Raw genomic sequence first — 98,810 nt, 5'->3', positions numbered from 1 at the left:
CTTAACCTGTATTAGCGCCACCCGCGTGGCGTCCAAGTCCGATATCATAATTTCAAAGCATAAATTTGAGGCATAAAAAAACCCCTGCTAAAAAGCAAGGGTTATAAAAAGTGGTACCAGTGGGCGGACTTGAACCGCCACGCCCGAAGGCAACGGATTTTGAATCCGTCATGTCTACCAATTCCATCACACTGGCATAATTTTTCTTTCATCTTCTAAAACAAGAGAAAATAAAGAAAAACCACTTTGAGCTCAGGCTTTTTTTATTTGCCTTCGTCTCTATGCTTTGCATTATACAAAGGCGATTAAGAACGGCAAGTAATTTTTTTGCAATAAGGCGTTAACTGCTTGTTATTTGCACACAAGTAGTTAAATATTGCTCTAAATTCAACTTTATTCATGTCAAAGCTATAAAGACAGGGCATTACTAATCCATTAGTTAACGTAATTCAGTAAACGTTTTATCGGTTTATGTGTAAAATACCCCGCAACCTTGTAATTATGAGAGTTGTTATGTCACATTTTGCTCCAGCGAATTTCAGCCGTCGCTTGGCTTCACTTATATACGACAGCTTAGTGGTCGTCGCGTTCGCAATGCTGACTACCGTGTTATTTTTACTAACTATCAATGCCTTAATTTCATTTAACGTGCTCACGCTTGGTAATCATGAAGACGTATCGGCGCTGATCCAAGCGGATCCCATTTTATATACACTTAGAGCCACTTTATTAGTGTTGGTTTCAGTGCTGTTTTTTGCCTATTTTTGGACTAAGAGCGGTCAAACTATCGGCATGCGCGCATGGCGCCTAAAAGTGCAAAACCCCGACGGAGCACTGTTAACTTGGCCAAAAGCAATCGCTCGTAGCCTATGCGCACTACTTGGGCTGGGTAATCTGATAGTGTTGTTAGACTTTAAAAAGAAAAGATCGCTCCAGGATATGCTGTGTGGCACTGAAGTGGTAGTACTCAGCAAAGAGGAAAATAAAAAGGTTTATAACAGCTTAGATTAATCTAAGCTTCAAATAGCAGCCTATTCCATTAGCCATGTCCATAAAAAATATAGGCCTCAACATGAGGCCTATTTCTTTATTTAATTCAAAACGTTAATTTTGTTTCTTCAGCAGATGGATAGCCAATCCAATAAATAACAAGCTTGGCATTAACGCGCCAACCACCGGTGGAACTTGATATACCATCACAATAGGGCCAAAAATTTCATTACTCAGGTGGAAGGCTAAGCCTGTTACCACGCCCATAATAATCCGCGCGCCCATACTCACCGTCCTCAGTGGCCCGAAGATAAATGACAAAGCCACTAGTAGCATAACCCCAATCGTCAGCGGCTGCATCACCTTACGCCACAGCGCGAGTTCATAGCTACTTGAATCTTGCTCATTTTGCTTTAGATAAGCGAGAAATGACCATAACCCCGTAAAAGACAAAGCATCAGGCTCTACCGACACGACACCCAATCTGTCTTCGCTTAATTCAGACTCATAGAGCATTGATTTTGAATAATGCGTTGTAATTTGCTGTTGATCGATATGTACTTCTTCCACGTCTTGCAATTGCCAGCCGTTAGACATACTTTGCGCCGACTGAGCACGTACTATTTTTGCCAGTGTTAGTGAATCATCGAAATAATAAATCGCGATATCTTTAAGCTTACCGTTTTTTTCAACATTACCAATGTTAATAAAATTGCCGCCATCTTTCGCCCAAACACCACGCTGAGCGCTATAGACTTCACCGCCATAAATTGCTTCGTTTTTTAACCGTTTTGCGGTTTGCTCCGCTTTTGGTGCGCCCCACTCCCCAAGCGCCATCATCAGTAGTGCAAGCACCACTGCCGTTTTCATCACCGACATAATAATTTGAAAACGCGACCACCCAGCCGCTTGCATCACAATTAGTTCACTGCTTGAGGCAAGTGCACCAAGCCCAATCAGGCCACCTATCAGCGCAGCCATCGGGAAAAATACCACGATATCGCTTGGCATGCTGTAAATGGTATAGAGCATGGCACCGAGTAAATCATAGCTGCCACGACCAACCGAGCGCAGTTGCTCAATAAACTTAATAAGCGTATTGATCCCAACAAAAACTAATAGCGCGAAACCTGTGGTTTGTAAGATGCTACGCCCTAAATACCAATCTAGCGTCTTCATCATACCGTCGTCTCCCGTTTCATAAATACCGAGCGAACCCACACACCAAAAGGTCTTCCTTTCGCAATTAAATAAACGCCAATAAAGAGCACACTTAAGTGGATCCACCAGAGACCGACTGAGGCTGGTACTTTTTCTTCAGCTAACAAAAACTTGCCTGCATTGAGTAAAATGAAATAACCCAAATACAGGGTAATTGCTGGCACGAGCTTAGCGAACTTGCCTTGTCTTGGGTTAACCACACTCAGAGGCACAGCCAATAGAGTGAGTAACAAAATGGAAATAGGCACCGACAATCGCAACTGAAATTGCGCTTTTGCTTCTGGCGTATCCATTTCAAGTAACTGTAAGCTTGGAATAGCCTCTAATTTACGGCGCTGGTGTTCAATTTCTTGTTCTTTAATTTGCACTTGATAAGTACCAAATTCAGTGCGATTAAGTGCGTGGCTGAAGCCATCAGTCTCGTAACGCTTACCTTCATGAAGGAGTAGTTGCTGCTCACCACTATCAAGCTCAATCACTTCACCTTTTTGCGCATACACTAGACGAGCGGCTTGATTTGAGTCCTTCTCGGGCAATTGCGCGACAAACACTTTGTCTAATTCACGGCCTTGTTCGCTAATGCCGTGAACAAATACCACCGCTTTTTCATTGCCCGTTTGCTGAAATCTACCAGCTCTGAGAGTAGAAAGCCCCGACTCCGCATCGGCTTGCTCTCTTAATTGGTACTCTTTTTCGCTCGCCCAAGGTGCAATATACATACTCACACAAGCGGCCAGTAATGCAAAAAACACACTAGAGACTAAAGTCACCCTAACCACATACCACTCACTGACCCCGCAAGCGCGCAGTACCGTCATTTCACTGTCGGCGTAGATGCGACTATAGGCTAAAATGATCCCTAGAAAGAGACTAAGCGGTAAAATATATCCGGCCAACTGTGGCAGTTTCAACGCAAGCATAGCAAGTACTAACTTACCCGGTATACTCCCTTCAGACGCTGAGCTCAGAATGAGTACAAACTTTTGTGACAAAAATATTGTCATTAAGGTGAGAAAAACCGCAACCTGAGATTTTAGTACTTCACCCGTTAAATAGCGGAAAATAAGCAATGTTCGTCCCTATAAAACGTCTTGTTTCACTGGAATAGTGGGAAAAATTGAGTAAACTGATTATTTTAGTCACTTTATTATATGTCAATGCGCCGGAATATCCTACCTAAGGTTAAAGCATATTCATGACTTTAATGTAGGAAAGTGTGCTGGCATAAAAAGTTCAAAATGACATGACAAAGACTCAGGAGTCGCAATGGAATTCAGCGTTAAAAGTGGTAGTCCAGAGAAACAGCGTAGCGCATGTATTGTTGTAGGTGTATACGAGCCACGCCGTCTCTCACCAATTGGTGAACAGCTGGATAAAATAAGCGAAGGCTATATCTCAAATTTACTTAGACGTGGTGATCTTGAAGGCAAACCAGGACAAGTTCTACTTCTTCATCATGTACCAAATGTACTCAGCGAACGCGTTTTGTTGGTGGGTTGTGGTAAGGAAAGAGAGCTCGACGATAAACAATACAAACAAATCATCTCTAAGACCATCAATACGTTAAATGAAACTGGCTCAATGGAAGCGGTATGTTTTCTGACCGAGCAACATGTTAAGGGCCGTGATACTTACTGGAAAGTTCGCCAAGCGGTCGAAACCACGCAAGATTGCCTGTATACCTTTAATCAACTAAAAAGCAAAAAGAGTGAGGCTAGACGCCCGCTACGTAAAATCGTCTTTAACGTACCAACGCGTCGTGAATTAACAATCGGTGAAAGCGCGATTGAGCACGGTCTTGCTATCGCAGCAGGTAGTAAGCTGTGTAAAGACGTTGCTAATATGCCGCCAAACATCTGCAACCCTCGTTATTTGGGCGAGCAAGCACAACAGTTGGTTGAAGACTTTGATAACGTTACCGTTAACCTTGTTGGCGAACAAGAAATGGAAGAGCTGGGTATGCACTCATACCTAGCGGTTGGCCGTGGCAGTCGCAACGAATCAGTGATGTCAGTTATCCACTATAACGGTGGTGACGAAGGCCAAGCACCAATCGTGTTTGTGGGTAAAGGCTTAACATTTGACTCAGGTGGTATTTCTATCAAACCTGGCGAAGCGATGGATGAAATGAAATACGACATGGGCGGAGCCGCGGGCGTGCTTGGCTTAATGCGAGCTGTCGTACAAATGCAACTGCCACTTAACGTGATTGGCGTTTTAGCTGGCTGCGAAAATATGCCTGGAGGCGATGCTTACCGTCCGGGCGATATTTTAACCACTATGTCGGGCCAGACCGTTGAAGTACTCAATACAGATGCCGAAGGCCGCTTAGTACTGTGCGATGCACTAACTTACGTTGAAGCATTCGAGCCTGAAACCGTTGTTGATGTTGCGACTTTAACGGGGGCATGTATTGTTGCGCTTGGTAGCCATGCAACAGGTTTATTATCGAACCATAACCCGCTTGCCCATGATTTGCTAAAAGCGTCAGAGCAAAGCGGCGACAGAGCGTGGCAACTACCGCTTTGGGATGATTATCAAGAACAACTTGAGAGCCCATTTGCAGACTTTACGAACTTAGGTGGTCGCGCAGCTGGCACAATTACAGCCGCGTGTTTCTTGTCTAAATTTACTAAAAAGTACAACTGGGCGCATTTAGACATCGCAGGTACAGCATGGCGCAGCGGCAAGAACAAAGGCGCTACAGGTCGTCCTGTGCCTATGCTGATGCAATACTTACTTAACCGCGCCAATATCACGGACGCACAGCAAGACTGATAGTCTAGTCGCGATACTTAACAAGCATAAGTCGCGACATAAAGTCGCTGCTACAAAAGGCTAATCCAAACCGTAGCAGCGGGTTTATCCCGCGACACGTAGCAGCGGGTTTATCCCGCGACACGTAGCAGCGGGGTTACCCCGCGACATGTAGCATCGGATTTATCCCGCGACATGTAGCAGCGGGTTTATCCCGCGACACGTAGCAGCAGGTTTATCCCGCGACATGATGTAGCAGCGGGTTTACCCCGCGACTATATCCCGCGCCAAATTAAGCCTACAAAGCAACTAAACCATCTCAGCAAGCGCGCCTCACCACTTGCCATATTTTATTCTTCTTCGCCTGGTTCTTGATTGATGGTATTGCCTTTATATGGCAGAATACAGGCTTATTTATGTGCATTTAAGTGGCGCTATAATTAGTTTTAAACTAAGCCGCGCATACTGATTTTCTTCGTCTACGCTATCACGGTAAACAAGATTACAGATATTGAGCAGCTGTGGAGCCTGTGGCAAACCTCAGTACTCCTCGCAATTGGTATTATTATCATGACTATCAAAGCGCGCTTTTACGTGTTAAAACAAAACGATGAGCCGGGGATTAGCGTTCCGGCTCATTTTGATCTGGCAGCACAAACTGCGGCGAGCTTATATCAAGCTGGACACCGTATCTTTGTTAACGTCGATAATACTGACGACGCTCATTTATTCGATGAGCACCTTTGGTGTTTTGACGCAGACAGGTTTGTGCCCCACAACTTACAAGGCGAAGGCCCCAAGGGCGGCGCACCGGTGGAAATTGGCACTATGCCTCCTGCTGCTCGTCGCCCCGTGCTCATTAATCTGGCTCGGGTCGTCCCTGACTTTATTCGTCGCTTTGAACAGGTGATAGATTTTGTGCCTGTTGAAGCCAGCGCTAAGCAAGCCGCACGAGAACGTTTTAAGCAACTTCGTGCACTTGGCGCAACAATTTCCACTGAAGACATTGAGAAATAGCATTTTTAGGGTTCTGTGTAATGGATAAAACCTACAATCCACAAGATATTGAACAGTCTTTGTATCAAGACTGGGAGTCAAATGGCTACTTTAAGCCATCAGGCAATGGTGACGCATACTCGATTATGATCCCACCGCCGAATGTCACAGGTAGTCTACACATGGGCCACGCGTTCCAAGACACTATCATGGACACTTTGATCCGCTATCAGCGTATGAAAGGCAAAAACACACTATGGCAAGTGGGTACCGACCACGCAGGTATCGCCACTCAGATGGTAGTTGAGCGTAAGCTTGCAGCTGAAGAAGGTAAATCACGCCATGATTTAGGCCGTGACGAATTCATCAATAAAATCTGGGAATGGAAAGAGCAATCAGGTGGCACAATCACCAAACAGTTACGCCGTTTAGGCGCGTCTGTAGATTGGGATAGAGAACGTTTTACGATGGATGACGGCTTGTCTGAAGCAGTAAAAGAAGTATTCGTTCGCCTATATCAAGATGACTTAATTTACCGTGGTAAGCGTCTAGTTAACTGGGATCCTAAATTACACACTGCGATTTCTGATTTAGAAGTTGAGAATAAAGACAAGCAGGGCCATATGTGGAATTTACGCTATCCACTTGCGGATGGCGTAACCACAAAAGATGGTAAGGACTATATTATCGTAGCAACCACTCGTCCAGAAACCATGCTTGGTGACACTGGCGTTGCAGTAAACCCGGATGATGAACGTTACCAAGACTTAATTGGTAAAGAAATTCTACTTCCTATCGTCAACCGTCGCATTCCTATCGTTGCCGATGAACATGCAGATATGGAAAAAGGCACGGGCTGCGTAAAAATCACGCCAGCACACGACTTTAACGATAACGAAGTTGGTAAGCGCCATGAGCTGCCAATGATCAACGTGTTCAACAAAGACGCGGCTGTTCTAAATACGGGTGAGTGCTTTACTTTTGATGGTAAGCCACTTGAAGCGATGGATGCACCAATTCCAGAGCGTTTCCACGGCCTTGACCGTTTCGATGCGCGTAAGCAAATCGTTGATGAATTTGAACAGCTTGGTCTACTTGAGAAAGTCGACGATCACAGTCTAACCGTTCCTTACGGCGACCGCTCTGGCGTAGTTATCGAGCCATTACTTACCGATCAGTGGTATGTTCGCGTTGCTCCTCTTGCTGAGCCTGCGGTAAAAGCGGTAGAAGATGGCGATATTCAATTTGTACCTAAGCAATACGAGAACATGTACTTCTCTTGGATGCGTGATGTTCAAGACTGGTGTATTTCCCGTCAACTTTGGTGGGGCCACAGGATCCCGGCATGGTATGACAGCGAAGGTAATGTATATGTTGGTCGTGACGAAGCAGAAGTTCGTCAAAACCATAACCTAGATGCGAGTGTAACGCTGACACAAGATGAAGACGTACTAGACACTTGGTTCTCTTCTGCACTGTGGACTTTCTCAACGTTAGGTTGGCCTGAAAACACGGAAGATCTAAAGGTATTCCACCCTTCAGATACCTTGGTTACTGGTTTCGATATTATCTTCTTCTGGGTAGCTCGCATGATCATGATGACCATGCACTTCATCAAAGATGAAGATGGTAAACCTCAAGTTCCATTTAAGACCGTTTATGTGACTGGCCTTATTCGCGACGAAAATGGCGATAAGATGTCTAAGTCAAAAGGTAACGTGTTAGATCCACTAGACATGATTGACGGTATCGATCTTGAGAGCCTAGTGACAAAACGTACTGGCAACATGATGCAGCCACAGCTTGCGGCAAAAATCGAGAAGAATACGCGCAAAACATTTGTCGATGGTATTGAAGCACACGGTACTGATGCATTGCGTTTCACTCTTGCAGCAATGGCATCAACGGGACGTGATATCAACTGGGATATGAACCGTCTTGAAGGGTACCGTAACTTCTGTAACAAGCTGTGGAATGCTAGCCGTTATGTATTGATGAACACAGAAGAACAAGACTGTGGCTTCAACGATAACGAAAAAGTGTATTCTCTAGCGGATCGTTGGATTTTAGGCCAATTCCAAAATACAGTTAAGGTGTTCTCTGAGCACTTAGATAACTATCGTTTTGACCTTGCGGCAAATACCATTTATGAGTTCACATGGAACCAATTCTGTGACTGGTATCTAGAGCTAACTAAGCCAATTCTATTTAAAGGCAATGAAGCGCAGCAACGTGGTACACGTCATACGCTTATCACCGTATTGGAAGGCTTACTTCGTTTAATGCACCCACTAATGCCTTATATCACAGAGACAATTTGGCAACGTGTAGCACCAATCGCAGGTGTCGAAGCGAAGACAATTATGCTTGAAGCGTTCCCAGTATTCGACGAAAGCAAAGTTGATGCGCAAGCGATGGCAGACCTTGAGTGGGTGAAGCAGTTTATTATTGCTATCCGTAACATTCGTGGTGAAATGGACATCAGTCCAAGCAAGCCGCTAAACGTGTTACTTACTGGTGCAAGCGAAGATGACAAACGTCGTCTAGAAGAAAACCAAGCTTTCTTAAGTGCTCTGGCAAAACTGGAAACGGTAGATTTGCTTGCAAGCAAAGACGAAGCACCAGCTTGTGCGACTGCGTTTATCGGCGACCTTGAAATCATGATCCCAATGGCAGGTCTGATTGATGTAGAAGCTGAACTTGCACGTATTGCCAAACAGCTTGAAAAAGCAGAAAAAGGTCTTGAGCAGGTCGAAAAGAAACTCGCAAACGAAAAGTTTGTAAGTAATGCGCCTGAAGCGGTACTTGCTAAAGAGAAAGCAAAATTAGCTGAGTTTAGCGATGCAAAAACGAAGCTACTTGAACAAAAAGCAAAGATAGAAAGCTTGTAATCGCTTTCTATCTTGGTTGGTTTTATACCACTGCAAAAATTAAAAAAGCCGCATATTGCGGCTTTTTCATTAACTGATTAAAGTATTACTGTTGCTCGAATAGGCTGTCGGTACTTAACCCTTCGTGTTGTAAAATATCCTTCAAGCGTCTCAATGCCTCAACTTGAATTTGCCTTACACGCTCTCTCGTTAGCCCGATTTCGCGGCCAACATCTTCAAGCGTAGACGGCTCATAACCGAGCAGACCAAAGCGTCTCGCTAGCACTTCTCGCTGTTTTGGATTTAACTCTCCAAGCCAATCAACAATGTGCTTATTAATATCGTTGCTCTGCACTTCGGTTTCTGGACCACCGCCCTTTTCATCCGCGATTATATCGAGCAGTGCTTTGTCATTTTCACCACCAATAGGCGTATCAACCGAAGTAATCTTTTCGTTCAGACGCAGCATCTTGCTGACCTCTTCGACAGGTTTGTCGAGACATTCAGCGATTTCTTCTGCGGTAGGTTCATGATCCAACTTTTGCGTCAATTCACGTGCTGTACGTAGGTAAACGTTGAGCTCTTTGACAACATGAATTGGCAAACGAATGGTACGAGTTTGGTTCATGATAGCGCGTTCGATGGTTTGACGGATCCACCAAGTTGCATAAGTAGAAAATCTAAATCCACGTTCCGGATCAAACTTTTCTACAGCTCGGATCAGACCTAAGTTACCTTCTTCAATGAGGTCAAGTAATGCCAAACCACGGTTGTTATAACGACGAGCGATTTTAACCACTAATCTCAAGTTACTCTCTATCATCCGTTTACGTGAGGCTTCACACCCCTTTAACGCTTTACGCGCAAAGTAAACTTCTTCTTCTGCACTGAGCAGTGGGGAAAATCCAATTTCACCTAAATAGAGTTGAGTGGCATCTAAGTTTTTAACCACTTCTTCTTTGGCAAAAACTTCTTCGTCGTCTTCGAGGTCTTCAAGTAATTCGTCTTTCGGTTCGTCAATATTATCATCTTCGAGCTTGTCTAACTCAGGAGTAGATTTTGTAGGTAATTTTGCAGTGTGAGCCATAAGTATTCTCCCCAAGCGAATAAAAGTAAGGGTACTCGAACCAATCGATGTACTCGCATTACTTTATGGCAAGTATTTTGCCGGGTTTACAGCTTGACCTTTAAAACGGATCTCAAACCTAAGCGCCGTCTTAGAAGCATCTGTACTACCCATTTCGGCAATTTTTTCCCCAACTTTAACTTTTTGCTGTTCTCTGACGAGTAACTTAGCGTTGTGGGCATACGCACTTAGATAATCATCTGTATGTTTCAGAATGATTAAATTGCCATACCCACGCAACGCACTCCCTGCATATACAACTACACCGCCAGCAGCAGCCTTAACTGAAGTGCCCAGTTTATTTGAGATCTCCAATCCCTTATAACCATTCTCTTTAACAGAGAAGTGACGAGTCACCTTGCCTTCAGCAGGCCATTTCCATAGTACCTTATTATTATACAAAGCCTTGGTACTACTAGATTTTTGTGTGGCTTGTCTTTGAACATACTCTCGTTGATTTGGCTTATCAAGCTCTTTTTTGGAGGTTTTGTTACTTTTTTGTTTTAAAGACTGAGACTTGTGGTTTACTTTCGTGTATTTTATGTTCTTTTTGTTTTTATTTCTGGGATATTCTAGACGAATGATCTGATTGGGATAGATCGTGTACGGAGGCTTAATTTTATTGATTTTCGCAAGTGTTCTTACATCTTTGTTCGCGCTAAATGCAATTGCAAATAAAGTATCGCCTTTTTTTACTTTGTAACTGCTTCCGTTAATATTAATTTTATGTGACGAGGTGGTCTTACCAGAGTATAAAGTTGTTACAGGTGCAGGCGTATGATTCGACGAACAGGCAACAAGCAGGCCGCTTAAATAAATCGATATGATGACCTGAGACTTGCGCATTACTTATATTTTCCAGTGCTACTATCAACGACTATCATATCAATCTAACTTAATTTTGCTTGGTTTTCACATTCTACTGGAAAAATAGTTATATTTTATGGAGTTGTTTTTAAAACCAGCAAATTAACCGACTTCGCCAGCGATTAAAGGCACAAAGCGCACGGGAGCTAGAGCATGGCGAATAAACTGCTCACCTTGTTTAACAAATAACGTGAGTATTTGCTCTTCAATCCCAATTGGAATGACCATGGCACCGCCATCTTCTAGTTGCGTCAACAAATCATCTGGAACTGATTGTGCAGCGGCTGTAACAATGATCCCCGCAAAGGGCGCTTTTGAAGCCCAGCCCTTCCAACCGTCACCATGTTTCATGGTAACATTGTATAAATCCAGCAAATGCAGCCTTCTGCGCGCTTGCCACTGCAGCGACTTGATCCGCTCGATGCTAAAAACCTGTTCAAACACTTGTGCCAGTATGGCGGTCTGATAACCAGAGCCCGTCCCCACTTCCAAAATGCGCCCTTTAACACCCACTTGTTTTAACACTTCAGTCATTTTTGCGACGATAAAAGGTTGTGATATCGTTTGCCCTTGACCGATAGGAAGTGCAGTATTTTCATATGACTTATGTTTAAGCACTTCATCGACAAACAAGTGTCTAGGCGTGTTAGCGATGGCATTGAGTACCATTTTATCTTCTACGCCTTGCTGTGTTAGCAGTTCCACCAGCGCGTTGGCACTGCCCTGATAATTATTCAGCACATACGCCTCTTAAGATAACCAGCTCGCCACAGCATCTAAGCTCTCGTAAGCCGTCATATCCACCTTGAGCGGTGTGATAGCGGCATAACCATTGTTTACAGCATGAAAATCCGTGCCTTCACCAGCGTCACTTTCATGACCTAACGTGCCATACCAGTACACACTTCGGCCCCATGGGTCGATTTGTTCGGTCATGGTATCCGCTTTATGACGTGAGCCTAGTCGAGTGACTTTAATCCCTTTTAAGTCACTTAATGGAATATCAGGGACGTTGATATTAATGATTTGGTCTTTTGGTAGCGGGTGGTTTGCAAGCTTTTTAATGATCTCTACCGTGACATGCGCTGCAGTTTCGTAGTGGGCTTCATTTTTAGAGCAAAGAGAAACGGCAATCGCAGGCAAGCCCACATGTCGACCTTCAGTGGCCGCCGCAACAGTGCCTGAGTACAGTGTATCATCGCCAAGATTAGCGCCATTGTTGATCCCTGCAACGACTAAATCCGGCAATTCATCCATCAGTTTGTTCACTCCAAGGTGAACACAGTCGGTGGGCGTGCCATTCACGGAGATAAAACCATTATCTAGCGTAGTCGCTCTGAGCGGGTTTAATAAGGTTAACGAGTTACTCGCACCGCTACAGTTTCTATCTGGACCAATGACAGTTACGTCCGCGATTTGTGATAACGCTTGATACAAGATAGCAATACCCTTGGCGTGAACACCATCGTCATTACTCAATAGGATCTTCATATTTCACCTCTTTTTCTTGTTAGACAATGAGTATCTCACTGCTGTATCGACTCTTCATGTTTATTAAACTTTTTACTGGCATCTTTATGATTAACAAGCTCTCTGAGCAGCGCCGTGGCAAAAGTCCCTTTTGGTAAACTGAATTCTAGGGTGAGCGTACTGTTGTCAGTCATACTCACTTTAAGTGCTTCGGGTATTAATCTAAGCGCTCTACGCTCATTTTTCATCCCAAATTCAGCCAACCCTTCGTGCCATTTAGCGAAAGGAGCCAACCATTCACGCTCTTGCGGCAACAAGCCCTTTTCACCTTTGCCAACCAATGGCGCCGAAAGCAAAATGTCGCCATTCAGTAACCGTTCGATGAGCTCGCAATCAATTTCTGAATCAAAAAAGGCGTTACTACCGCTCAGTAAAAAGATTTCACGATGCCAAGTCGTTGCCAAACCATGCTCTGCCACGCGGCGACTGACGACTTCGTTAAACAGATGAGAGCGGGCGGCTGAAAGCACCAGCCCTCTGAGCTTTTTATCGCGGATCTTTTCGCCGTCAAATAACCTATCTGCCATGGCTAAGTTGTGGCCATCATGACCAAAACGTTGTTCTCCAAAATAATTAGGAACCCCTTGGCGTACGGCATTAATACGCGACAGAATATCAAGTGGAGCAGTCACGTTTCTGAGGGTAATGGCAAAGCGATTACCCTTATGACAGCCTGTTTTTAACTTTCGATTGTGCCGTATTTGTTGCACCACAAAAATAGAGTCACTATTTAATGCACTAAAATCTACCGACTTTTTAATTGGCACCGGCACACTAAACCACTGCGTACATACGCCGTGTCTGTCTTTAATTCCTGCATAACTGACATCTCGCGGTGAAATTTGAGCAAATTCTGCAAGCTTTTTAGCGACAAATGCAGTGTTTTCTCCCTTTTTTATGATCTGCAAGCAAACGTGCTCACCTTCGCCAGTAAAAGGAATATCTAAAATTTCTTCGACTCTAAAGTCTTCTGGTTGTGACTTATAATCGCCATCAGATAACGGTTTGCCGTAAAGATAATTTAGTGTCTTCATGCTTTTACCAATAGCACCACAGCATGGCTTGAGATCCCTTCCTTACGTCCCTCAAAACCCAGCTTTTCAGTAGTGGTTGCTTTAACATTAACTTGGTCCAGCTGCGCTTCACAGTCGTTTGCGATTTTACCGCGCATCGCATCAATATGTGGTCGCATTTTTGGTGCTTGCGCGACAATCGTGATATCGATATTGCCTATTTGATAGCCAAGCGCTTTCACTTGTTCCATCACGCGGCGTAATAAAATACGACTGTCGATATTTTCAAATTCACTCGCGGTATCAGGAAAGTGCTTACCAATATCTCCCAGCGCAAGCGCTCCCAACAAGGCATCACACAATGCATGAATTGCCACATCACCATCGGAGTGAGCAATAAACCCCTGTTCGTAAGGAATTTTTTCCCCACAAATCGTCAATGGGCCAGCTCCACCAAATTTATGAACATCAAATCCGTGGCCAATTCTAATCATGCTGTTTACCTTGTTGTTGAATTATAAACTCCGCCAGAGGTAAATCCTCCGGCGTTGTGATCTTAATGTTATCTGTACGCGCGGCAATGAGTTGGACTGGCTGATTTTGTAATTCCATCGCTGATGCTTCATCTGTGATATTTGCACCTTGAGAAAGTCCAAGCTCCAGCGCAGCCAATAACTCTTCATACCTAAACATTTGAGGCGTAAAAGCCTGCCATAACGACGCTCTAGGTACGGTTTCCTGTACCAACTCCGTACCGCGTTTGATGGTATCTTTAACCTTGGCAGCCAGTATGCCACCTTGCTGTTGGTTTATACATCGTGAAATCAGCTGATGAATATCGTCCAGCGCAACTAAAGGTCGAGCCGCATCATGAACTAACACCCAGTCAGGGCAACTTGGTGCTAACGCTTTTAGCGCCAATAAAACGGAGTCGGCACGTTCTTGTCCACCTTCACAGTAGCTAAAACGGCTATCAGGTAGTAACGCCGATGAAAAATATCCATCTTCTTTGGAAACGGCGACCATAAATTGATTGACGCACTCAAGTCCGGCTAGTTTTTCCAGTGTATGTACTAAGATCGGTTTACCTAATAGTGGAATATATTGTTTAGGCATCTGCGCCTGCATACGACTGCCAACCCCAGCTGCGGGGATGACGACTGCAAGTTTATCGTTTCTTTTCATGAGGTACTTTCGGTAATACACGGATAAAAGTTTCGCCAGGCTTAATCATGCCAAGCTCATGACGAGCGCGCTCCTCAACACCTTCAAGGCCGAGTTTTAAATCTTCGATATCCGCTTTTAATAGTTTATTTCGTTTACTGAGGTTGGCATTGGTTTCTTGGTGCGATTTAACCACGGATTTTATCCGAGTGTAGTCCTCCACGCCGTTGTGGCCGAACCAAAGTCTGTACTGAATAAATAGCGCTAAAACCAACAGCGCTAACTGAAAAAATCGCATTGCTTAATCCAAACTTCTGTTTTTTGAGTCGATTAGGATCGTTGACTCGTTTTTGTTTTTTGTACTTGTGGCCAATTAATTGCACTGGCAAGTAGCATTTCCCTTAGCGTCAGCCTTCGTGGTACTACCGCCTTGCCAAAGTGCCAAGAATGGCCACAACAGGCAGCTGTCATTAACGCTTTCGTCGGTTTTAGCAGTTGTACACGCGCTTCATCACTTGCTTGTAAGCTATTGCCACTAACACTAAACCAGCCAAATTGGTTGCAGTGCAATTTGTCAGCCTCACCCACTTGGTCAACACTGTCGAGCCTCACGGTTGTCCCCGTCGAGTCTGCATATAGCACGGGAACCACCAGCCCCACTTTCACCTTAGTAGTAAAAAATGCTGCGTTGGCAGCGTCATCACATTTAGGCTGTGATTTTTGCTTTGCTAACCAACATCCATTGAAACTATCTAGCTCAAGCGGGACATCACCATGAATAATATGTGTGGCCGCGCGCTCAACATAATACGGTAGGCTGTTTAACAAACGCTGAAGGCGAGTATGATCAGAGAGTTCAGCAAGCTTCGGCAACTCTCTGGCATAAAATACGTTTACAAGCTCGGCAAATACAAGGCGAGATGCTTCGTCATACCAGATTGTATTTTGCTGTTGCTCCAAAACGCCTCCCGTCAATGCAATCTACTTTAGTAGACTGGTGTACATCCTTTATACACTAGCCATGTTTCAAATCAAAGCAAACTGCTCAGTTGTACTTGCTTACGGCTTGGTTCCTAATTTTGCTTGCCCCTCAGCCATAAATTGTACTACCGAACTGCGTTTTTTTCCTATTAAGAAACTACCGTCAGTCAAAAACATAAAGTTCTGCCAACATCGCTTAAACACGTCAAAACGGGTCTCGATCACATCATCTCGAGAGAGACAAAAATACACGGTGGTATTAGCTTGCCAATCAAGAAATTGCTCGATAGTTTCAGGAAACGCTTCTCCCGCTTCCCACGGCTGCTCCCAATTGAGGGTTTCTTGCCATGAGTCCGCTTTACCAACCCAATCTGTTTTATCAAAGAAATCAGGGTGATCTTTTTCGTTGCTTACCATAGTGCTCCAAAGCACCGCAGCGCGCGCCGCTGACATTGGTTTTATCAATGCCAGGTCGGATTCTTCGATTGGAAGATCTTTATGTTTGAAAACCCAAGCTTTCTTATAATCGTCCAGCGCAATATAATTCATCTTTAAACACCTTCAGTCTTAATGGCACGGATTATAACATTTCAGCCCGTCACGTACGGCTTTTATTTTTTGGAGCTTGAATTAGTGGATATCACACCTGGAATTTACCGCCACTACAAAGGAAAATTATATCGAGTGCACGCCTTGGCAACGCACAGTGAAACGCAAGAGAAGCAAGTGGTTTATCAAACCCTATATGGAGATATGAGCTTTTGGGTTCGACCACTTGAAATGTTTTTAGAAGACGTTATGGTCGAAGGCGAAGCGGTGCCTCGCTTCACCTTAATCGAAACCGAAGCAGGGTTGGCAGCGAAAAGCTGATTGTGGCAAGATGAGCCTATCTCATCTGACCACAAGAAGTTGAACTATGTTTAAAGGTACTGATCAATATATTGCTACCTCTGCTCTACAACAGGCCGTGAATGCGGCCATCGTTTTAGAAAAACCACTCCTCATTAAAGGTGAACCTGGTACTGGCAAGACCTTACTCGCCGAAGAATTGGCAAAAAGTTTAGATACCGAACTAATTCAATGGCATATAAAGTCAACAACCAAAGCCCAGCAAGGCCTGTACGAATACGATGCGGTCTCGCGTTTACGCGACAGTCAACTTGGCGATCCTCGCGTTAATGACGTTGGCAATTACATCATCAAAGGTAAGCTGTGGCAGGCATTTACCGCCACAAAGCGCCCCGTTCTGCTGATTGATGAAATCGACAAAGCCGATATTGAATTCCCCAATGATCTGCTGTTAGAACTCGATAAAATGGAGTTTCATGTCTACGAAACTAACGAGCAAATAAAGGCAAAGGTGCGCCCCATCGTTATTATCACTTCAAACAATGAAAAAGAGCTACCAGATGCCTTTTTACGCCGCTGCTTTTTCCACTACATCGACTTTCCGAGCAAAGAAGAGATGCAGCAGATTGTAGACGTGCATTTTCCACATATTAAAGCAAATTTAGTACAACGAGCACTCGAAAGCTTTTTCCAATTACGCGACACACCAAACCTAAAGAAAAAGCCAAGCACGAGTGAATTACTCGACTGGCTAAAACTATTATTAGCGGAAGATATTTCCCCTGACGCGTTGCATGACAAATCTAACCAAGGTGGCCTAATGCCGTTATTTGGTGCGCTACTTAAAAACGAGCAAGATGTTTCTTTGGTTGAGAAACTTGCCTTTATGAGCCGCCGCTGATCATGCTCATCGATTTTGTACTCACGCTTAGACGTTACGGTATCAAAGCGAGCCTGCGCGAATTACTAGACTGTTTAGAGGCGCTGGATAAAGAAGTTTGCTTTGCCGATCTGGACGGCTTTTACGTTTTGGCAAAAACCATCTTCGTGAAAGATGAAACCTTGTTTGATAAATTCGACCGTGCGTTTGCTGATTACTTTGAGGGAATAGAGTCAATTGATCTCTTCTCACAACTTCAACAGCAGCAATTGCCTGAGGATTGGTTGCGTAAAGAGTTTGAGAAGTCGCTGTCTGAAGAAGAAAAAGCCAAACTTAACGCCATGGGTGGACTCGATAAGCTCCTTGAAACGTTGAAAGCACGCTTGGCTGAGCAACAAAAACGTCACGCAGGCGGCAATAAATGGGTTGGTACAGGAGGCACTTCGCCTTTTGGCGCTTACGGCTATAATCCTGAAGGGATCCGCATTGGCCAAGATGGAAATCGCCATCGCAGAGCAGTAAAAGTCTGGGATAAACGGCAGTATCGCAATCTTGACAGTAATACCGACATCAGCAGCCGCAATATTAAGCTTGCACTCAAGCAATTGCGTAAATTTGCGCGCAGTGGAGCAAGCGATCAGCTCGATCTTAATGAAACCATTCGCGCTACCGCAAGACAAGGCGGCATGCTGGATGTGAAAATGGCTCCTGAGCGACATAACTCAGTGAAGGTATTGATGCTGTTTGATATTGGCGGCTCTATGGATGACCATATCCAGCTTTGTGAACAACTCTTCAGTGCCGCACACAGTGAATTTAAGCACCTTGAGTTTTTTTACTTTCATAATTGTGTGTACGAACATGTTTGGCACGATAATGACCGTCGTGACAGCGAATTGCTTGATACTTATCAGCTAATTAACCGTTACGGTTCAGACTATCGACTAATATTTGTTGGTGACGCGACAATGGGCCCCTATGAAATCACCTATCCCGGAGGTAGCGTAGAGCATTGGAATCAAGAAGCAGGTGCTACTTGGCTGAATCGTTTAACCAATCACTTTAGTAAGGTGGCTTGGCTTAACCCTCAGCCGCAAAGCTATTGGTCTTATTACCATTCGATAGAGCTAATAAATCAATTAATGCAAGACAGAATGTATCCGCTAACAATAGAGGGACTAAGTCAGGCGTTTAAAGAGTTAAGCTAAAGCATCATTGCTTGCAAGGTAAGCACCTTGCAAGCAATGATGCGAAATTAGTCACTCGCTTCGATAGGTTCTAGTTGTAGTTTTGAAGCAATCAATACGGCTTGAGTACGATTATAGACACCCAACTTTCTGAAGATAGCGGTGATATGTGCTTTCACCGTTGCCTCTGAAATATTTAGCTCGTAGGCAATTTGCTTATTCAGCAAGCCTTCGTGTAAATATTGTAGCACTTTATATTGCTGCGGCGTGAGCGAGGCCACTTGTTGGGCAAGCTCTTTGTCCTCCCCTTCAAGTTCAGCCACTTTGTCTTTCATGCCTTCAGGCAACCACGTGTCACCTTCGAGCACTTGCTCTATGGCTTCGGTAATTTGTTCTACTGACGCCGCTTTTGGGATAAAACCCATCGCGCCGTATCCCATCACTTTAGAAATGATAGAAAGGTCTTCGCTTCCCGAAACCACAACAACTGGAAGACTTGGGTGATCCTCACGGATCCGAATTAGTCCATATAAATCACCATTGCCCGGCATATGTAAATCGAGCAGGAGTAGGTCTAGTTCTTCTTGTTGTTGTAAGACCGAGAGCGTAGTGTCAAAGTTTTCAGATTCGAATACCTCTAGTCCTTCAAACTGCGCTTTTAGAGCCCCCTTAAGCGCCTCTCGAAATAGAGGATGATCATCCGCGATTAAAAACTGATACATGCTATGCTCCTAAAAAATCGGCTGTTATCGTAAAGATAACAGCCGTTATAGTATGTTTATATTAGGTCGCAATTCAAGTTATTCAGTTAACGATTCAATCTATTCTCGATTAATTCATCAACCACACTTGGATCGGCAAGTGTAGAAGTATCCCCTAACTGTTGATACTCGTTGGCTGCAATCTTACGCAAAATACGGCGCATGATTTTACCAGAACGGGTTTTAGGTAAACCTGGAGACCATTGGATCATGTCAGGGGTTGCAATTGGGCTTAGCTCTTTACGCACCCAATTTCTCACCTCTTTAGTTAACTCGTCAGATACCGTTACCCCTTCATTTGGCGTTATATAGACATAGATCCCTTGACCTTTAATGTCGTGTGGATAGCCTACCACAGCCGCCTCAGCAACCGCTTCGTGAGCGACTAACGCACTTTCGATTTCAGCAGTACCGAGGCGGTGACCTGAAACGTTAAGTACATCATCCACGCGACCGGTGATCCAGTAGTAACCGTCTTCATCACGGCGACAACCATCGCCCGTAAAATAAACGCCCGGATAAGCCGAGAAGTACGTTTGTTCAAAACGCTCATGGTCGCCATAAACCGTACGGGCTTGTGAAGGCCAACTATCCAAAATCACCAGATTTCCTTCAGTCGCGCCTGTCAGCGTATTGCCTTCCGCGTCAAATAGTGCAGGAGCAATACCAAAGAATGGACGGGTCGCAGAACCCGGCTTAAGTGCAGTCGCGCCAGGTAGTGGCGTGATCATGATGCCGCCCGTTTCAGTTTGCCACCAAGTATCTACGATAGGACAGTCACTATTACCAATTTGCTCATAATACCAAGACCAAGCCTCTGGATTAATTGGCTCACCGACTGAACCCAAAATACGTAAACTATCACGCTTAGAACTTGCTGTCGGCTCGTCCCCTTTCGCCATCAAAGCACGGATCGCGGTAGGCGCAGTATAGAGAATAGTAACGCCATGTTTATCAACGATTTCACCCATGCGACCAGACGTCGGATAGGTCGGCACGCCTTCGAATACAACTTGAGTACAACCATTCACCAGTGGACCATAAGCAATATAACTATGACCTGTGATCCAGCCCACATCCGCGCTACACCAGTAAATATCATCTTCTTGAAGGTCGAATACATACTCATGGGTCATTGATGCATACACTAGATATCCACCCGTAGTATGCACTACCCCTTTCGGCTGACCGGTAGAGCCCGAGGTATAAAGAATAAAGAGCGGATCTTCCGCATTCATCATTTCAGGTTCACATTCGGCTGGCTTATCAGCAACTAATTCATGCCACCATACATCGTGAGCATTCCATTCAACATCGCCACCTGTTAATTGATGTACAATCACATGCTCAATAGTGGTGACGCCAACTTGTGCTACCGCTTCATCAACATTAGCCTTAAGCGGCACACAATTACCACCGCGACGACCTTCATCTGAGGTGATGACCACTTTGGCGCCAGAATCTTTAATACGGTCTGCAATCGCAGAAGGTGAAAAGCCCCCAAACACAACGGAATGGATAGCACCAATTCTTGCACAGGCCTGCATGGCATAAATTGCTTGTGGAGTCATCGGCATGTAGATTGCCACGCGGTCACCCTTTGTAACGCCCAGACTCTTAAGACCATTGGCAAGCTTTGCGACTTCATCATGCAGTTGTTGGTAGGTAATATTTTCTGATTGTTCTGGGTTATCACCTTCCCAAATCAACGCAACTTTATCGGCGCGCTTTTCGAGGTGTCTATCGATACAGTTATAAGAGGCATTTAGTACGCCGTCTTCATACCATTTAATATTGATATGGCCTTTATCAAATGAGGTATTTTTAACTTTACTATAAGGTTTGAACCAATCTAAACGTTGACCGTGCTCTTTCCAAAACTCTGCGGGGTCATCAATCGACTTTTGATATAGTTCTTGATATTGCTCGTCGTTGATTAATGCTGCGTTCTTGATTTTTTCAGGAACTGGATAAATGCTCTGTGACATAGTCATCTCCATTATATTTAGAGGTCTAGGTCTGCTAGACACGCTTTTCCTAAGGATCACCCAGCCTTGGGTGTTTAAGTATTAGACCTTAGTTGTAGAACAGCTGCAAACGTAAAAGTTTCATACAACTTACCGACTGTACCTAATTCAAACGTTATGATCGCCTTATCCTCCGCTCATTTACTGTATGCCACCTTAGTCTAATAGACCAATAGGTAATTGAGTAAAAACCAACCTTAAACAACAGTTAGTGATGATTAATATGAATATCGGCTGCTGCCAACTGCAAAGCACAGCTATTGAGGAACTGGATTATGACAACGAATAACATTAATAAAAAACTGCTCGCAGTTGCTATCAGTAGCCTCTGCGCTCTCCCTGCCACTGCGGCTGAGATTGGCGATACTAAAGTTAACTATGGTGGTTATATCAAGCTAGATGCCATTTGGAGTGACTTTTCTGACGGCGCGCTGGGTGCGCAAAATATCGGCCGAGACTTTTACGTTCCTGGTACGACTCCTGTCGGGGTTAACTCAGATAGCGATGCTGTGTTTGATATGCACGCTCGCCAATCTCGCTTTAGCTTCGGGACCGATACTAAGCTTGATGATGGCAGCAGTATCAAGACTAAAATCGAGCTAGACTTTATTTCTACATCTGGAGGCAATGAGCGTGTGAGTAACTCCTACTCACCTCGTATTCGCCAAGCCTTTGTGAGCTACAAAGGCTTCTTGTTCGGTCAAGCTTGGTCAAACTTCCAAAATGTTAGCGCGCTACCAGAGACTTTAGATTTCGTTGGCCCAGCTGAAGGCACTGTTTTCGTACGCCAAGCCATGGCTAAATACACCACGGGAAACTGGTCTTTCTCTATTGAAAACCCAGAAAGCACGGTTACCACTGCAGATAGTGGCCGTGTCGTCACTGATGACGCTAGCATGCCTGATTTCACTGCACGTTACACACACAATGCAGATTGGGGTCATATTGCGGTAGCGGCACTTGCGCGCCAAATAACCTATAAAGTCGGTGGAGCTGATGAGTCTGAAAGCTCATTTGGGGTCAGTGCATCTGGTCGTGTTAATTTTGGCAACAATAACTTGAAGTTTATGCTGACCCAAGGCCAAGGGCTTGGTCGTTATGTAGGACTGAACGTTGCTAATGGTGCGGTATACGACGGTAACTCGTTACATGCAATTGACTCGACGTCGGGCTTTATTGCTTACCAACATAGCTGGAATGATCAGTTCCGCTCAACATTCTTATACTCATTCTTTAATGCTGATAACGAAAGCGATTTGCTGGCGGTAACTGGCGATCCGACAAAATCAAGTATGAGTTACAGCGCAAACCTACTTTATTCACCCGTGAAAAAACTTACCTTTGGTGCTGAATATAAGATGGGTACTCGGGAAACAGAAAGTGGCCTCGAAGGTGATTTAGATAGACTGCAACTTTCAGTGAAGTACGTGTTTTAAGGTTTTGTAATTTTAATAGGCTAGTACCAATTCACTTCCTAACTGCGGCCTATTGGCCGCTTTTTTATTGTTGGTCGCGACATAAAGTCGCTGCTACGATGTGTTTTTCCGCTACATAAAATCCGCTGCTACGATGTGTTTCTTCGCGATATAAAGTCGCTGCTACGATGTATTTTTTCGCGACATAAAGTCGCTGCCACGGTGTGCTTTTTCGCGACATAAAGTCGCTGCTACGATGTGTTTCTTCGCGATATAAAGTCGTAGCTACAATGTGTTTCTTCGCGATATAAAGTCGCTGCTACGGTGTGTTTCTTCGCGATATAAAGTCGCTGCTACGATGTATTTTTTCGCGACATAAAGTCGCTGCCACGGTGTGCTTTTTCGCGACATAAAGTCGCTGCTACGATGTGTTTCTTCGCGATATAAAGTCGTAGCTACAATGTGTTTCTTCGCGACATAAAGTCGCTGCTACGATGTATTTTTTCGCGACATAAAGTCGCTGCTACGATGTGTTTTTTCGCGATATAAAGTCGTAGCTACGGTGTGTTTTTCCGCTACATAAAATCCGCTGCTACGATGTGTTTTTTCGCGATATAAAGTCGTAGCTACGGTGTGTTTTTTCGCGGCATAAAGGCTCTGTTACAGTGTATTTCTTCGCGACATAAAGTCGCTGCTACGGTGCGTTTTTTGCGGCATGAAAGATCGCGGCTACTCGTGGGATTTCATAGTCTAACGTTGTGGCCATATCGCGCCAATAAAAAACCCCGCTGGCTGGCGGGGTTTTACAATCATCTCAAAAGCATCATCTTATTGAGCTTTTGCATCCTTCATATAATCAAAGAACTTGCTATCCGGTGATAACACCATAACGTCATTCTTATCTTTAAAGGTATTTTTATATGCTTCAAGCGAACGAACAAACCCGAAAAACTCAGGGTCTTTATTATATGCTTTAGCGTAAATGTTTGCCGCCGTTGCATCACCTTGACCGCGAACCGCGCGAGCATTACGCTCAGCATCTGCAAGCATTACTGTCACTCGACGATCAACATTAGCACGGATGGTCTCCGCCTTCTCTTGACCCTCAGAACGGTGCTCTTTCGCCACAGCTTGACGCTCCGCACGCATACGCTGGTAGATCGAGTTACTTACTTCGTTAGGTAGGTTAATTTGCTTAACACGGACATCAAGTACTTCAATCCCAAGCTCAGTTGCACTTTCAGACGCTTGAACTAACGCTTCTTCCATTAGCTCGCTACGTTCACCAGATACTATTTCTTTAATAGTACGCGAACCGAAGTTTGTTCTTAGACCGTTGTTCACCTTTTGCTTAAGTAGCGTTTCAGCATACTGTTTATCACCACGCGCACGTAGGTAATAAGCACTAAAATCATTCACGCGCCACTTAACGTAAGAATCCACGATCAAGTCTTTCTTCTCGCTCGTTACAAAGCGATCAGGTTGACCATCAAGTGTTTGGATCCGTGCATCTAATTTACGTACTTGGCTAAAGAAAGGCACTTTCAGGTGAAGGCCAGGTTCATACACCAGAGCATCGCCATTCGCGTCTTTTTGTACCTTGCTAAATAGCAGTACAATTGCTCTTTGACCTTCGTTTACTACAAAGATACCAGAGAACGACATGATCACGGCAGTGACTAATAGAAGTAGACTAAAATTCTTCATATTGATTATCTCCCGTTACCAAATCTGTCGCGATTAAATCTATCACCGCCTGAATTGACAGAGCTATTTTGCTGTTGAGTACCTTCAATCGTTCTACGAAGCTGCTCAATATCGCTCTGATTTGGCAAACGTACTGGTGACGAAGCGTTGTTATGGGATTGCATAATCTTATCAAGTGGTAGATACAGCATGTTATTACCACCTTCAACATCAACCAATACCTTTGAGCTACGGCCCAAAACTTGCTCCATTGTATCAATATATAAGCGTTTACGCGTTACTTCTTTCGCAGCTTGGTATTCTGGTAGTAACTTTTCAAAGCGCTCCACTTCACCTCGAGATTCAAGGATTATACGCTCGCGATAAGCTTCTGCTTCTTGCGTCATACGAGTCACTTGACCACGCGCACGCGGTTCAATTTCTTTCGCATAAGCTTCTGCTTCACGAATGAAACGCTCTTCATCTTCTTGTGCAGCAATCGCATCATCAAATGCGTCTTTTACTTCTGAAGGAGGACGCGAGTCCTTAAAGTTAACGTCTGTAACAATCAAACCAAGATTGTATGGTTCGATAATACTGTTTAGCTCTTCCCAAGTGCGCTGACGAACCACTTCACGACCCGTAGTTAACACTTGGTCCATGCGAGAATGGCCCACAACGTAACGTAGAGCACTGTCTAGCGCTTGTTGTAAGCTGTGATCAGCATCGGTCACACTGAAACGATAAAGCGTTGGATCTACAACACGATATTGCACTTCAAACTCAACACTCACGACGTTTTCGTCTTCCGTAAGCATAAAGCCTGAAGCCGACAATGAACGCACCGCTTCAATATCTACAGGAATAACACGCTCGATGAACGTGGCTTTCCAGCGCAGACCCGGCTCAGCAATACGGTCAAATTTACCAAATTGCAACACGATACCGCGCTCAGCTTCTTTTACCGTGTAAATACCACTTAGTGCCCATACGATGGCTGCGATAATAAGTATAAAGACGAAACCAGCACCGCCTAATCCGCCATTACCACCTTTCCCCGGCTTACCGCCGAAAATACCGCCGAATTTATTACCAAATTTACGGAATACTTCATCTAGATCAGGTGGGCCTTGATCCCGCCCCCCGCGGTTTTTCCACGGATCGTTATCATTGCCATTATTACCCGGTTCGTTCCAGGCCATAGCTATACTCCATTGTTATTTAAATGAATTAGGTTAAATCTAACAAAATTCGAGCGACTCTCATATAAAAATACGCTCGAAATTGACGATTTTTAACTACCAACAACCAAATCATTGAGATTTCGCCCGAATTCCTTATTGAGCTTTTCCCATTCGATTTTTGGCATTCTTACCGAAACAAGCCAGTTGCCTTGCTCGTCGTAGCCTTTTTCATCCACGGCATTAAGCTCAAATAGTGCACCTCGTAAGCGCCCAAGCGCAGGAGGTACGGCAAGCTCAGCTGTGAAAACGGTTTTTGCCAACAACTCTTTAACGGCGTCGAATAACAACGAAATCCCTTCTCCAGAGTGGGCACTTAACCACACTCTGATCGGTTTTCCTTCATCGTCCCTATCTATTCTAGGCGCAACTTCGTCCATTAGATCAATTTTGTTGTAGACTAAAAGTTGAGGAATGTCATTGGCTTCAATTTCCTCTAGAACCAATTGTACCTGTTCTATATTTTCTTTTCTTCTCGGATCTGCAACATCGATGACATGAAGCTGTAAATCCGCCTCACGAGTCTCTGTTAAAGTCGCCTTAAATGCTGCTACCAAGTCATGAGGTAAATGACGAATAAAACCTACTGTATCTGCTAAGATAACGGGGCCAACATCATCGATTTCGATCTTTCTTAGCGTAGGATCAAGCGTTGCGAACAATTGGTCCGCAGCATATACATCCGCATCCGTAATTTTGTTAAACAGCGTCGATTTACCCGCATTGGTGTAGCCTACCAGAGAAACAGTTGGGATCTCGTTACGACTACGCGCTCGACGCCCTTGCTCACGCACAACGGCTACCTTGTCTAATCGTTTACGAATACTCTTAATTCGCTCTCTTAGTAACCGTCTATCGGTTTCTAATTGGGTTTCACCAGGACCACGTAAGCCGATCCCCCCTTTTTGCCTTTCTAAGTGCGTCCATCCTCGAATTAAGCGCGTAGAGATATGCCTTAGCTGAGCAAGCTCAACCTGCAATTTACCTTCGTGGGTACGGGCTCTTTGCGCGAAAATATCTAAGATCAGCGTTGTCCTATCTAACACTCGGCACTTACAAACGCGTTCTAAATTGCGCTCTTGTGAGGGACTGAGTTGGTGGTTAAATATGATGACATCTGCGTTGTGGATGTTGACAATCTCGGCAATTTCTTCAGCTTTACCCGTTCCGACAAACAACTTTGCATGTGGTGCTTGACGGCTGCCTTGCACAACCGCCACACTACTAACACCAGCAGAAGAAACTAGCATTTCCAATTCACGTAGATCTTCGCGATCTCCTTCGTGAGGAAATTCTATATGAACCAAGACTGCCTGTTCGCCGGCTTCATAACGGTCAAACAAGCATTAAGCTCCTACTAATAAGAATTAATAATTACCTTCTTCACCTTGGTCGCCCGCTTCACTTCCGGTTGCATTTTGGAAGTTAACCGCACGAGCTGGAACCACAGTGGAGATGGCGTGTTTGTAAACCATTTGGTTTACTGTGTTTTCAAGCAAAATCACAAATTGGTCAAATGACTGGATCTTGCCCTGTAATTTAATGCCATTCACTAAAAAAATTGAGACAGGAATGCGCTCACGACGCAAGACATTCAAAAATGGGTCTTGTAAAGATTGGCCTTTTGCCATTTTCTTATCCTTCGTTTTAGGTGTTATTATGTCAGGTCGTTGATTTAATCAGAACACGCTGATTTAACAACTACTATTAGCTTAGCGAAGTTAGAACACGTTGCAAGTTTTCTTGACTATCGGTGTCAAGCCAAGTCACATCTTGCCACCCCCTCAGCCAAGTTAATTGCCGCTTCGCCAGTTGTCTGGTCGCTGCGACGCCTTTGAAAACCATTTCGTTATAATCGCACTCGCCAGCTAAATACTCCCACATTTGCCGATATCCGACACAGCGAATAGAAGGCAAATCAGGGTGTAAATCTTTACGTTGATATAAGGCCAAAACTTCATTTTTAAAGCCTTCATCCAACATTATTTCAAATCTTTTCTCTATACGTTCATGTAAGACTTTTCGGTCACTTGGTGCAATCGCAAATTGATGAAATTGATACGGCAATGCACCCTGTTTGCTTTGCTGCAATTGAGTCATCGTTTTACCACTAATGCGATAAACTTCCAAAGCACGGTTGATACGTTGCGAATCGTTTTCGCTGATTTTAGCCGCGGCTTCTGAGTCAATCTCTTTTAACTGTTGATGCAGCGCAGGCCAACCCTTTTGTTCGGCTTCGCGCTCCAATACCGCTCTGATTTCAGCATCAGCCTCTGGTAATGGCGACAGGCCTTCAATCAAGCCTTTAAAGTACATCATGGTGCCACCCACTAAAATTGGCACCTTGCCACGCTGATGAAAATCGTCAATTAGTTTAATAGCATCAGCACGAAACTCAGCAACCGAATAGCTTTGTGCTGGATCAATAATATCAATTAGGTGATGTGGTGCCTGTGCTTGCTCTTGTACGCTCGGCTTTGCCGTACCGATATCCATCCCTTTGTACACTAACGCCGAGTCTACACTGATGATTTCGGTATTTAACGCTTGGCATAACTCTATGGCCAATGCGGTTTTGCCCGCTGCTGTCGGTCCCATTAGGGTAATGACAGGTAACTTGTTCACATCTAACCTACTAATAAACTGCACTAATCTCGTATTATAGCTGATAGTACATGGTAATTAATACCTACTTAGGCACGAATTACTGCGAACTTAAAAAACTGACCAACTTCTGGGCATCAATTGTAACCGCACTTTTATGAATACGAGCCAAACATGAGGCTTTTGAAAGTAATTTTTCTTTAACTAAATCAAAATGCTGGCTATCGAAATAGCTACTGGGTGTTGAGACTTCTAGCCACTGTAACCAATCTTGGAGTTCAGCATCTGAGCTTGGTTCCATCATTTGCTTAGAAATTTCACCAACATCTATGCTATAGAGCGACACAGGCAACTTTTTAACTAAAATATGGCCATCAAAGATTTCAATCGCAAACCCTAAAATTGCCAACCAAGTTTCACGCTGCTGCAATGCTTCCAGTGCGGCTTTATCTAACTTGATGCGCACAGGTAACAGCAGCGCTTTGCCTTGCAATGTGCCATCTTGCTCAATTTGCATTTGCCAATATGGCAACAGCCCCAGCCTACAATCACCAAACAACAACTGATTGTCTTGCTCAAGCATGACTTTGCCTTGCGGCAACAACATCCAGCTAGATTTACTGGCGGATATCGGGATGCTACTTACTTCATTTGACGGTAATGCAGCTTCTTCAATTTGATCGAAGTGCTGCATCTGTTGATGTGATAGTCCTTGATAGAGCTGGTTTACATTCACCTGCTTTTTGCCACCACCTGTTGCACCGCCATAGTTACTTCGACCGCCACCTGAGGCTGCTCTTGAAGCCTCAGTGCGTTCGCCGAAGCTACTTGGATCCGAATAGGCCTGTGGTTGCGTTTCGGGCTGTAAGGTTGAACGGTAACTTTGATGATAGGTTTCATCTACCTGTTCTTGGGGCGTAAATAATGGCGATGCGATATCAGGTGCTTGAGTCTCGGTCTCGCTTGCACAAGGTAAATCAATTTGCTCCGTCGCGACCTGCTTTATTGCTTGTACGATAAAGTCGTGAACCAAGCGCGCTTGATGGAAGCGAACTTCGTGTTTCGCGGGATGGACATTAACGTCAACTTGTCTCGGATCTAACTCAAGATATATGACAAAACCGGGAAGCTCTTCATGCCCGATTGATTCATCAAATGCTTGGCGAATCGCATGTAAGATGAGCTTATCTCGCATCATACGACCGTTTACGTAGGTATATTGTGTGCCGTTGTTCACCCCCGCAGGTAACACCCAACCGAATAATCTTAGTCCCTCATGACCTGAGTCGATAAAGCTTGCTTGCTGTAAGAATGCTTTACCACCAACTTGCGCAACTCGCTCAACACCTTTTTCAATAGTGCGTGGGCGATATTGGCGAACCACCTTTTGGTTATGAGTGAGCGTGATGGCAACATCAAAACGACTCAATGCAATACGCTTAACCAGCTCATCGATATGGCTAAACTCGGTTTTTTCGGTGCGTAAAAACTTTCTTCGTGCAGGCGTGTTGAAAAACAGATCTTTGACTTCAATCGTGGTGCCGTCTGGGTGCGCGGTAGGTTGAACCTGCACAGCCATATCTCGCCCTTCGGCGAAAGCCTGCCAAGCTGTCTCTTGTGCTTGAGGTTTAGAGCTCAGAGTCAGTCGCGATACTGAACTGATGGATGCCAGCGCCTCACCTCGAAAGCCAAGCGAAGCAATACACTCCAGATCATCTAAACTTTTCAGTTTACTTGTCGCGTGGCGAGACAATGCCAACATCAGCTCGTCTTTAACAATACCGATACCGTTATCACGGATCCGAATAAGCTTGTGTCCTCCACGCTCAATGTCTATTTGAATGCGCGTCGCACCAGCATCAATACTGTTTTCCACCAGCTCTTTCACGACGGATGCTGGCCGCTCCACTACCTCACCGGCAGCGATTTGGTTGGCCAACCGAGCTGGAAGTATTTCTATCGTCATCATTTACGCTTTTGGAATAGTTAAGACTTGCCCAATAAACAAGGTATTGTTTTTCAGGTTATTTGCTTTTTTCAATTCACTGACCGTAATGCCATAACGGCTAGCCAGCACACTCAATGATTCACCACTTTTTACTTTATGCGTCACTGGCTTATTGGATTGCATACGCGCAAAGAGCGAATTATCCGGTGGATTTTTCTCATAATAGCCTTTTATCGAACTAAAAATAGCCCGAGCTAAACGCTCTTGATAATGCGGAGACATTAATAGCTTTTCTTCTTTGGGGTTTGAAATAAACCCGGTTTCCACCAGAATCGAAGGTATATCTGGTGATTTTAGTACCCCAAAGTTTGCAGCTTGCGGTCTGCTTTTGTGCATTTTTGCCACTTTTTTCAGCTCTTTGACGACTTCTTCTGCGACCTGAAACCCGGTTTTCATCGAATGTTCCATCGACATATCAAGTAACGCTTTGGCTAAATATTTTTCGTTGGCCGTATCTTTAATTAAATCGGCAGCCCCTCCCAATAATTGTGAGTGTTTTTCTTTGTCTTCTAGCCACTTACCTATTTCAGAATTAGCTCTGCGTAGTGATAACACCCAGACCGACGCGCCGCGTGGTTGAGGGCTGGTGAAAGCATCTGCGTGAATAGATACAAAGAAATCCGCTTTTCTTTCGCGCGCTCTTGCGGTTCTCGTATTCAACTTGAGGTAATAATCGCCAGTACGAATAAGCTTTGCGCTCATCCCTGGCTGGCTATCGACTAAGCGTGCTAAACGCTTCGCAATTTGAATGGTTACGAGCTTTTCATAAGTACCTGAAGGTCCAATAGAACCCGGATCTTCACCGCCATGACCGGCATCGATGGCGATGACAATATCTCTGTCTTGCGCCAGTGTTTTTCGTGGTGTGGCAGTTTTTGTTTCGTCATAAGCACTCATCTGCTTACCATACAAATCAACGACTAAGCGGTTTTTATACGGACCGGTTGGTGCTAACGCAAAGATTTTTGGCGTAGCGCTGCGACTTAGCTCCACAACAATCCGTGCAGAATTGCTGTTTTTCGGTTTGCTGTGGCGCACCTTGTTTACAACTCGATGTTCGTCAGGAACACTCGGAAAGTCTTTTTGTTGCTTGGTGTTTTCAAGGTCGATCACCAAGCGCAGTGGATTTTTCAGCACAAAATAGCTGTAATCCGGCTTATCGCTCATATCAAAAACAATACGAGTGCTTTCTGGGGAGGGCCAAACACGCACACTTTCGATGGCGTTTTGGGCGATGCTCTGCATGCTCGTTAAGAGCATGCAGATAAAAATGAAAATATAACTAATAGTCGGCTGATTACGCATAATCTTGTAATTGTTTTAATAGTGCCTCGCCGCGGCTAGACTTGGCCTCAAGTGTAATTTGACGGCCATCACCAGCATACTGCATTGTGACGTCTATATCTGGGTTTGGAATAAAGCCTTCACCTTTTTCAGGCCACTCAACAACACAGATAGCATTACTTGCAAAGTAATCCCGGATCCCCATGTATTCGAGCTCTTCAGGCGAACCTAATCGATATAAATCAAAATGATATATTGAGACATCATCCAGTTCATAAGGTTCAACTAAGGTATAAGTTGGACTTTTTACCTTACCTGAATGACCAAGACTTTGCACGATCCCGCGAGTGAGCGTGGTTTTACCTGCGCCTAAATCACCGTGTAAAAATAGTACCGCACCTTGACGAATAACATTGGCAATTTTATTACCCATGGCAACTGTTGCTGGCTCATCAGCCAAATCGAATCTCATATGACCTGTCGTCACCCTAAAATACCTCGAATATGTTCGAATAAATCCCCGGCCAACATACCTTTTTCGCCATCATGGGCGGCCTGCTCGGCAGCTAAACCATGAATATACACGGCTAGGTTTGTTGCAGCAAATGCTTCCATCCCTTGGGCAATTAAACCGCCTATGATACCAGATAAAACATCGCCCATCCCAGCACTCGCCATTCCTGCGCAGCCTGAACGATTAATATTTATTCGCTCACCTTCAGATATCAAACTGCCCGGCCCTTTTAGTACCGTAACAGCGCCATATTCATGGCTAATTTTTTTAGCCACCGCGAAGCGGTCATGTTCATTTAGCGATGTCTCTAAGTGACTCAATAACCGCCTTGCTTCACCTAGGTGAGGCGTTAACACCCAGTTTGATTTTTGCCTCGGTGCATGCGCTAAACAATTGAGTCCATCAGCATCCATAATCATCGGCAATTCAGTTGCCATCGCACAGTTAAAAAGTGATTTTGCCCAAACGTCTTGACCAAGCCCGGGACCAAGCACTATCACACTGGCTTTTTTCATCAGTGGCGATAACTCATTCGCACTCTCAACACCGTGTACCATTAATTCAAAGCGCCCCTGTAAGACGCTCGCGATATTATCAGGATGAGTCGCTACCGATACAAGGCCAGCCCCTGCCCGCAGAGCGGCTTCTGCTGCCAATCGAATTGCTCCAGCCATGCCACGATTACCGCCAATAAGTAACACATGACCATGGGCATTTTTATAGCTATCTGGTGCTCGCTGCGGCCTTGCTGCCATGAACGTTTCATGATTTAAGTAATTAGATGTTGGCGTTACTAGGGTTTTGAATGCTTCACCTACATCCAAGTCGGCTAACAATAACGTTCCCACAAAACGCTTTGCTGAGCCGCTAAGTAAGCCCTGTTTTAACGCGATAAAGGTGATAGTTTCGGTAGCTAAAAATGCACTAGGTGCAACTTCTCCTGTTGTGGCATTTATACCGCTCGGTACATCAAGTGCCAACCTAGTAATCGGCAGTTTATTTATTTTGTCAAAACAAAGGCAAATATGGTCAGGCAGCTCACCTCTAAAACCTGTGCCGAACACGCCATCAACCACAACCGTAAACTGACTTAACTCTACTTCGTTCAACGAAAAAACCAATGCGCCTTGATATTGAGAAAATGCCTGCTGCGCATCGCCCGTTAAGCTTTCGGGTGCAAATAACGCGAGTACGGTGACGGAAAATCCGGCCTGCTGACATAATTGAGCGACGACAAAACCGTCTCCCGCGTTATTGCCTTTACCTGTGATAATTAAGATATGGCTGGATTTGGGCTGGCTGTTTTCAATAAAGCGAAATGCAGCGGCCCCAGCTCGTTGCATTAAGGTACTTAGATCTTTGCCTGATAACTTTGCGGCTTTTGCTTCATATTGCTGCACTTGTTGGGCTGAATAAGCAAATTGTGGTAAATTGCCCGTGTATTCATTAGCCATTATTTCTTCCCGTGACGACCGATAATATCAATTATAGTGAACTTGCAACACAAATTAAGCAATGGGGCCAAGAACTTGGCTTTGCAGAAGTCGGTATAACCGACATTGATTTACGCGAGCATGAAGCGCAACTTCAGCGCTGGTTAGACGCAGGCTATCATGGTGAAATGGCTTACATGGCTGCGCATGGAATGAAGCGTGCCCGCCCCGCTGAACTGGTTCCTGGCACTCAACGCATTATTTCGGTGAAAATGAACTACCTGCCACCCGATGCCAGCTTTGCCAGAGCGCTTGGTAATAAAACCACAGCCTACATCTCTCGTTATGCATTAGGTCGAGACTATCATAAGGTAATGCGCAACAAGCTAAAGCAGCTCGGACAAAAGATTGAGCAAGAAGTCGGTACGTTAGGGTTTCGCCCTTTTGTCGACTCAGCCCCAGTACTAGAGAGACAAATTGCAGAAAAGGCAGGCCTTGGCTGGCGTGGAAAAAACAGTTTAGTGATTAATAAGCAGGCGGGCTCTTGGTTTTTCTTGGGTGAGCTGTTTGTTGATATTCCTCTTCCTATTGATAAACCAAACCAAGAAGAAGGTTGCGGCCGTTGTACCGCCTGCCTAACTTTATGCCCTACTGGCGCCATCGTAGAACCTTATGTCGTTGATGCGAGACGCTGTATTTCTTATCTCACTATAGAGCTTCAAGGCGCTATTCCAGAGGAATTTAGAGCAAAAATGGGCAATCGGATATACGGTTGTGATGATTGCCAGTTAGTTTGTCCATGGAATCGCTATGGTAAAATAACGGAAGAAGCCGACTTTTTGCCGCGAACTCAACTTAAAGATCAGCAATTGTTGAGCTTATTTGCTTGGGATGAAGCAACATTTTTGAAAAACACCGAAGGCAGCCCCATTCGCCGGATTGGACATGAACGTTGGCTACGAAACTTAGCCGTTGGCCTTGGCAATGCACAATACGATGAAGCTATCGTTATAGCACTGGAAGATAAGCGTCAAAGTGCCACTCCCCTTGTTATTGAGCATATCGAATGGGCGCTGGAGCAACAAAGACAAAAGTCAGACCAACATGAACGCAAAAAAGCAAGGCTGATCCGCATTATTGAAAAGGGCTTGCCACGAGACGCTTAGCAGGTTTGTCGTGCTAAAGCACGACCTGCACAAAATGGTTCGAAGGAATCACGATAAATAAGCTGCGCTATAAAAGCTAAAAAAGTCGCGCTAAAGCGCGACCTACGGCAGTATTGGAAGTAGGGTTGCTATTCTGAGCGTCGTGAGAGTAGTTTTAAGTCTTCTTCAATATCATGGAAAGCGGTTTTCACTTCTCGCACACTTTCTTCCCGTGCGACTGAGCTTTGAATCGCTTTATCGACGTTTTGATAGATAAACATCTCCTGATCTTCGTCTAGGCCCATTGTCGGAATGCGCTCTTCAAATAACTCTTGTAATGAGCGGAACACTTTTTCGTTTTCTTGACGATTTTTATCAAGCAGCGACACCATGCTGTTAAACTTACCTTGCACCATTTTTATCGCTTCTTCCAGGTCCTCATGTTGCTGTACCAGCTTGCGTTTAGTGGAAATAGCAATTAACTGTTGCTCCGTTACACTGGCAATAAAGCAAATATGATCCCGCAATCTACCGTGTTTATCTGGATCGTCTCCCGGCATATTGAGGATCAAAATACTCAAAAATGGATAGTTAACCAATATGCGGTTAGTAAATTCATGTAATCGCCCTTTGGTGTGTAAGATTTCAAATAATTCAATGACGATAGGTGAGCAAATCCCCGTAGTGGCAAAGTGATGTTTTTGTCCCTCAAGCCGAACTTCAACATTACAATTAAGTCCCAGTCCCTTTAAACATTGACATAAAGCTTCCGCCAGTCGCGGGATTGCTTCTATCTCACCGATTTGCTCAATGTAGGTAACGATTTGCCCCATTTCACTGCTATTAGCCATGGCGCTAAATGCCGTGGAGGTTGCATCTTCAATTTGCTGAGCCAGAATGTCTTTTTCTAATAGCATTTGGTTCAAGTGCGTGAGCTTGGCTTTTAACTCACCTTGGCCAAACGGCTTAACAATATAATCTTCAGCACCCACTGAGTAGCCTTCCATGCGCTCTTCAACAGAGCCCCTTGCCGACACAAACATAACGATAATATGCTGTGTGTTTGGATTGGCTTTAATCGCCTTACATACCTCATAACCGCTCATTTTTGGCATGCTCACATCAAGTAAAATTACTTGAGGATCAAAGTCTTCGACTACTGCTAGACATTCATGACCGCTTCCAACGGTTTTTAACTCAAAGTCTAAGTCTTCTAAAATCTCTTCAATGATTTCTAGATTAAATGGTTCGTCGTCAACTGCTAAGATTCTGCGTAAAGCCATAAATGAATATCCTTCGTCGGTTCACAATGAGAAAGGCACTACGGGAAAATAAGGTAATTCAAGGCCAGTGCCTCAATAGCTCCCAATCAAATTGTATTAGTACAAGCTCTATTATTATTTATAGACGCTTACTCAACGCCTTTCCAATTACAACCATTACACCGCGTTACTCTCAAGATGCTCTGTTAAAGGCAGACTCACATTGATACATGCACCGCCCTCGGGATTATTTTCGGCGTAAATCTGCCCTTTATGCAGTAAAATAAATTCCTTACAAATAGCAAGACCTAAACCCGTGCCGCCGGCACCACTGTCTGTTTTACTGCTTTGCACAAACTTGGCAAAAATCTGTTCCAATTCGTCATCCGGAATACCAACCCCTTGATCGGCAATCTTGATATGAATATCTTGATCTTTACAGCTTAACAGTACACTCACCTCACTACCTTCAGGGCTAAACTTGAGCGCATTGCCCAATAAGTTTCTGATCACTTGATTCATTTGCTCCGGATCGCAAAAGGTCATCACGCCTTGAGCGGGCTTTTCAAAGCGGATTTTTATCTTTTTCTCAAGCGCAGTGCCTGATACATCTTCAATACCGCTTTGGATCACATTAACTAGATTGTGAAAGCTTGGATTAAATGGAAAGCGACCTGCGTCTAACTTTGATAAATCAAGCAGATTGTTAAGCAGTACCAATAGACGCTCACCACTGGTTTCGATACGAGATAAATACTTTTTGAGCTTATCCGCTGGCACTTCAGGAGCCGTTAGCTTATCTAAACCGAAACGAGCAAAACTTAATATAGAGTGCATTGGTGTGCGAAGCTCATGAGACATATTGGCTAGAAATTCAGATTTGGATAGGTTGGCCGCTTCCGCCGCTTCTTTGGCTTTTTGTAACTGTGCCGTTCGAGCTTGCACTTCAAACTCTAGCAACTCTTTGGTTTCTTCTAGTACTTCTTGTTGCTCTTTAAGCTTTGAGACATTTTTAAAAATGACCGCAAATGCCATATCACCGTGATGATCGATTTCGTTAAACGTTCCCATCAAAGGAATGCTGCGCTCACCCGCTTTTGGCAGACTCAGCTCACAGTTAAAATGCTTTAACATACCAACATGCTTCATCAAATCACGTAATTGCGACACGGATATTTCATCAAATAGCTCAAAAATAGAGAGTGGCTGTAATTCTTCTTCCGTCAGCTCAAACAATTCGCAACACGCGTCATTTGCTTCAATAATATGGCCCTGGCGGTTGAACAGCATAATCGGATCCGGGGTATGTTTATAAATCACGCGCAGCAGACTGTCGCGTTCAATCAAGGCATCGACTGTATCCTGTAGGCGCTCAACTAACTCTTGGTTATGGCGTCTTAAGAGCTCTGTTTGCCATAATTTATGTAGGCTTTGTAATAAATCGCTCTCATCAAACGGTTTAATCAGAATGTCTTCAACCCCTTGACGCACGGCTTCTAACATATCCACTTGATTAACCCGAGAAGTCATCAATAAGCAGCGGCAATTGTGGTGCACTTGACGAACTTTATTAAACACATCTAAGCCAGTGTCTTTTTCTAGATTAAAGTCACAAATAAGGAGGTCAACAGGATGTCGCTCGGCAACTTGCATCGCTTCATCAAGCGTCGTCGCGGTCGTCACCGCAAGCTGTGCTCCGCGTAGGCCGTTAGCTAAGGTCTCTAGGCGAGGCGTATGATGGTCAACCAGCAACACTTTGGGCAGCACTAAGGTATTAGTAGAACCAATTTCCAGTAGGCGTTCAAGTAAGCCAGTAATATCTTTATTGGCAAAGAAGGGGTAGATAACAATGCCATTTGGCAAGGCGCGGTTGATTTCACTGAAAGATTTTAAGTGCTCGGCATTATCGGGTTTAGGTGCCAGCAATACTAACTTATCATGATTCCTCAGTTGATATAACGCTTGGAGCTTACTGGCGGGCACCCCATGAGCAATAACAACAACATCGAATTTATCAAAATCGAGATTTGCTTCCAGACTCCGGTAATGCACATGCTCTACCTCGCCACCGAGTAACTCAAATAATACCTTTACTCGCATCGCTTGCACACTGCTGCTGTCAATAATCAGCACTCGATTCGTCATAACCAGATCCTTTACCGATAATTCTGAGATCCAGTTTAGTAGAAGAATCACAAGACGCTAAAAAATAGCACTATTTTGATATGTTTGACGCCGCGGTCTAATTCACGCAGCGAAAAAAATTCAAACAGCAAAGCAACGGCGTATAAAGCTATGCGAGAGATTTGCCCAAAATCGTCAAACTATAGTGATTACCATCCATGACCGCGACGTTGGGTAACTCTCCCCACTTTTTATAACCGTGTTTTTCAAACAAGCGGATACTGGGGAGATTATGAGAAAAAATAAAGCCTAGTAGCGTTGTAATAAACAAGCTTGGCGCTTGCTGCTCTGCAAAGTCCATAAGTTTGCTGCCTAACCCTTGGCCTTGTGCCGCTTTTGCAAGATAGATACTCACTTCAGCCGTACCATCGTAGGCAGGACGTCCATAAAAACTGCTAAAGCTTATCCACGCTATCACCTTTTCCGCCAGCTCTACCACATAAATTGGGCGATTTTGCGTATGTGCGGCGAACCAACTTTGCTTTTGTGCTACGCTTACGAGCTCCGTATCCGCGGTGACTTGGCGGCTCGGTATCGTTTCGTTGTAAATGGCAACTATGGCGCAAAGGTCATGCGGTTTAGCGAGTCTAATATTCATGAAAGCTGATCAAGGTAACGAATATTTTCGTATCATAAGAGATAACATAAATAAAAGGAAAGCACTGATGATAAAAAGTCTTTCGATTCTGAGCTTAGCGCTCGGTTTCCTAATCTCGAGTAACGCGTATGCAAAGACATCCAGCTGTGATGATTTTACCAATGTTGAGCTGCGAAAACTGCGTTCTGATGACTCACTTAATCTATGTGAATTTAAAGACAAACCGCTTCTCATCGTAAATACAGCCAGTAACTGTGGATTTACAGGTCAGTTTGAAGGGCTTGAGCAACTACATCAAAAATATCAAGATAAAGGCCTTGTTGTACTTGGTTTTCCCTCAGATGACTTTTTCCAAGAAGAAGACGACGAAAAGGAAACTGCAAAAGTATGCTTTATCAACTACGGTGTAACCTTCAATATGTTTGCTACATCGGAAGTTCGAGGCTCGGATGCTAACCCCATTTTCCAACATTTGAATGAAGTAACAAGCTCTCCAAATTGGAATTTTTACAAATACTTAGTGTCAGCTGATCGGAAAACAATCAAGCGCTTTAACAGTCGCACTAAACCTATGTCTGACGAGCTCACTAGCGAAATTGAAAAACTCTTGCCTAGATAAGCTGATTTTTTAACGTACCTAGATTAGAATAAAGTATGAATAATAAATAATCATCGGAGAAATTATGGCAATCGCTAGTGCAAGACACATCCTAGTAGATAGTGAAGCGCAATGCATGGAGCTCAAAGAACGCATTGCAGCAGGGGAAGATTTCGCAGAAATCGCAAAGCAGTACTCCAATTGCCCGTCGGGCCAAGATGGTGGTGCGCTAGGTGAGTTCGGACCAGGCATGATGGTGCCTGAATTCGATAAAGTGGTTTTTTCAGCCCCAATCAATCAAGTACAAGGGCCAGTGCAAACGCAGTTTGGTTTTCACTTGCTTGAGGTAACCAGTCGTAGCGATTAATTCGCTTGCGAAAAGTTAATCACTTCGCCATCATTCCTTAATACCAACTCGCTACATTTACTAAATGAGCGAAAAGATATTTAGTTGAAGGAATGATGGCATGAAACTTATCGGTTCGAACACCAGTCCATACGCCCGTCGAATTAGAATGTGGGCCGCGGCTAAACAGCTCCCAATGAGCTACCAGCATATAGATATATTTTCCGAAGCAGGCCATGACGAACTTATTCGCCATAATCCTGCCCGTAAGATCCCATTTTTAATTGACGATGCACAACTTATTTGTGATTCCAATCTGATTGTTCGCTATCTCCGTGAAAAACATCAACTTCCATTTCCCAGTTGGGATCAAGAAAATTGGCTGATCCTTATCAATGCCTGTAATGATTCTTTGGTAGAACTGTTACTTAGCAAGCGCTCAGGTTTTGATATTGAACAAGATAAACTATTTTTTAATCTACAGCGGGAACGAATTGGTCATACCCTGCACTATCTCAATGAAGAGTGTGTGACAGAAGAGTTTTTACACTGTGATTATCTCCAAATCAGTTTATACTGCCTTATTGATTGGGTTCTATTTAGAGAACTCGTCGACCTGAGCGATTACACCAACCTAATGGCATTTCATGGCCGTTGGCAAAGCCAAGCAATCGCCCAGCAAACTGATCCACGAAATTGAGAACACCTATGATGAATGAAGAAGAAATTGGCTCAGAAGTCAGTGAGTTTATTGAGCAAGTAAAAAATACTGAAAGCGTTTGGGCACTTAGCTCTGATGACGGTGGCATGGTTGTGGTTGACTCTAACCAGTTTGACGAGACAGATGTGTTATTGCTGTGGGATAGTGAAGAAAAAGCGCAAGCTCAATGTCGCGACGAGTGGAGTGAGTTTTCACCGATGAGTATTGATGTTGAAAGTTTTCTTGACGAATGGGTACTCGACCTAAAAGAAGATGATGCACTCGTTGGTCTAAACTGGAATGATGACAACGTTTGTGTTGAAATCGAGCCCGTTGGTCTTGCTAGACTACTTGTCGATATCGAATAAAAGCACACCGCATCAAAGTGGCGCTCATCCTTCGTGAGTGCCGCTATTCACCCGGCTTTGACACCAAAGCAATTAAAGTCCCTTCAATGGCTCTTACATAAGCTTGTGTTACTCTGCCCTTTTGGTTTGGTGAGCTTAATGGCTCAGCCCCTGCGGCTACCGCCTTATCATAGCATTCAGGGACATTTTCACAGCTTATGGTAATTTCAAACCCAAGTGCAGGCTGTTTAGGATGGCAACGAATATAGTCTTGCCTAAACTGTGATTGGGCTAATGGGTGACTGGCAAAGGCGAGTTTCACTTCTCCTGTGTCTAACTCACCATAATCCCCTTCATCGGTCATATCAAAAGTGCTCAAGCCAAATGCTTGATAGTAAAAATCCAGCACTTCCTCAACACTTTCTACATAAATCACCGTTTTAGCAAACACCGAAGCCTCACTATCAATAAAACCTAATGTAACTATATATAACTTAAGCACAAATGTTGGGCAAGGTAAAACAAAGCGAGAGAGTTCAGGGTTAAAGTTAAATATAGTCGAATGTGGAAAAGGAGTTGATTGGATAGATATGGAACTTATGTTCAGCTCGACACACCCACCAGATAGTGTCGAGCTAAAATTCTCGCAAAAAGCCTTACGACTTATTGCGGTTTTCTTTTGCGAATGCGCGAAGCTTACGCTTTTGTGAGAGCGTCATTTTGTTTGAACGACCAGCGTAAGGGTTATCACCTTCGCGGAATTCAATCTTAATCGGCGTACCCATTACGTTAAGCGCTTTACGATAGTAGTTCATCAAATAGCGCTTATAGCTATCTGGCAGTTCATGCACCATATTGCCGTGGATAACAATACGCGGCGGGTTATAACCACCTGCGTGTGCGTACTTAAGCTTCACACGGCGTCCACGAACCAGTGGTGGCTGGTGATCCGCCTGAGCCATATCCATAATACGACGTAACATTGCCGTACTTACTCGCTTAGTCGCTGATTCATAAGCTTCGTCAATCGACTCAAACAAGTGACCAACACCTGTACCATGTAATGCGCTAATAAAGTGCAAACGAGCAAAATCAACAAAGCCCAAGCGTCTGTCTAGCTCAGTTTTGATACGCTCTTTGACATAGTCATCAAGACCATCCCATTTGTTTACCGCAATAACCAACGAGCGACCCGCATTTAGTGCAAAACCAAGTAGACTCAAGTCTTGATCTGAGATCCCCTCGCGCGCGTCTACAACGAGCAATACCACGTTGGCATCTTCAATCGCTTGCAGGGTTTTGATAACCGAGAATTTCTCTACGACATCGCTGACTTTCTTACGCTTACGTACACCGGCGGTGTCGATTAACACATATTCTTTATCATTGCGCGTCATTGGAATGTAAATTGAATCGCGTGTTGTACCCGGCATATCGTAAACGATAACACGGTCTTCACCTAAAATACGGTTAGTTAGTGTTGACTTACCTACATTTGGACGACCGATAATCGCGAGTTTAACAGGCTTGTCTTCAAAACCCGTTTTGCCGTCTTCGGCTTCTTCACCTTCAAGGTAAAGCTCGGCGATATCTTCATCATCATGCTCAAGCTCTTCATCTTGAGCCGTAAGTTCAGCGATAATCGGTTGTAGCGTCAACTCTAATAATTGAGTAACACCACGACCATGCGCAGCGGCGATCTGTTGAACATCACCGAGCGCCAGCTGGTAAAACTCAGCACAGTTGGAGTCAGCATCAATGCCATCCGTTTTATTGGCGACAACAAAGCAATTCTTCTGTTGTTTACGAAGGTGCTGCGCGATAGCTTGATCAGCAACCGTCATACCTGCGCGCGCATCCACCAAAAATAGCACAATATCCGCTTCTTCAATTGCAAGCAGCGACTGCTCAGCCATTTCAGTTTCAATGCCTTCTTCAGAGCCATCGATACCACCCGTGTCCACCACAATAAACTCGTAGCCTTCATAGTTTGCTTGGCCGTATTTACGGTCGCGAGTCAGACCCGGAAAGTCAGCAACTAACGCGTCACGAGTACGTGTTAAACGATTAAACAGTGTGGATTTACCCACATTAGGTCGCCCAACCAGAGCGATCACAGGAAGCATAGACTACCTCTTTTATAAACAACAAAAGGCTTCGCAAAAGCGAAGCCCCATAAAAAATCTAAAAATTCAGAAAGTTACTGCGGAATTTGAACTGCGCTAAGTTCACCATCACGCGTGTAAACAAATACTTTGCCATCGACCACAATCGGTTCGACGAAAAAACCTGAACTATCAAACTCGGTACGCGATACCAACTCACCAGAGCTCTTATCTAGCCAATGTAAGTTACCTTCCTGATCGCCAACCACTACATAGTTGCCAGCAACCGTTGGAGCGGTTAAATACCAACCGCGTAGAGCTGGTTGTGTCCAACGTTCAATACCTGAGTTTTTGTCTAGTGCGTACAGTACGCCATCGCTATCAACCAAATAAATTACGTCAAGATCGAGTGTAAGGTCTCGGTAACTACTGTACTCACGATCCCACACTACATTGCCGCTGCGCACATCAATGGCGACTAGTTTACCATTATAGGCGATAGAATACACATATGCGCCGCTTACAACAGGTTTAGTATCAACATCCACCAAACGTTCAAACTCAGAAGCCCCTTTTGCAATTGCAACATCCGAGCTCCATGCGGTAAAACCGTTTTCAGCGATAAGTGCTGTTAACTTACCACTTTCTTCGCCAACCAATACGCCACCATTCGCGCTGGTTGGTGAGCTTAAACCACGTAATGTCAGCGCAGGGACTTCTTGCTCATAGTGCCAACGCTCTTCACCTGTATCTGGGTGTAGCGCAACCAGCTTGCCTGAACCTAAGTTAACGTAAAGAAGACCATCGCCTGCAGCTGGCGCTGACAGCGCTTCACCTGGTACCGACTTACGCCAAACTATTTCGCCGGTTTCACGGTCAAGCGCAAAAACCTGCCCGTGTTCAGAGCCAACATAGAGTTTACCATAAGCTTGTGTGATCCCACCTGACAGCTTCGCACTGTCGCTGTCTTCCCATGGCCAAAAGTTGGTATTCTCACGAACATCAACTTGCCACTTTTCTTTACCTGTTTGTGCATCAAATGCTGTCACTATACCTTCACGGGCAGCTGCAAAAACAGTGCTTTGGTAGCTTGTTGGAGATAAACGCGAAAAGTAGTGCTCAACCCCGTAACCAATCCCTTCTTGCCAAACCACAGAGGCGTCGAATTGATTGTTGATCTCAGGGAGCTTTAACTCTTCTTCATCATCACTAGAAGAACAACCAGCGGTGAGTGCTGCAACACATAAAGCCAATGAGGCCATCGTTAACTTCTTCATGGCAACTCCTTAAACCGTTGTCTTTTGTGCAAGATCATCCAGTTTAATTTGCAGCATAGGGTTGCTATTGCCTTCCGCTGCTTCTAGTGCCGATTGATAAGCACTTCGAGCTTTATCTTTATCGCCTTGAGCAAGGTAAATATCACCTTGGATCTCAGCAAGCTGAGCCTTAAACGCTTCAGGCATAGGCTTAGCGAGTGTTGCCAGTGCTTGTTCGTATTGAGACTGAGACGCTTGTACACGTGCAAGTCTCAATAAAGCCGTTGCTTTTAGCTCAGCGTTAGCAACATTATCAGCCGCCCAAGTTAGCTTCTCTGCAGCTAGCTTAAGATCGTCTTTGTCGATTGCCTCTTTAGCAGCAACGAAAGCCGCTAACACGGCGTAGTTAGAATCAGCATTTGCAGCAACAAAAGCGTCGCTTTTAGCTAGTACATCATCACTTTCAACAACCTGAGTGTATGCTTCTGATGCTGCTTCTGCGCTATCGATCTGGCTTTGGTTATACGCTTTCCAGCCATACAGACCACCTAAACCAAGCACAGCACCAACCACAATCGTTGTACCATTTTCACGGAAAAATCGTTTTATTGCTTCTGCTTGTTGTTCTTCTGTTGAATAAATTTCCATTCTAACCTCTTAGCCTACCAGCTCTGCTAACAGCGTTTTTACTTCTGCAAGTGGTAAGGTGATTTGTTCTTTCTCTTCACGCAGATACTTCACTGTCACTTTGCCTTCAGCGAGTTCATCTTCGCCTAGCACTAGCGCAATAACAGCATCGCTTTTATCTGCACGCTTAAATTGTTTCTTGAAGTTGCCACCGCCACAATGAACCATCACGCGAAGGCCAGCAATATCATCTCGTAATTGCTGTGCAACCACAGGAGCTTGAATCGCCGCTTTGTCACCCATCGCAACGACGTATACATCAGCATTCCGACGAATATCACCCACACATTCCAGCGTTTGTAGCATCAACACTAAACGTTCGATACCCATAGCAAAACCAACGGCTGGCGTTGCTTTGCCGCCAAGCTGCTCAACCAAGCCATCGTAGCGGCCGCCAGCACATACAGTGCCTTGAGAACCTAAGCTTGTTGTCACCCACTCAAATACAGTGCGGTTGTAGTAATCTAAGCCACGTACCAGTTTTTCATTAACTTGGTATTCGACGCCAGCTGCGTCTAAACGTTCACACAAATTAGCAAAATGTTCGCGTGATTCTTCATCTAAGTGTTCAGAAAGCTTAGGTGCATCAACCAGTACAGCTTGCACCTCTGGGTTTTTGCTATCTAACACGCGCAGTGGATTGCTATACATACGGCGCAGACTGTCTTCATCAAGCGCTTCTTTGTGTTGCTCCAGATATGCAATCAGAGCATCACGATACTCAGCTCGCGCTTCATTTGACCCCAAAGAATTGAGCTCAAGCTTAACATGGTCTTGAATACCAAATTGCTGCCATAGACGCGCCGTCAATAAGATCACTTCGGCATCAATATCTGGTGTTGCCATACCAAAGGTTTCAACACCAAATTGATGGAATTGACGGTAACGGCCTTTTTGCGGTCTTTCATGGCGGAACATAGGTCCCATGTACCAAAGGCGCTGTTCTTGGTTGTATAGCAAACCATTTTGATTACCCGCACGGACGCACACTGCTGTGCCTTCCGGACGTAGCGTTAAGCTATCGCCATTACGGTCATCAAAGGTATACATCTCTTTTTCGACGATATCGGTCACTTCACCGATAGAGCGCTTAAATAGATCGGTCGACTCAACGATTGGAAAACGGATCTCTTGATAGCCAAATGCCGCTACTGTGTCTCTTAACACCGATTCTACTTTCTGCCAGACCTGCGTGTCACCTGGCAGACAATCATTCATTCCACGGATTGCCTGAAGTTGTTTAGTCACTGAAAACCCTAACTTAAATTTGTCACCAATCGATTTACTACTGCTTGAGCCTTTAACTAAATACGCTCAAACAGTCTCATCGCATTGGTTTTATTTCTTTAATGCCATTTATCGTCGTGCAGTTTAGCACGCCGTGAGAAAGCGCGAAAATTCGCTTATCTTAACGATTACGCCGGTATCAGTCGATGATTTTTACATCGATTTTTTCTTCGCTTTCTTTTTTATCTACATATTCTCGGATCTGAGATTCTAATTGAGCAACGATATCATCGTTATCAATCCGTGTTTTTTGGCGCTCGCCATTGATATAAAGACCTGAACGGCGATTTGCGCCAGCAAGACCTAAGTCACTGACGAGTGCTTCACCAGGACCATTGACCACGCAGCCAATCACAGACACCGAAATTGGCGTGACGATATCTTCTAATCGCTCTTCCAGCTGATTCATCGTATTCACTACATCAAACTCTTGGCGTGAACAACTGGGGCAAGCAATAAAATTAATGCCGCGCGAGCGAATTCGCAGTGACTTTAGAATATCAAAACCCACTTTGATTTCTTGCACCGGATCAGCCGCAAGTGAAACACGTAATGTATCACCAATCCCTTCAGCAAGTAACATCCCTAGACCAACTGCCGATTTAACCGAACCGGCTCTAAAACCACCCGCTTCGGTGATCCCAAGATGCAGAGGTTGGTCGATTTCTTTTGCCAATAAACGATAAGCGCCAACGGCTAAGAACACGTCGGAAGCTTTTACCGAGACTTTAAACTGATCAAAGTTATGACGCTGAAGAATTTCGACATGTCGCATCGCAGACTCAAGCAAAGCTTCAGGTGTTGGTTCACCATACTTTTCTTGCAAATCGCGCTCTAGTGAGCCGCCATTCACACCAATACGAATTGGGATATTGTGCTCACCCGCCGCGTCAATCACTGCACGAATACGGTCTTCACTGCCAATATTCCCAGGGTTAATCCGCAAACAATCGGCACCGTACTTAGCCACTTGTAATGCAATACGATAATCGAAGTGAATATCCGTGACGAGTGGAATATCTACTTGCTCTTTAATGCTTTTGAATGCTTCAGCTGCATCCATTGTCGGCACAGAAACACGGACAATATCCGCTCCGGCGTCTTGGATAGCTTTAATTTGTGCCACCGTCGCATCAACATCTAGAGTATTGGTGTTCGTCATAGACTGTACTGCTATCGGTGCGCCATCACCAATAGGCACATTACCGACATAGATCCTTGTTGATTTTCTACGCTTTATAGGTGGTTCTGAAAACATGCTGACTACTCTGTTAACGGTAAATTGAATTTAGCTAGACGGTTTTTAGTAAACGCAGGCAAAGACACTGGTTTACCGTCAAGCGTGACCTCTACGGCCTGATGCTTGCCGAGTATAACAGAAAAAGGGGCCTTACCTTCAACTGTCATAGTATATCCCGCTTTTTTAACACCGAACGCGACACGTTCTTGTGTCGCATCAAACATTTCAACCCAGCTTTCTTCGTTGAAATGCATGACTACCGTGCTCAATGCCGAGTTTCGTTTTACCGTTTGCGGTTTCGCTTCAACAGGTACTGAAACCTCCGTTTCACTCATCTGCGGCTCGCTTTGCGGGGTTGTGTCATTGTTTTGCTCAGTAGGCAATTCTAGCTCATCCATCGCTGGTGTTGTGACATTTTCAACTGGCGTTTCAAGCTGAGTAACCGACGTTTCAGGCACCACTTCTTGCTCTGAGCTATTGGTCTGCCAAAACCAAAATGCCGACGACCCCAGTACGATAGCCAGCACAATGTAGCTCACCATCATTAGGCGGTTATCGTGGGCTTCTTTATGAGTACGGCGAGAAAAGCTTTGCATCCGCTTTTTCTGTGGCGGCAGCTCCGGAGATTGATATCTAGCCAGTACTTCCGTCGGATTCAACCCCAGTAGCGCAGCGTAATTTTTAATATAGCCACGCACAAAGGTTTCAGGCCCTAGGTCTTGATAGTCATCCTGCTCGAGCTTGGTAAGCTGGGCATGGGTCATCTTTAAGCGCGATTCAATTTCAGCAAAGCTGATCCCGGCATTTTGTCTCGCCGTTGCTAAAGTTTGCCCGAGTGAAGGCTGCTCTTGTTCAGGTGCTTCCTGCTCTTTCATTGTTTGGTTCATAAAACGTAATTTGTTGGGTCTACAATTAATAATCCGTGGCCTGCTTGCAGCGCCACATCAGGAGTGAGTTTATTCCATCGCATAATTTCATCGATCAACACACCATATCGATCGGCAATACTGAGCAAAGTATCTCCCGCCGCAATTTCATGCACGACATTGGGATTGTTAAGATACACCTTTTGACCTGCGTACAATCTTGCAGATTCCCGCACTTGATTATATTCCATCAATTCAACCATTTTAATGTCGTATTTGACTGAAATACTAAACAGGTTTTCACCTGCAATAACAGTATGAAAAGGTACCTGAGGAGGCGCAACGTCACGATTTAATAACGGTACACTTGAACTGCTTGATGATGTAGTCGCTAACACTTGAGGCTCACGTGAGCGAGGACTAAATGTGACTTCCGATGGGTCCGGTTGATAAAACTCAACCCGAGCTTCAGAGTCCGAGCTAACGTTCACTAAAGATGTGCTTTTTGCCACTTCAGGTTTTGCCGAAGGCGCAGAATTATTGGCCTCAATGGGTGAATCAACGGTGAATGATTGGGTTGAATTCGGTTGCGTTTTCTTACGTTTAATTTTAATTTTTGGATTCGCAACTATATGATTAGGCGACGCCTCGGCAAGCTGATTTAACTGCGCTTCTCGATAGCGATTACGCAACCGTTCAAATTCACTTGCAGCGATATTATTCGTTAAGATAAGGCCTGCTTGTGCAGATTTAGGGTAGCTTTGCACCAAGGTCGTGGCGATGTCTTGCGCTTTTTGTAAGTGGCCCATTTGCATATGCACTAAGTGCCCAAGCATTAAGCTTCTTGGCGAAATAAATCCACGCTTGGCAACGTTATCAAGCACATCTTCTGCTCTTAAGAAATCACTGCGAGCATAGTACAGGCCCGCGAGTGCAAGTTGCGACGACATTTGCTGAGCGTTATGCTTAATCGCATTTAACAGATATTCCTCGGCAAGGGAATACTCGTTTTGCTTCAACGCACACAGGGCTAAGTTTTCATAGCTTGCAGATACCCGCAAATAACTTGGCACCTCTATCGCTTTGAAAAAGTATTTGCTCGCTTTGTCATACTGTCCAACGCGACAAAGAAAAGTGCCATAGTTGTTTAGTGTGTCGGGATTATCTGGCTCAATATCCAAAGCCGCCTGATAGGCATTATCAGCACGTTGTTGCTCGCCCACCTGTTCGTAATAATACGCTAATGTATAATGAGCTTCGGCCAGCTTTGGCGCTAATTGTAATGCACGCTCTAAGTTAAATTTGGCTGAGGTGGTGTTACCAGAATTGAGATATTGAAGTGCAAGCGCAATGCGAGTTCTTGCGGCATTGGTGTTATTGACTTGTTGTTCGGCCACAGGACGCCCATCGGAGCGATAACTACTCTCCGTCACACAACCTGACAGAACTAAACTCGCGCCTGCGAGAATGGATGCAGCCAATCCTGTTTTGCGATAATTTCGCGATTGCATCACTCACCTTTGAATGCCACTGGGTTCTATGTGTGCCCTATATTACCCAAAAGGCTAAGAGATTCATCTCTTTTTTACCAGATAGTCAGAACTTATCTGAGGTTAAGATGAAATGAGCTGAGTAAACCCAGCTCATTTTTAATATTATTGTGCGCTTACATTGACAGTAATAGCATTGTCGTCACGCTGCTTTTTCTTGGCTAAACGTTTGGTTCTATCTACGACATCACCTACTAGCTGTCCACATGCAGCGTCAATGTCATCGCCACGAGTACGACGAACGATACAGGTTAGTCCTGCAGCTTGTAACACCTTAGAAAATCTATCGATACGGCTGTTGCTAGAGCGACCATATTCATTCCCTGGGAACGGGTTAAATGGGATCAAGTTAATTTTTGACGGTGTGCCTTTGAGAACTTGCACCAACTCATGGGCATGATCTGTACTGTCATTCACGTCTTGTAGCATCACGTACTCAATGGTGACGTCTTTATTTGCTTTAGAGCCATCAATATAGCGACGACATGCTGCTAGGAACTCTTCAATCGGATACTTTTTGTTGATTGGTACAAGTACATCACGTAGTGGATTGTTTGGCGCATGTAGCGAAATCGCCAGTGCCACATCAATCTTTTCTTTCAAGATATCAAGCGCAGGTACCACACCCGATGTACTTAGCGTAACGCGACGCTTGGATAAACCAAATGCCCAATCGTCCATCATCAGTTCCATCGCCGGTACAACGTTATTTAGGTTTAACAGAGGCTCACCCATACCCATCATAACGATGTTAGTAATTGGACGTTTAGTGCTATCGCCTTTATGCAGACCAATGTCGGTTGCCACGCGCCAAACCTGACCAATGATCTCAGACACTTTTAAGTTACGGTTAAAGCCCTGCTGCGCTGTTGAGCAAAAAGTACACTCTAGCGCGCAGCCAACTTGAGAAGACACACACAGTGTCGCTCGGTCTTTTTCAGGGATCCACACGGTTTCAACTTCTTGGCCACCCTCGAGTAATAGAGCATATTTAATGGTACCGTCAGAAGCCTCTTGCTTTACTGAAATTTCAGGCGCCTTAATCTCACACTCAGCTTGCAAACGCGCACGCAACTTTTTGTTCAGATTGCTCATATCATCAAAGTTGTCGATGCCAAAATGATAAATCCATTTCATCACCTGATCCGCGCGAAACGGCTTTTCGCCATATGATGCAAACAACTCGCGCATCCCCTCGCGATTTAAATCAAGTAAGTTAATTTTTTTCTCAATAGTGGTCATGAACAACCTCGGTTAAAGACGGTAAGAACAGCTAAATTGCCAACAACGCATTGTACAAAAAAGCAGCAAGCATCACAAATAATGTAACGTGTTTTGTGAAGTAGTGTGATTACTTTACAAAGCACGCTTATCCCTCAGCTTAGCTACGGGACAAAAAAAGGGCTCGAAAGCCCTTCTTTGGCACCAAGTCCCGAATTAACGAGTACGTGGGCAGATCTCTTCTTCAGCGAAGAAGTAAGCTATTTCGCGAGCAGCAGACTCTGGCGCGTCAGAACCGTGTACTGCGTTCTCGTCGATGCTGTCTGCGTAATCAGCACGTAGCGTACCAGCTAGCGCTTCAGCAGGGTTAGTAGCACCCATGATTTCGCGGTTTTTACGAACTGCATCTTCACCTTCAAGCACCTGAACCATTACTGGACCAGAAGTCATGAAAGAAACTAGTGCACCAAAGAAAGGACGCTCTTTGTGCTCTGCGTAGAAACCTTCAGCTTTCTCTTGAGAAAGGTGAACCATTTTTGATGCAACGATTTTAAGACCAGCAGACTCAAAACGGTTGTAGATAGCACCGATGTGGTTTTTAGCTACAGCATCAGGCTTGATGATTGAAAAAGTGCGCTCTAAAGCCATCTTTTTTGCTCCAAAATATTATTGTGAATATTAACGGGCGCGAATTATACGTGTTTTGGTAGAAAAAACCTACTATCTCACGCCGCTTTCTTTGTGAAGAAACGAAAATTTGGCGAATTATTTGTCGATTAAATGCGCAGAGTTGCTAGTAGAAGCCTTAATAGTAAGGTCTCTTGCCCTTCCTTGCACAATGTCAAAAAACCTGATCTACATCAAAATTACTTACTTAGCTTTCTTCTATACTGCGCCGCTTTTTAGAATCAGCACGCGAAATCACTCAACAGCTGACCCGTAATCAGAGGTAAACCATGTTTGTACCAGAACTTCTCTCTCCTGCCGGCAGTTTAAAGAATATGCGTTACGCTTTTGCGTACGGTGCCGACGCTGTGTACGCCGGACAACCAAGATACAGTCTACGTGTACGCAATAACGAATTTGACCTAAACAACCTCGAAATCGGTATTAACGAAGCCCACCAGCAAAATAAAAAGCTCTATGTCGTATCAAATATTGCGCCGCACAACGGCAAAGTGAAAACTTACTTACGTGATATTGAGCCCGTTATCGCGATGAAGCCAGACGCGCTTATCATGTCCGATCCCGGGCTAATTATGCTGGTGCGCGATAAGTGGCCAGACATGCCAATTCACTTATCCGTACAAGCGAATGCTGTTAACTATGCGGCGGTGCAATTTTGGGCCAAACAAGGGGTTGAGCGCGTTATTCTTTCTCGCGAGTTGTCGCTACAAGAAATAGAAGAAATTCGTACATTGTGCCCAGACACTGAGCTTGAAGTGTTCGTTCACGGCGCCTTATGTATGGCTTATTCTGGTCGCTGTTTATTGTCGGGTTATATCAACAAGCGCGATCCAAACCAAGGTACTTGTACCAATGCCTGCCGCTGGAGCTACGATGTCAAACCTGGTCAAGAAAACGAAACCGGCGATGTTGTTCATAAAGTCGATCCAAAAGCGATTATTCCAACCTTAGGGGAAGGTCAACCAAGCGACGAAGTGTTTATGCTCGAAGAGCAAGGTCGCCCAGGTGAATACATGCCAGCATTTGAGGATGAGCATGGTACTTACATCATGAATTCCAAAGATTTACGTGCAGTCCAGTATGTTGATCAACTGACTCGCATGGGCGTGCACAGCCTTAAGATCGAAGGCCGAACCAAGTCATTCTATTACGTTGCCCGCACCGCACAAGTCTATCGTAAAGCCATTGATGATGCTGTTGCAGGTAAACCATTTGACCCAAGCTTAATGAAAACCCTAGAAAACCTAGCCCACCGAGGATATACCGAGGGTTTCTTGAAACGTCATGTACATCAAGACTATCAAAATTACGACTACGGTCATTCGGTGTCTGACCAACAGCAGTTTGTTGGTGAAGTGCTAGGTCGCACTAATAATGGTCTCGTTGAAATTGAGGTTAAAAACAAGTTCTGTACTGGTCACAGCTTGGAATTGATGACGCCTAAAGGCAATATTCACTTTAATCTTGAGCACATGGAAAATAAAAAAGGCGAAGCGATAGATGACGCCAAGGGTTCTGGTCATATCGTCAAAATTCCACTGCCAGAAGACATAGACTTAAGTCACGCCATTTTAATGCGCAATTTGGGCCAAAGTGAGGACACTCGTAATCCTTTTAAAAAGGCATAACGATGGCACTACTTATTAATGATAAATGTATCAACTGTGATATGTGCGACCCTGAGTGTCCTAATCAGGCCATTTACATGGGCGATAAAATTTATCAAATTGACCCTGACAAATGCACTGAATGCGTCGGCCATTACGACACACCAACCTGTGTAAGTGTCTGCCCCATTGATTGCATCAAACCAGATCCAAACCACAAAGAAAGCCTTGATCAGTTAGCCGAAAAGTACCTTCGACTCACTGAATAACAAGGTGAAGCCACGCGCTTCACCTTGTTAATCTCTCAACTCCCCCTCTTCCCTACCTCACGATAAAGATTTCTTACACCTCTTGTCGAAATTTCAAATAGATATACTACAGTTAAAGCAGAGCATTAGGACTTTTAAAGCGTATTTTACTATCGCAGCTTGAGTGCGCTTTTAGCGTCTTAACGGCGGATGTTTTTATATGAATCGACTTTACGTTGAGGTAAGGAAATAACATGGATTTGAACTCGTTTGAGTCATTTTTTAATAGCGCGTACATGCCGCATGGTCATTGCTATTTGTGGCAACCTCACCTTCTATGGACCAATGTCATCTCCGATATATTGATAGCCGCCGCCTACTTTTCTATTCCTATGGCGATTATGATTTATGCAAAACAACGCCCTGACGTTGGCAGAAATTGGGTCTTTGTGTTGTTCTGTAGCTTCATCACCTTATGTGGACTCACGCACTTAATTGGCGTTTATACCGTTTGGCATGGCGCTTATGGTATTCATGGCATTTCAAAAGCAGTCACAGCGTTTATCTCAATGGTAACGGCGGTTTATCTTTTTAGACTTATCCCAAGCGCCGTCGCAATCCCAACTCCCAATCAATTCCATGGCGTGACCGCAAGGCTCAAACGTATTACCGATGAAAAGCAAGCGCTTCATTCGCAACTCGACCAACACAGAGTTACCGAGTTTATGCTCGATGCCTTACCCACTAGTACCTTGCTACTTGACCAGCTACTCACCGTGAGTAAGTGCAATCCTTATTTTTATCGCGAGCTTGGGTACGACACGCCAGATGCATTAATTGGGCTGAGACTACACGATATCGTCAGTTTGGATGATCCGTTCTACAGCTTAGAATCCATTAGCCAATCTCTACTCAACCAAAACGATTACAGTAAAGAAGCACTGTGCCATGTGAAAGACAAATTTGGCAATCTAATCCCGATGGAGATGCGCTTAGTACAAGAACCCCATGACGGTGCCAATCTCATTTTAGCGGTGTTTAATAACCTATCGTCACTTAAACGCACAGAGCAAGCACTTGCGGAATCCACCGAACAAATGAAGCGTGCAATTGGGGCAACCGAAGATGGCATTTGGGAGTGGAACGTTGTCGACAACAGCGTCAGCTATTCATCTCGTTTAAAAACCATGATAGGTAAGCGCGACGACGAAAAAGTCACCTATGACGATTGGTTTGCACATATCCACCCAGACCATCAGGGCAAAGTGCAAGATGCCATAGATCATCACTTTGCCACCAAAGATCAATATTTTGTCGAGTACTTAGGGCGAGACAACAAAGGAGAATACGCTTGGTTTTCCGCCGTAGGCAACAGCCAATTTGACGACCACGGTAAAGCATTGGTGATGTCTGGAGCACTTAGAAATATCCATCAGAAAAAATCCCTTGAGCTGCAAGTTGCGGAAAAAAACAAAATTCTCAATGCCATCTACGAAGGTGCAAGTCAGGCTATTTGGCTATTAAAGGTAGAAGAAAACCAAACATTTCGAGTGCTCGAGTACAATAAGTTTGCTTGTCAACGCACTGGCGTCAAACTTGATGAAATATTGGGTAAAACCCTCAGCGAACTAAGGGGGACAGTGTTAGAAGCGGAGCTAGTAGATAGAATCGAAAAAAACTACCAACTTTGTGTTGAGGTCGCAAAACCCGTAGATTACACCGAAATGATACCGTTTAAAAACAAAGAGTATTGGTATCAGACGACTCTTTATCCACTTAAAGACAGTAAAAACCAAGTTGAGCGGATCGTTGGTATCGCCGTCGATATTACTGCGCGAAAATTCGCAGAAAAAGAGCTAGAAGACAACCAACGCTTTTTACAGCGAATGATTGACTCAGCGGTGTGTGGCCTTTATCTCTACGACTTAAAACTCCACAAAAACACGCGCATAAACAAGCGTTATACCCAACTCCTTGGTTATACAATTCAAGAGTTAGAAAGTTCAAATTTAGAACTATGTTTTCATGAAAGTGAACGCGCACTCGTTTACGAGCATATTGATGAAGTGAGAGCCAGCCAAGACGGTGAACTTATCCCGATAAAATATCGCTTTAGACACAAAGAAGGGCATTGGGTTTGGTGTTATTCTGTCGATACCGTGATCACTCGAGATCACAATGGCGAGCCAGAGTTGATGCTGGGTACTTTTGTCGATATGACCGAGCACACCGAATTGCTATTACAGCTGCAAGAATCCAACGCCCACCTTGAGCACTTTGCCTACATTGCGTCTCATGACTTGCAAGAGCCACTCAGAAAGATCACCGCTTTTTCGGACAGTTTGGCGCAAAGAATTACGCCAGAGTTGAAAGACTACGACGATGCAAAGTTTGAAATAGAGCGCTTGGTAGATGCCAGTCAACGAATGCGGATAATGATCCAAGACCTACTCAAGTTATCACGCTTGCATTCCCATGAGTTGAAGCTACAAACAACTAATCTAACTTTATTGCTAGAAGATATCTGTGAAGTGATGAGCTTTAGTATCGAGGAAAGCGGCGCAGAAATTAAACTCGAGAATGGTGATATACCCATCGAACTTGATCCCTCGCTTTTTCTTCAAGTGCTGCAAAACTTAATCAGTAACAGCATTAAATTTAAGTCACCAGAGCTTACGCCCGTGGTCCAAATTTACGCCAGCCAAACCGGCCATGAAACGGTGATCCATTACAAAGACAATGGACTTGGAATCCCAAAATCTCGACGCCAGCAAATCTTTGAACCGTTCAGGCGTTTTGGCACCACACAAGAGTATGGCAGTGGTATTGGCCTTGCGCTGTGCCGACAAATCGTAAAACTACATGGCGGCACAATAAAATGCCTGCAAAGTGATGATGGCGCTTTGTTTGAAATCATACTGCCAAAAGAAGTTAAGGAGTAATAATGGAACTGTTATTAGTTGAAGATGATCCAGATGATGTTTACTTTTTTAAAAGAGCATACAGCAGTATTACCAATGCGCCAGAGCTTAAAATTTTTTCTGACGGTCATGAGCTGCTACATTACCTCGATTCTATCGCAACTTACGACCAAGTTATCTTGCTGGATTTAAACATGCCAAAAATGAGTGGCTTTGAAGTCATGGAAGCTTTAAAAAATGAACAAGTTGCCGATAAATTAATAACGGTATGCTATACCACCTCCACTCACCACAGTGACATTCGTAAAGCATATCAATTGGGTGCTAAGTCATATATTACCAAGCCTGGACGCTTAAGTGATTTAGAGTCGTTGATCAAATTAATCAAGCAGTATTGGTTTGACAATAACTGTGTCGTGCAAGGGTAACTATGAATACATGGCTGATTTATCTTCTTGAAGACAACGATGAAGATGCTTACTTAGTAAAGCGCACACTTGCAAGTACTGACGGTAGACAAAAGTTTAACGTTAAACATTTTAAAAATTTAGAACAACTTGAAACCGCCTTAAATACAGTCAAGCCTGAAGCCATCCTAATCGATTTGAATATCGATGAGAGTCAAGGTCTTACCACGCTGATTAAAGTAAAGCAGTTACCCGTCAGCGCCCCTATAATCGTGTTAACTGGGGTATCTGAAACGCTGTTTGGCGAAAAAGCAATTCAACTTGGTGCGCAAGATTATATCCCAAAACATGAAGTGAACGGCCCACTACTGGCACGTACAATTACCTTCTCAAAAGAACGCTACGAAATGCAGCGGAATCTAGAGAACCTGGTGGTTATGGATAGACTCACTATGTTACATAACCGCGGCGCATTTGATAGCGAACTAGAAAGAGCGATTAGTGAATCAGAGCGATATGGTCATGGATTTGGTGTGTTGTTTATTGATCTCGACAACTTTAAACCAGTCAATGATCAACTTGGTCATCAAGCAGGCGACCAATTGCTCAAAATACTGTCGGCAAAACTTAAAATGTATAAACGTGCTTCGGACTTTGTAGCACGCTACGGTGGTGATGAATTCGTGGTTATCGCCCCTCACCTGACCGAAAAAAACCAGTTACGAAAACTGGCTCAGCATAAGTATGACTTGCTAAGTGATAATTACTGTCTCCAAGATGAAAGCGCCAACATCCGCGAAGTAAAGCTAGACTTGAGTATCGGTGCTGTGATTTATCCCACTGACGCAACATCGGCTGAAGAGTTAGTTGCTAAGGCCGACAAAGCTATGTATCACGCAAAAACTAATAAACTACCTTACGCGTTATACTCGGATGCAGGGCTCACGACAAAACAGGAATAGAGAGAGCTATTCAACTCTATTGTGCAAGTATTGCCTATCTGACTTTCGCCTAACATGGTTGCGCCTTTCGACGAGAGGCAAAACATTACTTCGCTGTTTTCGGCGCTCTCCTCCTTGTCTTTCCTCTAGCAACTCTTCAAGCTGAGACAGAGTAATTTGCCTTCTCATAGCAACCTCCGCATCACATTAATTTATTTTCTATAGTCGCTTTTACCCTAAAACCCAAGCTATCGGATCAGGAACATATGATCCATATCAAAGAAACCATACTGTAAACTTTTATTTTACAAAATGATCACATTTAGGTATAACTTGATTGAACAAAAAACAAACAGAAAGGATACAACATGAAACGCCACTATCTATCAGCGTGTTTAGTCGCGCTCCTCTCACATCAGGCAACAGCTGCTGGTCAGCATGACTCAGTAGCTATACCTGAATTTACTGCGGAACACATCAGTGCCTTACCTATTTCTAGTGTAATGGCAGTAAACCCTGAACTGTTTCTTTTCAGCAATGCTTTACAACAAGTAGATTGGCAGCAAGTGCTTGACAGCACGGCACCACATTTAAGTGACAAGCTCGAAGTGCTCTTACACTATGCTGGATATGCCAGTATTAACCCTAAATTGTTGCTGGCACTAATGGAACTTGAATCTGGTGTGATAAGCAACCCAGATAAACAATCCCTCTCTGCACCGTTTGGTAAACTCTCTCATGAACAGGGGTTTGATGCGCAAGTAAAAGATGTAGCGCTTAATCTGAGTGCGAGGTACTACGCATTTCAAAAACTTCGCGATGAAGGCAAAGCCAAAAAGTTACCTGCGGTAAACGAAGCAACCGTTGCACTTGCAGATCTAACCCATACATCTGCAAACAAGCTATTAGACACCTATCAAACATTATTTAACGGCGAGTCATTAGCACTAAAAGCGGACCGCAACATCGCTTTTAGTGAGTGGGCTTCAACACAGGCAGTATCGGCTGCTAGCTTTAGCATGAGCTTTCCATGGCCGTCGGGTTACGCTTGGTATAGCGGTGGTGCACACTCAAATACAGGCTCTGGTTACCCTTACTCGTCGCTTGATTTTAATAACGGCTCAGGTGGCTGGGGAAGTAATACACCTTGGGTTCAAGCAGCGCACGGCGGCACAGTGACTCGCTACTCAGCTTGTAATATTCGCGTGACTCACTCAAGCGGTTATTCAACTCAATATTACCATATGGAAAGTTTGCAGTATAACACTGGTGATGTCATTTCTGCAGGCGCTTGGCTTGGCCGTTACGCGGACGATAAAGCAACAGCATTGTGCCAAGGCGGTCAATCAACCGGTCCTCACGTTCACTTTTCGCTACTGTACAACGGTGGGCATATTTCGCTGCATAATTGGTACATCAGTGGCTATCGTATAGATGTGGGTAACTCCAACTATGACGATAACTGTAATCGCTTCTTTTTTGAGAAGAATGGGTATCGTACTTGTGCATGGCGTGCGTTATATAAGTAACGTGAACTTGCACAACCATGGTATTAGGCTCAACTTTTTAGTTTGAGCCTAATAAAAAACTTAAAATTTTTGTAAAACAAATGTATATTAAATTTAATCAGGAATAAAAAAGGATTTAATACTTCTATGTTTGCAAAGGAATATTCCAATAACTCGCTAGCATGGCAAGATCGAGCGTTTTTTATTCTGACTCATGCTCGAGCTAATACCAGTTCCACAAATTATACCGTGCTTATCAAAGTGCTTGAGACACTGGGACATACGGTAAAAGTCGACACTCGACTACCAGAGTCTGCGCAACGCGAACAAATCGCGTTATTTTTGGTAGATACAGAACACCGAGATTGTAATGAACTTATCAGTGCTGAAGTAAAGCTATTGGCGGCTAAGCACAAGGTACTGCTATTTAATGCCAATGAAGACAACGTTAATGAAAAAACGGCGCTACTTGGCAATGTGAAAGGCATACTCTATCGCAACGCTCCGCCAGAGACGTTATTTCAAGGATTAAGCAGTGTGCTCAAAGGCGAGCTTTGGTTTTGTCGTAGTGCTATTTCAGAGGCGTTTAGCGAACTGATTGCCGCCATGCCACAAGCATTGCCTAACAGCGACATCATCTTAAGTAATGAAGAATTAAATATGCTTACCGGCAGAGAAAAATCTGTGATCAAGCTTATTGCTGCTGGTGCTAAAAACGAAGATATCGCTGATAGACTAAACATCAGTAGTCACACAGTTAAAACGCATATCTACAGCGCATTTAAAAAAACCAATTCACGCAACCGAGTTGAACTTGCTAATTGGGCACTACGCCATATACCGATAGTGAGTTTGAATTAAGAGCTGTGTAAAGACATACAATAAAACCGAGATAAAATAGAAGTGAATGAATGGCTAGCATGGTGCTAGCCATCAGCAGAAAATCGTAGGCTTACGCTACACCATAGCTATCACGGTATGCTTTAACTGCATCTAAGTGCGCATCCATACCACCTTGTTGCTCAAGGTAAGTAATCAAATCAGCCAATTTCACGATAGACACCACTTGAGTATTAAAGTCGCGCTCAACTTCCTGAATAGCAGAAAGCTCAGCTTTGCCTTTTTCTTGGCGATCTAATGCTATTAATACACCGGCAAGATCTGCACTATTAGCGGCAATGATCTCCATCGACTCACGAATAGCAGTACCCGCTGTGATCACATCATCAACAAGCATAATACGACCTTCAAGCGCCGAACCAACTAAGTTACCGCCTTCACCATGCTCTTTCTTTTCTTTACGATTAAAGCAATAAGGCACATCTTTGTTGTGATGATCGGCAAGTGCAACGGCTGTCGTTGTCGCAATAGGAATACCCTTGTACGCTGGGCCAAACAACACATCAAACTCAATGCCAGCATCTTCCAATGCCGAAGCATAGAAACGACCTAAACGCGCCAGATCACGACCTGTGTTAAACAAGCCTGCATTGAAAAAATAAGGGCTAGTACGACCAGACTTTAACGTAAACTCACCAAACTTAAGCACCTGCTTTTCTAAGGCAAATTCAATAAACTCTTTTTGATACGGTTTCATGTTTTTCCTACTGAGTGTTGATTACGCTAACGCTTGCTTTTGTAGATCAATGATTTCACGAATTGAATGTTTCGCAAGACCAAGTAACTCATCTAGCTCGTCGAACGAGAACGGTTCGCCTTCAGCTGTACCTTGTACTTCAATCAGTTTGCCAGTTTCAGTCATGATCACGTTCATGTCTGTCTCTGCTTCTGAATCTTCAAGATACTCAAGATCGGTAATTGGCTGACCTTTATAAACCCCAACCGAGATTGCCGCGATCATAAACTTTAACGGGTTTACATTGATCATGCCTTTGGCACGCATGTGTGTTAATGCATCGACCAATGCCACACAAGCACCGCTAATTGACGCCGTGCGTGTACCACCGTCCGCTTGAATAACATCACAGTCGATAGTAATGGTATTCTCACCTAACGCTTTTAAATCAACTGCGGCACGGAGAGCGCGCGCGATTAAGCGTTGAATTTCCATGGTACGGCCGCCTTGTTTGCCACGTGCCGCTTCACGGTTGTTACGCGTATGTGTAGAGCGCGGAAGCATACCGTATTCTGCGGTGATCCAGCCCTTGCCTTGACCTTTCATAAAGCGTGGCACACCCGCTTCTACAGAAGCCGTACATAACACTTTAGTGTTACCAAACTCTACCATTACTGAGCCTTCAGCGTGCATTGTATAGTTACGAGTAAATGTAACCGGCCTGATCTGATTTGCAGTTCTTTCGCTTGGACGCATCCACGTTCCCCCATCATCAAAATTTGCCGTACATTATAAAGGGATCATAGAGACTATGCCACGCGATCCGACTAAAAATAAAATTCACTTTAGGGCTGTGCGGAAATTCGGCTATAATGCCCCGGTTAAACCAAGCTAATTTAGGGACTTTATATGATCCATAGTATGACCGCCTACGCCCGCAAAGAAGTGAAAGGTGACTGGGGCACTGGGGTTTGGGAAATTCGTTCAGTGAATCAACGCTACCTCGAAACCTTTATCCGCGCACCAGAACAATTTAGAGGCTTAGAGCCAGTAATACGTGAACGCCTGCGTAAACACTTACAACGCGGCAAAGTTGAAGTATTCCTAAAGTTCACCGCAAATCCTGCGCACGTTGGCCAACTAACCGTCAACGAATCGCTTGCAAAGCAACTTGTTGAAAGCGCCAAGTGGCTACAATCACAAAGCGGCGGTGATATCAATCCTGTAGATATTCTACGCTGGCCTGGCGTAATGGAAGCTGAAGAAGTCGATTTAGACACCGTAAACAGCGAACTGTTAGGTGGCTTTGATGAGCTAATAGAAGACTTTAAAGCTGCACGAGCAAGTGAAGGCGAAAACCTAGAAACCATGCTCATCACCCGTCTTGAAGGTATTCTAGAGCAAGTTGCCATCGTTGAAGGCTACATGCCTGAAGTCACTAAGTGGCAACGTGAAAAACTTTCACAAAAATTAGAAGAACTAAAAACCGACATTGACGAAGGCCGCCTAGAGCAAGAGCTAATTTACCTTGCGCAAAAGCAAGATGTTGCAGAAGAGCTCGACCGCCTCAAGTCACACGTCAAAGAAACCCACAAAATCCTCAAAAAAGGAGGCGCTTGTGGCCGTCGTTTAGACTTTATGATGCAAGAATTCAACCGCGAATCTAACACCCTAGCCTCAAAGTCAATCAACAGCGAGATCACCAACGCCGCCGTTGAACTTAAAGTTCTAATTGAGCAAATGCGCGAGCAGATCCAGAATATAGAGTAACGTCCGATAACGTTTAATGAACTAAACAATATCATTTAAAATCAATATACTAGTTAAAACCTCATCCAATAAAATCCAGTAACTTCCAGTAATACCCACCAGCAATTGGTGGGTATACTGGGGAGTTTCTTTCTGATACATTACTTTCAAGCATAAACACTCCCCACTTTAATCAGAGGTGCATATGGGCAAGCTCACCGTACGTTCTGTTCAGTCATTCATAAAAGAGGCTTCTGAACAGATCCAAACTAAAAAAAGTGGTAAGTTAAGGCTTGCCGATGGTAATGGACTCTACATCGTCGTTCCAAAAAAGGGGGACCCCTACTGGATGATGAGATATACCATTGCAGGAAAGCGATCTGAAATGACAATTGGAAAGCATTCACTACTCTCATTAGCGGATGCTCGAAATAAAGCTATAGAGTACAAAAAGTCAGTTAATGAGGGCGTTGACCCGATCATGTCAAGACATAACGCTGAGAACAGTGAGTTCAGTACATTGGATGGACTATTTATTGATTGGCAGAAAGGAAATGAGAAGCGTTTAAAATATCCTAATATTCCTAGACGCATTTATACAAAAGATATTTCACCTTTAATTGGCAGATATAAGCTAAAAGCGATTAAGCCCTTAGATATAAAAAGAGTGATTGAGTCTATCGCCGACTCAGGTAGACCCAGTATTGCAAATGATGCGCTTCAGTATCTTAAGCAACTTTTCAACCATGCCATGAAGCTAGGCTTATCTGATAGTAACCCTGCACAGCCTTTCAACGTGAACGATGCTGGTGGTATGGAAAAAAGTAGAGAGCGAGCACTCACTTTCAAAGAGCTTGAATTCTTTTTCAAGGTTATGAGAGAACAGTCTGAGCAGATCTCCCGAGAAAATTATTTGGCATGTTCACTATTGGTGTGTCTAGGAGTGAGAAAACAAGAGCTTATACAGGCCAAGTGGCATGAATTTGATCTTTCCAATGCTATTTGGAAACTCCCAAAAGAACGCAGTAAAACAGGGCAAGGATTCACTATCCCACTTGCACTCCCCATCGTAGAGTGGTTAGAAGAATTAAAAGTCAGAAGTTGTGGATCAGAATATGTTTTCCCAAGTCGTCGACGCTCTAAAAATCCCTACATGGGAGCAGATACGTTAAACCGAGCCATTTCAAAGCTATTTGGTATCGAACCAGGAAAAAGCACACACTCCCCCAACCTCATGGGAGAGATTGAGCATTTTACTGTACATGATCTTAGACGCACATGTAGAAGCCTTCTATCCCAACTCAAGACCCCCAGCCATATCGCCGAAAGGTGCTTAAATCACAAATTGAAAGGTGTTGAGGGGATCTATGACCAATATGATTATTTTGATGAAAGAAAAGAGGCTTTGGATAAACTTGCGGTTTCAATCTCGCCACTAGTAAATATCACATCGAATAACGCAGAGAGCGTTTAAACTCTGTGTCGACTTAAACCACCAGCATCGATACCACTGGTGGTTTAAGTTACTTTAACAAGGTTACTTTGCTTGGTGGGCTGCAACTTGCTTGATGATGTCGTAGATGACATCACCAGCGAACTGAGTTTTAAACTCTACTTTCACTTCTTGACTTATTTGATTAAACAATACCTTAGCGTGCTCAATTTTACGTTCTTCCTCTTTTCTAAGGCTATCTTTTCCTTCGACATTCTTAGTTTCTATGATGAAATTGAGGTATTCGCCTTCACTCGTTTTTACCACATAAGCAAAGTCTGGCGAATAAGTGTACCCACCAGCTACGGGTATTTTGATTGAATTTTTTGGTATCTTAGTAAAAACCGAAACAGACTCAATCTCGCCATAGGTAATATTAAGTTTTTCTAGTTCCGAATCATAAAACACATCTTCAAATAAATAGTTATCTAGTGGTCTTAAAGAATGGTCAGAGTTAACCCCCAAATCACTAGCCGCAATATCTGTAAGTGCCCGCCCTTCTTCATCCGTAAATTTGGTCGGGTGCACACTACTAGAAATGATGTTGTAGCTAAGTTCAAATTTACTAAATGAGTTATGTAATAAGAACTTACTAAATCCCGATTTTATCTTTCTGATGGTCTGAATATTCAGGTAATCAGTAATGTTGACCGTATCTTGCACGGCAACAAACGCTTTGTGTAATGTGGATGGTTTAATGAATGCTACTTGTGACAAACGCCTAACGAACTCTTTGTACGTCATAGTACAAAATTTGATGAAATCGTCATCGTTCCCCAAAATAGTTTTTGACATTGCAGTATCGTTGCTTACATACACTTTTTCAATTCGGGTTTGAACGCCCGTTTTTTTGAACTTATCCGATTCTTCAAGCAGATATTTAGTGAAAAGCTTTAGAAAGTCTTCCTCACTAGCTATCTTGTACTCTAACACTGCTTTTTGATTGATCATTTGCCATAGCTGCTTTAGCTCATCAAACTTACCAACACGCATTTTTGAGCGGTTCCTGCCCTCTGTTGCAACTTTGATCTTTCCCTTCTTAACTCCACAGGGAAAAGCGTTTGGGTATTCAGCTTTGAGTCTGGCATATGCATCTGAGCCTAAAAGGTTTTCATTTTCATCAATAATGCCTTTTTGCACTAGATTCATCATCATTTTTAGAGAAGACACGTCAGAGTAGTGTGCAGCTATCCTCTCTTTTATTTCAGTCGTCAACTTAGATGGCACAGTTTCTTTGAAAGAGGTCTCATTCACTTCTTGAACTAATGAAGCAACAAAGTCTTTTTCTGTAAAATCAACGAAATAGTTAAGTCGAAATTCACCATTCACACGGGCCATGTATTCATTAACAGGCAAACGTAAACCACGACCAACCTCTTGAAGTTTGGAAGTTGTGCTACCACTTGAGCGTAATTTACAAAGCGTAAAGATATTTGGGTTATCCCAACCTTCTCGAAGCGTCCATTTAGAAAAGATAAATCGTCTAGGATTATCTAGCGATAGCAGTAGCTCTTTGTCGTGCAAAATTTCATTAATTTCTTGCTCAATTTTTTCATCTTTATCACTATTATCCTTAGAAAAGTAACCACCATGAACACTGCTTATGTCAGCTATCGTTTTCTCTAAGTACCTTTTATAAAACTCATCTTTTTCAGTTTTAAGAAGTGCCTTAGCTTCAGCTAAAGCCCACTCTTCAAATTTAGTTTTTAAGCTGCCTGAAATATTGTTTCCATCACGGTAGCCTTCAATATCATCTATGAAGAATAAGGTGAGAGGCTTGATCCGTGGGCGTTGCGTCAACATTTCTCGCTCAACTTTGAAATGTTCTTTAATCGCCCTACGCATCATGTTGTCTTCGAGCGTATCGGAGTATGAATATGGGTTGATTGACTCATTCACTTTCAACTCAACACCGTTACTAAGAACAACCATTTTTGTGTTCATCGCCTCAATGTATAAGTCGTGAATTTCTGGATGAGCCTTGGCTAACGACTCTCCTTTGCCTACTTTGATGATAGTCTTTGAACCATTTTCATTTAGCTCAAAGCTTGCTTCTTTTGTAGTTGATTTTTTGAGCGTCAAACTAGCAACATCATCACCAACCATCTCTTCAATAAAGGTGTTAATTCCTTTAACAAGGTCTTCATTAAAGGCATCGACGGCAGTTAAGCGATAAACAAGGTTTTCATATTTTTCATTGAATGTAGCACCGTAACGAATAATGCTTTGCGCATTGAATTTTTCAATATTGTTCCACGTTGTTTTTGTTTTAGGAAACTTATGAGGTTCATCAATTATAATAAAGGGTTTAACAGCACTAATTGCCTCAATTGGCGTGTTGTATCTATTATCTAACAAGCCACGGTCATAAACTTCTGTCAAAGACGGAGAGTTTACCATTCCTGAGTTAATCACCATTACGTGAATATATTTTTTGTTGTAGTTGTTTGCTTCTACAAAGTCGTGAATGGCCTGCGGCATATACGACTTTGCATTTTTTTTAGTGGATTTTTTACTCTCAACTACGTACGTTTTAAGTTCACGTTCTGTTTCTCTAAAGTGTTCTTTAAGGGCTTCACTTTTAAGGAAGTTCACCGTACCTGCTTTGATAGACAGCGTTGGCACTATGATAATAAACTTATTGATACCGAAAGCTTTGTTCAGCTCGAACATCGTTTTGGTGTAGGTGTACGTTTTACCTGTACCCGTTTCCATAGACACATCTATCACATTACTGTTTTCACTGTAATGTGCTTCAGAATGCTCAATACCGTTAAATTTTTGAATTGCTTTGATGTTTGAGCGCAATTGCTGTTTAGTGATCACTAATTCTGGGTTTGCTAATAATCGCGCACTTTGATCATTATCTAGCTTAGGCTCAGCACCAATGAACATGTTAAGTACAGCATCAACCCCCGCTTTTTGGTGCGGCAGATCCTTTTCAAACGTAAACCCTTTGCTTTTTTGAGTAGACATTAGTTACGTACCACCACATCAATCTCAATAGACTTTTTATTTGCGTAGCTTTTCAATGCTTCGTTCAATTCCATTTGCTTTACACTGTCAAAGTTGTTTGCATAATAAACAATCTTGTTTGGGTCAAAGTCTTTGTCATCCGTGTCATCAAGCTTATGAAGTAGAGCCTTGAGTGCTTTACTGCTAAAACCTGGAGCAATCATATACAAGCGCCTATCGCAAAGATGCGCTGTGTATCCATCCAGATCAATATCATAAATTGGTGTGGTTAACTCACTACCGTCATACAGGGCCCAAGTGGTGAGCAAGGTCTGATACTGCTCATCGGTCAGAAGTACATCGTCAAACATAGTAAGGTTCGATAGAGTAAGTTCTTTGTCGTCATCTACAGCACGGAAGTCTTCAACGGTTTCAAAAATTTTAAAACCCAGAGAACCTTGATGGTCTGGGAACTCCTTTAACAGTTTCTTAGTAGCCCGTGTTAGGCGCTCTTTTGTTATGTCAAATATTGTATTATAACCTTGCTGATATGCTACGCAGTCTTTTTCGCACTCTTCTGGAATTTGAACCGTTACAAATTGCCTGCTAATGGACTCTTCAGCATTCAGCTCCATAACTGCGTGTGCAGTTGTTCCTGAACCAGCGAAAAAATCCAGAACTATATCGTTTTCATCACTAGCAAGTGAAATACATTGTTTCATTAGCTCTAAAGGCTTCGGAAACTGTAAAACACCACTCATTTCTAGCTTCCCTGATTCGATAGTACCTTGCTCATTGATAAATTTGGTTTCACTCCAGATAGACTTAGCTTTCGTGGTGCTTTTTCTTGATTTTTCATAGATATTCCAGCCACCATCACGTTTTTGTTTACCAAAAACCGCTTTAGGAGTTGCATTAATACCTTCTTTTAAGAGCTTTTCTTTCCCCCATCTCCAACAACTTTCGACACCGCTGCTGTTTTTTGGAAAAACCTCTACGTTAAATTTTTCAGACGGTGATAGTGAGATAGGAGCTAAACCTTCAGTATCAATATTTGTTGTGTCAACATAAATTGGATAGTAAAGATTTGGACGATTGTGTTTTCCAAATTTAGGATTACGGTTTCTTAGCTCCCATAAATCATAACTACCATCTTTGTCTTTGAAAGGAAGCTTTCCATCCTTCTTTTCAAGCTCTCCTAATGAAGAATTTTCAGATTTATAATACACAAGGATATATTCATGACATTTGGCTATTTCCTTATATGTTTGACCACGCTTGTTTGATTGGACGATGATTTGAGATAAAAAATTTGCTTCGCCAAAAATTTCATCACATATAAGCTTCAGTTGACTCACTTCATTATCATCAATTGAAATGAAAATTACTCCATCTTCAGCTAATAATTCTTTGGCTACATAAAGTCTGGGATAAATAAAAGTTAGCCAAGCGCTGTGACTACTAGAGCCTTGGTCAGCATAGCTCAAAACTCTTTCTGCTTCTTCAATATCAATGCCTGCCAATTCAGAAAGTTGCTCTTTGGTGAATTTACGGTCATCGTTATATACAAAACCGTCTGAGCCAGTGTTGTAAGGCGGATCAATGTAGATCATTTTGACCTTTTCACTGTATGCATTCACTAGATGTTTTAATACCTCAAGGTTATCACCCTTGATAAGCAAGTTTTTACTGTCTTTATGTTGGTCTTGAGCGTTGTGCTCTTTGTCTGCGCGAATCAAAGTTTTTGGTGGTAAGTTCGCTAACAAACGAGAGTATGACTTACCTAACCAATTCAGTGAGTAGCTTTCTTTTGATAATTCAATTTCATTCGCATTGATTACCTCAAGCATCCTCTCTTGAATAAAGTTACCATCACGATCAAAGCAATTTGGGAAATGTTTTTTGAGAACGGCAATCTGCTTGCTGCTAGCAGTCTCAACATTTGAATATACTGTTTCTTTTTTAATGTTCATCTTTGTTCCAAATTCAATGATTTGTGATTAATCGTTTTCTTTTTTAGCTGTAATTTTAATAGAAGCTTCGTTTAGCCCAATGCGCAATAACTCTGCAATAGCGCCGTCTAAACTCTTGAAGATACGGGCCTCATAAGGCTGTCTAGAGCTACTGAGTACCAGCGGTTCACCTTTCCACTGCATACCGTCAAAAAATACCGTATACTTGCCTTTGGCTCCCACGACTTGTGCTTGATCTAAAGTACCAATTTTGACCCGCTCTTTTGCCATAGAGCTAAGAATACAGTTTCCGCTATTTAAATCTGAAGTCATCCATTTAACTCAACAATCGTTTTTTTCACAATATCAAATACTGTGACAAAACTATAGTTTTGTTCTTCAAACTTTATACATCTAAGCTTTCTTTATGCTGTTTTGATTAGCATGTAGCCGATTTTATAAAAGGTGGGCATTTAATCAGGGATGTGGTCATACAGATAGGCATTTATGTATTTAGCGGCTCTACAAGGTATAAAGCCGACACGTTATTATCACTTGCAGTGACATGTTGTACTCGTGAAATGTTTTGCCATCACTTCTTCTTTAGTAACTTAAGCGCAATGCCACCAGCCGTAAGTACTATTGGCGTGGCAATCTCAAGAATCCTTTTTATCTTATGCGATTTATTCGATGCACAGGCTGGACAATAGTCTGACTCGCCTTCTAAAAGCGTTCTTTCACATTTTTTACACTGTGACATGTTCCTGCTCCAATAATTCCGATGGTCTTAATTCCAGCTCAATAACTTCAGCTGTCGGTAACATTAATTCATTCAGGTAGTCCTTACTAATCAAGTTTCTGTATTCCTTGAACTGGCTCCAGCTTTCTTCAGGAAATACACCATTTACTTTAGGAACAAGCCTAGAGCGAGCTATAGCAATATCGACTCCTGCTTTTTCTACTTTGCTTAATCCATCATTGATGACGCTTAATGCAACGTCTCTTTCGTTCAAAAATATGAAACATCTCGCTATTGTCTTCAAAGCCTTTAAACAGCCACTAAATGACTCCATTGCCATTTGATGTTTTTCTTGTGCTTCCTCTGATTTATTTCCTATCCAATTATCAAAAAACGACAGTTTCTGCTCTGGAAGTTCCAAAATTTGCCTTTTTAATGCGCTAACCGTTTTTTCAAAGCCTCTAGTCAACTCAGGAATCGCTTGCAAAGTAAGTTGCTCTCGCCTTTCAGAGCTTTGCATTCCACATGCTTGGTTAAACAAAGTGTGACCAGCTTCAATCTCTGCAAGGCGGTCTCCATGCAACTCGGTAAATACTTTAGCGACCAGCGCTTCAATTCTGTTTAGTTGCATGGCAATGCTAACAAGCAAAACTTGAGTCCCCACCGCCTTAGCGGCCTTTAACAATGATGGTCCTATTTCTTGAAACTTGGCATGTTCTGCTATTTTCCCATCTTTATAAAACACACCTTTTAAATTACCTTGTGCATCTTGGTATAACTTCCCGCCCTCAGGCGCTAAAACTAACTTGTATACCGTATCTTGATTTAAATTTGAGGCTAGTTCAGGCAAGCCAGTGATACAACGCAGTTCAGATAACAAAGACTTTCGCTTTTTAGTAAACTCCTGCTTTTCATTGTCAGATAGGCCAGCCTCCATAGGTAAGCTAATTGGAACTAATTCACTGCCCTTCATATTTTGTCCTTTTATCCAGTTAACTTTAGCAATTAGCAAATAGTAACTTAGTCACTTTTGCTCCCATTTCAGCTTAGTTCACAACTATCAAAGATGCATAAATGGAAAGGCTTTATCCTCTCCATTTATGTATCATCAATCAAGCTTCAGCCACACGCTCGCTTTCTTTTTTAAGCTTTACAAAAGTCGTGATCGAATAACCCAACCCATACATTGCCCCAATGATCCCCCATCCAATTGCAGCTTCAACATCACTCTCTGCAAACGCTGATGCGAAAACAAAACATAATGGGAACAATACCATGCCAATAATTGACATAACTTTTACCGTAGACATAACAACTCCTTTAATTGATATAACGTTCAGTAGATAAAGGTTAAAAACCAAAACAACCTCTATAGAGGTTATAATGTATATCATAGTGAGTGGTTTATCCAGTGGTTAACAAGGACAATTTACAGCGAGTAGAATAATAAAAGAGCTTAGCTAGTTGATGGATGACCACGATGAGTCTTCGGTAATGAATGCCTTTGGCAAAGCAATTAAAGTAAAAAGAGTTGAAATTGGATTGACTCAAGAGGATCTTGCGGAACAATCTGGTTTGGCACGTTCTTTTGTATCAGGGGTTGAGCGTGGTGAAGCTAAAGCAACTATCATTTCAGTGTGGAAAATTGCAAAAGGGTTAAAATGCCTACCTTCCGAGTTATGGCTGGTGGCGGAAAGGCTAAATAGCACACAAACATTAAACAAAAAGCGTTAGCTCATCTCAGTTAGCTTTTACACTATAATCAGGAATTTTATGGACCCCCTAGACAAAATTTGTGATGCTCGTGAACAAATGCAAAGCAACTGTGAATGCTATCGGTGCCCCACATACCTTGAAAAAGAGCATGAGTGCTAATGCCGTGTTTACGACATGCGTCCTCAACTTTCATACCTGAGTCAGCTTCTTTTAGCACAGCAATGATCTTTGATTCGGTAAAACGTGATTTTTTCATAATTAGTCTCCTGCTTTAATGATTGCAGAAAACTCCAATTATGCATGTCTCATCTTATGGGAAGGCGACACTGTGGGCTTTTTGCAAGGGTACGCTGGTTATCTGCAATGTAGATGGCTATGCAGGCTACGAGCAAACTCAAGCCACTTTAGTGGGATGTTGGGCACATGCCAGACGCAAATTCAAAGAAACCGCAGACGCACAAGTTAAGGGCAAAACCGGTAAAGCCAACTGAGCACTTAACCACATTCAAAAGCTATATCGGGTTGAAACAGCAATCAAAGCCGCAAGCCCTAAAGAGTCGATCCTGAATATTGACGTTTTGATGCTCAGACTGGCTGAACCATATCAGTAATCAGTCCAGACTGAGTATTCTCTTTATCGACAGTTCTGTTATTGCACTGCACTTTTTACCGCTAATAGCTGATATAAAATCCAGGCATAAAAAAGCCGCAGTTAGGCTAGAACTTTACGGCAGTTTTGGCCTACACCCGCAAGCACCGCATTCAGTTTGTCACTGAGCTTTCCTTTTAAGCGGTTAAGCCCTAAGTGACTATCTTGTTTCATGTGCCCGATGATTGGATCTATGGTATTGCGTCGCTTGAGCTTCTTTTAATGCTCGGTGTCACTCCGCGCTTTTGCCCAGCAAGATACACATCATAACGCGTTGCTAAATGTCCTCGATAACCCCTACCTACAAAACAGCTGTATGGCCTTTTATCTGTGACGTTTTCTACTATTCTCAACGTTTCCCATAACGTGTCACCATCGTAGGGGTTACCGTGCATTGCATGAGCGCAGACCACAAACTGCTCTTTCAATGTTGTCGCGACACTCACTTTGACACCAAACTCATACGGCTTCGCGCTTTTTCCCTTGGAGATACATTCAACATCGGGTTCATGTAGGCTATAGAGTTTGTTTTTACTCGCTTTTTCTTGCTTTAACAGCCGCTCGGCCTGTTGTAGAGCATGGATAAACGCCTGGCTTGGCTGCTCAGTGATTTTCTCAAGATGTCTTTCATCACCCGTCTGAGATAGTTTTTCTGTTTTTTTAATGTTTTCTTCATGTGTTTAAATTGCTTGGCATGGGCATAGCGCGCTACTTTTTGTGCGGTCTTAGGGCCTACTCGTTCATAACTTTGTCTAAGCCGAATACCGGCTTGCTTAGCGAAACCAACCAGTTTATCACGGCATTTTTCTAGTAGTTTATTGTCGGTTGGGTCGGCGATATTTTTCTCCATGACGGTGCTGTCTACGACCACTTCCCGTAAGCTTGAAGGCTTGAAGGCTTGATGGTATTACTTTTAAGGCCCGCATCAACAGTTAACGACAGCATTAATTCAACCCCATCTTCGCCAATTCGCTTACGAAAGCGTGTCATTGAACTTGGGCAGCAAGGCGGCTCATGGGTGAAAAATTGCATGCCACAAAAATATTGCCAATACGGGTTTTCGCACCACATGGCTACCGTATTTTCGTCAGACAATTTGTGAATTTGTTTCAGGTATTCGAGGCCCGCACGCAGACGAATAGGCTTGGCACCAGCGCCTTTATCGTCATAGTGCTGTTTGAACTCGACCTCTAGACGCTGCCAATCAATGATTTTTGCCAGTTTCACCAGCTCATGGCGTGGTGAAACAATATCAATAAGCTCGATTTGAAACAGGTGCTTTTGTGGTGTTTGCGTGGTTGGTTTTGGTTTCATTTTTACACTCAAATTGCAATGTTTTGGCTATGTGATTCAAAAAAGCTGCAATTTTAGGGTAGTAAGATCGTTTAGATCTTCAAGTAATTCAATGAATTAAATCGATTTCAGGGGCGACTAAAGAAAGGCAAGCCAGAAGAGAAACACAAAGTGCGCCACTGCTTGAGCAGTTTAAAACCTGGCTAGAAAAATCAGCACAAACGGTGGTGCCAAAATCGAAGCTGGGCGGGGCTATCCACTACACGCTAAGACAATGGGCAAAACTCATTCGCTACCTCGACGATGGGCAGTTAAGCATAGACAACAACCGGGCTAAGCGGGCAATCAAACCGTTCGTCATAGGGCGAAAGAACTGGCTGTTTAGCTTCACCACAAGTGGCGTAGAGAGTAGCGCAATCCTCTATAGCGTGATCGAAACAGCCAGAGCAAAAGGCCACACCCCATTCGACTATGTGATGCATTGCTTAAACGCATTGGCTCAGCCACAGTGCGATATCGACACTTTGCTGCCCTGGCATGTTAGCCTCTAGGTGTACGCCGCGCGCTTACAAATGAGCATATGAGAGATGATGTGACAGCGTATATGCGCTATTACAACTTAGAACGACTTCATACGGCAAAAGGTGATCTGTCGCCAATTGAATATGGGCAATGTTCCTTAAGAAAAGTGTCCTGACTTAGTTTCGCAGAACACTATTCAGTGCTCTCAATATCAACAAAGTTGTAGCATTAATTAAATTTCCTTTGTTAATACAATACATTTTACAATTTTTACTTCAATCCATTTACTATCAACTTTTCAGGGAGCCAATAATTACTAAGTGCTTTTTCATGAAGTAAATTAAGTTGTTGCTCTGCTACTTTGGACATAGTTATTAATAACTCAACTCTGTCATTAGGATATATACTGAACAAACAGTCTATCCCTAATACTTCGAGCCACTTTAACGCACTTACATTTATGTCAGATATGAAGATTAAACTAACCTCTTTCAATTCCAACTCCTTGTATAGATCAATAAACTCCGGAAAAATCAAAAAATAATCACTTGTAGTAAATGCTACGTGCTTAGATTGAATTTCCTTGCCACCATTTCTAATTAATCCAAAGCCTTCGGAAAACGACACTAAAGGGTGACAGTAATCAGCATTCTTTACAACTTTTGTTCCTTGATGCATAGAGTCCATACTACTACGTAGTATTATTTCGCAACTCCCCTCAGCAAGTGAATCAAGCGTTTTACTATGTAATACAGTACTTCCCGATCTCGCCAAACAACTAACAACCTGCCAATCCACAGTAGCCAGTAACCTAGCACTTTCCACTATATTAGGGTCTGCACTGTATACTCCTTTAACATCAGTCCAAAATTGTACCTGCTTTGCCTTTATTAACTTGGTAAATAAACTCGCAGAATAGTCACTACCATTACGCCCCAGAGTACAAATTTTCCCTTCTGTATCAGAAGCAATGTATCCAGTAACTACTTTAAGCCCTTCCTGTTGCAGGAGCTGACTTGCTATCAGATTCTGGTGGCTGACATCAATATCAACACTCTCTCCTTTTAATACCAGTATCTCTGCAGCATTCACAAAGGAAACCGGAATCCCCTGTTCTGATAAAAAGGCCGTCAGCATACGGGCTGACCAGATTTCTCCATAATAGAGAAACTCATCGGGATGGCATTTTTGCTGACCGGATTGTGTAATCTTTGTTTTCAACTCGTTCAGATCGGTTTCGTATGCTTCAATTAAAGATGCTTGATGTTCAGCGGTCAGTGCATTGATGAGTTTCAGTTGATACTGTCTAAGATCGTCCAGCATCATTAACGCTTGCTCGTTAAGAGAGCCCGCTAAATCGTAAATGGCTTTCAAGCTGTTGGTTGTTTTGCCTGACGCCGATACAACTATCCAGTCATTAGCACCCATTGACTTTACATTATTGAGCAGCCGCTGATAACAAGCGACGCTGGCTAAACTGGAGCCACCAAATTTATGAGTGATGATGTTATTATTAATATACATGCTCGTCTTCCGCTGCTTCTAAGCAAACTCAGGAATCAACAGCTTGATAAAGCTGGCCTGTTCAGGAGAGATATCTTCATCTTGCATCAAAGCGTGTTTTACTTCGTTGCAGTTGGTCGCATTTACAAAGTTTTCTGTAATGGAGATACCTGCTTCAAGATTACGAATCTGATGATAATGTGTGCAGGGTGTAAAAATAACATCGCCAGGATTTTGAATGCAATGCACTCCCTTTGCTTCATGGAACATTGGATATCGATCCAGATCCGGTTCCACGGCATTCACTTGTCCAAAGCCTACTTTTTCTGCTTCTTCCGGGCCATAGAATACCCATTCTTTGCGCCCGCTGATCACGGCGTTCCACGCATGGGTCGAGGCAATATCCAGATGCATTCGTGAACCACTGTTCTTTGGTCCCATGTATATCCAGCGTAATAGCAACAGAGCGGCTTGATCGTGCAGTAAATCATCATCAATGCGGTTGCGTATAATACAGGAAAAATAATCATCTACCTGATAATCATCTACGAGTTCTTTAAAGTAGAGCGAAAACTGCCATGCGGAAGCGTAGTAAGGATCTTTTTCATCACTGGAAGTAATGTAGTCGATATATTCTGCTAAGGACATATAGCGATTGTCCTGATCATTGGATGAACGATATACCTTGATCGAATGATGTCCGTAATTTCGTTTAAAAAACTCCCACGTCCATTTTGTGCGTGCTACCCAGTTAGCAGCGCCGCCGCGAATAATGAAAGGCTGGCGTTGTTCCATACAACGAGTAATTTCTTCAGCAGTTGGATTGAAAAACTCGATACAAGGTATCAACTGCTTGTAATTCATAAAGGTCATTGTTATTCCTGTTTTATCAAAGAACCGATATTCAATCGATTCCTGTAACTATTCCTAAAGCTCTTATACCCGTCGTTTTTTAGAGAACCCTTTAGAACGCATTCTAGAGTGCATAAGTCAGCTTTACCGTTAAATTGCTTTCTTCAACCCTTCTAAAAGCTTCTTCCCACTGACGAGAAAAGCTGGATAAGGGATCGTCCAGTTGAAAGAAACCTCCCTGACGAGTATAAGCAATGGTCAAAAAAGAAAGAGGCGCTAACTGATACTGATATTTCAGCTGAAAGGACACATCGCTTTCAGCAAATGATTTCAGAGTATCAGCGCTAACGGCCAGAGATTGGTTGGCAATATTAAAAGCGGACAACGCATTCGCTTGCAGTCCATTCCACTGCAAACGCAATGTCATTTCGTGCTGTGGCTGAATGTACCAGAGTAGCGACAAGTCTATTTCACGAAACTGTCGTTCATAGTGCCCTAGCGTGCCATCCCCTTCGCCAATCAGCCAGTCCGGGCTTTGTAGAGCTAAAGCAGACAGCTCTACGGTGAACGCATCCTGCCACGAATGGCGAACGCTGGCTTCAAGGCTATGGCTCCAATGTTCCAGTCCCTCTTGCAGGTATCCCCAGATGATTGACCACTCGCTGCCTTTACCGAAAGGGTTTATGTATTCAAGGTAGAGTTCACTTTGCTGTGGTATATGCACGCTGCCATGACCAAAGGAGATCAAATCATCCAGCCCTGAGGTTTTTACATCCAGACTTAACTCCAGTTGAGAAGTATCCTGATAGGTCATTAAGCTGGCTAAATAATAAAGAGTTGCCAGGGATTCAGACTGGAAATTCTGTTGCCCTTTAACACTGAACTCATTGTAAATCTCACGTATGGAAGGCGAAACATCATAAAAGGACATATCACCGGCCAGACGCCATTGTTTGATGTTATTGCGCTCCATATAGCCGAGATCATTAATATCCAAGTCAGGCTTCAACCAGAGAAAGTTACTACTGATATTAGCGTTATCAGATAATGCATATTCGGCAGATAAAAACGCACCTTCGCCTCGTTGTTTCTGGCTTTGCGACTCAATCTCTGTTGTCATTAAATTACCCGAGAGTGTCAGGTCGTTAACATAATGATGATAGTCAACAGCATGCAATTGAGCTTTACGATCCTGGGCTGAATCCTTTGTCAGGCTTCCCAGCCAGCCGAGCTCGCCGAAGGTACTGTGCCATCGAGTTCTGCCTACATAAAATCGTTTTCCTGCCTGAGGCCCTGCGTCTTTGTCTTCAGCAATCAGAAAACCTTGATCAAAATGACTTCCAAGATTTAAGTATTTACTGGCAAAGTTTAAGCCACCCGTTAGTTCTCCATTGGTATTGGTTAAGGTGCCGATGCGACGAGTGTTAATAAGAACGAACCGCTCTTCGTTATCCTTAATATCGAACAAACTGTGATTTTCAGTAAAGAAAGTTCTGTTTTCTGCCAGCAAGGTTTCAACGGGAGAAAAGTTTGAAATCAGTTCGTCACTGTCAACGGCACCAAAGTCAGGATTGATCGTTGCCATTAATAATTGATCACTGGTGGGACGATACAAAAAGTCCATCCCTAAATTGTGTTCCCAGTGTTGTTGCTCAACATCATAATGACTGGCTACCTGTGGAATCAGAGTGAGTTGTTGAGGTTTCGGTTGTGTCGTCACTTCGAGCGTTGCCAGTTGACTGGCGAAGCCCGCCTGACTCCAATGCACTCCAGGATAAGAGATTTCTTCACTACGTAGCTTTTGTACTCGGCCAAGAGAAAGACCAATATTACGAGCCGACGCATTTGGATCAGTCACATAAACCGCGATGGACCAGGGTAGAAAAATTTCACTGGCCCAGTGTTGTTCGTCCTCGGCTACGGAAAAATGCCAGATACCATCCCACTCACTGTTAAACTGATTCCCTTGTGTATAAACGCCATCACTGTAGCCTTCTCCAAGTGAGACAGTAAATTCATAAGCACTAGTTCCATTGCCATTAAAATCAATGACGACACGATTAAAATCGGCTACGGGTACTTCATCTTTGCGGCTATATACTCTGACTCGCTCATCCACTGGTTGTGAATTGATAAAGCCGATATAGATACCCTCTTCCCGCATTAGCACCTTGGCTTGAGTGGCGTAAGGTGCCGTTGCGCCAGTATCCGGATCGGTCAGCACGAAATGTGAGTAGGTTTTAGCCTGCTCCCACAAGGCTTCATCAAGACGACCATCCAGATAAATGGCTGGTTCTTCGTTGGCCAGCACTCCGCTGGCCAATATAATGGTTATGAATGCCCAGACGGATCGCATCACAGAGATTCTCCTGATGGTTGACTGGCGACCATGACCTTGGTGTACAAGGCAAGATAAATTTCTGCCAGACTTTTTAACTCATTGACCGCCACGCGTTCGTTTTCCTGATGGATGGTTGCATTGGGTAAGCCAAGCTCAATGACCTGAGCACAGATATCCTTAAAGAAGCGGCCATCAGAAGTGCCTCCTGTTGTGGATATGCGAGGAAAAAGACCAAGCTTTTCATGAATGACCTTTTCACAAGCTTCTATTAAAGACACCTGGCCAGCATCGGGTACGTCAGAATGATAAGGTGCACAGTGACGATAAGCTTTCAACTCATAATCCTGAGTCGTTTGTTGAACAATGGATTCTACACGTTGATAGAGATCATCTTCTGTGTAACGAGTCGTGTAACGAATATTTAAACTCACACTGGCTGAAGATGGAATAATGTTATCCGTCCATTGGCCTGAGTCCATATGAGTAACCTGCAAAGTCGTCCCAGGAAAATCGCCATCACCGGAATCCCAGGTGCATTGGCTAAGCTCATTGACAATGCGGCACATCTGGTGAATGGCGTTAACACCTTGCGCAGGATAAGCAACGTGACCGCTTTTACCATTAATTTTGATATCAAAACTTAGCGCACCTCGGCGCCCTACTTTGATCATGTCGCCACTCTGCTTAACGGCTGTTGGTTCACCGATCAAGCAGTAGTCCATGGTTTGCTGTCGTTGTTTTAATCGTTGCACGATATCCAGTGATCCGTGATCTGCTTCACCTTCTTCATCGCTGGTAATAAAAAACCATAGGCGACCTTCAAACTCGTCTTGTGCGACCAGTTCTTCTACGGCAACCAGAGCAGCGGCAATGCCTCCCTTCATATCGGCAATACCGCGACCAATTAATTGCTGATCTTTGATACTTCCTGTAAAAGGTGGCGCCTGCCATCGTTCCAGATTGCCCGCTGGGACGACATCCGTATGACCACAAAAAGCAAAGTCAGGTCCATTGCCCCGTTCAATGACGGCAATCAGATTACTGACACCATGACAGTCATATTGTTCAATCGTCGCGCCCAGCGCAGACAACTTTTCGGCAATCCATTGTTGGCAACCGGCATCGTCTGGAGTGACCGACTCAAAGCGAATCAATCGTTGTGCGTAATCAACCACACGCTCTTTATAGTCAGCATCGATAGTTAACTGATATTGTGTTTGCATACTGCATTGTAAGTGCTGCTTAGTGCAGCACTTCTCCTGTTAGTCGAGTGCCAGAAACCGTCATGGAACTTGTGGCCTGTTGATTAATTTGCTTCTCTGTAAATGGCAAGGGAACCAGCACTTTATTACTTGAATACAATGTGTCCTGATCGCTAAAGTGAGCAGAGTCGGGATTCGATGATTGTGAATACACCAGCAGGCCGCGTGCCTTAGGTCCTTTGTCAGTGAAAGACAAAATGTACATCCAGCTGGAGCCAAAGCGAACCTGATAACCTGCAGAGGTCAATCCCGATTCCATCGGTTCCTGAGAATACAAATCCATGGCAGGCTCATAATAGTGTCTGGGAAAGTGGCTTTCGTCCCAGCTCCAGGTTGCCATCATGTTAAAGCCGCCTTCTTCTTCAAACAATCCCGGCCAGGGTAATCGATCTTGCGCGGGTTTACCTTGCGCTGTTGTAGACTCAACAAACTGAAACTCGTTCACCGTTGCATCCAGTGGCCAGCCAGCTTGCTGGAGATTGGCGACGGTTAATGCCAGCTTCTGCAACAACGCATCACTTTGTTTCAGCTGTCGCGGTGTGTGAGCAGCGTGTGCGGGATCAAAGGGAATTTCAAAATCTTCTTCCTGATCGATGATAAAGGCCAGTTCGCGAAGAATCAAAGCGCCTCTACCTTGTGCGTTAAACTTACCGTCCCACTGTGTTAAGAGTGTGCAGGCTAGTTCAAGGTTCACGATAAGTTCTTCAGACAGTGCTATATCAAAATTGTCAATGCTAGTACACAGTGTTTGTAATCCACTGAGAATCAGTTCCGCAAGATAAGAACGATCACTCAACAGGGACTGTTCCAGAGTCGCCAGTGTAAATCCACCTTGCTCTATACCTTCAGATAACAGTTTAAGGCCCATACGAGTTCGCAAAGCTAATCGGTCTCTTTCTTCGCCAAATAAAGGAGAATACCCTTCCAGCATCTGTTGAGGATGTGTTGCCCAATGGGAGTCGTTGGAGTTTTGAACAAAATCCTGAGTTTCCAAAGTTGGAACTTGCTGAAACGGCACGCTACTGTTAAATAGAAGTTCCGAACGGTTTCCTGGCAATACACTGAGGCCCGTTTCTGAACGAATATGCGCCCAGACGCTGTCTGACTTTAATAGCGTCAGTGCTGCGTCGGATAAAGCGGGTACAGCGATATCTCCAATGTACAACGCTTCTCCGTTTTTACTGGTTAACACGGTATTGTTAAATGCTAATCCGTGATATTGACGGTAAGCCTGTTTTGCATCCGATAGAGACGATGAACGATTAAGCGCCAGCCAATGATCAATCATATCCAGATTATAAAGATTAATGTCTTTTAAAACATAAAAATTTTCGGTTGACCATGCCAGCTCCTCGTTTTCAATCACTGGGCCTACATCTGTGTAGAAATGGGGTTTGGTAAATGTCTCGATTCCTTTGTCGGTTTTTACTTCAATATTAATAGAACGAGATTTAACTGTGTTTACTTTATCATCGATAACATAGGTCATAGGGTCCGACTGATGAGTTTGCATTTGATAGATGACAAAATGCTCAGCACTGGAATAGGTATGGCTCCAACCAATATGTTCGTTAAAGCCGATATTGATAACACCAGGAAAGCCAACCAATGAAGCACCCATTACATTCAGTTCGCCTTCGATCTGATGGTGTACCTGCCAGAAGCGCATATTCCCTTCATAAGGAAAATGCGGATTCGCTAGCAACATACCCTGAGAATTTTTCGTTGCTTTTTTGCCCAGTGCCCAGGCGTTGGAACCAATGGCCGGTGTTACTTCATAAGGTGCGTCAAAAGCCAGATCTTGCTCACTGGCTGAATGGGGGTCCGCAAGAAAATACTCTTCGCCAAATTGTGCCGCGCCGGGAAAAATAGCAATAGAAAACAAGTGTGCCAGTACATCTTCTGGTGCGATTGCCGTTAGCCAGTCGGCACCTCGACATAACTCAGGTATCTGCTCTGGTTGATTCTTCGCTTCCTGCAAGTATTGATTGTATCCAGCCACATAGCCTTTGATGATGGTTTGCGCATCGTTGCTTAACTGTGGAAACTGGCGCTTTGCTTCTGTCACTAACCCTAAAGCGCGATAACGAAAATCCTGTTGCAGATTGAGTCCATCACCACTCTCCTCCTTATCCGCTCCCCAATAGCGTGAAGTTTCTCCACGCACCCGTACATAGTTGTCTGCGATCAAACACAGATTATCCTGAGCTTGAGCATAAGCATTACCAAAACTGAGGCTGCCCAGATCTTGGGCGCTGATATGAGGAACACCAAACTGGGTTCGAGTAATATCAGCTTTGTATTGATGACTGTCATCGGAATCCAACAACAGCGAGCTGCATCCAGCCATTAAAGCCGTTGCCAGAATGATTTGTCCTGTTCGATTTATCATCTTCATTATCGAGCCCTCAATGTGCCGCTATCAAAGCAATCACGCGCTTTAAATTTTGATTCCAGCATTAATGCTCGTAACAACCAGCGGTCGGTGCCATCGTATCTGGGTTCATAAGGACTGCGAGCATGAGCCACTCTGCGATTATCAAACAACAACATTTCTCCTGGAGCCAAAACAAAAATTTCTTTGTTCGCATTGATATAGTCAGTCAACTTGTGCATGGCTGCTTCGGCTTTAGGTGTCAGGCAGCGCATGTAAGCGGGATCAAAGATCATCTCTGGCTCTTCATGTTGACTTAATACGGCAACACGACGATTGCCTTTGAAGCGGCTGCTAAAGGTTGGATCGACCAGAATTTCATAGTCGGGTTGTTGCAACTGATGCAAAGTATCGGCATCGAGTCGCAGACTTTTTGTCTGAAACAGATAGGTTTCTGCATTAACATCTCCACGCAGGCAAAACAGTGCGACCCAGTCTGCTTTGGCATCATGGAAGCCATCTTCCACATGCCATTGAAGGAAATCTTTGTTGGTGCCTAACTGCTCATGCTGATGCTTCTCGATAGGAAATACATCGTCAATAAAGTTAAAGTTTTTTTTACCTGCGAAAGAATAGATATAACCAATGCGTGACAGCAACATAGAAATTAACGTGCGCGTCATCTTAAGGTTGTCGCCATTGGTCTGGGCGTATGATAATGGGGTTGAACCCAGATCTTCAGGAACTGGCAATCCTTTAATGAGCAGGTAATTCTCATTTTCAAAAGCACGAAAATCAAACAATTTTTTCTGCAGTCTTGCAGGTAGGCGAAACGACTGCTGAAAACAATGCCAGTAAAAGCTTTCAAAGTTATCAATTTCATATTGATGGGTCACTGACTGTAATACATCAGTCAGCTGTTCTTGCTCTTCTTGGTCCAGATCAAAGACAAAAGATGGTTGTTGCGGTAGTACATCAACCGCAGAAATGTTTTTCATTATTTATGTCCTAATAAGATAGTACTGTCGGGCCAAGGTTATTCGCCAAGTAGTTCTCGAATGCCTTTAATTACAATGATTAATGCTTCCCGCTCTGCCAGAGTCAGATCAGGGTGCCAAATATCCATCAATAAACAAATACGCTGTTGCTCGGAATGATTAAATGCTTCATGCAAATAGGAGTAGTCAAATAGCAAGCACTCTCCTTCCGTCCATGTTCGTTCTTCACCCGCCACGATGATGCTGCAATCCTCTTGAGGTATATCAACCGCCAGATGGAGGTTTAAGGTAAAGTTCCATAAGTCACAATGAGGTTTGATGACAGTACCTGGCTGTAGAATGGAAAAGTGAACCTCCAGCAGAGGACAATGCCAGTCACGTAACTCCTGATTAAATATTTCCCATGTGGCAGGCACATCGTAAGCGGCAGCCGTTACAGGCTCGCCTTTCTGGAACAGATAAAGTGCATGCCAGTTGTCCTGTCGACCCAGATAGTGATCATAGTTTTCCAGCAAGGCCGTTCGATGACTTATTGCCTGATGAATCTCGTTTTTTATGGTTCCAGATTGTTTGTTCAAAGTTGTTATCAGCGGTTCCAACGCAGGATAGTCCGCAGTATTCAACCAGGGTGTGGTTGATAAACCTGGCATAATATAGCGCGCATCTTCCTGCAGGGGATCTCGTTCCTGTTGCAGAGGATCAAACATAGCTTCAATACGCTCCAGCGAGTTATTGCCATAACGTTGCCTAATGGCATTCAACTCTTGTGCAAAAAAATCTAACATGAAAACTCCTTCAATAATTATCCAGACAAAGGCGCCAGACTTGGCTGCTCAGGCAGTGCGGTTGTCGGGGTGTTAGTAACAAGCGACTCAATTTGGCCGTTGTCCATGGTTATGACGCGATCAGCAACATCGAAATATTTGTCGTCGTGGCTTATTGCGATAACGGTCTTTCCATTTTGTTTCATTTCCGGTAACAACTCGCGATAAAACAAGTGTCTGAAGTAAGGATCCTGATCGGCGGCCCACTCATCAAATAGATAGATGGGCGCGTCTTCCAGATAGGCAATGACCAATGCAAGGCGCTTTCTCTGTCCGTGGGATAAACGTGTGGTTGATAGCTTGCCCTCGTTTACCGTGACTTTTTCATCCAGATTCAATTTGCTTAGATAGCTGCGAATTTTCTCATCGGATGCTGGCTGACCATTTCGATTAATCACCGTATCAAACAGATAAAAGTCAGAGTGGATGACGCTGTACATATTCAGATAGTGTTTAAATTCTGAAGAGTCTATAACCTGACCATCAACGTAAAACTCTCCTGAACTACGATTGAGTAAACCAATCAGCAGTTTGGCAAATGTTGATTTACCACTACCATTGCCTCCCCGAATGATGACAATTTCACCTTTGTTGATTGTCAAGCTGATGGGGCCTACGGCAAACTCACTTCCATCAGCTTCGTACTTGAATACCAGATTACTGAGGTCGATTGCAGACCAGTCATAGTAACGCCCTTCCTGTTGAGCTGGATCTTTCATTTGAGTTCTTGTCGAAAACGCAAGGCTGTCAATCTTGCGTAAAGATATCAGTGCTTTGGCAATGGTCTCCTGAGACGAAAGGATGAAATCAATAGGTCCCAGTAAGAAAGTCATGATGAAAATAAAGGTTAAAATGTCGCTACTCTCCCCCAGTCCCCAGAGACTGTGCGAGAAAATAATGGCACCCAGTACCAGGAACAATAAGGTTTGCCCCCAGTTCTCACTCAGCTTCCAGAAGATCTCTGACTTTAGGTCCGAGCCGTTGATTTTTTTGAGTGTTGGTAAGACGCCACCCTGGAAAAAAGCATGCTTGCGCTTGGCATTGTTATTCAGCTCTTTTACGCCATCGACCAGGCTTTTGAATTGCTCATGCAGATCGTCATAGTCGTCGCGATACATTTCGTCATACTTTTCCGCTTTTAAGATAAAATATCTGGAAATCAGCAACCCCAGTGGAAGCAGAATCAGAATGACTAGAAACAGATCAAGGGACTTGTACGCCAGAAAACCCAGGCAAACAAGTACCGTGATAATGTGATAGATAAATTGTGGCATCGTTGAAATGGCTGCAGAGATATCACCGACGTCTGACGTTAAGCTGGCATGTACTTTATGACCACCAATTTTGTCCAGAACATTAAAAGGTGTATTTAATATTCTGCGCACCAGAGTACTGCGAACTTCAAAAATAATTTTGACGCTCAGCTTGGTCATCAAAAAGTTCGCCAGAGAGCTAACCAGAAAAAGGCTTAGCAACCCCAGTAAGAACTGGGCTGACCAGATTACAATATCCGCTTTAATATGTTCCAACGCATCATCAGTTATCAGTGAGATAAGCCATACACTAAAAAATGCACTGAACGCACCTACTATACTGTTTAAGATGATTTTCAGTCGATTTGACTTGACTAAATCAGCAACCATCAAAAAGTTCTCCTAAAAATTTCAGATTCAGGCAATCGCTTGCCAAAGAGTAATATTCCAGCTTCCCATCACCGCGTTTTGTCGGGCTACGGGTTGCAACCAGCCACAGTCATCATAAGGCTGACTATGGCCATTAACTTGCAGTATCCAGACAGGGCTTGCCATAACGGATTGTTGTTCTCTCAATCGACCTAACAGGCCACTTAATCCTTGTTGATCAAAGGTATCAAAGGAATAGATGACCAGAGGCGCCTGAGGAAAGTCCATCATCATGGCGTCACCCAGTTTGACTTCAATATCGTCAGCACCGATGGCTGCGCAGTTCTCTCGGGCAACTCGAACAAGTGTTGGATCAATCTCAACTCCTGTGATTTTGCGAAATGGGAAGTTTGCAGCACACAACAGTGAGCGGCCTTTACCGCATCCGAGATCGATAAAAGTGAAGGCTTTAAAATTGATGGGTAACAGATTGAGTGCAGCATCAATAACACTGTAGTGTGCTGGCATGTAACGGGTTACCCAGGACTTATCCGCTAACTGTTGCTGTGAGTGCTTGATACCGTCGGTGTCGACTTTAAGGGTATTATCTCGACTGTCCTGTGCATCCATAAAAAGGAATAGCTTATCAGGATCTGTAATGCCAAATACCAGCCATAACACATGGTAGAGAACTTCACCTTTATGAATTTTAATCGCACCACTCAGTAAAGCTTCGGCCAAAACTTCTATCGTGCTCTTTTCAATAGTTCGCTCTTTAATTGCTCGTTCTTCAATAGAATTAAGCAGCGCATCCCATTCAATACTGATATGACTGTCCCATGGCTTGTTAACCGAGTCTGCGCAAAAGTTTATGTTCGCACGGCCTCGGCTAACCTGAATTTCCCAGCGGATATTGTTGGATAAATCGATTCTATGCAGACTATCCAGATCATCCTGAGGCCAGTAAATATCGCATCGATAGGCTACTTCCTGTTGCACGCTTTCGTAAGTAACACCCTTGCTATGAAAGATGGGTTCCGCAAGATAATGTTTGTTCAACAGTGCTTGCGCAAGGCAGTTTACGTCATCACTTAAGACCGAATAGTGATCGCCAGCGATCATGCCTTGATCTATTTTCCCGCTTACCAGCGATTCCAGATCCGCAAGAATGCTGGCTTTTTCTGCCCGCAACTCTATAGAAGATTCGCAATACAGAAAAGTAAGGTTTCCTTGAAACCGTCCCGATGGATGATAGTTCAAGGTCATGAGCGAGCGTGCTTTATAGGTCTCAAGAAAATGTCGGCGAGCCTCTTCCGTTGCTCCCTGTTGTAACTTGAGACAGACTTCATCCAGTTCTTCCTGAGTATAAGCCTCCCCTTCATAAGCGGTTAGAAAACTTTCTATTACCAGTAACTCTACCTGTTTTCCTGCTGCTTCAAGAGCGAGCGCCAGTTCAAAAGCAATGCAGGCGCCAACACAGTACCCCGCTATTTTGTAGCCAGGCTGAGGATGTTCTTCCAGCAACACATCGGCAAAAGCTTGAGCAAGCTCTGCTACCGTTAAGTTCGTATGGGAAGAACCTTGCGCCATATCCAGAGCATACAGACCATAGGCTGGCGTTAATTTCTCGGCCAGAGGTGCAAAGGATGATGCGGAAGAATCCGCACCGGGAACAACAAATAGCGGTTGTTCTCCTTCTGCCAAAGGAATGACCTTAAAAGGTGCATCTGATGAATCCAGCAAGGTAATAATATCAGCTTTATGCTCGACGACTCTGGCTTTGAGTTCAGCATCGAAATGCCCATTCACCTGTACTTTAAATCCTAACTTGTTGTTTTCAACAAACAGCAATACGCCAGCGGTTTTGGCTTGTTGAATAATGTTCATGGCATTCATTGTAAACCTTGTGTGATATTTCATTGAGTTCTCGTTAGGCTTAGAGCCAGCCTTCGTCACTGATTGCATCATCGGTTGCTGTAATGACCAAAGTATGTTGCAAACTCTTTTTGTCCACCACAAAAGCCAGTTCACGTAAGTCCTTTGCGGTCAGAGCTTCACTGACACTGACGTCTACTTCAAAGTGTTGCTGTATTAAGTGCAACAGGCGTAGCAGTGTTAAGGAGTGACCACCAAGGCCAAGAAACGAATCTTCCATGCTGATCTTGTCATCACTCAGGTTAAGCAACTTGGCACAGCTGCTACGCAAAAGGGTTTCAACTTCCGTTCGAGGTAAGGCGATCTTTCTGCTATGGCTAAGAGGTTCTGCTTCAGGCAAGGCTTTTACATCGACTTTACCGTTGTTATTCAGAGGTAACGACGACACAACCGCAAACCTCTCAGGCACCATGTACTCTGGTAATTGTTTTTTAAGCTCGTGCTGGACGCTTGCCACCCATGAGCTTTTATCAACAGACTCTGAAGGAACTAACCATGCGGCCAGTTGAGGATGAGCAGATCCCTGATTAACAATACCAACGATGGCACTGGACACCTGTGGTAATTGTGAAAGGCTCAGTTCTATTTCGGCAGTTTCGATTCGGTAACCACGAATTTTTATCTGAGCATCATTACGACCACAATAAATCAGCTCGCCTTGTGCATTCCAGAAAGCCTGATCACCGGTTCTGTAAAGACGAGTGTCTGTAGAAAGCCAGTTCGGTGCTTGAATAAAGTGCGCGGCTTGTTGGTCGGATCGATTAATGTAACCGGGAGTCACAGCCTGACCCCCAATCACGATTTCACCAATGGCTCCCGGAGCAACAGGTTCACCGGAGTCATCCATTAAGTAAATCTCACAATTCGACAAGGGCTTGCCGAGTGGAATGCTACTTTCTCCTTCGGCTTTCCATTCGCTTACATCCATGATTGCAGCAACGACGGTTGTTTCTGTTGGCCCATAGGTATTGAGCAGTCGAACAGAATTGCCAAGGATAACTTGCCACTGTTGCAAGGCATCTCTTTGCATGGCTTCGCCCCCGACTATACAGTGAGTTAAACCTTCGAGACTGTCATGTAACTTGAGAGTGTCATGTGATTTGAGTAACTGTGTCCATTCATGCCACAAAGCCGTTGGCATAGATAACAGTGAGATGTTTTGTTGCTGAATTAGCTGGGGTAAACCAGACAGATCAACAAGCTGTTTTGTCTCATCAATAACCAGGCAACCACCAGAGAATATGGATAACATCAATTCTTCAATGAATATGTCAAAACCCATATTCGCTATTTGTAAGACGGTCGCTGGTGCTTGCAGCTCATAGGCGCTTGTCGCTGCCTGATGATAGCTCAATAGATTATCTGCACTGACTCGAATTCCCTTAGGCAATCCCGTGGAACCCGAGGTATACATGATGTAGCTTACCAGCTCGGTTGCTGGCAGTGCGTTTGACACAAACGGCAGTGCGTCCTTTTGATCGTCGCTATTAATGCTTGTTGAAGGAACAGCGATCAAGGGTAAGTCCAGCTTTCTTGCCGCAAGCTCATCTTGGCCTCGTGTCAGAACCCACTCGATGTTCGCATCCTGTATCATCTGATGTAAACGTTCTACAGGGTGTTCAACGGCCAAGGGAACAAAGGTAGCCTGAAGTTTGATGGCAGACAGAATGGCAATAATGGATTCGGCACCTCCGGTAAAATACAAACCCAGTACTGTATTAGCTTGCACTCCCATTAATGACATTTCATGCGCGAGATGGTTAGAGGCTATATCCAACTGCTCATAAGTCATATGACCCCAGTCACCTTTTAGAGCGAGAGACTGCCCTTTATTAATCGCAACACTTTGAGCAAAAAGATCCGGTAAGGTCTGGTTCGTCATCGGCGATGAGAGATTGTTCCCCCAGTTTTTCAGCTGATTCAAAAGCGCGGGTGACAGATAATCCTGATGAGTCAGCAGGTGGTCCTGAGAACTCAGCAATGACTGAATGGCCGTGGCATAGTACCCCAGTACATCTCGGCATTGTTGGGCCGTAAAGTGACTACTGGTTAAAGCCAGTTGTAATACGAGTGAACCATGAGCTGGACTGTGGTGACATTCGAAGTCAAATCCATAATCCACTCGTTCATGTTCTACGTCAGCTGTCTCGTAAATATTTGAAGAGCTAATAACATTGGAAGAACTGGAAACATTAGAAGAGCTGCTTGCCTCAACCGGTTGTAGTTGATCGGCTACATGGAAGTTTACATAGTTGAACAAAGCACCTGAAAAATCGCGCTCAAGTTTTTCCTGCATCAGAGCCACGGGATAGTGTCGATGTGCCCAGTGTTCGTTAAGTTGTTGCTCTGTCTGCTTGATCCAGGTTCGCCAGCTTTGATCAGCAGCGCCTATATGCAACGGAGGTGTATTCAAAAAGAGTCCCAGAGCAGAATCAGAATGCTCGATTTCCAGACGACCATGACTGACAACAGAAGACACTGCGCTGTCAGTACCATTCACTTTGGCTAAAACGAAACAATGTACAGCCAGTATCAGTGTTCTGACGGGAAGTTTAAGCTGAACGGCAAGTGCTTCCAGATCTTTAGCTAGATGAGAAACATCCAGTCGTTGTGCGAAATGCTCATGAGCGTCTTTGCCAGTCCAGTGTGGTAATGGTGCATCATGAACCACTTTTCGCCAGTAAGCTTCGGTATCCTTGTTTTTTACAGCTTTACGTTCTGCGGCAATATAAGCCCCAAATGGCGGACAAGCTGGTTGAATTGCTGGCTTCTCACCTGCACTCGTCGCCTGATAGTTTTCCATAAACTCAACTTTCAGATTAGCAACGCTCCAACCATCCAGAATGGCATGCTGGTGTGAAAACCCGATCACAAAGTGGCCTGAAGGATGCACAAAGGCGTGAACGCGCCACATAAGATCATTTGCGTCGAAAAAGGCCTCTTCTTCCTGCTCTAGCCAGCGTTCCAGCTTTAATTCAAACTCATCCTCACTGGATGTTTCCCAGTGATGAACGGTGATGGGCAGATCGACTGCTTTTTTGACAACCTGTATGGCACCTGTGGCGGTAAATCGATAGCTGGCGCGTAACACTTCGTGTCGTTGTAGCAGATTTTCGAAGGATGTTCTGAAAGCCGTTTCGTTCCAGTTTTCTTCAACCGGATAGTGTTCAACAATATGATAACTTTGATCTTTTAGTTGATGGTATATGGAACCAAGCTGCAGGTTTGATAAAGGATAAGCGTCTTCAATACCCGCTTCTTTTGTCAAACTTTGGCGCTCTTCATCGGTTAGCAGAGAAAAAGCAATATAATCAGTATCAGTGCTGGATTCGCATAGTGTCTTACTTGCTGCCTGGCTTTGAATATACGTGGATAAAGCCATTGGCGTTTGATGAGATAACAAGTCTTTGACGGTAACGCTTAAACCTTGTTTCTGGCATAGGGTAACTGCTCTCACCATCAATATGGAATCACCGCCCAGAGCAAAGAAATTATCATGACGACCGACCTGCTTTAGTTGCAGAATGTCAGCGAATGCATTGGCTATGATGTTCTCCTGCTCGCCTTTGGCGGCTTCAAATTCCTGACGCGCATAATCTTCCATTTGCGGTTCAGGTAAACGCGCTTTATCAACTTTGCCCGTTATACTTACTGGAAACTCTTCCATGCAGACAAAGGCTGCGGGAATCATATAGTGCGGCAACGACTGCGTTAGCTCAGCGCGAACCTGTTCCAGATCAAGTCGCAGAGCCGTTTGAAGATACGCCACTATCTGGCGTTCGCCGGAATCCAGCTGATGGACGCGAACTACCGCGTTGCTGATGTTATCCAGTGTGCGCAAGCGTGCGGTGATTTCACTTAACTCAATACGGAAGCCACGTAGCTTTATCTGATCATCGTTACGGCCAACAAATTCAAGTTGCCCCTGTTCGGTCAGTTTTGCCTGATCGCCCGTCAGATAAATTCGCCCACCGCATTGAGTCAGATGATTATTAATGAACTTTTCGTTCGTTAAGCTCTCATTCTGGTGATAGCCTCGTGCGAGGCCGGGCCCTCCAACAGCCAGTTCACCCACCACACCACGGGGAACCAGTTGTTTATGTTCGTCGAGAATAAATAATCTGGTGTTAGCCAGTGGGGTTCCTATTGGCACAACACTATCGGCTGCAAGGTGCGATTGAGTAACATCGCCGTAACTCACATCAATAACCGACTCAGTTTGTCCGTAGATGTTAAAGCATCGTGCTTGTGGTGCTATCACGGCTTGCAAGCGAGACAGGTCGCGTCCATACCATGCTTCGGAACCCACCAGAATATGGCGCAAACCAGGCAGCGTTTGTTGATGCTGTTCAACATAATCCAGCAGGTTTCGCAGCACTACTGGCACAAAGTCGCCAAAGCTGATGTTGTGTTGTTGAATAAGCTGGAATAAACGGGCGCTGTCTACCAGATCTTCTTTACGACATAACACCAGAGAGCCACCGGTGGTTAAGCTTTTGACAATATCACCGAGAAAAATGTCTACGGCCAGCCCCGCCATTTGTAACAGTTGTGGTGGCTGTTCACGCAAAGCAAAAGTTTCAAACCAGCCTTCTGCGCGAGCCAGCATGGCTTCATGTTCCACCATGACACCTTTCGGTTTTCCTGTCGTGCCCGAGGTATACACCATATAAGCCAGCTGTTGTTTGCATAAAGGCAGGTCCATTGTTGCGGGTTGATCCACAGGCGTTAGAAAATCCGCCACAAGCTTACAGGGAATGTCAGTGTCAACATCTTTCAGGTATTCATTACTGATAATTAAAGCCGGTGTGCAGCTTTCCAGAATCATTGTCAAACGATCTGAAGGTAATGCGGTGTCCAGAGGAACATAAGCCGCACCTGCTTTCATAATGGCCAGCACCATGACAACCGCTTCCAGTTGTCGTTCCATGTGTAACGCGACAAAGTTTCCTGCCTTGACATCCTGCTGTACAAGGTGATGCGCGGCAACAGCGATTTTTTGTTGCAGTTCTTTATAAGTGACTTGCACGTTACCGTCTGTCACTGCGAGAGCGTCCGGTGTTTTTTCGGCTTGTTGTTCGAACAGATGGTGGATTCCCTGATGGTCAGGGTACTCAATATCTTCTGGATTAAATGTTTCCAGTAAAAAGCGCTTTTCGGTGTCAGAAACCCAGCTCAGATGAGCAACAGGTTTAGAAAAGTCTTCCGCATAAGCCAAGGAGGAGATCAGTGTTTTGAATGCCTCAGCCATACGAGCAATACTTGCTTCAGCAAACAGAGAACGATTGTACTCAAACACAAACTCCAGACCTTCGTCGCTTTCGCTGGCATCGAGTGTCAACTCAAACTGCGTGGTTATGTTCTGGGCCTCCAGCTCATCAATTTGCAATCCTTCCATTGCAAAAGACTGAGAGGAATGTGTGTCCATTGAGAACATAATCTGGAACAAGGGTGAATAAGCTCGGCTGCGTTCTGGTTGAAGCTGCTGGACTAGCCATTCAAAAGGCATTTCCTGATGAGCTTGTGCATCTTGATGAACGTGTTTTAACTGGTCAACAAAGTCCGCGAGTGACTGCTCTCCGTTACATTGAAGTCTTAACACCAGAGTATTAACAAAAAATCCGATGAGGGGCTCAAGGTGCGAGTGATGACGATTGGCGACTGGAGTTCCCATAACAATATCGGTGGCCTGCCCTGTTCTACCCAGTAGCAACGCAAAGACGCCTTGCAATAACATGAACAGAGTGGTGTCCGTTTGTTGAGCCTGTTGGCGCAATCGAGTCAGGACTTTTTTGTCCAGTGTAAAGTCATAGTGGGCACCGTCGTTACCAGGTTCTGCTGTACGAGGATAGTCGAGAGGCAGATCATGAACGACAGGTAGATCGGCAAGCTGTGTTAACCAGTAGTCCTGCATACGCTGCAAGCTTTCGCCTTGCAGGTGTTTTTGTTGCCAGACAGCGTAATCCAGATATTGAACCGGTAGTTCGGCTATGCGCGATTCAGAGATGCTTGATTCTGTAATGCTTGAGTGAATCGATGTCGATGGTGTCACTTCAACTGCAAAAGATTGGTAGAGAGCCATAAACTCTTCGCACAATATGCCAATGGACCAACCATCAGAAGCAATGTGATGCATGTTAAACAGAAGTACGCCCTGAGTTGCAGATTGCTGCAAATAATGAGTTCTTAACAAAGGGGCTTCTGATAAATCGAACACGGCATGGCTATCACTTTGTTGCCACTGTTCGATGGCTTCCTGCTGTGCGGAAGATTCCAGTGTGGAAAGATCGATTACCTTTAGCTCAACCTGAACATTGTGATGAATGCTCTGCCATGCGCCCTGCTCATCACTATGATAGCTGGTACGTAAAATTTCATGACGTTGAACAATGTGATTCAACGCCTGTTCTGCCGCACGGATGTCAAAAGCTCCTGATACCTGCAAAGCAAAAGGCATATTGTATTCAGGCGTTCCTTCTTCCATGTTATCGATAAACCATAAACGTTGTTGCGAAAAGGATAATGGATACTTCCCGCCGTCACGTTTTACCGGTACCAGATCATCGGTGTTTTGTTGTGGTTCTGTTTCCAGCAAACGAGCAACGCTGGACAGACGAGGATCTTTAAAAACAGCTTTAACGTCCAGCTCCTGCTGTAATTTTGAACGTACTTCACTCACCAGACGAATGGCCAGTAACGAATGACCACCCAGCTTAAAGAAATGGTCGTCACGACCGACCCGTTCCAGCCCTAACAGCTCACACCATATGGAAGCCAGCGACTGTTCGGAGTGTGTTTCAGGCGCGATAAATTCATCACCACCGAAATCTTTTGCTTCAGGAGCAGGCAGAGCTTTTTCATTCACTTTGCCATTCGTTGTTAAGGGTAGTGTGTCCAGCTTTACGAAAGCGGCGGGAACCATGTATTCGGGCATGGCCTGTTGAGCGGCTTTGTGGATGTCTTCAATGGACAAGCTCTGTCCACACACATAGGCAATCAGTCGTTTGTTGTCCTTTTCATCACTTTGTACGACAACATGAGCTTGTTGAATGGATGCTAAAGTCAGTAACGTTTCAGCGACTTCTTCCAGTTCGACTCGGTAACCTCGTATTTTAACCTGACGATCATTCCGACCCATGTAAATCAACTGACCATCGGCTCGGTAGCGAACCAGATCGCCACTTCGGTATAAGGGGGTTTCTGCAATGGGTAAATTTATAAAGGCTTCAGTACTGAGTTCTGGTTGATTCAGGTATCCCCGTGCAACGCCCTGGCCTCCAATGTACAGCTCCCCTACCATGCCTTTAGCAACTGGGCTGCCCGCTGCATCCAGAACATAAAGCTGCGTATTGGGATTGGCTTTACCGATGGGAATGATTGAGTCATTGGTGGTTTCATGCGTCAGGTAACCACAAGCGGTTACGGTCGCTTCTGTGGGGCCGTAGGTATTGTACAAAGCAACGGGGTTTTCCCAATGAGTAAACCACTGTTGTACGTATGATGACTTGACGGCTTCACCACCCAGAATCATTAAACGCAGTGCGCCCGATGATGCTGGCAGATCGGAAGCAACAAGCTGATGCCAGAAAGCCGTAGGAAGACTTGCCAGAGTAATTCCCTGTTGCTGACAGAAACGCCAGAAATGCTGACTGTCCTGCGCACATTGCTCATCTCTCAATACCAGAGTGGCTCCATGACATAGAGAACCAAAAATTTCTTCTATGGATATGTCAAATGCAAAGCTGGCAAATTGCAACACTTTGTCACTGGTTGAAATCTGATAGTTTTCACTGGTGACATGAACAAAATGCATCAACTGACTGTGTTCGATCATGACGCCTTTCGGCTGGCCAGTAGAACCTGATGTGTACATGATATACGACAGGTTCTCGGGCTTTACTGATGATTCAGGATTGGTTTGTGGATAGTCTTCTACCAAAGCCGACAGTCTATCCAGTTGAATGACTTCCCATTGACCTTGAGTCGTAATGGCAGGAGCATCGGAATGGGTCAGAACCCATTGTGGCTGAGCATCCTTTAAAATAAATTCAAACCTATCCTGCGGATAATCAATATCAATGGGTAAGTAGGTTCCGCCCGCTTTCTGAATCGCCATCAATGCAATGATGGAGTCAGTGCTGCGTGGCAAATAAACCGCTACTGGCTGTTCCGGTTGACAACCTTGTTCAACTAACCAGTGAGCATATTGGTTAATCTTCTGGTTCAACTCAGCATAAGTATATGACAGCTCCCCATCTTGTAACGCAATCTTCTCAGGATTGTCCTGAGCTTGTTGCTCAAAAATCTGGTGTGCCAGTTTCTTCTGGTCGTAGGCTGAAAAAGTCTGGTTAAGAGTGTGTAAGACTTCTCTTTGCTCGGCACTGGAAAATACACTCAGTTCTTTTAAACGGCTAGTGTCCGATTCATTAACGAGGCTTCTTAGCAATTGTTCGAAATGATTCGCAAACAGATCCACCGTACTGGCGTTAAATAAACTGGTATCGTATATCCATTCGAGGTATAGCTTGTCATTTTCTATCGCAGCAGATACATCCAGATCAAACTTGTTAATCAACTTTTCATCACTAACAGGTTCAAGCTGTATGGTGTTTTGAGTTGACTCAGAGGTATGAGCGACATCCATGCTGAACATGATCTGAAATAGAGAAGTGTAACTTTGATTTCTGGACACCTGACTGATCTCTACCAGCTGTTCAAAAGGTACATCCTGATGGCTTTGTGCACCAATATTTACCTGCTTAACATGGTTGAAATATTCGCGAACGGTCGATTGATCCGTATTAACTCTTAACACCAGTGTGTTAACAAAAAAGCCGATTAAACCTTCAATTTCTTTTCGGGTTCGATTCGCAACGGGTGTACCGATAACGATATCCTGCTGTTGGCTGTGCTTTGACAACACCAAAGCCAGAACCCCATGCAAAAATACAAAGGGAGTGACATCAAGTTTCTGAGCCAGTCCTAATACCTGTTGTGTTAGTGTCACATCCAGAGTGTTTGCCAGGATGCCTCCTTCGACACTGCGTTGAGCCGGGCGCTGAAAATCCAGCGGTAGCTGATGAACATCGGGTACTTCATGCAGTTGCTTGCGCCAATACTCTGTCTGTTTATCCAGAAGTTCCTGAGTTAACCACTGTTGTTGCCAGTCAGCAAAGTCCGCATACTGAATGGCTAATGGTTCAAGTTCATCGTGCTTATCTTGACCAACCGTACCTTGACTGATCGATTGATAATAGAATGAAAATTCGTCCATCAAAATACCCATCGACCAGCCATCAGTGGCTATATGGTGTATATTGACGAATAAAATTCCACTTTCTTGCGTTTGTCGAACCCACAAGGCGCGCAACATCAGGTCACTATCTAGCTGGAAGATCTTTTCGCTGTCTTCCGCAATTATGCGATCGATGTGAGCTTGTGAGTTGTCTCCGCTGACTTGGTGCCTTTTAATGTGAAAATCGAAAGACTCATCAATTAGCTGCATTAATACACCGGATTCCATTTTCAATCGAGTGCGCAATACTTCATGACGTTCTATAACTTTACGGAGAGCTTGTTCTGCAATGTCGACATCGAAGATTGCCGGTGTACGAAAAGCCATGGGCATATTGTATTCTGCACTGCCTCCGGCAATATGATCCAACATCCATAGACGTTGTTGTGCTGAAGATGCTTTAACACGCGAGGCTTTTGTTGTACGAGGTAAGATAGTATCTGTACCTGTATCATCCTTTGTCGCTATTTGTTGCAGGTAATCCTGTAACTGGGACTTTTGCTGCTTGATTCTATCCAGTAGCTCAGGGCTTAACTTGCCTTTTTGTGCCCTGACCTTTAGTTTGTTTTCATTTAATGAAACTTCGACACCTGCCAGTGCAAGTTCTTCCAGAAAGGCTTTCATTACAGCTCTACCTCTTCAATTTCTTCATCTGCACTCGCATCCAGCGTTTGCGTTAAATGTTGTCTTACCTGCTCACTGTCAATTACGGCTGCCAGCTCACGAAGGTTCTGGCTAGCCAGAACTTTTACAATTTCCAGATCAATACTTAGTTCGTCTCTCAGGCGTGTTACCAGTTGAACGGCGAGTAAAGAATGAAGGCCTAATTCAATCAGGTTAGCAACCACGCTGATACCTGTTGCTGGTAAACTCAATAAGTCGGAACACAGGTTAACCAGTAAGGTTTCAGTGGGGGTGTCAGCAGGCACAACTTCCTGTTCGGAGTTGAGTGATTGCGGACGTGGCAAGGCCGACTTGTCAATTTTTCCATTGATCGTTAAGGGCCAGTATTCAAGCGCCATAAACTGCGCAGGAATCATATAGGAAGGTAAGTAATTCGCCAGCTGTGAGCGCAGTTCGGATTGCCACTCTTCACTAGCATTTTGCTTATTGTTAAAAATAACGTAAGCCGTTAACTGTGGTTGATCATTGTTGTTACGATGAACCATGACCAGACAGGATTGCACTGCATCCAGATCCGCTAAGCGACTTTCTATTTCGCCCGGTTCGATTCGGAAACCGCGAATGCTGATTTGCTCATCTTTGCGACCTATATACTCCAGACTGCCGTCAGCTAATCGACGCACGCGATCTCCAGTACGATAACAACGCATTGCTGGTTTATCAGCGATAGATATATTTACAAAAGACTGAGCGGTGAGTTCTGGCTGATGAATATATCCCGTCGCCAGACAATTTCCACCGATATAAAGTTCACCAACACTGCCTTGAGGACAGAGTTGCTGTTGCTCGTCCAGAACAAACAACTGACGCTGACCAACTGCCTGACCTATACGCACGCGCTCCTGATCATGGCTGTCAATACATTGCAAGCTGCTCGTGATGATCGCCTCTGTCGGACCATAAGCATTATATAAAGCGCATGATGAACTCGGACCAAAGTTAAACCAGTTCCTCACCAGCTCCGCAGGCATGGCCTCACCACCCACAACAACACAGCGTAAAGCCAGTGATTGCCAGTGCTGTTGCCATTCATCACTCAAGGTGGTGCTGATATAACCGGGAGAAAGATCCGTTATGCTAATGTTATGAGATTGCAGATAGTGAAAGAACTGGTGAACATCTGGTGTCACAGGTATCAGGTGCAAGCAGGCACCGCTCCACAGACTTGTCAGAGATTGTTCCAGGAAGGTATCAAAACTAATGGACGTCATCTGCATGATGTTGTCATTGGGAGAGGTTTTAAATTCCTCAACAATGGCTGTCAGGTGCGAGCTTAATGCACCGTGCGACACCATTACGCCTTTGGGCTTACCCGTTGAACCCGACGTATAAAGTACATAGGCCAGATCAGTAGCTTGAATG

The 98,810-nt window shown here is 44.0% G+C and carries 78 protein-coding genes, 1 tRNA gene and 5 pseudogenes (1 of these 84 only partly in view); 26 read left to right on the top strand and 58 right to left on the bottom strand.

Annotated features, from left to right (window positions below; all coding sequences use genetic code 11):
• Positions 1-111: 111 nt before the first annotated feature.
• Positions 112-196 (bottom strand) — tRNA-Leu (locus tag L1271_RS04940).
• 317 nt (positions 197-513) lie between these two features.
• Here L1271_RS04940 and L1271_RS04935 point away from each other — a divergent pair.
• On the top strand, positions 514-1,011 hold the full coding sequence (locus L1271_RS04935; RefSeq protein ID WP_102056163.1) for an RDD family protein: 498 nt from the start codon (positions 514-516) through the stop codon (positions 1,009-1,011).
• Positions 1,012-1,104: 93 nt separating this feature from the next.
• Here the strand turns inward: L1271_RS04935 and lptG are convergent, their stop codons facing one another.
• Both lptG and lptF read right to left on the bottom strand, forming a co-directional pair.
• The gene (lptG, locus tag L1271_RS04930; protein WP_102056162.1) at positions 1,105-2,172 is read right to left on the bottom strand and encodes an LPS export ABC transporter permease LptG; all 1,068 of its coding nucleotides are present in this window, start codon (positions 2,170-2,172) and stop codon (positions 1,105-1,107) included.
• Positions 2,169-3,281, bottom strand: coding sequence for an LPS export ABC transporter permease LptF (gene lptF / locus L1271_RS04925; RefSeq protein ID WP_235366996.1), 1,113 nt, complete (start codon positions 3,279-3,281; stop codon positions 2,169-2,171). Before lptF ends, lptG begins: the two co-directional genes overlap by 4 nt.
• 196 nt (positions 3,282-3,477) lie before the next feature.
• On the opposite strand from lptF, the gene pepA reads away from it, so the two are divergent.
• The 3 genes from pepA to L1271_RS04910 all read left to right on the top strand — a co-directional run bounded on the left by pepA (position 3,478) and on the right by L1271_RS04910 (position 8,855).
• Positions 3,478-4,989, top strand: a complete 1,512-nt coding sequence (pepA, locus tag L1271_RS04920) for a leucyl aminopeptidase (RefSeq protein ID WP_010605633.1) — start codon at positions 3,478-3,480, stop codon at positions 4,987-4,989.
• A gap of 549 nt (positions 4,990-5,538) precedes the next feature.
• Complete coding sequence (locus L1271_RS04915; protein WP_010377414.1) at positions 5,539-5,985, top strand: DNA polymerase III subunit chi; 447 nt, start codon at positions 5,539-5,541, stop codon at positions 5,983-5,985.
• A gap of 20 nt (positions 5,986-6,005) precedes the next feature.
• On the top strand, positions 6,006-8,855 hold the full coding sequence (locus L1271_RS04910; protein WP_235366994.1) for a valine--tRNA ligase: 2,850 nt from the start codon (positions 6,006-6,008) through the stop codon (positions 8,853-8,855).
• 85 nt (positions 8,856-8,940) lie between these two features.
• Here the strand turns inward: L1271_RS04910 and rpoS are convergent, their stop codons facing one another.
• The 10 genes from rpoS to L1271_RS04860 form a co-directional block, all read right to left on the bottom strand.
• Entirely contained in the window at positions 8,941-9,921 is a 981-nt protein-coding gene (rpoS, locus tag L1271_RS04905; RefSeq protein ID WP_010605635.1) for an RNA polymerase sigma factor RpoS, read from the bottom strand.
• A gap of 63 nt (positions 9,922-9,984) precedes the next feature.
• On the bottom strand, positions 9,985-10,806 hold the full coding sequence (locus L1271_RS04900) for a peptidoglycan DD-metalloendopeptidase family protein (protein WP_102056159.1): 822 nt from the start codon (positions 10,804-10,806) through the stop codon (positions 9,985-9,987).
• 123 nt (positions 10,807-10,929) lie between these two features.
• A complete protein-coding gene (locus tag L1271_RS04895) occupies positions 10,930-11,568 on the bottom strand; it encodes a protein-L-isoaspartate(D-aspartate) O-methyltransferase (protein WP_010605637.1) in 639 nt (212 codons plus the stop codon).
• Positions 11,569-11,577: 9 nt separating this feature from the next.
• Positions 11,578-12,318, bottom strand: a complete 741-nt coding sequence (gene surE, locus L1271_RS04890) for a 5'/3'-nucleotidase SurE (RefSeq protein WP_010377409.1) — start codon at positions 12,316-12,318, stop codon at positions 11,578-11,580.
• Between the two features lie 35 nt (positions 12,319-12,353).
• A complete protein-coding gene (truD, locus tag L1271_RS04885) occupies positions 12,354-13,391 on the bottom strand; it encodes a tRNA pseudouridine(13) synthase TruD (RefSeq protein ID WP_174170333.1) in 1,038 nt (345 codons plus the stop codon).
• Positions 13,388-13,864: a 2-C-methyl-D-erythritol 2,4-cyclodiphosphate synthase gene (gene ispF, locus L1271_RS04880; protein ID WP_010605639.1), complete on the bottom strand. Its 477-nt coding sequence runs from the start codon at positions 13,862-13,864 to the stop codon at positions 13,388-13,390. The genes truD and ispF overlap by 4 nt, the downstream gene beginning before the upstream one ends.
• Positions 13,857-14,555 (bottom strand): 2-C-methyl-D-erythritol 4-phosphate cytidylyltransferase, encoded by a 699-nt coding sequence (ispD, locus tag L1271_RS04875; protein ID WP_235366983.1) that lies wholly within the window; start codon positions 14,553-14,555, stop codon positions 13,857-13,859. Before ispD ends, ispF begins: the two co-directional genes overlap by 8 nt.
• A complete protein-coding gene (gene ftsB, locus L1271_RS04870; RefSeq protein ID WP_010605642.1) occupies positions 14,539-14,832 on the bottom strand; it encodes a cell division protein FtsB in 294 nt (97 codons plus the stop codon). The genes ispD and ftsB overlap by 17 nt, the downstream gene beginning before the upstream one ends.
• A 32-nt stretch (positions 14,833-14,864) precedes the next feature.
• Entirely contained in the window at positions 14,865-15,509 is a 645-nt protein-coding gene (locus tag L1271_RS04865) for a hypothetical protein (protein ID WP_010605643.1), read from the bottom strand.
• An 84-nt stretch (positions 15,510-15,593) separates the two neighbouring features.
• Positions 15,594-16,064: a DUF2947 domain-containing protein gene (locus tag L1271_RS04860; RefSeq protein ID WP_045962078.1), complete on the bottom strand. Its 471-nt coding sequence runs from the start codon at positions 16,062-16,064 to the stop codon at positions 15,594-15,596.
• Between the two features lie 84 nt (positions 16,065-16,148).
• Between L1271_RS04860 and L1271_RS04855 the strand changes: the two genes are divergently transcribed.
• The 3 genes from L1271_RS04855 to L1271_RS04845 are packed head-to-tail and all read left to right on the top strand — an operon-like array spanning position 16,149 to position 18,452.
• Entirely contained in the window at positions 16,149-16,385 is a 237-nt protein-coding gene (locus L1271_RS04855) for a DUF1653 domain-containing protein (protein WP_010377401.1), read from the top strand.
• A 46-nt stretch (positions 16,386-16,431) separates the two neighbouring features.
• The gene (locus L1271_RS04850) at positions 16,432-17,265 is read left to right on the top strand and encodes an AAA family ATPase (RefSeq protein WP_235366981.1); all 834 of its coding nucleotides are present in this window, start codon (positions 16,432-16,434) and stop codon (positions 17,263-17,265) included.
• 2 nt (positions 17,266-17,267) lie between these two features.
• Positions 17,268-18,452: a vWA domain-containing protein gene (locus L1271_RS04845; protein WP_235366979.1), complete on the top strand. Its 1,185-nt coding sequence runs from the start codon at positions 17,268-17,270 to the stop codon at positions 18,450-18,452.
• A gap of 47 nt (positions 18,453-18,499) precedes the next feature.
• Here the strand turns inward: L1271_RS04845 and L1271_RS04840 are convergent, their stop codons facing one another.
• Both L1271_RS04840 and acs read right to left on the bottom strand, forming a co-directional pair.
• Positions 18,500-19,153, bottom strand: coding sequence for a response regulator transcription factor (locus tag L1271_RS04840; protein ID WP_010605647.1), 654 nt, complete (start codon positions 19,151-19,153; stop codon positions 18,500-18,502).
• Positions 19,154-19,239: 86 nt separating this feature from the next.
• A complete protein-coding gene (gene acs / locus L1271_RS04835; protein WP_235366978.1) occupies positions 19,240-21,180 on the bottom strand; it encodes an acetate--CoA ligase in 1,941 nt (646 codons plus the stop codon).
• 314 nt (positions 21,181-21,494) lie between these two features.
• Here acs and L1271_RS04830 point away from each other — a divergent pair, with 314 nt between their 5' ends.
• Positions 21,495-22,655, top strand: coding sequence for a DcaP family trimeric outer membrane transporter (locus L1271_RS04830; RefSeq protein ID WP_235366976.1), 1,161 nt, complete (start codon positions 21,495-21,497; stop codon positions 22,653-22,655).
• Between the two features lie 64 nt (positions 22,656-22,719).
• On the opposite strand, the gene L1271_RS04825 is transcribed toward L1271_RS04830, so the two are convergent.
• The 10 genes from L1271_RS04825 to L1271_RS04780 form a co-directional block, all read right to left on the bottom strand.
• On the bottom strand, positions 22,720-22,875 hold the full coding sequence (locus tag L1271_RS04825) for a hypothetical protein (RefSeq protein WP_235366974.1): 156 nt from the start codon (positions 22,873-22,875) through the stop codon (positions 22,720-22,722).
• 587 nt (positions 22,876-23,462) lie between these two features.
• The gene (gene hflC, locus L1271_RS04820; RefSeq protein WP_010377388.1) at positions 23,463-24,341 is read right to left on the bottom strand and encodes a protease modulator HflC; all 879 of its coding nucleotides are present in this window, start codon (positions 24,339-24,341) and stop codon (positions 23,463-23,465) included.
• Between the two features lie 5 nt (positions 24,342-24,346).
• Positions 24,347-25,522 (bottom strand): FtsH protease activity modulator HflK, encoded by a 1,176-nt coding sequence (gene hflK / locus L1271_RS04815; protein ID WP_010605650.1) that lies wholly within the window; start codon positions 25,520-25,522, stop codon positions 24,347-24,349.
• Positions 25,523-25,614: 92 nt separating this feature from the next.
• Complete coding sequence (gene hflX / locus L1271_RS04810; RefSeq protein ID WP_010605651.1) at positions 25,615-26,904, bottom strand: ribosome rescue GTPase HflX; 1,290 nt, start codon at positions 26,902-26,904, stop codon at positions 25,615-25,617.
• 24 nt (positions 26,905-26,928) lie between these two features.
• The gene (hfq, locus tag L1271_RS04805) at positions 26,929-27,192 is read right to left on the bottom strand and encodes an RNA chaperone Hfq (protein WP_010377383.1); all 264 of its coding nucleotides are present in this window, start codon (positions 27,190-27,192) and stop codon (positions 26,929-26,931) included.
• 76 nt (positions 27,193-27,268) lie between these two features.
• Positions 27,269-28,159 (bottom strand): tRNA (adenosine(37)-N6)-dimethylallyltransferase MiaA, encoded by an 891-nt coding sequence (gene miaA, locus L1271_RS04800; RefSeq protein ID WP_039841147.1) that lies wholly within the window; start codon positions 28,157-28,159, stop codon positions 27,269-27,271.
• A 106-nt stretch (positions 28,160-28,265) separates the two neighbouring features.
• Entirely contained in the window at positions 28,266-30,131 is a 1,866-nt protein-coding gene (mutL, locus tag L1271_RS04795; RefSeq protein ID WP_235367011.1) for a DNA mismatch repair endonuclease MutL, read from the bottom strand.
• Positions 30,132-30,134: 3 nt separating this feature from the next.
• Positions 30,135-31,478, bottom strand: a complete 1,344-nt coding sequence (locus L1271_RS04790) for an N-acetylmuramoyl-L-alanine amidase (protein ID WP_235366972.1) — start codon at positions 31,476-31,478, stop codon at positions 30,135-30,137.
• Positions 31,471-31,944, bottom strand: coding sequence for a tRNA (adenosine(37)-N6)-threonylcarbamoyltransferase complex ATPase subunit type 1 TsaE (gene tsaE, locus L1271_RS04785; RefSeq protein ID WP_069020897.1), 474 nt, complete (start codon positions 31,942-31,944; stop codon positions 31,471-31,473). Before tsaE ends, L1271_RS04790 begins: the two co-directional genes overlap by 8 nt.
• Positions 31,941-33,425: an NAD(P)H-hydrate dehydratase gene (locus L1271_RS04780; protein WP_235366970.1), complete on the bottom strand. Its 1,485-nt coding sequence runs from the start codon at positions 33,423-33,425 to the stop codon at positions 31,941-31,943. The genes tsaE and L1271_RS04780 overlap by 4 nt, the downstream gene beginning before the upstream one ends.
• 11 nt (positions 33,426-33,436) lie before the next feature.
• Between L1271_RS04780 and queG the strand changes: the two genes are divergently transcribed.
• Complete coding sequence (gene queG, locus L1271_RS04775) at positions 33,437-34,570, top strand: tRNA epoxyqueuosine(34) reductase QueG (RefSeq protein WP_235366969.1); 1,134 nt, start codon at positions 33,437-33,439, stop codon at positions 34,568-34,570.
• 128 nt (positions 34,571-34,698) lie between these two features.
• Here the strand turns inward: queG and L1271_RS04770 are convergent, their stop codons facing one another.
• The 3 genes from L1271_RS04770 to L1271_RS04760 form a co-directional block, all read right to left on the bottom strand.
• Positions 34,699-35,832: a response regulator gene (locus L1271_RS04770; RefSeq protein ID WP_235366967.1), complete on the bottom strand. Its 1,134-nt coding sequence runs from the start codon at positions 35,830-35,832 to the stop codon at positions 34,699-34,701.
• A 156-nt stretch (positions 35,833-35,988) separates the two neighbouring features.
• Entirely contained in the window at positions 35,989-37,956 is a 1,968-nt protein-coding gene (locus L1271_RS04765) for a sensor histidine kinase (RefSeq protein ID WP_010377369.1), read from the bottom strand.
• A gap of 148 nt (positions 37,957-38,104) precedes the next feature.
• Positions 38,105-38,593 carry a GNAT family N-acetyltransferase gene (locus L1271_RS04760; protein WP_235366965.1) on the bottom strand — a complete coding sequence of 163 codons (489 nt, stop codon included), beginning with the start codon at positions 38,591-38,593 and terminating at the stop codon, positions 38,105-38,107.
• Positions 38,594-38,660: 67 nt separating this feature from the next.
• Between L1271_RS04760 and L1271_RS04755 the strand changes: the two genes are divergently transcribed.
• From L1271_RS04755 to L1271_RS04740, 4 genes are all read left to right on the top strand, one after another.
• Entirely contained in the window at positions 38,661-39,212 is a 552-nt protein-coding gene (locus tag L1271_RS04755) for a glutathione peroxidase (RefSeq protein ID WP_026000907.1), read from the top strand.
• A 64-nt stretch (positions 39,213-39,276) separates the two neighbouring features.
• Positions 39,277-39,558 carry a peptidylprolyl isomerase gene (locus L1271_RS04750; protein WP_010377362.1) on the top strand — a complete coding sequence of 94 codons (282 nt, stop codon included), beginning with the start codon at positions 39,277-39,279 and terminating at the stop codon, positions 39,556-39,558.
• A 100-nt stretch (positions 39,559-39,658) separates the two neighbouring features.
• A complete protein-coding gene (locus tag L1271_RS04745) occupies positions 39,659-40,237 on the top strand; it encodes a glutathione S-transferase family protein (RefSeq protein ID WP_019647242.1) in 579 nt (192 codons plus the stop codon).
• 11 nt (positions 40,238-40,248) lie between these two features.
• Entirely contained in the window at positions 40,249-40,605 is a 357-nt protein-coding gene (locus tag L1271_RS04740) for a DUF2750 domain-containing protein (protein WP_010605663.1), read from the top strand.
• Positions 40,606-40,648: 43 nt separating this feature from the next.
• Here L1271_RS04740 and L1271_RS04735 read toward each other — a convergent pair whose 3' ends face one another.
• From L1271_RS04735 to ndk, 10 genes are all read right to left on the bottom strand, one after another.
• Entirely contained in the window at positions 40,649-41,035 is a 387-nt protein-coding gene (locus L1271_RS04735; RefSeq protein WP_010377356.1) for a VOC family protein, read from the bottom strand.
• 205 nt (positions 41,036-41,240) lie between these two features.
• Entirely contained in the window at positions 41,241-42,710 is a 1,470-nt protein-coding gene (gene der, locus L1271_RS04730; RefSeq protein ID WP_010605664.1) for a ribosome biogenesis GTPase Der, read from the bottom strand.
• Between the two features lie 74 nt (positions 42,711-42,784).
• The gene (gene bamB / locus L1271_RS04725; protein ID WP_235366964.1) at positions 42,785-43,966 is read right to left on the bottom strand and encodes an outer membrane protein assembly factor BamB; all 1,182 of its coding nucleotides are present in this window, start codon (positions 43,964-43,966) and stop codon (positions 42,785-42,787) included.
• Between the two features lie 9 nt (positions 43,967-43,975).
• Positions 43,976-44,593: a YfgM family protein gene (locus L1271_RS04720; RefSeq protein ID WP_010605666.1), complete on the bottom strand. Its 618-nt coding sequence runs from the start codon at positions 44,591-44,593 to the stop codon at positions 43,976-43,978.
• Positions 44,594-44,602: 9 nt separating this feature from the next.
• Positions 44,603-45,880, bottom strand: a complete 1,278-nt coding sequence (hisS, locus tag L1271_RS04715; RefSeq protein WP_010605667.1) for a histidine--tRNA ligase — start codon at positions 45,878-45,880, stop codon at positions 44,603-44,605.
• A 178-nt stretch (positions 45,881-46,058) separates the two neighbouring features.
• Complete coding sequence (gene ispG / locus L1271_RS04710) at positions 46,059-47,177, bottom strand: flavodoxin-dependent (E)-4-hydroxy-3-methylbut-2-enyl-diphosphate synthase (protein WP_102056143.1); 1,119 nt, start codon at positions 47,175-47,177, stop codon at positions 46,059-46,061.
• Between the two features lie 5 nt (positions 47,178-47,182).
• Positions 47,183-48,034, bottom strand: a complete 852-nt coding sequence (locus L1271_RS04705; RefSeq protein WP_235366962.1) for a RodZ domain-containing protein — start codon at positions 48,032-48,034, stop codon at positions 47,183-47,185.
• Between the two features lie 8 nt (positions 48,035-48,042).
• Positions 48,043-49,536 (bottom strand): type IV pilus biogenesis/stability protein PilW, encoded by a 1,494-nt coding sequence (pilW, locus tag L1271_RS04700; RefSeq protein ID WP_010605670.1) that lies wholly within the window; start codon positions 49,534-49,536, stop codon positions 48,043-48,045.
• Between the two features lie 144 nt (positions 49,537-49,680).
• Positions 49,681-50,817 (bottom strand): bifunctional tRNA (adenosine(37)-C2)-methyltransferase TrmG/ribosomal RNA large subunit methyltransferase RlmN, encoded by a 1,137-nt coding sequence (locus tag L1271_RS04695; RefSeq protein ID WP_102056140.1) that lies wholly within the window; start codon positions 50,815-50,817, stop codon positions 49,681-49,683.
• Between the two features lie 195 nt (positions 50,818-51,012).
• Positions 51,013-51,444: a nucleoside-diphosphate kinase gene (ndk, locus tag L1271_RS04690; protein ID WP_010377338.1), complete on the bottom strand. Its 432-nt coding sequence runs from the start codon at positions 51,442-51,444 to the stop codon at positions 51,013-51,015.
• A gap of 308 nt (positions 51,445-51,752) precedes the next feature.
• Between ndk and trhP the strand changes: the two genes are divergently transcribed.
• The 7 genes from trhP to L1271_RS04655 all read left to right on the top strand — a co-directional run bounded on the left by trhP (position 51,753) and on the right by L1271_RS04655 (position 59,976).
• Positions 51,753-53,111, top strand: a complete 1,359-nt coding sequence (gene trhP, locus L1271_RS04685) for a prephenate-dependent tRNA uridine(34) hydroxylase TrhP (protein ID WP_069020889.1) — start codon at positions 51,753-51,755, stop codon at positions 53,109-53,111.
• 2 nt (positions 53,112-53,113) lie between these two features.
• Complete coding sequence (locus L1271_RS04680; RefSeq protein ID WP_010377334.1) at positions 53,114-53,359, top strand: YfhL family 4Fe-4S dicluster ferredoxin; 246 nt, start codon at positions 53,114-53,116, stop codon at positions 53,357-53,359.
• 233 nt (positions 53,360-53,592) lie between these two features.
• Positions 53,593-56,280 (top strand): PAS domain-containing sensor histidine kinase, encoded by a 2,688-nt coding sequence (locus L1271_RS04675; RefSeq protein ID WP_235366960.1) that lies wholly within the window; start codon positions 53,593-53,595, stop codon positions 56,278-56,280.
• Positions 56,281-56,282: 2 nt separating this feature from the next.
• Positions 56,283-56,687 (top strand): response regulator, encoded by a 405-nt coding sequence (locus L1271_RS04670; protein ID WP_010605674.1) that lies wholly within the window; start codon positions 56,283-56,285, stop codon positions 56,685-56,687.
• A 2-nt stretch (positions 56,688-56,689) separates the two neighbouring features.
• On the top strand, positions 56,690-57,628 hold the full coding sequence (locus tag L1271_RS04665; protein WP_235366951.1) for a GGDEF domain-containing protein: 939 nt from the start codon (positions 56,690-56,692) through the stop codon (positions 57,626-57,628).
• A gap of 347 nt (positions 57,629-57,975) precedes the next feature.
• On the top strand, positions 57,976-59,136 hold the full coding sequence (locus L1271_RS04660; RefSeq protein WP_235366949.1) for a M23 family metallopeptidase: 1,161 nt from the start codon (positions 57,976-57,978) through the stop codon (positions 59,134-59,136).
• 126 nt (positions 59,137-59,262) lie between these two features.
• Entirely contained in the window at positions 59,263-59,976 is a 714-nt protein-coding gene (locus tag L1271_RS04655) for a response regulator transcription factor (RefSeq protein WP_102056135.1), read from the top strand.
• Positions 59,977-60,067: 91 nt separating this feature from the next.
• On the opposite strand, the gene pyrE is transcribed toward L1271_RS04655, so the two are convergent.
• Together pyrE and rph are read right to left on the bottom strand one after the other, a co-directional pair.
• Positions 60,068-60,712, bottom strand: coding sequence for an orotate phosphoribosyltransferase (pyrE, locus tag L1271_RS04650; protein WP_010605678.1), 645 nt, complete (start codon positions 60,710-60,712; stop codon positions 60,068-60,070).
• Positions 60,713-60,733: 21 nt separating this feature from the next.
• A complete protein-coding gene (gene rph, locus L1271_RS04645) occupies positions 60,734-61,447 on the bottom strand; it encodes a ribonuclease PH (RefSeq protein ID WP_010377321.1) in 714 nt (237 codons plus the stop codon).
• A gap of 153 nt (positions 61,448-61,600) precedes the next feature.
• Between rph and L1271_RS04640 the strand changes: the two genes are divergently transcribed.
• Complete coding sequence (locus L1271_RS04640) at positions 61,601-62,461, top strand: YicC/YloC family endoribonuclease (RefSeq protein WP_235366947.1); 861 nt, start codon at positions 61,601-61,603, stop codon at positions 62,459-62,461.
• 184 nt (positions 62,462-62,645) lie between these two features.
• Entirely contained in the window at positions 62,646-63,914 is a 1,269-nt protein-coding gene (locus L1271_RS04635; protein ID WP_235366944.1) for a tyrosine-type recombinase/integrase, read from the top strand.
• Between the two features lie 63 nt (positions 63,915-63,977).
• Here L1271_RS04635 and L1271_RS04630 read toward each other — a convergent pair whose 3' ends face one another.
• From L1271_RS04630 to L1271_RS04610, 5 genes are all read right to left on the bottom strand, one after another.
• Entirely contained in the window at positions 63,978-66,908 is a 2,931-nt protein-coding gene (locus L1271_RS04630; RefSeq protein ID WP_235366937.1) for a type III restriction-modification system endonuclease, read from the bottom strand.
• The gene (locus L1271_RS04625; RefSeq protein WP_235366936.1) at positions 66,908-68,860 is read right to left on the bottom strand and encodes a site-specific DNA-methyltransferase; all 1,953 of its coding nucleotides are present in this window, start codon (positions 68,858-68,860) and stop codon (positions 66,908-66,910) included. Before L1271_RS04625 ends, L1271_RS04630 begins: the two co-directional genes overlap by 1 nt.
• Positions 68,861-68,887: 27 nt before the next feature.
• A complete protein-coding gene (locus L1271_RS04620) occupies positions 68,888-69,172 on the bottom strand; it encodes a hypothetical protein (RefSeq protein ID WP_235366935.1) in 285 nt (94 codons plus the stop codon).
• Between the two features lie 413 nt (positions 69,173-69,585).
• Complete coding sequence (locus L1271_RS04615) at positions 69,586-70,551, bottom strand: hypothetical protein (protein ID WP_235366934.1); 966 nt, start codon at positions 70,549-70,551, stop codon at positions 69,586-69,588.
• Positions 70,552-70,690: 139 nt separating this feature from the next.
• Positions 70,691-70,888 carry a hypothetical protein gene (locus tag L1271_RS04610; protein ID WP_095728696.1) on the bottom strand — a complete coding sequence of 66 codons (198 nt, stop codon included), beginning with the start codon at positions 70,886-70,888 and terminating at the stop codon, positions 70,691-70,693.
• A 184-nt stretch (positions 70,889-71,072) separates the two neighbouring features.
• Here L1271_RS04610 and L1271_RS04605 point away from each other — a divergent pair, with 184 nt between their 5' ends.
• Positions 71,073-71,312: a helix-turn-helix domain-containing protein gene (locus L1271_RS04605; RefSeq protein ID WP_138527250.1), complete on the top strand. Its 240-nt coding sequence runs from the start codon at positions 71,073-71,075 to the stop codon at positions 71,310-71,312.
• Between the two features lie 118 nt (positions 71,313-71,430).
• On the opposite strand, the pseudogene L1271_RS24915 reads toward L1271_RS04605, so the two are convergent.
• Positions 71,431-71,550 (bottom strand): annotated as a pseudogene (locus L1271_RS24915) (transposase); the annotation flags it as partial.
• Between the two features lie 72 nt (positions 71,551-71,622).
• On the opposite strand from L1271_RS24915, the pseudogene L1271_RS04595 reads away from it, so the two are divergent.
• A pseudogene (locus L1271_RS04595) lies at positions 71,623-71,782 on the top strand (IS66 family transposase); the annotation flags it as partial.
• A gap of 227 nt (positions 71,783-72,009) precedes the next feature.
• Here L1271_RS04595 and L1271_RS04590 read toward each other — a convergent pair.
• Positions 72,010-73,257 (bottom strand): annotated as a pseudogene (locus tag L1271_RS04590) (IS5 family transposase); the annotation flags it as partial.
• Between the two features lie 122 nt (positions 73,258-73,379).
• On the opposite strand from L1271_RS04590, the pseudogene L1271_RS04585 reads away from it, so the two are divergent.
• Both L1271_RS04585 and L1271_RS04580 read left to right on the top strand, forming a co-directional pair.
• A pseudogene (locus L1271_RS04585) lies at positions 73,380-73,787 on the top strand (IS66 family transposase); the annotation flags it as partial.
• A 17-nt stretch (positions 73,788-73,804) separates the two neighbouring features.
• A pseudogene (locus tag L1271_RS04580) lies at positions 73,805-73,933 on the top strand (IS3 family transposase); the annotation flags it as partial.
• 95 nt (positions 73,934-74,028) lie between these two features.
• Here L1271_RS04580 and L1271_RS04575 read toward each other — a convergent pair.
• The 11 genes from L1271_RS04575 to L1271_RS04525 form a co-directional block, all read right to left on the bottom strand.
• On the bottom strand, positions 74,029-75,282 hold the full coding sequence (locus L1271_RS04575) for an amino acid kinase family protein (protein ID WP_235366933.1): 1,254 nt from the start codon (positions 75,280-75,282) through the stop codon (positions 74,029-74,031).
• 18 nt (positions 75,283-75,300) lie between these two features.
• A complete protein-coding gene (locus L1271_RS04570; protein ID WP_235366932.1) occupies positions 75,301-76,134 on the bottom strand; it encodes a cupin-like domain-containing protein in 834 nt (277 codons plus the stop codon).
• A gap of 103 nt (positions 76,135-76,237) precedes the next feature.
• Complete coding sequence (locus L1271_RS04565) at positions 76,238-78,469, bottom strand: DUF5916 domain-containing protein (RefSeq protein ID WP_235367009.1); 2,232 nt, start codon at positions 78,467-78,469, stop codon at positions 76,238-76,240.
• Positions 78,469-79,677 (bottom strand): succinyl-diaminopimelate desuccinylase, encoded by a 1,209-nt coding sequence (gene dapE, locus L1271_RS04560; protein WP_235366931.1) that lies wholly within the window; start codon positions 79,675-79,677, stop codon positions 78,469-78,471. The genes L1271_RS04565 and dapE overlap by 1 nt, the downstream gene beginning before the upstream one ends.
• Positions 79,678-79,696: 19 nt before the next feature.
• Positions 79,697-82,114, bottom strand: coding sequence for a penicillin acylase family protein (locus tag L1271_RS04555; RefSeq protein WP_235366930.1), 2,418 nt, complete (start codon positions 82,112-82,114; stop codon positions 79,697-79,699).
• On the bottom strand, positions 82,114-83,088 hold the full coding sequence (locus L1271_RS04550; RefSeq protein WP_235366929.1) for a TauD/TfdA family dioxygenase: 975 nt from the start codon (positions 83,086-83,088) through the stop codon (positions 82,114-82,116). The genes L1271_RS04555 and L1271_RS04550 overlap by 1 nt, the downstream gene beginning before the upstream one ends.
• A gap of 38 nt (positions 83,089-83,126) precedes the next feature.
• The gene (locus L1271_RS04545) at positions 83,127-83,873 is read right to left on the bottom strand and encodes an aspartyl/asparaginyl beta-hydroxylase domain-containing protein (RefSeq protein WP_235366928.1); all 747 of its coding nucleotides are present in this window, start codon (positions 83,871-83,873) and stop codon (positions 83,127-83,129) included.
• Positions 83,874-83,890: 17 nt separating this feature from the next.
• Positions 83,891-85,555, bottom strand: a complete 1,665-nt coding sequence (locus tag L1271_RS04540) for a cyclic peptide export ABC transporter (protein ID WP_235367007.1) — start codon at positions 85,553-85,555, stop codon at positions 83,891-83,893.
• A gap of 27 nt (positions 85,556-85,582) precedes the next feature.
• Positions 85,583-87,454, bottom strand: a complete 1,872-nt coding sequence (locus tag L1271_RS04535) for a thioesterase domain-containing protein (protein WP_235366927.1) — start codon at positions 87,452-87,454, stop codon at positions 85,583-85,585.
• Positions 87,455-87,470: 16 nt separating this feature from the next.
• Positions 87,471-97,388, bottom strand: a complete 9,918-nt coding sequence (locus tag L1271_RS04530; protein WP_235366926.1) for a non-ribosomal peptide synthetase — start codon at positions 97,386-97,388, stop codon at positions 87,471-87,473.
• A protein-coding gene (locus L1271_RS04525) for a non-ribosomal peptide synthetase (protein WP_235366922.1) crosses the window boundary here: on the bottom strand, positions 97,388-98,810 show its 3' portion. The gene runs 5,204 nt beyond the window's last position; only the last 1,423 of its 6,627 coding nucleotides appear in the window; its start codon lies off the right edge, out of view — the gene reads right to left on this strand; its stop codon occupies positions 97,388-97,390. Before L1271_RS04525 ends, L1271_RS04530 begins: the two co-directional genes overlap by 1 nt.

Source organism: Pseudoalteromonas sp. OF5H-5 (genome assembly GCF_021530695.1).
Taxonomy (GTDB): domain Bacteria; phylum Pseudomonadota; class Gammaproteobacteria; order Enterobacterales; family Alteromonadaceae; genus Pseudoalteromonas.
Note: the sequence above shows the minus strand (reverse complement) of the source record. Positions and strands in the feature narration are given on the sequence as shown.

Coding starts and splice junctions, on each gene's coding strand:
- L1271_RS04935 (WP_102056163.1), top strand. CDS start 514: ATGTCACATTTTGCTCCAGCGAATTTCAGCCGTCGCTTGGCTTCACTT.
- lptG (WP_102056162.1), bottom strand. CDS start 2,172: ATGATGAAGACGCTAGATTGGTATTTAGGGCGTAGCATCTTACAAACC.
- pepA (WP_010605633.1), top strand. CDS start 3,478: ATGGAATTCAGCGTTAAAAGTGGTAGTCCAGAGAAACAGCGTAGCGCA.
- L1271_RS04915 (WP_010377414.1), top strand. CDS start 5,539: ATGACTATCAAAGCGCGCTTTTACGTGTTAAAACAAAACGATGAGCCG.
- L1271_RS04910 (WP_235366994.1), top strand. CDS start 6,006: ATGGATAAAACCTACAATCCACAAGATATTGAACAGTCTTTGTATCAA.
- rpoS (WP_010605635.1), bottom strand. CDS start 9,921: ATGGCTCACACTGCAAAATTACCTACAAAATCTACTCCTGAGTTAGAC.
- L1271_RS04900 (WP_102056159.1), bottom strand. CDS start 10,806: ATGCGCAAGTCTCAGGTCATCATATCGATTTATTTAAGCGGCCTGCTT.
- surE (WP_010377409.1), bottom strand. CDS start 12,318: ATGAAGATCCTATTGAGTAATGACGATGGTGTTCACGCCAAGGGTATT.
- truD (WP_174170333.1), bottom strand. CDS start 13,391: ATGAAGACACTAAATTATCTTTACGGCAAACCGTTATCTGATGGCGAT.
- ispF (WP_010605639.1), bottom strand. CDS start 13,864: ATGATTAGAATTGGCCACGGATTTGATGTTCATAAATTTGGTGGAGCT.
- ispD (WP_235366983.1), bottom strand. CDS start 14,555: ATGAAAAGAAACGATAAACTTGCAGTCGTCATCCCCGCAGCTGGGGTT.
- ftsB (WP_010605642.1), bottom strand. CDS start 14,832: ATGCGATTTTTTCAGTTAGCGCTGTTGGTTTTAGCGCTATTTATTCAG.
- L1271_RS04860 (WP_045962078.1), bottom strand. CDS start 16,064: ATGAATTATATTGCGCTGGACGATTATAAGAAAGCTTGGGTTTTCAAA.
- L1271_RS04850 (WP_235366981.1), top strand. CDS start 16,432: ATGTTTAAAGGTACTGATCAATATATTGCTACCTCTGCTCTACAACAG.
- L1271_RS04845 (WP_235366979.1), top strand. CDS start 17,268: ATGCTCATCGATTTTGTACTCACGCTTAGACGTTACGGTATCAAAGCG.
- L1271_RS04840 (WP_010605647.1), bottom strand. CDS start 19,153: ATGTATCAGTTTTTAATCGCGGATGATCATCCTCTATTTCGAGAGGCG.
- acs (WP_235366978.1), bottom strand. CDS start 21,180: ATGTCACAGAGCATTTATCCAGTTCCTGAAAAAATCAAGAACGCAGCA.
- L1271_RS04830 (WP_235366976.1), top strand. CDS start 21,495: ATGACAACGAATAACATTAATAAAAAACTGCTCGCAGTTGCTATCAGT.
- L1271_RS04825 (WP_235366974.1), bottom strand. CDS start 22,875: ATGTCGCGAAAAAGCACACCGTGGCAGCGACTTTATGTCGCGAAAAAA.
- hflC (WP_010377388.1), bottom strand. CDS start 24,341: ATGAAGAATTTTAGTCTACTTCTATTAGTCACTGCCGTGATCATGTCG.
- hflK (WP_010605650.1), bottom strand. CDS start 25,522: ATGGCCTGGAACGAACCGGGTAATAATGGCAATGATAACGATCCGTGG.
- hfq (WP_010377383.1), bottom strand. CDS start 27,192: ATGGCAAAAGGCCAATCTTTACAAGACCCATTTTTGAATGTCTTGCGT.
- miaA (WP_039841147.1), bottom strand. CDS start 28,159: ATGGGACCGACAGCAGCGGGCAAAACCGCATTGGCCATAGAGTTATGC.
- mutL (WP_235367011.1), bottom strand. CDS start 30,131: ATGACGATAGAAATACTTCCAGCTCGGTTGGCCAACCAAATCGCTGCC.
- L1271_RS04790 (WP_235366972.1), bottom strand. CDS start 31,478: ATGCGTAATCAGCCGACTATTAGTTATATTTTCATTTTTATCTGCATG.
- L1271_RS04780 (WP_235366970.1), bottom strand. CDS start 33,425: ATGGCTAATGAATACACGGGCAATTTACCACAATTTGCTTATTCAGCC.
- L1271_RS04770 (WP_235366967.1), bottom strand. CDS start 35,832: ATGGCTTTACGCAGAATCTTAGCAGTTGACGACGAACCATTTAATCTA.
- L1271_RS04765 (WP_010377369.1), bottom strand. CDS start 37,956: ATGACGAATCGAGTGCTGATTATTGACAGCAGCAGTGTGCAAGCGATG.
- L1271_RS04760 (WP_235366965.1), bottom strand. CDS start 38,593: ATGAATATTAGACTCGCTAAACCGCATGACCTTTGCGCCATAGTTGCC.
- L1271_RS04755 (WP_026000907.1), top strand. CDS start 38,661: ATGATAAAAAGTCTTTCGATTCTGAGCTTAGCGCTCGGTTTCCTAATC.
- L1271_RS04750 (WP_010377362.1), top strand. CDS start 39,277: ATGGCAATCGCTAGTGCAAGACACATCCTAGTAGATAGTGAAGCGCAA.
- L1271_RS04745 (WP_019647242.1), top strand. CDS start 39,659: ATGAAACTTATCGGTTCGAACACCAGTCCATACGCCCGTCGAATTAGA.
- L1271_RS04740 (WP_010605663.1), top strand. CDS start 40,249: ATGAATGAAGAAGAAATTGGCTCAGAAGTCAGTGAGTTTATTGAGCAA.
- der (WP_010605664.1), bottom strand. CDS start 42,710: ATGCTTCCTGTGATCGCTCTGGTTGGGCGACCTAATGTGGGTAAATCC.
- bamB (WP_235366964.1), bottom strand. CDS start 43,966: ATGAAGAAGTTAACGATGGCCTCATTGGCTTTATGTGTTGCAGCACTC.
- L1271_RS04720 (WP_010605666.1), bottom strand. CDS start 44,593: ATGGAAATTTATTCAACAGAAGAACAACAAGCAGAAGCAATAAAACGA.
- ispG (WP_102056143.1), bottom strand. CDS start 47,177: ATGTTTTCAGAACCACCTATAAAGCGTAGAAAATCAACAAGGATCTAT.
- L1271_RS04705 (WP_235366962.1), bottom strand. CDS start 48,034: ATGAAAGAGCAGGAAGCACCTGAACAAGAGCAGCCTTCACTCGGGCAA.
- pilW (WP_010605670.1), bottom strand. CDS start 49,536: ATGCAATCGCGAAATTATCGCAAAACAGGATTGGCTGCATCCATTCTC.
- L1271_RS04695 (WP_102056140.1), bottom strand. CDS start 50,817: ATGACCACTATTGAGAAAAAAATTAACTTACTTGATTTAAATCGCGAG.
- ndk (WP_010377338.1), bottom strand. CDS start 51,444: ATGGCTTTAGAGCGCACTTTTTCAATCATCAAGCCTGATGCTGTAGCT.
- trhP (WP_069020889.1), top strand. CDS start 51,753: ATGTTTGTACCAGAACTTCTCTCTCCTGCCGGCAGTTTAAAGAATATG.
- L1271_RS04680 (WP_010377334.1), top strand. CDS start 53,114: ATGGCACTACTTATTAATGATAAATGTATCAACTGTGATATGTGCGAC.
- L1271_RS04675 (WP_235366960.1), top strand. CDS start 53,593: ATGGATTTGAACTCGTTTGAGTCATTTTTTAATAGCGCGTACATGCCG.
- L1271_RS04670 (WP_010605674.1), top strand. CDS start 56,283: ATGGAACTGTTATTAGTTGAAGATGATCCAGATGATGTTTACTTTTTT.
- L1271_RS04665 (WP_235366951.1), top strand. CDS start 56,690: ATGAATACATGGCTGATTTATCTTCTTGAAGACAACGATGAAGATGCT.
- L1271_RS04660 (WP_235366949.1), top strand. CDS start 57,976: ATGAAACGCCACTATCTATCAGCGTGTTTAGTCGCGCTCCTCTCACAT.
- L1271_RS04655 (WP_102056135.1), top strand. CDS start 59,263: ATGTTTGCAAAGGAATATTCCAATAACTCGCTAGCATGGCAAGATCGA.
- pyrE (WP_010605678.1), bottom strand. CDS start 60,712: ATGAAACCGTATCAAAAAGAGTTTATTGAATTTGCCTTAGAAAAGCAG.
- rph (WP_010377321.1), bottom strand. CDS start 61,447: ATGCGTCCAAGCGAAAGAACTGCAAATCAGATCAGGCCGGTTACATTT.
- L1271_RS04640 (WP_235366947.1), top strand. CDS start 61,601: ATGATCCATAGTATGACCGCCTACGCCCGCAAAGAAGTGAAAGGTGAC.
- L1271_RS04635 (WP_235366944.1), top strand. CDS start 62,646: ATGGGCAAGCTCACCGTACGTTCTGTTCAGTCATTCATAAAAGAGGCT.
- L1271_RS04630 (WP_235366937.1), bottom strand. CDS start 66,908: ATGTCTACTCAAAAAAGCAAAGGGTTTACGTTTGAAAAGGATCTGCCG.
- L1271_RS04625 (WP_235366936.1), bottom strand. CDS start 68,860: ATGAACATTAAAAAAGAAACAGTATATTCAAATGTTGAGACTGCTAGC.
- L1271_RS04620 (WP_235366935.1), bottom strand. CDS start 69,172: ATGACTTCAGATTTAAATAGCGGAAACTGTATTCTTAGCTCTATGGCA.
- L1271_RS04615 (WP_235366934.1), bottom strand. CDS start 70,551: ATGAAGGGCAGTGAATTAGTTCCAATTAGCTTACCTATGGAGGCTGGC.
- L1271_RS04610 (WP_095728696.1), bottom strand. CDS start 70,888: ATGTCTACGGTAAAAGTTATGTCAATTATTGGCATGGTATTGTTCCCA.
- L1271_RS04605 (WP_138527250.1), top strand. CDS start 71,073: ATGAATGCCTTTGGCAAAGCAATTAAAGTAAAAAGAGTTGAAATTGGA.
- L1271_RS04575 (WP_235366933.1), bottom strand. CDS start 75,282: ATGTATATTAATAATAACATCATCACTCATAAATTTGGTGGCTCCAGT.
- L1271_RS04570 (WP_235366932.1), bottom strand. CDS start 76,134: ATGACCTTTATGAATTACAAGCAGTTGATACCTTGTATCGAGTTTTTC.
- L1271_RS04565 (WP_235367009.1), bottom strand. CDS start 78,469: ATGCGATCCGTCTGGGCATTCATAACCATTATATTGGCCAGCGGAGTG.
- dapE (WP_235366931.1), bottom strand. CDS start 79,677: ATGCAAACACAATATCAGTTAACTATCGATGCTGACTATAAAGAGCGT.
- L1271_RS04555 (WP_235366930.1), bottom strand. CDS start 82,114: ATGAAGATGATAAATCGAACAGGACAAATCATTCTGGCAACGGCTTTA.
- L1271_RS04550 (WP_235366929.1), bottom strand. CDS start 83,088: ATGAAAAACATTTCTGCGGTTGATGTACTACCGCAACAACCATCTTTT.
- L1271_RS04545 (WP_235366928.1), bottom strand. CDS start 83,873: ATGTTAGATTTTTTTGCACAAGAGTTGAATGCCATTAGGCAACGTTAT.
- L1271_RS04540 (WP_235367007.1), bottom strand. CDS start 85,555: ATGGTTGCTGATTTAGTCAAGTCAAATCGACTGAAAATCATCTTAAAC.
- L1271_RS04535 (WP_235366927.1), bottom strand. CDS start 87,454: ATGAAATATCACACAAGGTTTACAATGAATGCCATGAACATTATTCAA.
- L1271_RS04530 (WP_235366926.1), bottom strand. CDS start 97,388: ATGAAAGCCTTTCTGGAAGAACTTGCACTGGCAGGTGTCGAAGTTTCA.